A 115,343-nucleotide genomic window follows, 5' to 3' on the forward strand; every position below is an offset into this window, starting at 1 on the left:
ATGGACTTTCATTTTTATATTACTTATCTATACCTGAAATAATTTCACCGAATATGTATATACTTTCTGCAACAAACGATAAGGCTATCCATTCTACAGTGTTGTTTAAAGAATGATGCTTTAATTTTTTTCTAAGTCCATTTTTTATTTAATACCTTTTTTTTGTCCAAAAGAATTGTAAATGCATAACCATGTGACTGCATTATTGCATAATTTTATATAAAAAAATATGGCATATATCGAATTAGGCAATAACCTGCAGGGTATCAGAGGATTATTAAAATATAATCCCGTAACTGCCTATCCCCTCTTGCTTTTAGCTGAAACTTTATTACAAGGGAATTCAACCTTGAGCAAAGGTGAACGTGAATTAATTGCAACCTATACTTCGTATAAAAATGATTGTCAGTTTTGCCAGTTATCACATGGAGGCGCTGCTGCAACACATTTGGGTATAAATTTAGATGCAATAACAGCAATAAAATCGAATCCGGAGGATTGTGAATTAATTACACCTAAAATGAAAACTTTATTAAATATTGCTGCGCTGGTGCAACAAGGTGGCAAATTTGTGACAGAAGAAGCAATTCAAACTGCAAAACATGCAGGTGCTACTGATGCGGAAATTCATGATACGGTTTTAATTGCTGCTGCGTTTTGTTTATTTAACCGTTATGTTGACGGACTGGGAACAAATTCAGAAAGTAATCCTGAATCGTATCTGGAAGCATCGGCACGAATGGCAAATGAAGGTTATTTACGCAAAGAAAATTTAGCCATGATGGGCATTAATCAGGATAAATCAAATTCTTTGTAATTAATCTGCACCATCTGCCTGAGCGGCGCTGACTGCGTAATTACCTATATTTTCTCCAACCGTTAAACCTGTTTCACAATCGAAACGAAAGTGAATTCGTGCATATATACGCGAGTCGGATGCATCTTTTGCATATTGTTCAAACAATGAATTTTCATTTGGAAAAATATAACCCAGTACTTCGGCGGCAGCAGCAGAAAATGTGCTATGTCCTGAAGTGTATGAAGGAAAATTCGGTAACCCAAACAATGTTCTGATATTTTTATCGGCTTGAGGTGGACGCGGATACATGTAATAATATTTTGTATCCCAACAACTGATTCCGGCATCCATCATTGCTGTATTTAAATATGCATACGTTCTCGCAGTGCGCAATGGATTAAAACGATATTGAACGATATATTCTTTAGCAATTGTATTCCAGTGGCCTGCCGGAGTATAGGTGCCAAATCCATCGCCCCAGAAATAAGCAATTTGTTCCTGCTCACGTGTTAAATTATCTGCGTATCCTAATAATTCATTTTTTGCTGTATTAAATGCATCTGACCCAATTGCAGGTGGCGGTCCGGGTCTTACAGCTTCAACTGAAGGTATCCACCATGGTACTACGTGACCAAATTTTGGAGTAATGCCGATTGGTCGTTGTGGCACTTCTAAATTTTCCCAACACGGCCAACTATTTCCCCATAATAAAGCAGCAGTTTCTTCCATTTCCATATATTCATCTTCTTCCACCTGAGCAAATTTCATACTATCGGTTTTTGCCCTTCCGATAAATATTTCTGCAATGGTTTTACCAATTGAATCTCCCGCAACAATATCACTTGCAACATTCATTCCTGCCCATATTCTGGTATCACGCAATTGTTGTGCTTGTGTTTGAATATATTCAACTTCAAGCGGAAATAAAAAGGTTAATAGTTCTTCAGCAACAGATGCAATAACGGCATCTTCACTTGGATACGATGGTAAATTATTATCCGGATAAGCAGGAACAATTGAAGGATCAACAATATATGGTGCGGGCCTGTTGTAAGTATATTTATAATGCCATGCCGTAATTAATGCGTCGTAAAAAGATGCACCTAAATAGGCATATGCTCTGCTGGCGTAAGGTGGGTGTGCAAAAGGAAAATAAGGATAGTCGCCGGGAAAAACACCATCGGGAACACCATATTCATCATTTTCATCAGGTGATGGGGCAAGATTATATTTCGCAATTAATTCTTCTGTTATTTCAAACCAACGGATTATTGAATTATTTCCCCAATAATCAACTGCAGCTTGTTCTTCATTAGTAAGTGACTGATTAAATGATTTTACTGTTGCTAATTCATCCAAATAATTATCACTGGTTATATCATCCGGTTCAGGGATTACTACTAATCCGGTTCCGGTTAAATACACAGGCTCCCAATCTCCACCGGTTTCATCGGTGGTTGCATACATATAACTGTCGAACGTAAGATGATTCGGTAATTCCGTTTCACAACTAAAAAATAGAATGAAACTAAACGGTAATAACAGTAGTAAATATTGTTTTTTCATAACTATAACGATAAAAGCGGAAGTATGAGATAGCCGCTCAACTTCCGCCAGTTTAAACCAAACCTAACCTCAGTTTGTAATTGTAACTGAGGACAGGTATATATTGTTTTCAGCAATTATTTGAATATAATATAGTCCGGTTGCTACTTCCGGCAATATATAATCGCCTGAATTTAATCTTGTAAGGTTTGCAATTGGTTTGCCATCCATTCCGTATAAAACCGGATTTGCATCTACAACATGCATATCATCAAAATGAATTACACTTCCGGCATTTGCAGGATTTGGAAATAATGTTGTAAAATGAATCTGATTATTTTCAATATTAGTTGCAGCAATGCTGGATGCATTTATGGTAAATGTATAATTATTAGTCGGGTCGTAATGATTGGTGCAGGATAATGTTACATTTCCTTCAGCAGGTGTTCCATCCGTGAAAAAATCGATACGCACTTCTTCCGATTGGCCTGGTGTTAAATAAACTGTTGTTGAATCAACACTTGGAGAATAACATAATTCGGTGCATAATGAAGTGTACCATCCTGCAGGAATATCTTCACTTTCGCGAACAAAATCAATCAATACATTATCATCGCTTGTATTGGTAAATGTGATATGTGCAGCAATCATATTATCTACTGTGCCATAATAAATTTCTTCACCTTCATCTTCTGCATCAAAAGTTCCTTCGGGTGTGTATGTGCCGGTTCCAACGATGCCTAATAATTCATCAATAGAGGCGTACATATTATCCGGTTCTTTATTAAACCATTTTTGTGCATCATAAACAATTCCATCAGGTGCAATTAACCATGCAGGATTTGGCGCAGTGCCATAATTCATCCAAACATCGTTACATGGACCATCAATTAAAACGGGCACATCAATATCTTCGTTAGCAAGCATATCGCTCACAATTAATTTGCGTTCACCATAAGTTAAGGGCTGACGATATAAAATACCTTCTGCATAATTATCTGCACCAACATTTTCGTAACCAAAATACGGGCTGAAATCAATAACCGGATGTGCTTCTACGGTATACATTAAAAAGATATTAATTAAATCGCCATACATTGCCTGCATTTCATTAATCACATCAATTTTGCCACGAAAAACATAACAGGTATAATTACAACCAATCAATAAAATCGGTTTACCATCATTTAAAACACCGCTTAATTGCACGGAGTCACCTTCTAAAGTATATAATTTAAAATCGTGTACTAATTCACCTTCCAGTGGTCCTTCCAAATTAGTAGTTACATCAGGATAAATAGGAATCGTACAAATCGGATCATCATCTGAAGGCATGCTTGTTGGTCCTACAAAAGTGTTTAACGGAACCTGAGCAACCAAAGCAGTAGTTAATATAAAAGCAAATACAATAAGGGTAGATATAATTTTTCGCATAAGGGTTTTTCTTTGAGCCGGCACAAAGAAGCCTAGATAAAGCGAAATCACCAAATTGCGTTAATGAAATGTAAATGGAGGAAAAGATTAAAAAATATTAATTTAAATTTCTCTGAAATCCAATGGAGTCAAGTATTTCGGAGCAAACCCTTTTTTTAAATTAAAGCGATAAAAGTAGTTGTGACGCTACATTTAAACTAACTTGAAACAAGTTTTACCTTTCTTTTACAAACTTATCAAATAATTAACACGGATTAAATTGGGTTTTAATCCAAACGACCCGCCAACAAATACAAAACAGCCATTCTCACTGCAACACCATTTTCAACCTGTTGTAAAATAATGGATTGTTTACTGTCGGCAACATCACTGGTAATTTCCACGCCTCTGTTAATCGGGCCGGGGTGCATGATTACAATTTCTTTACTTAATGAGTCGAGCAACTCACGATTTATTCCGTAGTATAATGAATATTCTCTGAGAGAAGGGAAAAATTTAATATCCTGACGTTCGAGTTGTATGCGTAAAACGTTTGCAACATCACACCATTCTAACGTTTCTTTTAAATCGTAAGAAACTTTTACGCCCATTAAGCCGATATGTTTAGGCATTAATGTTGGTGGTCCGCATAAAGTAACATCTGCCCCCAACATTTTTAAAGCATGAATATTTGAACCTGCTACCCTGCTGTGCAAAATATCACCGATAATAGCAACACGAACACCTTTTAAATCGGTTAATCGTTTACCTTGTTTTTCGCCTAACTTTTCCATGATACTATAAGCATCCAATAATGCTTGTGTTGGATGTTCATGTGTTCCATCACCGGCATTTACAATATTTGCTTTAATGTGTTTGCTTAATAAAACCGGTGCGCCGGGACTTTGATGTCGCATCACCACCATATCCACTTTCATGGCGAGGATATTATTTACGGTATCGATTAGCGTTTCACCTTTTTTAACGGATGAACCTGATGCAGCGAAATTAATGGTATCGGCGCTTAATCGTTTTTCTGCTAATTCAAATGAAATTCGGGTGCGGGTACTATTTTCGAAAAATATATTTGCGATAGTGATGTCGCGTAATGTAGGAACTTTTTTAATAGGGCGACTTAATACTTCTTTAAAATTATCGGCGGTATTTAAAATAAGATGAATGTCTTCCGGTTGAAGGTCTTTAATTGCGATCAGATGATTGACACTCAGGTTGCTCATATTATTCTTTATAAGGTATAATCCAAACTTTATCTTCGTTTCTGTTTTCGCTCCACTCCACTCTTACTTTTTCGGAAGTAACGGCATCAATGGTTTTGCCGACATAATCGGGGGTTATTGGCACGTGGCGACTTAATCGTCGGTCGATTAAAACCAGCAATTCTATTTTTTCCGGTCTGCCGAAATCCAGTAATGCATCTAAAGCGCTGCGAATTGTTCTTCCGGTATAAAAAACATCATCAATTAAAATGACATTTTTTCCTTTTATCACAAAATCGATATCCGTTTCTTCTGCTAAAAGTGGTTTTTCGTGATGACGGAAATCATCGCGATAAAAAGTAGCATCTAAAACACCGTATTTAATTTTAACGCCGGGGAGTAATTCTTCCAGTTTGGCCAAAATCCTTTCTGCCAGTGAAACACCGCGTGGCTGCACTCCTATGAGGCAGGCATTGGAAAAATCGCCATGGTTTTCTATTAACTGATGACAAAGCCGCTCAATGGTGAGCTGGAATTTCTGACTATCTAATATAATGCGGCTTTGCATTAAAACACAAAGTTAAACGATACAAGGCAAACAGCAAAATGGCATTTTATGCAAATACACTGCAATTAACCAAAACTGCACATTTTTAAACCACAACCAGCTTTTTAACGACAGATTTGCCTTCAGCCGACAATTTTACCATATAAGTGCCGGGCGGAATGCCGCTCACATCAATATTCAAGAGGTCGGTCGAATTAAATGTTTTGGTTAATACCACAGTGCCGTTTAAAGTAAATATCTCCGCAACAGTTTCCGCTGATTTACCATTTAATTTGATATGTAAATTTTCGGATGCCGGGTTAGGATATAACGCAAAATCGGCAATATCGAGGGTGTTTATTGCAATTGGTTGCTGGGTTTTAACCGGCATTTCCATTTTCCATGCACCACGACCATAAGTTCCGGCAAAAATATAATTCGATTCAGCATCGTAATACATTTCATAAACAGAAACAATTGGCATTGTAGTACCAAGAGCACTCCAGTTAACACCATCATTATAACTGTAATATACACCAACATCAGTTGCAGCAACTAAACCCAATGTATCATTACGATGGAAAACCTGAATATCATTTACCGGAATATCCGGCATATCACCATCAATTGGTAACCATGTTTCACCTGCATCAGTTGATTTATAAATATGTGCAATACTTTCTGCCCATCTGAAACCACTAAATGTTACGTAAACAATTTTTGCATCCAAAGGATCGGTTTCGATGCTCATACAATAACGATATGGTAAACCATCAGTAATTTTTTCCCAAGTATCACCATAATCTTCACTTTTCCAAACGTTGGCATCATCGGTACCCACATAAATATAATTGGTATCAGCAGGTGAATTGTGAATGGTAAAAATGGTTCCGAATGTTAATCCGATTCCCTGACTGCCGTTTGATAAATCGTCGCTGACAGGCAACATAAAATCACCATAGTCGTTTGAGCGATATAATTTACTTCCACCAAAATAAATTGTTGCTGGATTAAGGGGATTTAATTCCAGTGGACTTCTCCAGTTAAAACGATCGCTACCAAGTGGTAATCCACCTAAATCCATTACTGAACCGCCAACAAATCCGAAATAACCACCGTATTGATAATTCGCATAATAAGAATTGTCGTCAACAGGTACAAATTTAGTGCTCACACCATCACCCCAATTTGCAAAAGACCAATAATTTGAAGGGTCGCGAATAAAGCTGCCATTGTCTTGCGCGCCACCAATTATTTTTGATGTATCACCAGGCATCACATCAATAGTATATAATTGTGTAATCGGAATATTTTGTGCTGTAGTATAGGAATTAAAATCATTTTCAGTAAAAAATAATCCGCCATCACTTCCCATAATTTTGAAATTATCATCAGTTGGATGTACATATAATGCATGGCAATCAACGTGAGCATCTTCAGCAAATAATTCCCATGTATCTCCCCCATCAAAACTTCTTGAACAAATAAATCCAATCCAGTAAATTATATTTTCATCCTGAGGATCAACTCTTACGCCACCAAACCAATTATCTTGTGAGGTAGTTTCAACTTCATCAGCACAATCTAATGCGACCCAATTATCGCCACCATTTGTTGATTTATAAATGTCTTTTAATTTATCGTTTGAACCAACAATTGTTGCATAAACAATCTCCGGATTTGTTGGAGCAATCGCTATTGTTATTTTAGATAATTCATTTGTACCTGCAGGCAAACCATTGGTAAGCATTTCCCAGGTATCACCACCATCTTCGCTACGGTAAATGCGTGAACCGGTGCCTGCGTAATCTCTGCGATTAAATCTGCGAACCCTTTCCCATGTTGAAGCATATATAATATTCGGATTTTCAGGATTGACACACACATCAATTCCACCGGTTGAATCATTTACATATAATACTTTTTCCCAGGAAACGCCACCATTTTCGGTGCGATAAATTCCACGGTCTGCAGTATTTTGAAATAAATCGCCCAACATGGCTGCAAAAATGATTTGATTATTATCGGGATTAATTGCAATTCTTCCTGTGTTACCACCAGTAGTTAAGCCGATATTGGTCCATGTCGCTCCTGAATTTGTCGATTTATAAATACCATTTCCATCATACGTAACCGAACCCACACCATTTCCGGGTTCACCGGTTCCGATATAAATAGTTGCGGTATCGATTGGGTCTATTGCAATATCTCCAATGGATAAGGTAGACTGTTCATCAAAAATATTCGCCCACGAATCACCGCGGTCGGTTGATTTTAACACGCCACCTGAGGCAGTTGCCACATAAATAACATCTTTATTTCCGGCCGGACAATCAATATCCAGCACTCTCCCACCAATATTATACGGCCCTATAAATTGCCAATCTTCCCCATCAGCCTCAGTTTTAAACAGTTTTTGCTGCTGATGCGCAGTTAACATGTGGTTTACCGCTGAGCGCTGCGCATGCTGGTCAATTTTACCGTAAGGGAAGGTTTTTTGAGCATATAACCATTCATCGGCTGTAGTTTCCTGTTCCTTTTCAGTATCCTGAGTAGGTATAACGAAACAAACGGAAGCGGTAATGGCAATGAAATAGAGGAGATTATTGATTTTTTTCATCTTTTGCAATTATGCTCTAAATTTAGGCAGGAATTTTTAATTAAAAAATTAATATCGTTTAAAATAATGCAAACCAGCTTTGTTGATTACCTTTTTAAATAAACGCAATTTTAGACTCTATTTACTATTTTATATTAACATCAAAAAAGCAATCTGCAATGAAAACATCACTCCCCCTATTTTTAATAATCGGGTTTTTACAATTGAATAGTATTTTAAATGCGCAACATCTAAAAGTTGGTGAGCCTATTTATCAAAGTTCTGATATATTGCAAGACGATTTTTTTAATTCAAAACCTGAAAATTATGAATATGATTTTATTAAAGAAGAGTTGTCTTATTACGTTGATGATAAATGGGATACCAATAAGGTAATATTTCCGTTAAGCGATATTAAATTAAATTGGTTCCCACTACAATCAGATGATCGATTGTATTTCGCTTACTCCACTTATGAAGACTTCAAATATACCTTATATTTTGCCCCATATAACTATAAAGACAATCAGCTTGGCAAAACGAAAATAGTACTACAAACAAAATCGGAAACATACCCGGACGAGAGTATTATTAGATCAACCGGATTATGCAATAGCATATATTTTACTGTTCGAGCCGGCACACGTAATGATGACACGGCAGCTGCTGTTTTAGACTACGACTTAAATATGATTAATAGTATTAATGTACCTTATACATATACTTCTAGAGAGCTTAAAAACGATATGGAAAATGTTCTTGGAGAAGACGGGTGCACTTATCAATTTGGCTTTAAAATTGAGGGGCAAAAAAAAGAAACAAAAGCCACTTATGGTGCATTCGTTACTTATCCTGAGGGAAATACTTCTGAATTTATTCGCATTCCGATAGATGATTTGGGGTATATTTCCAACATTCAAATAATCGTTGAAAAGGACAAGATAATTCAATACGGTACATGGTCAAAACAATCGGAATCAGAAGAAATGAGTGGCATTTTTTATTTAGAATTATCAACTGTTAATTTAAGGGTACTTAAATCGCAAATTAAAACAATTCCAATTACTGAATTAACCTCCTACAGCAATAATAACTTAGATTCAAAAAGTATTGAAAAAAGAGAAAGTATAAATGGCATTGCATTGCAGTCCTCTAGATTGGAAAATTTAAAATTTGCAGATGGTAAATATGTAGCTGTTTTTAGACGTGAATATAAAATAGAAACAACCCCGTACGCCTTGGGCGCATTTTTTATTGCAACTTTTGGTCCAAAACCAGAAGACATGACGATACAAATGGTAAGAGTGAATCAACGTATACCCGGTATAGACCCTACTAATAAAGGTATACGAACGGGTTTTGAAACTGGCATTTACATGTTAAATAACCATTTAATTATCATTTTTAACGACAATATTGCTAATGCAGGTGTTACCAATTCCGGAGAAGTTACAGGTTTTAAGCCATATCCGGGTGACACTAAAACCATTGCAACTTTTGCTTTAATTATAAATGAGAAAGGTAATATTAGCAGGGAGGAGCTATTTTCTTATGCAAAAGATAAATTATTATTTCACGAAGCGAGTAGTAATATAGATGAAAATAGTTTTTATATTTTTACTGTTAATGATACAAATTTCGACTATTTTAAAGAGAAGGACAAAGAAAAAGTTACCCAAAAGATAGTTCAATTTACAAAATAAATTTCATACGATTTCTAATCAAAAAGCCGGCACAAACGCGCCGGCTTTTTTTATCAACCAAAATCAATTATGAGGTCTGTCGCAGAAAAATATTAATATGCGCCGGAATAACCCAATGTGGTAATTTCAATAATACCACCGGTAAAATCTCCGTAAGCTGCAGGTATTCCGCCTGTAATTACATTTATTTCTTTTATTGCGTTCATTGGAACATATAAACTCCCGATTACTTTAACACCATCTACTACATATAATGTTGCGTCTTCACGTGATCCCCCAACGGAAATGCCGCCGGTTTTTTCACTTAATTGTACTGCTGGGGCTTGCGCAGCACCTTCAAGAGCATTATCAATAGCACGGTCACGTAAATCATTACCTGAAATAGTTATTCCTGTTTCAGGATTATCTGCATCAACAAGTGAAGGTAAAATGGTTACCGGAAGCAATTCTAAACCGTAAGCCAATTCAAATTCCTGAAAGTTCAAACCACGCGCAGATACCACCAGTCCGTTAAATTGCGCAGTGTCATAACCAAGTGAAATTATGGTAATATCATACTTACCGGGTTGTAATGGTTTAAAAACAAACTCACCATTATCGGATGTAACTAATTCATTAAGTTTAACACCGTTTTGGGATAATTTCATATAAGCAGATGGTATGCCTACATGTGAATCTTTGTCTTTCACAACCCCGCTGATTTCACCTTCATTTTGTGCAAAGGCAGCAAATGAAATGAATAATAAAAATGCCGTAGTAATTTGTTTCATTGTTGATGTTTTTGTTTAAGAATAATTCAAAAATACCGGCATAAAAAAAATGTTATGTCACAACTTTGCAATCAAACAAAGTATGACATAACATTTACCTGCTTATGACAATTCGAGCCGCCTCTTAGCGAATCATAATTTCATACGGTAATCGCGCCTGCATAACCGGGCGACCCATTAAATCTTTTATAGCTAAATAATGCGGATATAAAATCCCTAATTGTTCAGCTTGCATTTGTGCTTTGGTTTCTTCTGTTAAACTTAAAATAACTTCATCCAGAATACTCGATTTTTGCTCAGGATATTCCACCACGGTATACGATTTTAAACCTGCCATTTCCATAGCCCCTTTCATCGCTTCATCGATACCACCAATTTCATCAACCAAACCAATTTCTTTTGCCTTCACTCCTGTCCAGATGCGGCCCTGGGCAATGGCTTCCACTGCATCTACCGACATATTTCTGCCTGTCGCTACCATTTGTTTAAAATGTAAATACGTTGAATCCACGCCGGCTTGTAATATCTTGCTTTCAGTTGGTGAAAACGGACGGGTTATAGATGGAAAATCCGAGTGTGCTGAAGTATTCACAGTATCAAATGTTATTCCGATTTTATTGCTCATAAAATCAGTAATTTCAGGAACAATTAAAAACACACCAATGCTGCCTGTTAATGTATTCGGTTGTGCATATATTTTATTGGCGTTGCAGGATATCATATATCCACCACTGGCAGCATAATCGCCCATGGAAACTATAACAGGTTTTTCCTTTTTGGTAACTTCAATTTCACGCCACATCACATCACTGGCAACTGCAGAACCACCCGGAGAATTTACACGTAAAACAACTGCTTTAATATCTTTATCTTTTCTGACAGCCTCCATCATTTCTCTGAAATTTTTTGATCCCAGATAACCGTTTTCTCCCGACCCATCAATAATGGTTCCATCAGCATAAACTATTGCAATTTTACCATCCGAAGTTTTTGGTTTTTCGATTACAAAAGATGAACGGTAATCATTCATACCCACAAATTTTAATTCATCATCTGCGCCTAAACCACAACGTGTTTTTATTTCTGCAACAACTTCATCATAATATTTTAATTCATCTACAACACCTACAGATACTGCATTTTTAGGGAATACCGCCAATAAACTATCGGCAATTAAACGATATTTTTCTACAGATAAATTTCTGCTCGCATTTATTTCCTGCAAATTTTCATCGAATAAACCATTTAAAAATTCTTCAAGTTGTAAACGATTTTCATCGCTGGTTTTTTGCATGCGATAAGGTTCTGTTGCACTTTTAAATTTACCATCATAAAACACCTGTGTTTTTACACCTAATTTATCGAGTGTTCCTTTATAAAAAGTAAGTTGCGCACTTAATCCTTTAAATTCAATTGCACCTGCGGGGTTCAGATAAATTTTATCTGCAACACTACCAATATAAAAACTACTTTGTGTTACTACTTCACCGTAAGCAATAACAAACTTTTTACTGTTGGTTTTAAAATCTTCCAATGCATCACGAATTTCCTGTAAGGTGGCATAACTGTTTGCGTTAACACCTAATTCGATGTATATACCTTTAATATGATCATCAGTTTCTGCATGTTTTATGCTGGCGAGAATATCATTAAGTCCGACACCCTGGTTGGCATCGAAACCTAAAAGCCCCAAACCGGCCGGCATGCCCGACTGTGTTTGCTCGGGAATGGCATAGTTAGTATTGATTTTCAGCACAGAATTAGCTGCTACAGCCGCCTTTTCCGATTCAAACCCCTTTGATACTGCACCTATGATGCCGGCAATGAGGAAAAAAGCCAATAAACTGAACACGAACAGCGCAAGCAGGCCTGCGAAGAACGAACGGAAAAATTCTTTCATAATTTTCTTACCAATTTTGTTTTATTTTATAAAATATGCACTAACTTTCGAACTGAAACGTTTTTATTTCGGAGTCAACTCCTCTATTGCTAATGATGACGGAACATATAGCCTATTTATTGTTGGGCACAAATTTAGGAAACCGCACGGAGAATCTTTCTAAGGCTACAGCAGCCATTAGGATGTTTTTGGGACGGGTTGAAAGCCAGTCGCATATCTACGAAACGGAACCTTGGGGAAAACCACACCAGCCTAACTTCTACAATCAAGCCATTAAAATAACCACACCCTGTTCGCCACTCGAAACTTTACACCTTATTAAACAGGTGGAGTTTTTGCTTGGTCGCGACAATGCCGAAAAGTGGGCTCCGCGGGTGATTGATATCGACATCCTGTTTTTTGATGCCTTCGCTATCGAATCGCCGGTGCTTACCATACCACATGCGCATATCGCCAACAGGAAGTTTACACTCGAGCCGCTTATGGAAATAGCGCCGGATTTGATGCATCCCGTGCTGAATCAATCCATTCGTGAATTGTATTTGAGTTGTAACGACGAGCTGACTGTTAAAGCAGTGGATGCGGTTTATCAATTTTAAGCTTACTTTTTAGGTTTTAGTCGCCGGGACGCTGCCATTTCAGGCACTTTTCACCTTTTTTTGACCTTTTTAACGCAATTTGCTGCAATACTGTATTTTTGCCCCAATTGATGAGCATACCAAGCATGGACTACCGCATAATTACTGTTGAGGGCAATATTGGCTCCGGGAAAACTTCTTTTGCGCGCCAATTGGCCGAGGAAATTAATGCGAAACTGATACTGGAAACCTTTGCAGACAATCCGTTTCTCCAAAAGTTTTTTGTGAAACAGGAAGATTATGCCCTGGGCATGGAGATGTTTTTTATGGCCGAACGTTATGAGCAGCTCAATCGCGAACTGAACGAACAGGAGCTGTTTCAACAACATTATGTAATCGACTACCTTTTTAACAAATCGCTGCTGTATGCCCGCGTAAACCTTGATGACACCGAATTTAACCTCTACCAGAAGATATTTAATATTTTAAACCCGAAAACGCGCAAAAGTGACATGGTAATTTACCTGCATTCTGATTTGGACCGACTGGTTTCCAATATTCAGAAAAGAGGTCGCGAATTCGAGCAAACAGTGAAAAAAGACTATCTGAAGAAGATAGAAAACGTTTATTTTGAGCACTTTAGGCAAAATACCGACCAAAAAACACTGATTCTGGACGTTAGTGATGCTGATTTTGTTGCCAATGCAACCGATTTCAAAAAAATGTTATCAATACTTGCTGAGAATCATGCAGTTGGGGTGCATCGATTTAAGATTTAATGAATATATTTGAGCCAAAATTACACACATGAAGAAAATAGTAGGGATTTTAGCAATTTGTGCCGTGTTTGTTACCTTTGGTTTCGACGATGCGCGTTCATTTAGTGACAGCAAAACTGCAAAGTTTACTGTTGAATACACGTTTAAAGGTATTGTTGAAGGTTACGACCATGAAAACAAAACGGAATTGTATATTGATGGTAAATTAGTTGCAACATCAACTGTTAAAAAAGAAACAGAAAAAAATTCGGTTTCAGCGGAAGTAACGCGCGGCAGACACGATGTAAAAGTGATTAATTATGCCTATTATGAAGGCAGTTGGGAAGAACATACCATTGCAAATAATTATAGTATCGATTGCCTATATCAGGATAATATCAATATCAAAAAGAAAAATACAAAACTTAAATTGTTATTCGACGTTGACTCGGGAACAAAAGTTGTGAAATAATTTTAATCAAAATGCACACATGTGAACCTTTCGGAAACCTGGAAGGTTTTTTTTATGCCCAAAAATCAGCTTTCCGCCTTATCTTCGTTTAAATTTAAAAGCATGCAAAAATTTGCTTTCGTTTTCATTTTTTTAATTTATTCAGTTATGACATCTGCACAAATTCTATCCCTCAGTGAAAACAATAAAACACCAACTTATGATGAAGTAATAGCGTATTTCAAAACCATTGACAGCAGTTGCGATTTTATGCAATTAATGGAAATGGGGCCGACTGATATCGGCAAACCATTACATCTGCTGGTTTTAGATGCTGATAAAGATTTTAATCCTGAAAAGTCGCGCGCAAAAGGTAAAAGTATATTACTCATTAACAATGGCATTCATCCCGGTGAACCGGATGGCATTGATGCCTGCATTCAACTGATAACACAATTATCGCAAGCCAGTGACATACAAAAACAATTAAAAAATCTTGTAATTTGTATCATTCCGGTTTATAATATTGATGGTGCACTTAATCGTAATTCAACTACAAGAGTAAATCAGGATGGTCCCGAAGCTTATGGGTTTAGAGGCAATGCACGAAATTTTGATTTAAATCGCGATTTCATAAAAAGTGAAACATTAAATGCACAAAGTTTCGCGCAAATTTACAGAAGCTGGGATCCTGATGTGTTTGTAGATACACATGTGAGTAATGGTGCAGATTATCAATATGTAATGACTTTAATTCCCACACAACACAATAAATTGCCATTACCATTAGATAATTATCTGAAAAAAACAATGCTGCCTGTGTTATACACAGAAATGGAAAAAGCAGGCTGGCCAATGTGTCCTTATGTAAATGAAATTGACCGGATTCCGGATGATGGAATTGCCGGTTTTTTAGATTTAGGTCGCTATTCAACGGGCTATACAGCCATGTTTAACACATTGGGATTTATGCCGGAAACGCATATGCTGAAACCTTATCCGCAACGTGTTGCAGCAACACTGGCGTTATTAAAAATATATATGACTTATTGTAATCAGCATGCAACAGAAATTATGACCGCCAGAAATGCTGCTAAAGAATGGGTGAAATCAGCAAATACTTTTCCTGTTAACTGGAAATTAGATATGTCGGCTGCCGAACAATTTATGTTTAAAGGCTACACCGCAAAATATAAACCCAGCGAAGTGAGCGGATTAACCCGTTTGTATTACGACCGTGAAGCACCTTTCGAAAAAAACATTCCGTATTACGATACGTATTCCCCTACCCTTTCCATAACAGCACCAAAAGCTTATATTATTCCTCAAGCATGGAGTTATGTAATTCAACGATTAAAAATGAATCATGTAATTATGCAACAACTTGAGGAAGATACATTGATGGAAGTTGAAGTATATTATATAGACAAATATGATAATACACCAAATGCATTCGAGGGACATTATTTACATTCAAACATCACAGTAAAAACAGTCACACAAAAAATTCAGTATTACAAAGGCGATTATGTTGTTTACATGAATCAGGAAGCAAATAATTATATCATCCAAACCCTTGAACCACAGGCTCCAGATTCATTTTTTGCATGGGGATTTTTTGATGCAATTTTAATGCAAAAAGAATGGTTCAGCGACTACGTTTTTGAAGACCTCGCAGCAGAAATTCTAAAAAACAACCCCGAACTCAAAAAACAACTAACCGAAAAACAACAATCCGACCCCGAATTTGCCAAAGACGCGTGGGGCCAGTTGGCCTACGTATTCGAGCACTCGGAATATAAGGAGTTAACGCACAAGAGGTACCCTGTTGGGAGGATTTATTGATTTAAGATGATAAATAAATAAATAAATAAATAAATAAATAAATAAATAAATAAATAAATAAATAAATAAATAAATAAATAAATAAATAAATAAATAAAAAATAAATAAATAAATAAAATAAATAAATAAATAAATAAATAAATAAAAAATCACTCCACCTAAACTTGTTCAATCAAAAAATCACTCCAATTAACCTCATTCAATAAATAAATCCTTCCGCATGCGCTCAATCCTCCACATGGACCTCGACTCCTTTTTCGTTTCGGTAGAAGTGATTAAAAATCCTTCGCTGAAGGGGAAGCCTGTTATTGTTGGGGGGACTGCTGAGCGGGGAATTGTGGCGAGTTGCAGTTATGAGGCCCGGAAATTTGGCATACATTCGGCAATGGCCACTACTATGGCTAAACGTTTGTGTCCGAGGCCATTTTTTTGCATGGGTCCTATCATGATTATGCAGATTATTCTAAACGGGTTACTAATATTATAGCTGAGCGTGTGCCGGTAGTGGAAAAATCATCTATCGATGAATTTTATATTGATTTGACAGGCATGGATACGTTTTTTGGCAGTTTTAAACTGGCAAAAGAAATACGGGAGTTGATTCGCTCCGAAACGGGATTACCGATTTCATTCGGATTATCTACCAATAAAACAGTTGCGAAAATTGCAACTTCTGAAGCAAAACCTGATGGGTTTTTACAGGTGCCTGCGGGTGAAGAAAAAAGTTTTCTGGCAAAATTGCATGTCACTAAAATTCCTGGTGTTGGTGAAAAAACATATCCGAAATTAAAGGAAATGGGTGTTGAAATGGTGAGCGATTTACAGGCTTTAAATATCAACGACCTGGAAGAAAAATTTGGTGAGTTTGGAATTGTTTTGTGGAATAAAGCAAATGGGATAGATAATAATCCTGTAATTCCGTATACGGACAGAAAATCGATTTCTTCTGAAAATACGTTTGAAAAAGATGTAACGGATTATGATTTTTTAGAAACGTATGTGGTTTCATTAATCGAGCAATTGGCATTTAAAATGCGGAAAGAAAATTTTTTAACTTCTTGTCTGTTTATTAAAATGCGCTATTCAAATTTCGAAACCGTCAGCAAGCAGGTGAGTTTAGATTATACAGCGAGTGATAATGTTTTAATAAAAAAAGCAAAAACATTACTCGAAACCATGAATCCCGATAAACGTCCGATTCGCTTGATTGGCGTGGGTTTCAGCAATTTAATGCACGGACAGCAACAAATTGATTTATTCAGCGATACGGAAAATAATATTAAACTTTATCAAGCCTTAGACGCCATCAACAAAAAATTCGGCAACAAAACCGTCCACCGCGCCAAAACCATAAACACCGGCAACCGCGAATTTAATCCATTCAACGGCCGCGAAATCCAATGATGTGATATTAAACAGCCGGTAACACAAAGAACTCAAAGAAAATGCACACAAAGTGCACAAATTAATATAATGTTTATTTAAATTATGTACCTATAAAGTTCATAAAAATAAAATTTTATAATAATATATAAACCTTTTTGTTGTTTTTCTGCGGGCTGCTTGTCTGCGTTTCTTTGCGTTACCGGCTGTTAAAAAAATGTCAATTTTAGAAAAAAGTAAAAATCATAAACTTAATTTCTTCCTTTCGATGAACCACTCATTATTCATCACTCATTACGCATCTAATTACGCCCTTAACAGCCATAACCACAAAGCCGCTAAGGCCACTAAGAAACGCTAAGTTTAATGTATTAAAATCTTCGTGTTACTTTGTGGCCTTTGTTCCTTAGCGGTTCCGGCTGTTTAAAAAAATTTCAATTTTAGAAAAAAGTAAAAATCATAAACTTAATTTCTTCCTTTCTATGAACCACTCATTATTCATCACTCATTACGCATCTAATTACGCCCTTAACAGACAAAACCACAAAGCCGCTAAGGCCACTAAGAAACGCTAAGTTTAATGTATTAAAATCTTCGTGTTACTTTGCGGACTTTGTTCCTTAGCGGTTCCGGCTGTTTAAAAAAATTTCAATTTAAGAAAAAAGTAAAAATCATAAACTTAATTTTTTCCTTTCGATGAACCACTCATCCCTCATCCCTCATTACTCATCCTCACAAGTTTTCCATCCAAAAATCCGTCATTAAAGTGTATAAATGATAGCGCGTGTTGCCGCCCGAGATGCCGTGATTGCGGTCGGGATAAATCATTAAATCAAATTGTTTATTGTTTTTAATCAGCGCATTAATCCATTCTGCAGAATTTTGAAAATGCACATTATCGTCACCCGTTCCGTGAATCAATAAATAATTTCCTTTCAATTTATCCGCATAAGCCATTGGTGCATTCGCATCAAAACCTGTTGGATTCGATTCCAAAGTGCCCATATACCGCTCCGTATAAATATTATCATAATACTTCCAGTTCGTAACCGGCGCAACACTCACAGCAGCTTTAAACACATCCGCACCACGCGTAATACACAAACCCGCCATATAACCACCGTAACTCCATCCCCAAATACCAATACGCGAACCATCAATATACGGCAATGTGCTCAACCATTTCGCAGCCTCAATCTGATCATCCGTTTCATATTTCCCCAGCTGACCATAAGTAGTTTGTCTGAAATCGCGTCCACGGCCCGCTGTGCCCCTGTTATCGATACAAACTGTAATGTACCCCTTCTGCGCCATCATCTGATGCCACATCATCTTAAAACCATCATAACCCTGTTTCGCTTCCAATGAACCCGGTCCGCCATATACACGCATAATTACCGGATATTTTTTATTCGCATCAAAATCATAAGGTTTAATTATGTAACCGTTTAATTTCACCCCATCAGCAGTTGTAAAACTGATGTATTCAGGTGCTTTTATCGATAAGCCATTAATATCCGCCTGCAGCGCACTGTTGTCCTCCAACACCCGCACCACATTTCCCGAATTATTACACAACGTAATATATGCAGGCTGCATAAACGATGAATTGTTATTTATAAAATATTGAAATCCCTTGCTAAACAACACACGATTACTCCCAGCTCTCGAAGTAAGTTGTTTTTTATTTTTTCCATCCAGTTGAATTACATACAATTGCTGCTCATATAAAGCGCTTTCGTTACTCATGTAATACACCAATTTATTTTTTTCATCCACACCCAACAACTCACTAACTTCAAAATTGCCTGAAGTAATTTTATTCAGCAATTTTCCGGTCATGTCGTATAAATACAAGTGATTAAACCCATCCATTTCACTTTTCCAGATAAACGATTTATTATCATTTAAAAAAGTGAGGTCATCATTTATGTCCAGATAATATTTATCCGTTTCATGAAAAAACGGTCTGCAAACACCTGATGCCGGCTCAGCCATAAATAATTCCAAATCGTTTTGTAAACGGTTCAGCGTAAATACCACCAATCCTTTCGAATCGTTTGTCCACTTAATTCTTGGAATATATTCATACGATTTTGTGATATTTATTTTTTGTGTTTTTTTAGTCGTTAAATTGTAGACATAAATTTCCACCTTGCTGTTTTTTTCACCAACTTTCGGATATTTAAACGAATAATTTTGCGGATACAACTGACCCTTGTAAGTAGTCATATCAAATTCAGGCACATCCGATTCATCAAATTTAAAATACGCCAGCATATTACCATCCGGACTCCACTCAAATGCGCGCACTAAGGTAAATTCTTCCTCATACACCCAATCGCTACCACCATTAATTATTGAATTCCATTTACCATCAGTAGTCACCTGCAATTCATCATTCGTTTCCAGGTCTTTATAAAATAAATTATTGTCCACCACATAAGCAACCTTATTTCCAACCGGTGCAAAAGTGGCATACATCTGCAAGCCGCGTTCCGAAAGACGTGTTGTTTTCTGCGATTTTAAATTAAAAACATAATTTTCTTCATAAGCCGCATTTCTGTATCGCGGTTTCGACATTGTGGTTAATAAAACTGCAGTTTCATTATCGTTAAATTTATAATCCGAAAACTGACTCACCGCACCACCCGTTTGGTTTACGCTAAACACCGAACCCATTTTTTTCCCGGTTTCGTATTCATATTTTACAATGGCTGTACCTTCTTCGTTAACCGTGTAGTGACTGCCATCCGCCATACTTCTGATATCATCGATACCTTTTTGGTAAAAACGATTTTTCAACCAAATATCCTCAAGTGAAATGGTCGACTGACCATAAACCAAGCCCGAAATTGCGATAAAGGCAAATAAAACAAGTTTTTTCATTGCAGCTAATATTTAATGCGAAAATAACAAAAACAAGCGACTACCCTTCCAAGGCAGCACAGTATTGGCATACGTCATTTTTGTGTAAGCCTTTTTGCTTTTACAAGTGTATGACAAATCCGAAAATTAAAAACGATAATTATGCCAAAACGCATATCATATGAAAACCCTAATCGAACTCAGTGTTTTACAGCCCAAAATTGACCCTTGCACCGCCAACCCTACCGACATGTTGCCGCATGAAAAAGGTACTTATTGTAATTCTTGCAATAAGGTTGTACACGATTTAAGTAATCTCAGCGGGCAAGAACTAATTCAGTATCTGCAAAACCATTCCAATGAAAACATTTGTGCAAAAGTTACCAAAGAAGCTTTAGCACCATCGCTGCAATTAAATCTGCAAAACGCAAGTCCCGAAAAAAGAAAAGCACTTATTTTTTATATGTCGCTGCTATTTGTTTTTGGACCGATGTTGTTTTCATGCAATGAAGAAGAGCACAAACAAATTCAGCAAATTGTAATTGAACAGGTTGAGTCTACAACTTTTGAAATTCCGGAAGAAAAACCTATTGATATTATACCAATTACAGAAAATATTAATATTCCGGTTAGCAAAATGATAAACTACAATGAACCCGTATTGTCTGATTTTACAAATGAAGTAATGCTTGATGTTGTAAATATTATAGATGAAAATAATTCAGATAGATATATGGTTGGTGGAATGGGTTTTTATTATAAAACAATTGATATTGTTCAACTCGACACCACTCCCCTTCCACCGCCAATAGTTGCGGCAATTCCGGATCAAATCGAATTAGGTGTATATCCCAATCCTGCCATGTATCAAGTCACCATCGATTATAAAATAACAGAGCCCGGTCTGGCAATTTTATCCGTATTTAATTTAAGCGGACAGCACATCACCGATCTAGTAAATACAACAAACGCAGAACCCGGAAATTTCACCACCGCATATCAGGTAAATCAACTTGCAGCAGGCATGTATCTGGTAATTTTAGTAAACAACAACAACAAACAAATATTCCGTTTAGCCGTAGCAAATTAAAATTAGAAGCAACAACATTTTTCACGCCAATTTTATTCTGTTCCCGCTTTCCACTGCAACAAACAGGTCATTCCAAGTTATAATCAAAACCGGCTATTAAATTAGCACATCGGTACATCAGCACATTAGCACATTAGTTTGTTTCCGTTTCAATCGGGGCTATAATGGCATTTAGTCCGTTTATTATAAAATAAAATATTAAGATTAAAGTGTTTGCAAAGATTGTAAGGCATCCTCGTATTGTAGAATAATAGGTCAATACATTAATGAAAAACTAATATTCTAACTTTTTATTAAATTATTTAAATCACCTCCACATTCAATCAAATCCTTCTCCAATTGTTCCGAGTTTAATTTTAAAATATTTAGATTTTCTGCTTAACCAAATAGATTATAATCTTCTTTCAATTCTTCCATAGATACTGATGTAACAATTGACAGTATATACAATTTACCTTCGTTTGTGATTAAGGATAGCCATGGTAAGAGTATATTGGAATTTATTTGTGAGCTGTTGGACCGCATGAAAGTGGTTAAAACCTAGAATAAGGAATTGATTATTTGGAAGTGTAATATAGCATTTTAATATAATTAAATAATTGTAAATTAAAAGTTTGCATCACATGGGCATTCCTTAATTTTATCCGGTTCATAAAAATTAATATATTTAGCTACTGATTCAATAGCTAATTCATAGTTAAAATTTAATGTTTTTTTTAAAATTGAGTTCCCAACTGTCGAACTATTTTCTTTTGATTTTGTATGTATGATATCATCACGCATATTTTTTAAATTTTCTAAATTAATTTTAAATGTTGGATGAGATTTTATAAAATCCTGCTCAGTGAAAAATGGTATAACGGTATTTATTTTTTCCCAAAAGGCGATATTTCGTTCAATTTGGTCTTTATTATAAATTTCAGTTTTATTAGCCAACTTTTTTTCAAAAAGTTTATCATCTGGTATTAAATAATTCATGAAACATTCTAAGGTTGTAAATAAAAATATTATACATCCACAAGAATTTATATAAAATTGGTAGTAGGATGTGTATATTTCTTCACCCGTTTTATTGTTGAGGTCCAAATTTGTTAATAATTGTTTTTTATTCTCCTTAAGAAGTCTTAATTTATCTTGTGCGCCTGCAAAATAAATTAGCGTTGGATCAGGTATTGGAAACAAATAATCTTTTCCGTTTATTTTATGATTAAAGCTTTTAATGTAATGGCCACTTTCCATAATCAAAAATCCCTCAGCGTGTTTATTTTTTGCTAATTTTTTTTGCAGATCATTCCCAACTTTTTCAAAAGTTACAATATTTTCCTTGGAGAATTTTGTCTCAAACTCGATTTTGGAATATTCCTCTAAAAATCTTTTTTCTATGTGTTTCATTGCCTAGCTTTAGTTTTGTTGGTAATTAATTTTAATATTTTTTAACATTTCCTGATGGATTTCATTTTTAATCGTTCAAGGCAATCTATGGAATCACCGGAAACTTGGAATTGGGCATTTGCATAGGTAAATTGACAGGCAAAAAACATAAATAAAATAGAAATTTTCATAATATATTATTTCTCCTAATTAATTGTGAACAAATCTACTTATTACTCCTTCCTCTTGCTAAATAGTCCTATTATAAAAATTGTTCTTCTATTTTAATTTTCCCTCATAAATACCAATTGATTGGAATAACTTATCGCTCAAGGCACTTTTATTTCTATACCGGCGATTCGCAGTTTATCTCCCTCGGTTAATAGATAAAATTGTTCATAAATGGTATCAGTAGCAAAACAAGAGCGTAAATTAACAGTATAGTTATTGTTTTCTTTGTTATTTGAATAGGTGACAGTATTGTATTGGACAACAGAATCACTAAAAAACTGCCCAAATCCGGCGTATAAACTTACAATTGAGGAATCCATTTGACTTTTTTGTTTTTCAAAATACATTTTTTCATGTAGAAATGTATTAAAACTCGTGTTATGTTGATTAATAGCCCTATGAAAGGAGTCAATAACCATTTTAGCATCATTTAGATCATCAGGTGAATTAGCCCGAATTATGTTTGTATTGCAAGCGGACAGGAAAAATGCAATCAATAAAATACAAGCTAAAGAAAAGGTAGTTTTCATGGTTATTTGGGTTTTTTAAAGGCAATTGTTTAAATACAAATATATTAATTTATACATTGGAATAAAAATTTCTATTTCCGCAAGCGTTTTTAATTGTTTACATAAGATATAAATATTGCTCTACTAGATTTATAAATTTGATGCCAAAACACTTCATTGTTCATTCCTTTCACAAAATTGAAGTAATTGTTCTGCTGTAAATTTTCGTATTTGTAATTTAGTATAGTGGGAATTTGTTATTATATGCTTTTTAACACCTATTAAGGTAGCACGATCATTTAAATAATCTAATATTTTAAAGTGAAGAAAATATTTAATAATAAAGTCTATTTTTTCTTGTGCTTCATCTATAGAAATATCCGAATAGTCACATGCCCAATATATCAATTTTTCGCGTATGCTTGCATCATCAATTAATCCAATTAACGAACTTTCCAAATGGCAGTCAAATCCCGAAGGTTGCTTATCTTGAGTTCCCAATAACCCTTTAATAATTATGCCAAAATCGATACTAAAAGATTTACTCCATGTAAATTTTCGCAATTCGATAACGATTATTGTATCCTCATTTTCCTTTAACCAAATATTTTTTGCTTGGACAAAGCCATGTGATACAAAAAAAACAGATAGCATTTGTCGTATATTTTGCAATTTAACCTCATTCATACATTCAAATATACTTTATTAAAAGGTTTTATTAGTTTATCTTCAAAAATATTTGTTTTTTAAACAAAATGGTATCTTCCTTAAACAACCCGATTTCTACAGTGTCACAGAGTTTAAAGGACCATAACGGGTATCCCAATGAATCCGAGCTTTCGGGATATGTGCTTTTAAAAACGATGGTGTTATCGATTATCTTATAACTCCCGGAACACATGACCCCACCTGAAATATGACTCAAATAGTTATATGTAAAAGTTGAATCTGCTGACAGTGTAATACTCGCTTGTTTATCATCAGTTAAATAGGTACCCAAGTGGTTAGTGTTTATACCTTTGGTTGAAGCACAACTGACGGTAAAGGCTAAGACAATAAAGAGTATGAATGGCAAATTATGTATATATTTAGAGTAATTAAAGATTATTTAATTTTTTCCAGTATTCAATAGCATCTTCATAAGATTTTTTAGCGTTTTTATTTAAATTGTCTGCAATATAGTTATTCTCTCCGACATCCTCATAAATGGAAGTAAATAATTCAATTTCAAGCGCATTGGTGATTTTATCATTATTTAATGCGTTTAATTCGTTTATTAAACTAACATGTTTTTGCAGATCCGAAATTTTATTAGCTTTTAATAGGTCGTCGACTAATTTATGTGCATAAAAGCCCATAGCAACTACTAGTCCGTCATCAGAAAACGAATCAATCTCGTTCACTGTGATGTTATATTTTTTTAAAATATTTTTAAAAAGTTGTTCTTCCATTTTAATTAACCCTCCTAATCACTAATGGATTAGAATAACTTATTCCTCAAGGCACTTTTATTTCTATACCGGCTATTCGCAGTTTATAAATTTAATTACCATTTACTTAGCAAAAGCCAATAACTCGTTTCCGTATTATTTGGCCAAAATTCATATTTATGGAATAAAACTGGAATTCCTGTTTTTCTATCAATGTAAGTATATTGATAATTTTCGATCTGCTGCATATAAATTACTTTTTCATAAAAAATTGAGCAATTAAATTTTACTTTATTTAGGATAACTATTGTATCGACACCTGTATATTCTGTGTAGCCTGTAATCGGTAGTTTCTGATATAAATTAACTGGGTTTTCTGGATTAAGAGTAAAAACATTTTCGGTATAAATTCTTGGATTTTTTTCTTTACTATATGAATACTGACGATGTTTTATTATTGAATCTTGAAATGTGTAAATATAATTAATCCCAAATTTATCAACTTCAATTTTATATGGATAATAGAAATCGATGAAATTTATTGTAGCTGTTTCACCAATACTATCAAAATTTCTGTAAATTAGCGAAGAATTAGATTCATATACCAATCCACTCAATATTTTATAGTATTTAAACTGATTGCCGTGGATAAATTGCTGTTTATGCTGTTCTTTACTATAATCATAGTAATTCCCAATTTCATCACCTTCAATTAGCAGATTATAACTAAGTTCATTATTAACAAGATTAATGGCTTTGTTATTGCAACTCACTAATAACATTAAAAAGCATACAAGCAAATAAGAAATATTTTTCATAATGCATTTTTCATTCGGGTGAATTCAGTTTTACCATTCTATCTAAATAAATATGCGCCTCCAAATTTAGATGTAGTGATAATAATTATTTTAAACAATTCAATCGTAATATTACGATAATTGAAAATCATCACCAAAATTACTATTTTGGGAGACTAATAGTATATACTATCTCCCCTTGAACAAATACGTCAATTCGGTCGGCAATACCGTTATTTAAAACAAGCCAGGCTCCATCTTTCACTCCTTTGAAATAGGAGCCAAATTCTGTAAAATTTGGATTTAAATTAACAAAATATACGGCTGTAGTAGTCCATGTAAAATATTTTATCAATTTCCAATTATCATCAAAGTCAAAAAAATAGGTCATACAATCACTTTCAGTAGAAGGGTGACTTATTATAATTCTTTTTGCAATCACCTCAGTAGTTATAGCATAATGAAACTCATAATTGATATCAGCATAATACTGTCCTTTGTATTTCAATGTTTGTAAATTCAATACTCCCTCATCCGAAAAGAAACTTGAAATACTATCAGTAATAATCATAAACGTATCCATTTTGTCTTCTGAAACAACAAAATAGTTTTTATTTAGAAATTTACCTTTGATTGTATATTTTGCAGTATCCTCATAGGTTTTTTCCTTTACAAACCAGGTTCTATCCATGTATGAAGTATCTCCATAAGTGATTGTAACGTTTTGAGTAAACGAATTACTTGCATTAATTAAAATTAGGATAAGGATTATAGGGAAAATGTATTTCATGTTTTTAAAAATTGTTAAACTTACTCCTTTCCTCAAGAATTAGCCTCGCAGCCTCCACAGCTTCCGGAACAAAAGTGTTTTCCAGAACGATTGAGGTTAGCTGTTCTGTTGAATAACGCTTATATTGTTCTTTAAATTTTACAACCCCTTGTGCGTACGCAATGGAATTCTGTTTTTCTTTTTCTTCCGGCGAAAGCTTTGAATTAAACATAAATTGTATAAACTCGTAAACTTGTTTACTGTAAAGGGCTATGGTTAACACAAGCAGTATAAGCGCATGTGGTTGAAAATTTAATTGTAACAGGCTTATTCTGAGTTTAAACAAGTAAAATCCTTTGGTAAATACAACAAGATTAAATAGAAATAAAATAAGCGTGGTTATAATACAAATAATATAAACCTCTCTTTTAATAAAGTAAATAATCAAACACAAAACAAATAATCCGGCTGCAAAATAATGCTGCTGCAACAAATGAAAACCATTGAATATCGCATCATATAACGTAAATGCTAATAGGCAAGCTAAAACAAACAATGGGAAAAGTCCTTTGTGTTTTAGTTTAGAATTAAATGTTTGCAGTTTAGGTGTCATATGCTGGTTAGGCATTGGTTTAAACAAACGAATCAAATATAAAATCAAATAATTGCTTAATTAAGTTTATTTTGTATGGTAAACATTCACCACCTGACAATCAGACTTCTTAAATTTTATATAGGCAGTGCCCCCATACCAAGTTGAATCCGGTAATGAACCAGTAACTATCCAAAATCCATCCTCCAAAATGACATTATAAGGTTTTTCATCGTAAATGTCATCACCATACAAGGGATACCAAACTGCCTCTGCTATCTTTATTGCAGTCTGCTCATCAGGCACACAATCTTTATGGGTTTCCTGTTCAATATTTACATTAGATAGCAATGCAATAGACAATACAACTGTAAATGGCAATGACATGAATAGGTATTTTGCGGTTTTCATTATGTAAATGGGTTGTTAAATTTATTAGTTAAAAAAAATATTTATGCGAGCGTTCAACTTACCCAATCAAAAATAATAAATTATTTTAACCCAAAAGCCCTCTGCGCCTTTCGTGTGCATTTTTTTGCGCCCCGATTTTTTCTATCGGGGTTTGTGTAACTTTTACATCTTCATCTCGAACAAAATATCCTGTAAAGCGAAGCATTTATTTTATACAATAATTTAAAAGGTTAATATGAAACTCATAAGTTCCCATAGCCCGGAAATTAATGTGCTAATGTGCTGATTGAACAGCCGGAATGTTCGCTAGAGATTGCATTTAAAGTTTATTATGAAACTCTTATGTTTTTATAGCCCGGATTGAAGCGTAAAGCCTCCCTTTTTCAGGGAGCTTGGAGCAGAAAGCCGGAAGCGAATGTGATTTGGAAACGCGATGTTGATGCTCCAATTTTTTATTATGATTTTATAGCTGTTTAATTTGATTTTCAATCAGAATGCTCATGGATGTTGGGTTTGGGGCGGGAATTATAAAATGTGGTAAATTATTTGTACCTTTGCACTGCTTTTGCGATAATACTGTTTCTGAGGTGTGTTCATTACGAAATACAAAGTATTAAAACTCAAAAGCTTTTATTTTAATCAGTAAGGCGTTAAAGACTTAGAGAAGAACACTGCATTAAAGCATTCGCAAATATGCATCTGTAACATTTCCCTCCTTATACAAATTTTATTATTACATGTCGTTTGACAAATTATTGCTCATTGAGCCAATCATGAGGGCATTAAAACAGGAAGGTTATGAGCGCCCTACTCCTATTCAGGAACAAGCCATACCTGCCGCATTAGAGCACAAAGATTTATTAGGTTGTGCACAAACAGGCACCGGAAAAACTGCAGCATTTGCCATTCCGGTATTACAAATTTTAGCTGCAAAAAAACATGATAATCACCGCGTAATTCGCTCCCTGATTTTAACACCAACACGCGAATTGGCGATTCAAATTGGTGAAAGTTTTACCGCTTATGGTAAATACACCGGATTATCGCATACCGTAATTTTTGGTGGTGTATCGCAACACGCGCAAACGCAACAGCTGCGCAGGGGTATCGACATATTAATTGCAACTCCCGGACGATTACTGGATTTAATGAATCAGGGATTTGTGCGCATAGATAAGGTTGAAATTTTTGTACTCGACGAAGCTGACCGTATGTTGGATATGGGATTTATTCATGACGTAAAAAAAGTTGTCGCGAAATTACCTGCGAAAAAACAAACACTGTTTTTTTCTGCAACTATGCCGCATGAAATTTCAGCACTCGCAAATTCATTATTACACAATCCGGTGAAAGTTGCGGTAACGCCCGTTTCATCTACAGTTGAAATAATAGACCAATCGGTATATTTTGTCAGCAAAACAAATAAACGCGCTTTATTACATCATTTATTATTAGATAAATCGATAAAAAGTGTATTGGTTTTTACCAGAACAAAACATGGTGCCGATAAGGTGTGTAAAGATTTAGTCCGCTCAGGAATTAAAGCAGCCGCAATACATGGAAATAAATCGCAAAACAACCGACAAACAGCATTAAGCAGTTTTAAAGCCGGTGAAACGCGTGTGTTGGTTGCAACAGATATTGCAGCGCGCGGAATTGATGTGGAAGAATTAGCTTATGTAATTAATTACGAATTGCCGAATATTCCGGAAACATATGTGCATCGTATCGGCCGGACAGGTCGTGCCGGATCTACCGGTGTTGCGATTGCTTTTTGTGAAGAAGAGGAACGTCCATACCTGCGTGATATTCAGCGCTTAATTGGTAAAACAATTACCGTAAAAACGGATCATCCTGATTACAAACAAATGGTAATTCCGCAGACAAAAACTGAAGAGGAACGGCCTGCAAACAGAGAACGCCGCAGTGTTGTGGACCCATCCAAAGCAAGACGTTTCAAACCCGATAAATTCAAAAAACACCGCGAAAAACGCAGTGAAAATACGGGAAGCAGTTCAGGGCGAATTACAGTTAACCTGAAAGGAAGTAGATAATTTTAAAATGGAACGCAGATCGAACTGATCCCGATAGCTATCGGGACGGATTAAAACGGATTAATTAATAATATAAAAGGAATTATAACAACTCAAAAAAATCCGTCTAAATCTGTTTAATCCGTTAAATCTGTGTTCCTTTCACACACCAATAAAATAGCGGCCCCGCCAGGGGGAAATATTTAAAAATTTTTTTTAAAAATTCATTTTTTTCCCGCCAAAAAACCCCCCCCCCCCCGGGGGTTTCGCGCCCCCCCACCAAAACACCCCCCAAAAAAACGGGGGGCGCCCCCCCCCCCCCATAAATAAAAAAAAAAAAAAATTAAAAAAACCGCCCAAATCAGGCGGGGTCGGTTCCCTTATCCTTCAATGTGTATGGTGAACAACAATGTCCTGCTGAACAACTTATCCATCACATTACTTTCCTGAAGAACCGGGTCAACCTGATGTAGATTCAGTAATCCATTAGATAATTTTATTTCCGGAGAAAAAATAAAATAAGGAAAATAAAATTCAAATCCGAACCCGCAATTTACCGCGAGGTCGTTTGCTTTTATTTTTACCAAACCTTCTGCGTTGCGGGCATCGGCATTGGAGCTGAAATCGTAACAATATTTAATTCCACCAACCACATACACCTTCATATCTTTATACGCAGCACTTTTAAATTTAACATCAAAAGGCATGTCGAGATATAATGATTCCAATGTTTGAAAAGCAGTGCTTTCATCGCGATAAGTGTAATTCAAATTTTTTTCTGCAAAAGATAAAGATGGGACAAAACGTAAATCAAAATATTTTCCCAATCGCAAATTGGTAATAATTCCTAAATTAAATCCGGGACCATTTGTAGATTCAACCACCATTACCGAATCGTGATTAATAAACTGATCGCTCATGGAAATTTTGAAATCGGAAGTATTATATGCCAGTGCAATACCGAAATGATAAGGGTTTAGCGAAAATCGGCTTTCGTATTCCTGGGCATTCATTTGAGCCTTGGTTACCAAAGGCAAAATTATAAACGCAATTAAAATTATTTTTCTGCAATATATAGCGAGCATATACCCAAACTAAGTCTTTTACAGGTGCAATTTTTGAATCCTGCTGTTTTTAAAAAATGAATAAACTTTTCGCCTTCGGGAAATACTTTTACCGATTCGAATAAATATGTGTATGCGCGTGAATCACCGCTTACTAAACGCCCTATTGCGGGAAGTATTGTACTGAAATAAAAATTATACAACTGTTTAAACGGAAAAGCCGAAGGTCTGGAAAATTCTAAAATCACAATTGGTGCTCCCGGTTGCAACACGCGATAAATTTCGTTTAATCCCAATTGCAGGTTTTCGAAATTGCGGACACCAAAGGCAACAGTGCAGGCATCAAATGTATTTGTTTCAAATAGCAGGTGCTCAGAATCGCCTTCCAGCAAAACAATTTTATCGTTTAAATTTATGTTGTTGATTTTTTTAATGCCCACTTCCAGCATCTGCACCGAAATATCGACACCGGTTACTTTTTTTGCGCCGGTTTTAAGTGCGGCAATGGTGAAATCGCCTGTTCCGCAGGCAACATCTAAAATATTGTTGGGGTGATATTGTTTCAGTTTTTTGATGGCCTTATTGCGCCACAACACATCGATACGCAACGATAACACCCGGTTCAGAAAATCGTAGCGGCCGGCGATGTTGTTGAACATGGACTTCACCTGCTCTTTTTTCGAAGAATCGGATTTATAGGGTGTAACACTTTCTGACATCTGGGTGCAAATTTAGCATGAATAAATATGTTCTGCGCCGAAAGCGGTGTTAACTTATACCATACCGGCGTTCGAAACTGTATTTTTGCAGGGTGATATTTAAAACAGCTAATTACACAGGAAGTTTTCCGGATTATAAAAAATGTCCCGAAAAGGACATGCCCGAGTTCGCATTTATCGGTCGTTCGAATGTGGGTAAATCGTCGCTCATCAATATGCTGACCAACCATCAGCACTTGGCAAAAACCAGTGCCAGACCGGGAAAAACGCAAACTATCAATTTTTTCCTCATCAACGATACCTGGAACTTGGTCGATTTACCGGGCTACGGCTTTGCAAAGGTTTCCAAAGCCCAGCGCGAGCAGTTTGAAGGTATGATTGCCGACTACCTAAAGTTCAGACCTCAGATGCGCTGCGTGTTTCAGCTTGTGGACTCCTGTATTCCACCTCAAAAAATAGATTTAGAATTCACCGATTGGCTAGGCGAAGAACGCATCCCCTTCTGCATCGCCTTCACCAAATCCGACCGCCGCAAAAAAGATATCAAAGGCAACATCGAAGCCTACAAACAAAAACTCTCAGAAAGCTGGGAAACGTTGCCTGAAATGTTTGTGACGTCTGCTGAGACGAGGGTTGGTAGGGATGAGGTGCTGGCTTATTTAGATAAAGTGTTGCTGGATTGACATTTTTCGAAGTAGGCGTGTTTTGTTAATGTGCTAATGTGCTGATGTGCTAATGTGCTAATGTGCTGATTAACAGCCGATTTTGAGCAAAAAGTTTATTCGGAGGCTTATTTAATGTGCGAATGTACCGATGTACCAATGGAACAGCCGATTTTGAGTAGGATTTACATTCGGAGCTAACGATATGGTATTTTAATGTGAGAAAGCACCGGCATAAATGTGCTGATGTGCTAATGTGCTGATCACTGGTGTCCGGTAAAAAATAATTATAAATAAAAAGGGAGCTCCGAAGAACTCCCAATAAGTGTTAGTTTTGATTTGCGACCAAAAACTAAACTTATGCGCAAAGGTACTTTTTTTACCGGACAGCCGGTATTCAATCAACTACTTTCTTTAATACCCCGGGCACAAATCGAGCGTTTGTCTAAACTGCATAATGCAAATCGATATTGCAAGAAATTTATGGCATATGACCATTTGATCACGATGTTATATGGTGCATTTTTCAATGCCACCAATTTGCGTGAAATCACTACAGGAATGCAGGGTTACGGCCTAAATAAACTCAATCATTTAGGGTTGCTGGATACACCAAAAAGAGCCGTTATCAGAAGCAAATCAACGCCGTCCTGCCAAATTCTTCGAAAGTGTGTATCACATGCTTTATGATACCTATTTCGGTTTACCGACAGCCGTCCATTAAATATCGATGATGACTTATTTATCATCGATTCAACAACATTTAGTCTCTTTAATTCAGTGATGCGCGGTGCCGGTACCGCTAAACAAAATGGAAAAAAGAAGGGTGGTGTTAAAGCGCACATGATGATAAATGCCAAGCATGATTTACCTGCATTTGTTTTTATTAGTGAAGCCAAAGAACATGATTTAACTTTCTTACACCAACTTAAAGTGCCTGATAACTCTACTGTGTTGTTTGATAAAGCCTACACCAATTACAAGCAGTTCGCTGAATGGGGTAATCACGGTATTAGATGGGTAAGCCGACTTAAAGGGATGCTTCTGTAAAAGTGCTGGTGCACAGCCCTGTGTCGGAAGCAGCCTATGACTCAGGTGTCCGCTCTGATAATTATGTGGAATTAGGTCGGCCAAGTAATCGAAAAAAAATCCCCTTAATTAAAGCCCGAGTAGTTGAATTTTGGGATGAGGAAAGCAACGCATGTTTCAATTTGTTTGTAATGATTACACTAGCGATCCGGAAGTCATTGCAGACTTGTATAAGCGCAGATGGCAAATTGAAACATTATTCAAGCGCATAAAACAACGTTATCCATTAAAATATTTTTAGGCGATAATCCCAATGCAATAGAAATACAAATATGGGCAACTTTGATATGTGATTTATTAGTGAGAATAATACAAGAACAGTTAACCAAACAGGAAATAAGCATTGGGCTTATTCTACAATATCAGGCATGATTAGGCAACATCTGATGAACTATTTTAACATCATTGATTTTTTAATCGACCCCGAAAAAATGCTTAGCATTTATAAACCACCATCACCACAACTGTCTTTTAACTTCCTAAGGGCTTCACCTTGAAAAAGCAACTATCTGCAACCTAAAACCACCGTAAATAAACAACTTCGTAAAATCATATGAGTTTTACCGGACAACAGTGATGTGCTAATGTGCTAATGGAACAGCCGATTTTGAGCAATAAGTTTATTCGGAGGCTTATTTAATGTGCGAATGTGCTGATGTGCTAATGTGCTGATGTGCTAATGTGCTAATGGAACAGCCGATTTTGAGCAAGTTGTGCATTTTTAGCTTTTATTCAACTTTTCATAAACAGCCGAAACCACAGAGTGCACTGAGAAACAGCCCACAGAGAAAATGCAGAGGAATTTTTCGAAGCAATTGTATTAACGTTAACCAATTTTCATTTACATCATCCAACAAATTACTTTGCGTTAAAAGCACATATTACAGAAAAACACACCATCCAACCAAACCCTTAGCGCCCTTTGCCCTTAGCGCGCTTAGCGAGAAAATACACCGCGAGAAAAACACGTATCAAAAAAAACACACCATCCAACCAAACCCTTAGCGCCCTTTGCCCTTTGCGCGCTTAGCGAGAAAAACACAACTGCAAGAAAAACACATCTTACAAAAACCACACCCTCCAAAAAATCAGCGAGTATCACCATCCATAATACAAAAAAATCAGTTTAAATCTTAAAAAATCAGCGACCCGCTTGCGGGTTCAGCGTTCCCTCTCAAACACACCATCCAACAAATCCCTTGGCGCCCTTTGCCCTTCGCGCGCTTAGCGAGAAAACACGTATCAAGAAAAACACACCATCCAACCAAACCCTTAGCGCCCTTTGCCCTTCGCGTCCTTAGCGAGAAACCCACACCCGCGAGAAAACACAGCCTTGCGAGCAACCCTCACACCACCTTGTTCGCGCAGCTTGACGACGCGAACGAATCGGGTTTGGCGCGGAACACAAACCCCATACTCAAAATATACCCCATCGCTTCCTGCAACGCCGTATTACTCTGGAAATTCGGGTTGGTGTTAATATCCGCGTGCACCTCCAGCTCCACCTCGTATTCATCCAGCAAATTACACAACTCATAAGCAATCTCAATCGACCGCGAAACCTCGTAGAGCAGGCGTTCTTTGAGCGTCATTTTTTGCGTGCTCCGCTCATTAGCTATAAACATGAACCCGCCCCTGCCCTCGCGCAGAAACACGATAACCGTCCCGAACTCGATCGTTCGGCCATATACCTGCGAGTCAGAACCAATACAAACCTTGAGCTTATTGCCTGCAGCCGTCTCCCGCTCTATGGTTTCACGCACCTCGTCGGCAATAGGACGCGTGATTTCAACCCCGTTAAATTTGCGCCATTTCATACATTGTTCAGTTTACTCTACAATATTAATAGTAAAAAATTAGAAATTATTACCAACTTCATTAAGATTTTACTAATTTTGCACCTTCAATTAACAGAAAATGAAAAAAGAAATTCATCCGGAAAATTATAGAGAAGTTATTTTCAAAGACTTCAGTGCTGATATTGCATGGATTGGCAAATCAACAGCCAACACAAAAGAAACCATGAAATGGGAAGACGGAAAAGACTATCCGCTGATCAAATTAGAGGTTTCTAATGTTAGTCATCCATTCTTTACAGGAAAAATGAAATTGATGGATACTGCAGGTCGTATCGAAAAATTCAACAAACGTTACGCGAAAAAATAATTTTCGTAATAAATTTATACAACCCCTTTGGTGTTTCTTCATCAAAGGGGTTTTTTCATTTAAATTTGTGCCATAATGCAAGTAATTTTATTCGACGACAAACGCTGGCAACAACTTTTGCCACTTACCTTTACCAGACCTATTGCTGACCTTCGAATTGGTATTGACACCATACGCGCAAAATGGGAAGCCATGTTGCCGGGCGAATATGCCTGGTTATGCGAACCATATCTGAGCAGCAAATTTCAAATCGCCTACGGCAGCGATAATTTATATATTTATGGTGGATGTATTCCCGATAAAAATATTATCGCAGCAATTAATAATTTAAAATCGAATCAGGCGCTGGTTAAAAATGATGAACTGATTGCAGTGCGCAGCAGCGAAAAATATTTTTCGGGAATGAGCCTGAGTGAACATGTTGCTGCATTGGAAAAAATTGAATACAAAGCCGACGTAATTTCCATTTCCAGAACCTGGCATTTGTTCCAATATAATGATGTTGTGTTGAGAGCAGATTTCGAGCGCCTGACTGCCGGAAAAAAATCGCAGGATATTACTGGTAATAATACCATAATTGGCAATCAGATTTTTGTGGAACCGGGTGCTCGTGTAGAAGCGGCAATAATTAATACTACAACCGGACCTGTTTATATTGGCAATGATGCTGAAATAATGGAAGGCGCTATGATTCGCGGACCATTTGCTTTAGGCAAACATAGCACGATTAAAATGGGTGCAAAAATTTACGGTGCAACTACTATTGGTCCGCATTGTAAAGTTGGTGGAGAGGTTAATAACAGTGTATTTCAATCGTATTCGAATAAAGCACACGACGGATTTATTGGCAACAGTGTAATTGGTTCATGGTGTAATATGGGTGCTGATACCAATAATTCTAATCTGAAAAATAATTATGCAGAAGTAAAATTGTGGGATTATCAAACACAAAAATTTATTCCGACCGGCTTACAATTTTGCGGATTAATTATGGGTGATCACAGCAAATGCGGAATTAATACGATGTTTAACACCGGCACTGTGGTTGGTGTAAATGCAAATATTTTTGGTGATGGATTTCCACGCAATTTTATTCCTTCATTCAGTTGGGGTGGCGCTGCGGGATTTGTAACCTATAAATTAAGTGATGCCATGGTTGTTGCCATTGAAGTAATGCAACGCAGAAGTATTCAATTATCAGATGCCGATAAAAAAATATTAACTACGGTTTACGAATTAAGCGAAAAATATCGCAAAGGTCAGTTGATTTTTATTCACAGATAAAATTACATCCACAAAAAAAATAATATGTCAAGAAAAAAAATAATTGCGGGCAACTGGAAAATGTTTAAAACACATACCGATGCAAATCAGTTAGTGGATGCGATTGCAGACGGTATAAAAGGTGTGACATTAAATGCTGAAGTGTGGATTGCACCTGCATATATTTTTATTGAATCGCTGCAAACAAATTTTGGTTTCAGCGGAATTAAATTTGGTGCGCAGGATGTCAGCCGTTTCGCTGAAGGTGCTTATACCGGTGAGGTTTCAGCCCCAATGTTAAAAAGTATTGATACCCATTTTGTAATTGTTGGTCATAGTGAGCGCAGACAATATCATCAGGAAAATGATGTGTTGATTGCTGAAAAAATTACGACTGCATTAAATAATAAATTACAAGTTGTTTATTGTTGTGGTGAAACGCTGGAGCAAAGAAATTCGGGTAATCATTTTGATGTGGTTAAACAACAGGTTGCTACTGCATTATTTAATTTATCATCAGAACAAATCACACATCTGGTAATTGCTTACGAACCTGTTTGGGCAATTGGAACAGGTGTTACTGCAACTTCTGCACAAGCGCAGGAAATGCATGCGTTTATCCGAAATTTAATTGCAGCACAATTTGGTAATGCTCATGCAGCAGCAATCCGAATTTTATACGGTGGCAGTGTTAAACCAAATAATTCAGTTGAATTATTTTCACAACCTGATATTGATGGCGGATTAATTGGTGGAGCAAGTTTAGTTGCCGACGATTTTTTAAAAATAATTCAAGGTGTCTGATATGCAGTACCTTGAATATCATTTCATCACTTCCGACGAACAAACTGCAGAAATTCTGATGGCCTTACTGGCTGAGGCGGGTTTCGATACATTTGATCAAAATGAACACGAATTAAGTGCTTACATTCAGGAATCTGCAGATGATATTGAGCGTATCGCAGCTTATCTCGACGAATTACAACAAAAGTTTGTTTTCACCTGGTCGCAAAAACAGTTTGAGAAAAAAAACTGGAATGCCGAATGGGAAAAAAGTTTTCAACCGGTTTGTATTGCTAACCGATGTTTAATCCGTGCACCTTTTCATCCCGCCCAACCCGGAATCGAGTTCGATATTTTGATTGAACCACGCATGAGTTTTGGCACCGGTCACCACGAAAGTACCAACCTCATTATGGAGGAAATGCTGGGATTTAACCTGCAAAACAAGGAAGTTTGCGATGCCGGCTGCGGAACGGGTATTCTTGCCATTTTGGCCTATAAAAAGGGTGCAAACCACGTTTTGGGTATAGATAATGAAGAATGGGCCTACCAAAATGCCCTCGACAATATCGCGCTAAATGGCATTTACAGTGGTGTTTCTGTTGAGCTGGGCGATTTTTCGCTCATGGAAGGCCGCAATTTCGATGTTATTTTGGCCAACATCAACAAACATATCGTTTTGGGCAATATATCCCGCTTTTTCAGTTCGATTCAACCTGGTGGCTATCTGATTGTCAGCGGAATTCTCGAAAACGACCTTCAGGATGTGGAAAAAGAGGCTGCCAACTACTTCTTTCAGCTAATATCCACACGCACCAAAAACGACTGGCTTTGTGCCGTGTTTCAAAACATTTGATACAGTGCACGCTTTCGGCTTAATATGTGTTAACAGTATAATTTCTCCACGTTAATTACGTTTGGGAGGTAGGTCTATTTGTAATAGATATTTTAACTTAACGGCATGAAAAAATTATTAAGTATCATCATACTCCTTTTCGCTTTGAGTACTTCCTATGCTCAGGTGACAAAATTTTCATATGAACAGGAACCGTTTTTGAAAGAACTCGACGATTTCATGAAGACGGTAAATACAGAAATTACTAAAGACAGTTATAATCATTTTGCCAAAGAAGTTGAAGCCGGAAATATAACCCCTGAGCAATTACGCATGGTAATTGAATTAAGTAATAAAATGCTCGACCGTCGCATGAAACCAACGCCGCAGTTTGTTGCTGTTTTGGATGCAACGGTTTCATTCGTAAAAAGTAATCAGATGATGGATCGTTATTCGGAATGGATGACGATTGTAAATAGTATTCTGGACAATTCGAAAAAAGGCAGTTATGTAACCTTTAATCGTTTCCTCGATTTTTCTGCTGCATTTTTTGAAAAAAGTGCTTTAAATGATACACCAACAAGAACATGGTGTTATACTTCATTCGATTACCAATTTGTATTAAATGGTGAAATTCCGGAAGTGCATTTTTCTTCCACCGATTTATATGGTTATACTAAAGGTGATACCTTGTATATAAATGGCACACAAGGTGTTTATTATCCTTTAGAAAAAGAATGGAAAGGTAAATCAGGAACTGTAGGTTGGGGAAGAGCAGGTTTAGATAGTACTGTTACCTATGGTAAATTAAAAAATTATAAAGTAAATACAGAGTCAAACGAATACAGTGCCGATTCAGCTACCTTATATTTTGGCGGGATGTTCAGTAAACCGTTAGTAGGTTTATTAACCGATAGATTAATTACCAACAACGAACCACAAAAAAGTGATTATCCGCAATTCAGAACATATGATAACAATCTGGTTGTAAAAGATATTTTAACCAATGTAGATTATAAAGGTGGATTTTTCTTAAAAGGAAGTCAGATCATTGGAAGTGGAAGTGATTCTATTCCAGCAGAAATGTCGTTCCGAAATCCCGAAGGGAAAAAAGCGGTGTTGGCGCGCTCAAAAACATTTTTAGTGGAACCGGGCATGTCCATTTATTCCAAAGATGCGGAAGTAATTATTCGTGTTGCCAAAGAAGATAGTATTTATCACCATGATGTTTCGTTGCGTTACGATGGTATTTTAAGTTCAATAAATATTACGCGTCAGGACGAAGGATTTTCCAGTTTGATGTTTTATAGTTCTTACCATAAAATTGACGTCAAGGTCGATAACATGAACTGGTCGCTGGAAGATACCATAATCAAATTCAAAAATATTGAAGGTGCCGGTCAAAAAATGAGTTGGTTCGAAAGTCAGGATTTATTTAGTGCGAAATTATTTGACCGTGTGCGGGGAGTTTCCACTTATCAGCCGCTGGTAAAAATTAAACGTTATTGCGAGATGTACAAAACGCGCGAAATTCCAACCCTTGCGCTGGCTAAAGAATTAAATCCAACATTAACTGTTGATGGTGTTCAAAGTTTATTATTACAATTGGTTGAAGAAGGATTTATTTTTTATGATAAGGAAAAAGAAATGGTTTATGTGAAGGATAAAACATTTAATTATGTTTTTGCCTCAGCAGGGAAAAAAGATTATGATATCATTGCCATTCCATCAGTTACCAAAGAACCAAATGCCTTATTAAATATTAAAAATTACGACTTGAATGTAAATGGTATCAGTCAGTTTTATTTAAGTGATTCACAGTTCGTTTTAATTTATCCGAAGGATGATAAATTAACCATCAAAAAAAATCGGGATATGTTATTCGACGGAACAATTGTTTCCGGTAACATCGATTTTAAAGGGTCCAATTTTTATTTCAGCTACGATACATTTAATATCAAAATGAACGCAGTGGATTCCATGGTATTATATGTCGAATCAACTGAAATTGACGACAATGGAAATCCATTATATCTTCCGGTAAACACCAATATCAGTGTAACTTCCGGGCGATTACAAATTGATAAAACAGATAATAAATCAAGTAAAGTGCATTATAAGGAATACAGCATTTTTACGACCTACGATTATTCTGTTGCCGATTACGATAAAAAAACAATTTTTAATAACGTTTACGATAAAGAAGAATTTTATTTCAAACTTGATCCGTTCACATTAGAAAGTTCCGACTCCCTGGATTATCGAAGGGTGAAATTTGATGGCACTATGATTTCCGATGGTATATTTCCGGATTTCAGGGAAGCATTAAAATTACAGGACGACCGTTCATTAGGTTTTAAAACAACAACGCCTGCAGGTGGATTTCCTACCTACGGCAAATTGGGAAAATACACCGGTAATATTTCATTGAGTAATGAAGGATTCCGTGGTTCAGGAACAATTGATTTTATGGCATCTAAATCACAGTCAAGTGATATTATGTTTTTCCCGGATTCAACAATTGCGAAGGTTGAAGATTTTACTGTTGCAAAAACAGAAAGTGGGGTGCAATTTCCTGCAGGTTCAAATACCGGTGTTAGCACAAGATGGTTGCCTTATGAAGATAAAATGATTGTTGAACAGGGAACAAAACCTTTTGATTTATTCGAAAATCAGGCAACTTTAAAAGGAACGGCAATAGTAACTTCTAAAGGATTACAAGGCGATGGAACGATGTTTTGGGGTGAGGTTAAATTAAAATCTAATCAGTTTAAATACAGAGCTGATAATGCATTGTCAGACACTGCTATGGTAACAATCGGTCAGGTTACGCCCGATTTAGTTGCATTAAAACTCGACAATGTAAATATGGATGTCGATTTCAAAAAACGTGTTGGTCACTTTAAAGCGAATTACGATAGTATCATGACCGAATTACCATACAACGAATACAAAACCGACATGAACGTATTCGATTGGGTGATGGATGAAAGAACTGTTTATTTTAAATCAACAAAAGAATATTCTAATTTTTATTCAACCAATGGTGGTCAGGATAGTCTCGTGTTTCAGGCCAAAGAAGGTAAATTCGATTTAAATACCTATTTATTAAATGCTGAAGGCGTGCCATTAATTCGTGTTGCCGATGTGCATGTTATTCCCGATTCCGGAAAAGTGTATATTGAAAAGGGGGCTAAGATGGGAACCCTGTATTATGCGAAAATTAAGGGCGATACATTAAACTTTTATCATAATCTGGATAATTGTATCGTCAATATTATGGGACGATTAGCCATTTCAGGTTCAGGAGAATATGGTTACACAACACCGCAAGGCAAAAAACAAATTATTCCGATTGAAAGTATGCAGGTGGTGAAGCAGGTTGACAGTGTAATGGAAATTACCAATTACCATTTATTTGCAAAAGGTTATGTGCAGGATTCAGCCAATTTTGTTTTAGAAGATAAAGTACATTTTAAAGGCCCTATTGAATTATACAGTCAGGATCAGTTTTTAAGATATCGTGGTTATGTGAAATTAGATGTGCAGGATACAGCAAATATCAGAACAAGCTGGTTCCATATTGATGCTTCCATAAATCCAAAAAATCCGATATTTAATTTAAATGATGCCGTTACAGAGCGCAACGACTCTGTATATGCCGGTATTTTCCGCTTTAATGATACAGCAGCGTTGTACACAGCCATTATGGGTAAACGCGCATCAATAGCCGATGCACAATTATTTGTGGCCAGAGGACAGGGTTATTATAATGAAACAGATCAGACCTACTATTTCGGTAACCTCGATAAATTAGACGATCCATCAGCAAAAGGTTCTATCATGAAATACAATGATAAAACCACAGCATTATTTGCAGAAGGTCGTTTAAAAATGGGATTAAAAACAGACCTCTGCGAAACCAAAGCGTATGGCACTATCATAAAACGTCCGAATAATGATGCGTATAGAATGGATGCTACAGTCACCTTCGAAATACCATTACCAAGTGATTTAATGAATAAGTTGGGCGAGATGTTATTGGCGTCAAACAGCGACGCAGGTGCTGCTGCATTGGACTATAATATTGAAACACAAATTTTATCGGCTATTAATGAGTTGATGGATGAAAAATCTTATAACAAATTAATGAGTGATGTTACATCAAAAGGATATCTCGACCGACCAAAAGATTCACCGGTTACTGTATTTATGTCCGGATTAAAAATGGTATGGGATCCTTCATCACGCTCCTTCCACTCTACCGGTTCTGATGGTAAATTAGTTTGGTTTGGCGATAAATCGTTTAATCAGCAAATTAAATGTTATGCCGAATTCGGCAAACGCAGTGGTGGCGATTATTTCACCATTTATATGGTAACACCATCCGAAGATTTTATTTACATCAGTTACAAAAGAAATCAGTTAAAAATTTATACTTCACGTGAAGATTTAAATACCGAAATTTTCAGTTACGATCCTAAAAAACGTATTATTGAAACCGATCGTGGAAATATGGTATTTAGTTTAGAAGGTAAAAATGCCGTAAATCAGTTTGTGCAGGACATGCAATATTATGAAGGCTTAAAAGAGAATAAATAATTCCAAAAAAAAAGCAACCATAACCGGTTGCTTTTTTTTATTGTTTTAATTATTTTTTTATTTTATTAAACGCTTCCCAAATTACAATTCCAACGGAAACGGAAATATTTAACGAATGTTTGGTGCCAAATTGAGGAATTTCGATACAGGCATCACAAAGTGCCAGCACTTCATCGCTAACACCCATTACTTCATGTCCGAAAACAAATGCTGTTTTTTCATATGCAGCAGGTTGAAAATCGCGCAATAAAACTGCAGTTGAAGCCTGTTCTACAGCAACAATGGTATAACCAAGGGTTTTAAGCTTTTGGATTGCATCCACAGTATGATCAAAGTATTCCCAATAAACGCTTTCGGTAGCACCGAGCGCAGTTTTTTCAATATCGCGGTGTGGTGGTTTGGCGGTAATGCCGCATAAGCAGATGCCGCGGAGCAAAAACGCATCGGCTGTTCTGAACACTGAGCCAATATTATTTAAGCTGCGTACATTATCTAATACAACTACAAATGGCGTTTTTTCGGCGTTTTTAAATTCCTCAACACTTAATCTGGCCAATGCAGCATTGGGTGTTTTATACATATTCCGGCTGTTGTAATGTTAACGTATTTTTTACTGTTAATATTTTACAAAAATTTACATTTGCTTATGCTAATTACAAATTTCAGCCAAACCTAAGATGAAAAGTTGAAATAAAATAATTTTAGTTAAATGCCTGTAATTTGTGACATCAATATTGCCAAAAAATTAACAATCCATAAATGAATGGGGCAGAATTATTAAAAAAGTAGCTACATATATTTAATTTCTACATATTACTGCCGGTAAAAACCGTATCGCAATACTTCGTGAAAATATTCGATATGGATATTTTGTGTATTTGCAAATTCATCTGCTGCTTTTTTTACACCGGGCCATTTTTCATCATGATATTCATCAAAAATAACCAAGGCTCCTTTTTGTAAAACAGGGAATGTTGATTCGAGCACATGCAAAACACCTTCATATAAATCATTATCAATATGCAGCAAACAAATTTTCTCCGGCAATTCTTGCGGCATCGTGGCATTAAAAAAACCTTTTCGATAAATTATTGATTGATTATCAATAACGAATAATTTATCATCACTAAAAAATTGAATTGCCTCATTAATCAGCTCGGTCGTAGTATCCTCCCACCCTTTTATTTTTTTAAGGAATTTACGCGCATCCCAATATCATGTTGATGCGGTTCCGGAAAACCTTCAAATGAATCGAATGCATATATCTTTTTCCCGGCGTTAAAATAAGTATTTGCTATTACCAGATTAATTAATGTTTGCCCATATCCAACGCCTGCTTCAACAATTTCACCTTCAATATTTTTTACTTTTTCCAACAAGGCAAGCCACCCGTAGCAACGCAGTCGCTCTGCCGGCGACAAAACCGGATATGCCGTTAAACGGTTTTTGTAAAATAATTGCCGGATATGGTTTTTTGTTTCTGCATTTTCCGCTGTGGTAGCAAAATGAAAAACACCTGCAATAAATTCCTCCTTTTGGGCCGGCGTATAACTTTTGGTGATAAACTTAACCGCTCTGTAAAATAAACTGTTAGTAATGCGCATTTTATTTAATTAAAGGTCAGAGCTTGCAACTTAATTTTCTGAAATATAATTATGACAAAAGTATTTTTAATCAAAAATACCCATGTCGTAAAGTGCCAGCATTACAAGTACACAACCCAACAAAATAAATCCGGTAATCAAAACATTTTCACGCACTTTCATATTGCGCTTCCATGCATTAGCATTAATTCCTTCAATAATATGGTCGATGATCATGTGCGCGCGAACATATGCACTTTCTCCTTTTATGATATAATCATAAGCACCATTGTCGATTGTTGCAATAGCCACTTTTAAATCATCCTGACCACTCATCATAATTACATAAGTATCGGGATTTGAAACGCGAATTTTACGTAGAATCTCCAGGCCGTTGGCAGCATCTGTTTTAATGCCATCCAAATAATAATCCAATACAACAATATCAGGATTTTCATGCATTTTATCCAGACAGTTTTCGCCATTGGAAAAAATATTCACCTTAATATCATACTCCGATTTTTTTTCGAGATGATTTTTTAACAGGATGAGATGTGTAGTATCATCATCAACTAAGAATACGCGATATTGTTTGTTTTTCATTATTGTTGGATTTTTTCAAATGCAGTTTGTAATTGAAGTAGCCCTGATTCACACGACAAAAGTACAGTATTAATTTTTCCCTCCAAAAGGTGGAGCTGAGTTTTTTCTTTTGCTGAAAGCTCAATATCCTTAGCAAGCGCTACAGTTTCGTTAAGTCCCAGATATTGCAAACCGCTTTTCATTTTATGCGCCGCAGCCCGCACACCATCCCAATCTCCCCCTTCAAATGCCGTTTTGAGCTTCTCCAGGTCTCTTGGCGTTTCCGTAAGCATCACCTGCATAATTTTAGCCTGTAATTCCACATCGCTGCCGGTTAGTGTATTCAGGTAATCTAAATTAATAGCCGGCGTTATTTGAGGCGTGTTAACCGTAACTTCTTCTGCAGGAAACGCATAGCCGGACTTTTTTAATAATTCAACAATTTTTTTCGCTAAAATATGTGGTGCCACCGGTTTAGAAACATAATCGTCCATTCCTGCTTCAATACATTTATCGGCTTCACCGGTGGTTGCATATGCCGTAAATGCTAAAATCGGAATAGTAGCAACCGGAGCGGTCATTTTACGAATTGCACGTGTAGCATCCAACCCATTCATTTCGGGCATTTGAACATCCATTAATATAATATCATAACGGGTTGTCTGCAATTTTTCCAAAACTTCTTTACCGTGATTCGCTATATCAATTTTCATTTCCGGCCAGGTCAATTTCAGTAATTCGGAAGTAACCAACTGATTTATCGGATGATCATCCGCCAACAGCAGTCGACATTGACCCACATTCGGTATCGTATTATCACTTGCAGATTGCCCACTTTCAGCGAGCATTATTTCAGGTGAAACTTTAAAGTCTATCTCAAAAATAAATTCACTGCCCTCGCCGGGTTTACTGCGCACCATGATTGCTCCTTGTAGCATATCTACCAGCTTTTTAACAATGGCCAAACCTAAGCCCGTTCCCCCGTAAACCCTTGTGGTATCGGCATTTGCCTGTGTAAAACTTTCAAAAATGGTATTGAGTTTTTCGGGACTGATACCAATTCCGGTATCTTTTACACTAAAATATAATCGTGCCTTTTCATCAATAATATCAATCAGTTTTACACCAACACGAATTTCTCCGGCCGGGGTAAATTTTATGGCATTGCTAATGAGGTTTAATAGAATTTGATTTAATCGCAATTGATCTCCGGCAACAGAAACAGGAATTGTTGGGTCAACATCCAAAACTATTTTAATATTTTTTTCAAGTGCTTTAAACTGAATCGTATAAATTAAATCGTTAATTACCTGTTGAACAGAAAAATATTTTTCTTCCAATTGTAATTTCCCTGCTTCAATTTTCGAAAAATCTAAAATATCATTAATCAACTGCAATAAACTCACTGCAGAAGTATCAACGGCCTTTAAATATTCCTGTTGTTTTTCATTTAATGGTGTTTGATGTAATAAATGTACCATACCCACAATTGCATTAATTGGTGTACGAATTTCATGGCTCATATTGGCAAGAAATTCTGCTTTAAATTTATTTGCCTGCTCTGCCAGTTCTTTTGCGCGTTGTAATGCTTCAGCTTTTTTTCTAAAAGTGATATCGCGTATAATCCCCTGATAACCAACGGGTATTCCGGCAGCATCATATTTAATGGCAGATGTAATGAGGCAATCAATTAATTCTCCATCTTTCTTTTTCAGCTTTAATTCATAATCAATTACCTCTGTATTTTCGGCAATTATTTTTTTGAAATTGTCACGGTCTTCGGGATTGGCATAAGTATTTTCAACATTTAATTGTTTGAGTTCATCATAACTGTAACCCAACAATTCAACAGTGGCCTTATTAAATTCCAAAAAACGACCATCAGAACTTGTAAAATAAATGGCATCGGTAAGTTGCTCCAGCAGGGAGCGGTATTTTAATTCACTTTTATATAATTCGCGCTCAATACTTTTGCTATGCATGTAGTATTTCGATAGCAATTCGCGTAACTGTTCCGTGAAATCAAATTCCGACATCTTTTACAAATTAACGCATTATAAATCAGATTTTTAACACTCCACAATAATCCGCCTATATTTGCAGCCATGTTGCAGGTAAAACAAATTGTAACGCTCGTTGAGCAGCATATTCAGGATGCAGGATTTCCCGCTGAACCTTCGGGTTTGTATGACCCGGCCCGCTATATTCTGGCGGCTGGCGGTAAACGTATTCGCCCTTGTTTAACTTTAATGAGTGCAAATTTATTTACCGAACATCCCGAAACACATTTACCTGTAGCCCTTGCAATGGAAGTGTTTCACAATTTTACACTGGTGCATGATGATATCATGGACAATGCGCCTGTTCGACGAGGTATGCCAACCGTTCATGAAAAATGGAATACGCATACAGGTATTTTATCCGGCGATGTTATGATGATTCAGGCTTACCGTTTAATGTGCAGCACAAAAAACGTGCGACTACCGGAATTGCTCGATATGTTTAATATCACTGCCATGCAGGTATGCGAAGGGCAACAATCAGATATGGATTTTGAACAACGCAACGATGTGCATTTACAGGAATATATTGAAATGATTACCTTCAAAACTTCTGTGTTGTTGGGTTGCTGCATGTATTGTGGCGCGTTGGCTGCAGGCGCAAACCAAAAAGATGCGGAACGTTTGTATAAAACCGGACTTGAATTAGGTGTCAGTTTCCAGATTAAAGATGATTTGTTAGATGCTTATGGCAATGAAAAAGAATTCGGTAAAAAACCGGGTGGTGATATCATCCAAAACAAAAAAACCTATCTCCTGTTGGAAGCATTAGAAAAAGCACAGGGACAAGATAAAACCCGCTTAATGGAATTAATGCAATCTAAACCAACTGATGAAGCGGCCAAGATTGCGGAGGTGCTCAGCATATTTGAAAAATACCATATTCGCGAAGCTGCAGAAAATACCATGGCGTTCCATTACAATGCCGCCATTCAGTCGCTGGGTGAGGTAGATGTTCCGGAATCGGCTAAAGTTGAATTACACCAACTTATTACCTCTGTTTTTGGAAGAAATTATTAATCCCGGTGCATCTTTTTCAGCAACCATTCCATTTCCGTTAAAATAATGGCTGTAGCGCCCCAAACTGCTTCTCCTGCTATGTTGTAACAAGGTGCATTAAAGGTGGCTTCTTTGCGTTGTATCATTGTAAAGCCTTTAATTTCTTCATTCAATAAGATATCAACCGGCGTTTCTATAATGTAATCAACTTCCGTTTTATCAGCAATAAATACCGGTTCATTTTCTACATAACCGATGTATGGAAATACAAAAAAATTGCTTGGTGGAATATACACATCACTCAGTTTACCAATAATGTGAATTTCCTCCATCGGAATACCAATTTCCTCCATTGTTTCTCTTTTTGCGGTGTAGGGCTCATCAATATCACCAACTTCAGCCTTACCACCCGGAAAACTTACCTGTCCGCCATGCACACCATCATAACTCGGTCGTTTAATCAAAACCATCTGAATGGCATCTTGCTTTTCATACAATAACAGCAAAACACAAGCTCTTTTCGCATCGGGATAATCTGCCACATCAAAATTTTTAATCGGCCTTGTTACCGGAGCCATGGTTTTATGCGCTTCCATTCCGGGCAAGGGTTCTTTTAACAATTGATATAATGTGTCTGCAAATTCTTTTATCATAAAGCTGTAATAATTACATTTGATGCACCAAAGTATTTCATTTTTTCTTAAATTAGTTCCAAATATATCGGTTGCATGAAAAAATCAGTTTTACTCCTCTGCTTTACTGCTGCCATTTCTCCCATTTTTGCCGGTCACAATGCTAAAACAGGAGACTTACAATTTGTTCAAAATGATGGTCAATGGGCAAATCACATTCAGTATCAGGCTCCTTTGTATGGCGGAACCTTATTTCTTGAAAAAAACTGTTTTACCTACGTTTTTTCCAATTCAGCTGAAATTTCCGAGTTTAAACATGGTGGCAATCCTGCTGATCTTGCCAATTTCGTGTATAAACAACATGCCTATAAAACCACTTTTGTTAATGCCAATACCAACGTAAATCCAACTGGCGAAAATAAATTCAATAACTATTACAATTATTTTTTGGGAGATGATGCTGCATCCTGGCATGGAAAAGTTCCGGCTTTTGGAGCGATTCGTTATCCCGGTTTATATAATGGAACAGATTTGCTTGTTTACAGCAGAAGTAATTCCATGAAATACGATTTTATTGTCGCCCCCGGTGCAGATGCAAGCCTAATCAAAATGCAATACGACGGACTGGATAACATGCAAATTAAGGATGGCAATCTTGAATTAACAACCAGCATCAATACGATTATGGAATTGCACCCTGTTGCATGGCAGGTAATTAATGGTATAAAAGTTGATGTATTATGTGATTTTGTATTGGAGGTAAACAATGTAACATTCTCATTTCCAAATGGTTATGATAAAAATTACGAACTGATTATCGACCCGGCAACTTTGATTTTTGCGAGTTATTCCGGCTCCACTTCCGATAACTGGGGATACTCTGCTACCTACGATGCCGATGGCAATTTATACGGTGCAGGCATTGCTTTTGCCGATGGTTATCCGGTTACTTTAGGTGCATATCAAACCGATTGGGCCGGTGGTGCGGGATCTTATGTTGCAGATATTACCGTATCGAAATTTTCTGCTGATGGGACGAGTTTGATATACTCAACTTATCTCGGTGGAACCAATGAAGATTTACCTTACAGTATTATTGTAAACAATGATGACGAACTCATTATTTACGGGGCAACCGGTTCAGCGAACTTCCCGACAACTGTGGATGCGTACGACAAAACATTTAATGGTGGTCCGGCAGAACTGGTAGATTATGTATTAAACTTTACAGCAGGCAGCGATGCTTACGTTGCGCGCCTAAGTGCCGATGGTGCTGATTTATTGGGTTCAACCTTCTTCGGCGGAACGCAAAATGAAGCGCTTAACACAGGAGTTATCAGTTACAATTATGGCGACCATGCCCGTGGTGAAGTTAACCTCGACAATTCGGGGAATATTCTGATTGCTTCGTGCACACGTTCTAATAACCTGCCAACTACAGCAGGTGCCATTCAAACCACTTTTGGCGGACAGCAGGATGGATTTGTTGCCAGTTTTAATATCAATTTGAACACCTTGTTGTGGAGCAGTTTTGCAGGTGGTTCCAGTGATGATGGTGCTTATAGTATTAAACCTACAACCGATAATAAATTTTTAATCTGCGGTGGAACATCCAGCACTAATATAGAAACAACTGCCGGAGCACTCAACGAAAGTTATTTAGGTGGTGTGGCAGATGGTTTTTTAATGATGATCAATAACGATGCTACCAATTTATTGGCAGCTACTTATATAGGAACTTCCGATTACGACCAGTGTTATCTGGCCGATTTGGATGCATCAAATGGCGTTTATATCATGGGCCAAACCCAGGGCGATTATCCTGTGGTTGGCGATGTTTACGTGAATCCAGGCGGAACGCAATTTGTCAGCAAACTCGACCCTGATTTAACCACCCTCGAATTTTCAACGGTGTTTGGTAGTGGTAGTGAAGATGTGAATATTTCTCCTACAGCATTTTTAGTGGATAATTGCGGTAATATTTTTGTTTGCGGATGGGGCGGCGCGGTTAACTCAAGTTTTAATCCCAATACCGGAAATGTTAACGGCATGGACATTTCAGCCGATGCATTTCAGTCTACAACCGATGGCAGCGACTTTTACCTGGCCATTTTCAGTGAAAATATAGGTTCTCTTTTTTATGCTACCTATTTTGGTGGCCCAATCAGCGATGAACATGTGGATGGCGGAACCAGTCGTTTTTCTAAAGAAGGGGTAGTTTACCACGCTGTTTGCGCCGGATGCACTAGTTTAGATGACTTCCCAACCACTGAAGGTGTTGTAAGTAACACGAATAATAGTGCAAACTGTAATCTTGGTGTGTTTAAATTTTCACTCGCACCTCCACCTACTACTGCTGAATTTGATGTGGATCCTTCGGAAGGTTGTTTCCCATTGGATGTAACCACCAATAATGGCAGTATTAATGCAGATGGCTATATCTGGGATTTTGGGGATGGTTCAACATCTACAAGTGAAAACCCTACACATACTTATGATGAACCGGGAACATATACCTTAACATTAATTGCTTCAACCGAAGTTGGTTGTGGTATTAGTGATACCGTTTATGCTACCGTAAACGTATTTGACTTTCCTGAAGCTGCTTTTGATCATACGCCTGAACAAACTACCGTATTTTACCCGGTAAACTTTGATGATATGAGCACAGATGCCAGCTCCTGGTTTTGGGAATTTGGTGATGGCGCAACTTCTACCGAACAAAATCCGATTCACCTCTACCCTTCCAATGGCGCATTTGAAGTTTGTTTAACTGTCACTAATGCCGATGGTTGTTCAAACAAAACCTGTGATACTATTATTATTGAGGAGATTTCATTGTTGGATGTTCCAAATGCCTTTTCTCCAAATGGCGATAATAACAATGATGAATTTAGGCCATTGAATTATGGATTAACGGATTATGAATTTTCAGTGTATAACCGTTGGGGCGAATTACTTTTTATCACCAGTTCAACAACTGCAGGTTGGGACGGATATTACGAGGGTAAATTACAGGAAATCGGCACTTATGTGTATGTAGTTAGCGGTAAAGGTGTTGATGCCGTGCAGTATTACAAACAAGGCAATTTTACGTTGGTATTGTAACGCCGTATTTTTCAATTCAATAAAAATAATCCAATTTTACCCATACAATTCAGGGTATGTATCTGCTTTCACGTATTAAACCATATTTTGGCATTATACTTTATGGCATCGCGCTGGCAATATTGCTGGTGCTCCTCAAGTGGCTGGAATACCGATACCTGATTCAATCTAATACTATAGAAATTTACATCGGATTAATTGCCATTTTATTTACTGTTCTTGGAATTTGGGTAGGTGGAAAAATAATAAAACCTAAAACTGAAATTAAAATTGTAAAAGAAGAAGTGCTGGTTCCGGTTTCCGGTTTTGATGCTGAAAAATCAAAAAAAGTCCAGGAACTTTTTGGCATCACAAAACGCGAATTTGAAATTTTAACATTGATAGCAAAAGGTTTGAGCAACGATGAAATTGCAAAAACTTTATTCATATCAGTAAGCAGTGTAAAAACATTAATTAGTCGCCTTTTTAGCAAATTAGATGTTGAAAGGCGGACACAAGCTATTCAAAAAGCAAAAGAAACAGGCTTAATTTCCTAAAAAAGGCAATCTTAAAACCCAATAGTAGCAAGCGTTTTAAATATTTGTCCGAAAGTATGACAAGCAAAATTGCACCCTAAACCATCTTTGTCAAAAAAAAAATAATATGCGAAAAACGATTTTAACCTACGGACTTATTTCAGGTGGTATTGCTGCCTTACTGATGTTAATCACTGCCCTATTTGTGCACGACAAAGAAAACTTCAGCGCCGGTGTTTATGTTGGTTATGCCGGTATCATTTTATCATTTGTATTGGTTTATTTCGGTATTAAAAGTTATCGGGATAAATACAGGAATGGCATCATTTCATTCGGAAAAGCATTTCAGGTAGGTATTCTGATTGCGACAATATCTAGTTTAATTTATGTGCTAGCATGGATGAGTTATAGTCCTTACCTGATGCCCGATTTCCCTCAAAAATATGCTAAAGCCCAAATCGAAAATGCCAAGGAAGCAGGGAAGACTGAAGCAGAAGTTGCACAGATTGAAAAAGATATGCAAAACTATTTAGAATCAGTTGAAAACCCGCTGATTTATGGGTTGATGACCTTTGCAGAACCATTTCCGGTGGGATTAATTATCACACTGATTTCATCACTCATATTAAAGCGAAAAACACAAATGGGCACCATGGATCAGGTGTAATATTTGTCAACAGAGATAATCCTCCACATAATTATCAGAATATAAAAGCCTGCACATAAATATTGCAGGCTTTTGCATTCAAAAAAATGTTGTTATATTTATAAACCATGGGAGAACTAGCCATCCTTATAGCCCTGATTTTTGATTTCCGTCAGCGGAAAACCCTCGTTTTACAGTTATTACAATTTATGTTTATTGTATTTCCAATAACAATGGGATTAACAATTTTGCTTTTTTATCCCGTTTATCGAAATTTCACATATGGCGTATTGATGGTATTTCCTGTATACATCCCAATGCTGTTTCTATACAAAACAATTTATCAGAAATTATTGGGAAGATTAAGGAAAACCGATAAAACATCTGAAAGTAACGAGTAATTGACAGGCCTCTTAATGGTAAAATACCAGGGAAGCATTTGCCGATATCAATTAAAATTCCGCTTTGAACTCATACAGTTCAGAACCCATTGTAAAAATCCGTATAATCTCATCCTCTGAATAATATATTTTTTTAACAGGAACGTAAAATGATGAAGTTTCCTTAGGTTGTTCAGATTTAGAAGATTTATCTGCAATTTGATACGTTGTCGAGGAAAGGATTACATCACCTGCATTTGTTACCAATGCAGATAAAACATATTGATTATCAGGCATTTCGAAAAGCGTAGTTGCGTTTGTTTCTGTGTAGATTTTTAAAAGTACTTTTTCCTGATACAACAAAATAAAATTATTATTCTGGGATACTTGCCAATTAATAATAGAGTCAGTGAACATCGAGTTATTTCCATAAGCAATTTCTGCCACCTGTAGTTTTGTATCAAAATTGGCAAAATCAATTACATATAATTTTTTTTCGGCACTTAAAGCAAATACTTTTGTGCTGCCAATTTGACCTTTTATATCGACTATATTTTTTATTGGCAATTCAAATGTCTTCGCCTGATTATTGACGATATAGGTAAATAGGTTGTTGGCTTCCAGGATAAGATAATTGCCATCCCCGATGGTTTCCAATTTAAGTAAGGGGTTAGCCGTTTGATAAATGACAGTTGGAGGGGGCACACGACCGGGTTGTTTTTTAATTTCATAGGTAGTTGTCACTTTGTGTAAACTGTATTGTGTTGAACTATTTTTCACAAGTGTAACATAGTCATCTTTTTGAATAGAAACATCAAAATCAATTGGTGCTGTACTTGAATAATACGTGCCGTAACCTTTCCTGCCATAATAAAATCGCTCTTCGAAATCAATTGAATTATTGCAACTTTTTTTACCAAAAAAGTTGAACCATCGTTTTTCATTTCTAATTGAGTAATTGATTTTGACGATAAATTCAGACTGTCTACAATTTGTAAATCCTTATTAAATACATATTGATTTTTATTATTCATCACACCTACAAATGTATTTTCATTCGTATAATTTGAAAGCATTGAAATCATCATCCCTGTTTTTGTCACCAATGAATCTTTACCGGGCGTATTAAAATACACGGTTAATTTACTGTCATTATCGCTGAACTTTTCATTCGCCTTTTCATTTGTTTTTCGCGCGAATTCCTTTACGGGATCAAATCCAATTGCTTCAAAATAATTGCCGATATCATACCGATAAGCCAATTTATAGTGTTTTATCAGAACCAATTCATTTTTAATTTCATCCACATAAAACCCTTGTGTACTATCCGGGCACGCCACTTCTTTGATTAATTCACCGGCCTCATTTATCACAAATACAGATTCACCATTAAATGCATAAAAATTATTTCCTGCCACTGTTGACTGGTAAAAAGAAGTATTTTCCCGTCCGCAATCCAGATATACTGATTTTTTATCGGCTGTATAAATTAGGATTCGGTTGTCGTCACCTGCAGCCATAAGTGATTGATTCGGTCCCACTTGAATTTCCCAGGCTGGCCAAAATTGTGTCTTGAATTTTGTAATTTTTTTTAAAGTCGAATCGTATAATGTTATTTCCCCATTTTCATTACTAATTGCAATTAAACCAGGGCCTGTGGAAACTCTGTAGATTTTCTCACCTCTGAAATGAAGAGTAGTTTCAACCACTCCCAGTAAATTAATTATTTGCAGAAAACCATTATCTCCATAATCATCCCCAACCAAAATAATATGTTTACCATCACTTGTTACAGCGTTGTCATTTACATAACCTTCTGTAATTTCCTGATATAATATCCGTTTATTTGATTTTACATCATAAACCTGCAACATCGAAATGCCATCTACCCCAATAATTAAACCTGATTCCGGGTAATATTTTGGTTGGTCAACATAAAAGAAATTCTCCTGAAGTAAGCCTGATAAAGCAGAATAATTTTGTGAAATAGTTTGTGTATTTGCGATTTTAAAACCAAACACAAATACTAAAAACAATGTAACAGGTATTTTCATAGTGGCGTTCAAATTTACTGTAAAACGGCCAACTTCATTTTTTTGGTATAAAAAAAACCTGCAATTGAATAACTGCAGGCTAAATAAGATATGTTGCGAATTATTTAGTAATTGTTCCTACCTCAATCAATTCGCCGGTGCTGTAATCAAATAAATGATATCCGTTTTCAGCAACAACAATCAACAAACCGTCTGCTGTTATTACATCCAGCGGGTCAGCAATGGATACTTGCTGAATTAAATCTGCTGTTGTTGGTGTAGATAAATTAAACATCTTTAAACCTGCATCGCCATCGCAAACAAATAAATAATTTCCGTCAATGCCCAAACCTCTCGGATTTAACATTTGATAGGTATTAGATAATGTAGGATTTTCTATTGTGCTGATATTAATGATATCTAACTGATTGCTAAATCCATCGCAGGTTGTTCCTGAACGTAATGTAGAATAGGCATAATCACCACTTACCACAACCGGATCGCAACTTGTAGCATGTGCAAATTGAGAAACATAAACGGGATTAAACGGTGCTGCATTATTGTAAATGGAAATACCTGTTGTTGAGCCGATAAATAAATAATCGTTATAAGGGAAAATGGTTTCAATATTCCAGGCCATATCAACATCACCTGAATGAACAGGATTAACCGGTTCATTTAAATTAAATAATTCCATGGTGAAATCAGATAAGCAATACAGGTAATTGTTCGAAACCGCAAAACGCGCCAACGAACCGCCCTTGCTGCCATTTACAGCTAATCCGCCATTAGTGGCGATACTTGAACTACTGGTAAAAAATACCACATCTTCTGTATAAAAATACTCATTATAATCTTCACAAGATTTTGTTAAACTGGTATCAAATTGATTCCAGCCGCTAACTACACCTAACGATTTATCAATCGGAATACTATAGTTTTCATCGTAGCGATAAGGAAATACATCTTGATCACGGTCAACTAAGGTGATATTATTAATATCAGCAACATTAATTGAAATTAAATCGATATAACTATCAGCATATAACACATCACCTTGCATAGCAATATCCACATTTCCCGGAATATTAATAAATGCAATTGGCGTTGGTGCTGCAGGATTTGAAATATTTAATACATGAATGCCTTTATTCATTTCGTTTACAAACAAATAAGGCGCATGGTAATATACTTTTCCGGTTTTTTCCATTTTGCGTGGTGCTTCAACTGCAAACGAAGCACGCAAATCGGAATAGCTCATATAAATTGGTGAATAACCAACAAAGGTGTATTCACGTTCACAGCCCGGACTAATACATGAAGGTAATGAGCTGCCTAATACGAATACAAATAATCCAATACTGAGGAGGTTGATTTTTGGTATTTTCATAGTATGTTGTTTGTTAACAAAAATAAGCAAAGTTTGGAGATTTTAATACCAGGATGGAATGTCATCCTTAAAAAAAATATAACAACTTGATATTCATTGTTTTATGATAATATTTTGACGAAAAATGACCAAACTATTACAAGTTTAAGTGCTGATTTTCGCGCGAATGCAGTGTTGTTGCTACTTTCCCAGTTTTTGAGCGATAATTTTATCAAACGAAGTACAAAATTCAAATACAAACCGGGCATCCTCAGCTTTAATTATCGGTGCAGGAAAATGATATCCTTTTTTATCTAATTGGAGATAGAATGTGTTAACAAAATCAACCATACCATTTTTAATTTGCAACAAATTGATAACGCCTTCATGGTTATGGTTATCTTGAATCATACCGGATGATAACATTAAAAAATTTTGATATCCTTCGGAATTGGTATTTAAGCTGATTGGATAGGAATCAAGAAATTCTTTGCATAGTTTAAGGGCCAGTGTAAAATCTTGATTTTTTATTGCAGCCTCACAATCTGATAATATTTTGGAAAACGAATAGACTGTAGGGTTTTCCGCTTGAGATTGTTCTGCCATAAATGAAAAATTTAAAGCATAAAATAACAATAGATTTATAGCATTTTTTTTAATTGCGTATTAATTAATCATTACACTTATGTAAATATTAATACGAAACATAAATATTTAAAAAACTGCCATCATTAAATAAATCGATTACAGCGTATCCCGCTCTTGTTTCATGATAATATTCATTTTTCCACCAATCGCCTGATACCGCGCCGTTGCAACAAAATGTAATGCCATTATATTCTACCTTGTCCTGTAAATGTATATGTTCGCTCACACACAATTTTACATTTTTGTATTTATTAAACAACGCAACAATTTCTTTTACATCATTATGCATCCACGAACCCGGAATTTGAAATTTTCCGAAGCGTTGTTTCACATCATCTAAAAATACATTTGCACATAAAATCGGTATATGCGAAACAACCAAAACCGGCGTGGATGGCGCGATTGAAGCCAAATCATTTTCGAGCCATTCCATTTGTTCCGCACCCAATTTTGCAGTATACCAAAGTCCGTTACTCTTTTTTTGTGTGCTGTCTAAAAATATAAAATGCCATCCATTTGCATCAAAGCTGTAGTAGGTTTTATCCAGATGTAATTTTTCCTGCGCGAATTTTTTTCCGTATAAAAAATCTTTTTTTTCTGTATACAATCCCCAAATATCATGATTCCCGAGTGTGTTTTTTATTTTTAAAGAACATTCATTTTTTAAAATAGCATGCCATAATGCCCATTGTTTATTTACATCGGGTTTGGTTCTGAACAATGCATCTTCAATTGCATCTCCCCCGTTTATGATAAAATCCGGAGCGTCCTCCATATTTTGTATCGAATGCAAACATTTGGCAAATCCTTTACTCGCAGCTTTATGGTCTGCAATATGTATATCTGTTATATGTGCAATTCTTAAAACCCTTTGTTTATCCGGTTTTACGGGCAAATCAATACGGTTTGCCTTTATCTGACCCGGTAATATTGACCCTGCTCCAATTAACCCTAGTGCTTTTAAAAATTGTTTCCTTTCCATAACCTGAATTTTAATTGCAAAATTCGATTGGGAGTGTTACGTATGTGTTATGGAAACACTATGTTAACATCTATATTAAATGGATTTAAATTAATTCTTTCTAATATTTATTAATATGAAATATGGGTTAGGTTAATAAATCATTAGTAATTACCGACTGTAAAAACATACATCGGAATTACTGTTTTGTTTACAACATTGGGAATCGAATCAGGCGTTGTGATTAAAACAGGGTGTTATTGTGCAATAATATCTGCAAAATTAATTTAATGTAATGCTGAAGCTCAATATAAACATCATTACAGAATGATCAATGTTTTTTGTAATACGTTGTAGGTAATCAGGCGTGAGCTACTTAATTGTAATAATTTACACTGAATCGGCTTATTCAACTTCCTCGGGAGTCACCCCTACGGGGTTTTCCTGAGCTTGGGGGGATGCATTTTTTACCAATATGTCACCGCTATGCGGTTGGTTTTTGAGATAGGATGTAAAGTTGTTTTATAATTCGAATTCGTTCTATAAAGTTTATTTATTTATTGGCTCAATCATTACAATCGTGCATAATTAAAATGTTTTTGTAATACGTTGAAGGTAATCAGGCTTGAGCTGCTGTTTTGTAATAATTTACGCTGTCGGCTTATTCAACTTCTTCGGGTGTCACCCCTACGGGGTTTTCCTGAGCTTGTGGGGACGCATTTTCTACCAATATGTCACCGCTATGCGGTTGGCTTTTAAGTATAGAGTTCAATTTATATTATTATTGGAATTCTTCCTAAATGTTCATTAATTTTTTGGTTATGTAAATTAAATCTTTACCTGCTGAAAAACTTTTAATGTCCATTTCCATATTAAATTAATCCATTTAAATCTGTCCCGATAGCTATCGCATAGGCGTCAACCAAAAGTGTTCATTAATTGGTTAAAATGTTCAGTGGCGTTGATTCTCTTACGTTTTTCATGGCAACAGTAATAGATGATTTGTTCTATCGTTTGGAGGCTTAAAACAGCGGCGTAAAATTGGCCATACTGTTTTATAACAAATGATGCGAGTTTTACTTTGCTGATTATTTTTTTATGTTTTTTATAGGCCTCAATCTTAATTGGTAGGTAAATGTGAACCTCAAACCATGCAATATAAGTAGGATCATGTATAACACAGCTTCGATTCGTATTGTGTTTATTTGATCATTCGGTATTATCGATTCAATCTTAATACCTGTTTTCCAACTTTTAAATAATAGTTCTATCTGCCAGCGAGTACGGTATAAATCTGATATGTCCGTGCCGCATCTGATTTATTAATGTTGGTTATAAAAATTATATACCCTAAAGCAGTATAAAATTCTTTTGAGTGATTTAGCCGTTTATCCCTATCCTGCCTAGCTTTGCGGTTTTTCTTTCTGTTGTTTTGCTATCCAGCTTTATTGCCAACCTTATTGGTAACTTATTTGTTTTGCCACAGAGCAAGTTTATATCAACAAAATTTTTCTCTTTATCAATTTCATTACTGATAGCAGTTCCATCGTTTTTGGGTCATACAAATTGGTATTAAAGCGTTGCCTGCTTATAAAGTAAATACCTGTAGCAATCATTTTTCAAAACTTGCAGCGAGTAATATCCTAAGTCACGTATTACTAAATCACCTTTTTTGGCAATATCAATATGGTTGCCGATAAACATTGTTCATTTGTTGTAAATCCAGTTATATTAAAATGTATATAGTCCTGTAATTGCATTCATAACAACGTTGATTTTTGAACTGATTTTTGCTTGCCTTTACTATAATTGCGGGAAAAAGGCTATTCATAAAGTCCGGAAGTTTAATTGCCGTGCTATCTTGCAAATAAACATTACGAAATAATTTGAACTTTCCTTTGTTGGTGCACCTAAATGTTTAGTTAAAACGAGTTGGAGCAGTATTTTTAACAAATTAACCCAAGCGGTATTCATCCTTTTGAAAAGGGCCTGTTTGCTTACTGGCTGGCCTATTACACGGACAAGGCACTTGCCCAACTGGCATAACTTTTTCACTTTTAGCTATCAATGCGAAAAACGATGTCAATAAATGACACGCTTTAATTTTACTATTTTGATGCTTTGCAAACCCGTAAGCGGGCTTGTCGAGAAATTTCAGCATTACTTATTAAGCCAACTTTGTATTTTTGGCTTGTGGAAAATGGGTTCGTTTTTTTACTAGACATATTAATTACGAAACTCGTTTTCCATATTTATTTGTACAAGCTCTAATGTAGACCAATCCACGCTCCTGGCGTTTTTATTGTACAATTTAGTTGACGCCTATGCGATAGCTATCGGGATCCGTTTAATCTGCGTTCCTTTTAAAATCCACATGCCCCAAAATCGCCCTTTATCCCAACCCATAAGTCCTAAAAAATCCCTAATTTTCCCCAAAATACACATTAACATGTTTAAGCGATTGACCCTTGTTTTTTGTTTGACAACATTATTTTATCAGGCAGGTTTTTCACAAGCTTGTGGGCCTTGCACAATAGACTACGCCTGGATTTCACCCGGTGTTTACCCTGATACACTACCACCCGCAACAGCAGGAGTATATTATGAAAGTGATATCACTTTTGTGATGCAGGCTGATACTACCGTAGATGTAGTGGGAACACTTGAATTTTTAAATTACCATATACTGGAACCTGTTGGAATGCCTTATGGAATGCATGTTTCAACCAATTTGGGCGATTTACCTGTCGATTATGATCCGGATATCAGCTTATATGGTTGTGCACGCGTTTGCGGAACTCCACTTGTTCCCGGCATGTATGAGGTTACCGTTCCGCTTATTGCAACTTTAGAATACCCCGGCGGTGATCAGGCAGCGGAATACAGCCTCTTTTTAGAGGTTTTACCCGCAGTTCCGGAGGATGGCGGCTTTATTCCGACAGTTACTTATGGCTGCGACCCGGTTAGTGTCGATTTTGAAACGAGCATGCATAGTTTAGGCGCCGACGGCTTTAGTTATGCCTGGGATTTTGGCAACGGCATTACCAGCACCAGCGAATTCCCTCCAACACAAACATATACTGCCATTGGCGGAGTGCCTACCGATTATATCGTATCACATACCATAACCATTGATACATTTGGTTATCAACTGGAATATGCTACTATATTATCCAGTGGTTGTGATGATTGTACATTCTTTGGATGCACCGGTTTAATTGAAGCTGAAAAACCGGATTTATATTTAATAATAACTGCATTAGGCGTTAATACTGAAGCGGATGCGTTTATTGACACTTCTCCTCCGGTAACCATCAGTTTAGGTGTTGAATTAGACCCTGCTGCAACGTATACCATGCAAATGAAAGATGATGACGGCGGACTTGCAGGTGGTGATGATAATTGTGGGTCTTTTACTTTTGGTGGCGATGATGTTGGTATTTCTACATTAAACTCCGGAAGCCATTCAGTAGAAATCAGTATCACACATCCTGTTATTTCGTATACATTTTATGATACAATAACTATCTATCCTTCAGTTCCTGTTCCTGCTATAGAGGTTATAGGCGAAACTACATTTTGCTCAGGCGATTCAGTGGTTTTAAATGCAACAATTTTACCCGATATCACATATCAATGGGCAAATAATGGCGACCCAATTCCCGGCGCTGACTCTACAAGCTTAATCGTTTTTGAAACCGGTGAATATGATTTAACTGTTACAGGTGTTGGCGGATGTTTTTCTGAAAGTGCCGTTACTTCTGTTACTGTTTACGAGCAACCAACTGCGCCAAATATTATTGTAATCGGAAATGAACTTTCTACTTCTTCAACTTGGGATGTGCAATGGTATTACGACGGCAGTCCGATTCCGGGAGCTACCGAAAACACTTATACGCCGGCCATTGAGGGAACTTATCAGGTAGCGGCTGTTAACGGACCATGTGTGGCTTATTCTGTTGCAATAAATTTTGTTTTTCAATCGGTTAACGACATTTTAATTAATGATGTAATTGTGAGTCCTAACCCAAATACCGGTGTATTTACAACCTCATTTACCATCACACAAAAACAAAATATTTCCATTCATATTTTAAATATGCTTGGCGAAAAATTATATAGCATCAACAGACCAAATGCATGCGGAAAAATAAATGAAACAATTTCACTTCCTAATATTGAAAGTGGTATCTATTTTTTAGAAATTGAAGGTGTAAACGGAAGTATGATTGTGAAATTATTAATCAATTAAATTTATTTAATTACAGCATGGATTATAAACCGATAATTGAGGCGCAACGAAAATATTTCGAGTCGAATACAACGATTCCCTATACTTTTCGAATCGCACAATTAAAAAAATTATTATCCATCATAAAACAGTATGAACCTCAACTAATTCAGGCATTACATGCTGATTTGCACAAATCGGAATTTGAAGCTTTTGGCACTGAAACAGGTGTAGTAACAACCGAATTAAATTATTACCTCCGCGATTTAAAAAAATGGATGCGCCCGAAACGTTTGCGTACACCTGTTTTCCATTTTATTGCCAGCACTTATATTCAAAAAATTCCTTATGGCAATACTTTAATTATTGCACCTTGGAATTACCCATTTTTATTAACCATGCGTCCGCTGATAGGTGCAATGGCTGCAGGAAATACTGCAATCATAAAACCTTCGGAAAATGCGCCTGCAACTGCTGCTGTTATTGAGGAAATGATTAATAAAAATTTTGATCCTGCTTATTTATATGTTGCCAATACAGATGCATCAGGTTCGAAATTGTTATTAGCAGAAAAATTTGATTATATCTTTTTTACAGGTGGTGCAGGAATTGGTAAAATTGTATATCAGGCTGCAGCTGAACATCTTACCCCTGTTACCTTAGAGCTTGGTGGAAAAAATCCATGTATTGTTGACGAAACGGCAAATCTGGATGTAACAGCCGGAAGAATTACCTGGGGGAAATTTGGTAATAGCGGACAAACATGTGTTGCACCGGATTATTTATTGGTGCATGAAAGTATTAAATCTGCTTTAGTAGAAAAAATTATTGCCGTTATCAAAAAATGTTACGGCGAAAATGTAATTGACAGTCCGGATTACGCAAGAATAATTAATCAAAATCATTTTAACAGAATTGTTGCTTTATTAAAAGATACAACCATTTTATTTGGGGGAGATGTTAATGCTTCGCAAAAATTTATTGCTCCTACCCTGCTTGAAATTAATAGTTTACAGGCACCTGTTATGCAGGAAGAAATTTTTGGTCCGCTGTTGCCCATCATAACCTATAAAAACATGGATGAGGTTTATAAAATAATTGCCGCACATCCGAATCCGCTCGTTTTATATCTCTTTTCCAAAAACAAAAAATTAGCACACGAAATTGCTGAAAATGTAAAAAGTGGTGACATGACTGTTAATGAAGCCGTGTTACATTTTGGTAATCTCTTCCTGCCTGTTGGTGGCATTGGCAGCAGTGGAATGGGTAAAAGTCAGGGGAAATATTCATTTGATACTTTTTCTCACAATAAAAGTGTGATGTATAAAAAATTCAATCCTGAATTACAGGTACGATATCCGCCGTATGGCAAAAACAAATTGAAGCAACTCAAATGGTTGTTTAAATACGTATTTTATCGGTAACAATTAAGTGCTGCATTTTTTGGTCAATTTATCACCGCTTGTCCACATAACCTTACCGCCCACCCATTTTCTTTTCATAACTTCGCAACTTAAATTGCTTGCATGCAGGAATTAGCTAAACGTATCGCCAATCTGAATGAATCGGCAACCATTAAGATGGCCCAGATGACGCGTGAACTGAAGAGTCAGGGAAGGGATATCATAGACCTCAGCCTCGGTGAGCCTGATTTTGAAACCCCCGACCATATTAAAGCCGCTGCCAAAAAGGCAATTGACGATGGTTTTACGCATTATACGCCAGTTGCCGGCTATTTGGACGTGCGTCAGGCCATAGCAGAAAAGTTTTTAAAGGAAAATGACCTTCACTATACACCCGAACAAATTGTAGTTTCAACAGGTGCAAAACAAAGTATCATAAATGCGGTAATGTGCCTTGTAAATCCTGGTGATGAAGTAATTCTTCCCAATCCTTTCTGGGTAAGTTATTCAGCAATGGTAAAACTGGCTGAAGGCATAATTGTTGAAATACCCACTACTGTTGAAACCGACTTTAAAATCAGTCCCGCTCAACTGGAGGCTGCAATTACCCCCAAAACTAAACTCATCATGTTTTCTTCTCCGTGTAATCCGACAGGAACTGTTTATACACGCGATGAATTAAAAGCTTTGGCTGAAGTAATCATTAAACACGAAAATGTATATGTTATTTGTGATGAAATTTATGAGCATATCAATTTTACAGGCCAACATGCCAGCATGGCGCAGTTTGATTTTATTTACGACCGTGTAGTTACCGTAAATGGTTTGTCGAAAGCTTATGCAATGACCGGCTGGCGTTTAGGATATATCGGCGCTCCACTATGGATTGCCAAAGCATGTGATAAAATTCAGGGCCAATACACATCTGCAACCTGCAGTATCACTCAAAAAGCAGCTATTGCAGCTTTAAATGGCGATATCAGCACCACGCTCGTGATGAAAGAGGCATTTTTACGTCGTCGAGATTTGGTTTTTCAATTATTACAGGATATCAAAGGATTAAAATTTAATAATCCACAAGGTGCATTTTATTTTTTTCCGGATGTAAGCAATTATTTCGGAAAAAGTTATAACGGTCATACCATTAAAAATGCCGACGATATGGCATTGTATCTGTTACACGAAGGCAATATTTCTGTTGTTACAGGAAGTGCATTTGGGGATGCCAATTGTATTCGGTTCAGTTATGCTACCAGCGATGATAAATTAGTGGAAGGCATGAAACGTATGAAATTAGCACTCGAAAAATTAGTTAATAATCCTGTTCCGGTTGCTTAAATAAATGGTATGTCACAACATCGAATTATAAAAAAAATGTTTTCCGGTTTTCGTCACGTCAAGGTGGCTATTGCCGGCGATTTGATGTTAGATAAATATGTTTACGGCAGTGTTGAACGTATTTCTCCGGAAGCCCCGGTACCCGTTTTAGATGTGGTTTCCAATGATGCCAGGCCGGGTGGTGCAGCTAATGTGGCAGTGAATATTAATGCCTTAGATGCAACGCCTGTCGTGTTTTCAGTTATTGGTAATGATACAAACGGTGACACCTTAATTGGCTTACTGCGCGAAAAAGGAATTAATACCAAACATATTATTCGCAGCGATAAAAGAATTACTTCAGCAAAAACCCGCATCATTGCAAAAAATCACCAGATGATGCGCATTGATGAAGAAATTACTGATGAACTGGATGAAACTACAAGCAAAAAACTTCAAAAATCAATAATCACTTTTCTTAATCAGCACAAACCTGATGTATTTATTTTTGAAGATTATGATAAAGGTGTATTAACGCCGGATTTAATTAGTATAATTATTACAACTTGTATTAAATTAAATATTCCGGTTGTTGTAGACCCCAAGAAAAAAAACTTCTTCGCTTATACTAACTGCACCGTATTTAAACCAAATATTCGTGAAATCAACGAAAGTTTGCAAACACAATTACAACAAACTGAAACAACCGATTTAAATATTATCACCAATATTTTAAAACAAAAAATGCCGCATCAAATCACTTTAATTACATTGGGTGATAAAGGCATTTATTTAAATACCGGCAAAAAAGGTGTAATTCAAAAAGCGCATATCCGAAATGTTTCCGACGTAAGCGGAGCCGGTGATACGGTTGTGAGTGTTGCCGCTTTATGCCTTGCTTCAGGTGCTGAACCTGCCTTAATGGCTGCCATAGCCAATATTGCAGGCGGTTTGGTTTGTGAGTTGCCGGGTGTTGTCCCCGTAAATAAATCGGTGTTATTAAAAGAATGCCTGAACCTCTTGTAAGCAGCAAATACCCTTCCTGCTTTTTTATTTAATTCTCATTTATTATTTTTATTACATGAAAACTAATATCCACACGAAATTTTTGCAAAAAAAGTCCGATGAACAATTATTACAACTGGTTAATAATTTAAGTCAGGCCGATGATGTACGTCTTGCTGCACTTTGGTTATTACAGGAACGAAATATTACTGAAAACATTCCCCTACACCTTGAAATGCAACTGGAAATGAATATTGCCGGCCGTTCAGAAGATTTGAAAGAATACGCTGAAAAACACGGTTTGGAAGATATGGAAATTCCTCAAGTAATTAAAGTAGCAGCTTATCTTACCTTAGTTCCGATTGTATTATTTATAATTCAGTTGATTATTTTCAATCAGTTGAATATGTTGATATTCAGCACAACAATTTTATTCAATATTGCTGTCATGTTGATGTTACTGATTGTTTGCATTTTTATTCTAAACGGAAAACAATGGCCACGCATCGTAATGGCGGTAATCCTGGCTTTAAACATCGTTTTTATTGTGCTCGGCTGGAACGGACTGATTCAAATATTTCGGATGCTGCCGAACATGGGCATATTTATTTTCATTCTCACAATTATAGAACTAGGGTCTAAAATTGCTGTAGTAAGCATGTTGTTTTCACAAAAGGCAAATCGCTTTTATCGCGGTGGAAAACAAAATACAGAAAATTTGTTCGACCAGATGTAATTATTTACTTCTGATTGCCTCTACAGGATCCATTCTTGATGCGGTAATTGCAGGAATAATTCCGGCTATAACACCCAGTGCAACTGAAATTGAAGTGCCGATTAAAACGTTGTTCCAGGAAAGTATAAACCCAAATCCTGTCGCTTTATCAGCTAAAAACATAACGCCCCAAACAAGCCCTAATCCAATTAAACATCCAATCAACGCAAGAATAATTGCTTCAATTAAAAACTCAGTCAGGATAAGATAATTTTTAGCGCCAAGCGATTTTTTTATACCGATAACATTGGTTCTTTCTTTCACACTCACAAACATAATATTGGCTATACCGAATCCACCAACCAGAATACTAAATCCACCGATAATAAATCCGACAATGTTAAGCATGGCAAATAAACTATCGAGCGCGTCTGCTGCCATGGTAACTTCATTCACTGCAAAATCACTTTCTTCCGTTGGTCGCAAATTGCGTGCATTGCGCATAATCGGATAAATTTCATCTTTTATCTCATCGGCAGTAATTCCATCTTTTGGCCGCACTTCAATAACAGGATCAATCATACCACTTTGCATATCAACAACACGTCGGATGTAATTAAATGGAATGATGATGGTATTATCATTACTGATATCAATAATGCTCTCCCCTTCTTTTTCCAGCACACCAATAATCCGCATTTTATATTGTCGCCCCGATTCTCTGAACCACACATATTTACCAACCGGGTCCACATTTGGCGGAAATAATTTATCTGCAACTTCAAATCCCAAAATACAAACCTCCGCTCCTCCCACCGATTCGTTCGGCACAAAATAGCGTCCGCTTTTAAAATTCAGGGTATAGATTTCATCGTAATTTTCAGTTACACCACTGATGGAAACATTTTGTAAATTATTATCGAGATATTTTACGTCATCCGCATTTAACCATAATTCAACGGCAACGGCTTTTGCTTTGGTAAGTTTTTCGTTGAGCAGTTTATATTCATCATAACTCATGGTAGGCCGCTTGATATAATCCCACCAGGCATATTCTTCATTCCCGAATTGCCAGGGCCAGCGCTGAATATAAATCATATTCGTGCCTAATTTCTCCAAACCACTTTCCATATTGCGCTTAAGCGAGTCAACAGCGCTCAACACCGCGATAATACAGAAGATACCAATAGATACACCAAACAGCGACAGGAAGGTTCTGAGTCTGTTATTCTTCAGTTCCTGCAATACCTGAGGGAAGGTTTCCGACAATGTTCTTAAGAATACACTCATTTTGCCTCAAAGATATTTTATTGTTTCCATTGAATTAGTTATAGTTTGGTTAATTTTGCACCCGCTCTGTAGATTTTCTTCAGACAAATTCTAAAACCCGTAAGTTTTATATGAAACTATCCAAATTTAATTTCGAACTCCCCAAAGACATTATTGCTCAACATCCTACACCTGAACGCGACGACTCCAAATTAATGGTTGTACACCGTAAAACAGGTAAAATTGAACACAAAAAATTTAAAAACATTTTAGATTATTTCAGTGAACACGATGTGATGGTATTAAACAATACCAAAGTATTTCCTGCCCGTTTATACGGTCGTAAAGAGAAAACAGGTGCTAAAATTGAAGTTTTCATGTTGCGTGAACTCAATCGTGAAATGCATTTATGGGATGTTTTAGTTGATCCTGCACGTAAAATTCGCGTTGGTAATAAACTGTATTTTGGTGATGACGACATGTTGGTGGCTGAGGTTGTAGACAACACTACATCACGTGGTCGTACCATCCGTTTCCTCCACGATGGCACTGCAGAAGAGTTGCGTAAAATTTTGGAAATAATGGGTGAAACACCGCTTCCAAAATACATCAAACGCAAGCCGGATGAAGAAGATAAAGAACGTTTTCAGACCGTTTTCGCTAAACACGAAGGTGCTGTAGCGGCTCCAACTGCCGGTATGCACTTTAGTCGCGAGTTGTTGAAACGCCTCGAAATTAAAGGGATAAATTTTGCAGAAATCACACTCCACGTAGGTTTGGGCACATTCCGCAGTATTGATGTGGAAGATTTATCCAAACACAAAATGGATGCAGAATATTTTAAAGTAGATAAAACCTGTGTTGATATTGTAAATAAAGGGCTGGATGGTAATCACCGTATTTGCGCAATCGGAACCACCAGTATGCGTGCCTGCGAAAGTGCAGTTGCTGCTACAGGCAGATTAAAAACGGAAGAAGGCTGGACTAACCTGTTTATCCACCCACCATACGATTTTACCATCTGTAATTCAATGGTGACCAATTTTCACCTGCCTAAAACCAGTCTTGTGATTATGGTTGCTGCCTTTATGGGTTACGATTTAACTATGGAAGCTTATAAACTGGCCATGAAAGAAAAATACCGCTTCTTCTCTTACGGTGATGCGATGTTGATTATCGACTGATCAGTAAAACCTAAAAAAAAATCCTGCCAAAAGCAGGATTTTTTTTTGAAATTCATTTCCGACGGTTTGTTTCAATATTCGTCTTCATTGAAGTAAAAATCGTCATGCGTTGGGTAATCACTCCAAATATCTTCTATCCCTTCATAAAATTCTCCCTCATCTTCCAATTCCTGTAAATTTTCAATTACTTCGATAGGAGCTCCCGAACGAATGGCGTAATCAATCAATTCATCTTTTGTTGCCGGCCATGGCGCATCTTCAAGATACGAGGCTAGTTCTAGTGTCCAATACATAATTAACCAGATTTTTAATTAGGGCGCAAAAATAGATTTTTTTTAATCTTTTGCAAGGAACAATATGAACAAAATGTGCCTTTCCCTAAAATAATTAGCAGAGATAGCCTGAAATTGAGCATTTTAGCCTTGAAAACTATTTTATTAATTAATTAACCTCTCGGCCGCCAGGTAATTTCTTCCACATCTAAATCGCGGGCAAGTTTGCGACTTAACACAAACAGATAATCGCTCAGTCTATTCAGGTAAGTTATGATTAAAGGCTCAACTTGCTCATTTTCAGCAAGATGTGTAACTATACGTTCAGTCTTTCTGCATATAACACGCGCTAAGTGACAGAACGACACGGTAGTATGTCCACCTGGCAAAATAAAGTTCTGTAACTGAGGCAATTTCGTCTCCATTTCGTCAATCTGTTGCTCCAAAAAGGTAATATCTGCTTCCTTAAGGTCAGGAATCGCCATTTTTGACCGTTCAGGGTCCGATGCTAGTGCTGCGCCAATGGTAAACAGCCTGTCCTGAATCTCATTTAACACGTTTTTATACCCTGTGTCAATTTGCTGGTCTGCAACCAAACCGATATAAACATTAAGCTCATCAGTTGAACCGTAAGCTTCAACTCTGATATGGTGTTTAGGCACTCTGGTTCCGCCAATTAACGAGGTTTCACCGGTATCCCCTTTTTTGGTATAAATCTTCATATTGCAAAGGTAATGGCAGTTGCCGCGAATGGCAACCGGGTAATGTAATTTTGGTTTGCTTAACCGAGACTTTTTCTGAGTTCAGTCGGATTGAGTTTGTTTTCGTTCACCTCATCTCTTTCAATAACCCCATCACGAATACGTATAATACGATGTGCATAACGGGCGATATCTTCTTCGTGGGTTACAATGATAACGGTATTGCCTTTTTTATGAATCTCTTCAAACAACTCCATTATTTCATAACTGGTTTTGGTATCGAGGTTACCTGTTGGCTCATCGGCAAGAATTATAGAAGGGTCGTTCACCAAAGCACGGGCAACTGCAACACGCTGACGTTCACCACCCGACAACTCGTTGGGTTTATGTTTCATGCGATGACCCAAACCTACTGCCTGTAAAATAGATTCTGCCTTTTGTGTCCGCGTTGCCTTGTTCATACCGGCATAAATAAGCGGCAATGCCACATTTTCAATGCCTGAAAGTCTGGCCAGCAGGTTAAAGGTTTGAAATACGAAGCCAATTTCTTTATTCCGCACTTCAGCCAGTTCATCATCATTCATTTTGCTGACATCGGTACCGTTTAACACATAATTGCCCACAGAGGGTTTATCGAGGCAGCCCAGAATATTCATCAGGGTGCTTTTTCCCGAACCTGAGGGGCCCATAATGGCAACGTATTCATTTTTATGAATAGAGGCATTCAGGCCTTTTAACACCTCAATCTTCACCTTTCCGAGATCGTATGTTTTTCTGATATTTTTTAACGAGATAATCTCTTCCATGCTTGTTACTTTTTACGCAGCACTTTCGGCACTTTAAAATAATCACTGTCGGCCAAAGGGGCATTTTCCAGCGCTTCCTGTTTTGTAATTTCCATTTTCGGCTCGTCGGCACGCATCACATTCGTATCCGGATTCACATATACCAGCGGTTCTATTCCTGTAACATCCAACTCATCCAGTTTGCCGACAAAATTGAGCATATCGGTCAGGTTTTGTTCGATTGCCTTTTCTTCAGCAGCATCAAATTCGAGTTTAGAGAGATTGGCCAGTTTTTCAACCAATACTTTATCCACTTTCATAGGGGTAAAGTTAGTATATATTTTTAAGCCCATACCTGCCTTCACACAGTTTAACGAATTTATCGAATAAGTATGCCCTGAAAGCACGTTTTTGTGCGGTAATCAGCAATCTTTTTTCTATTTTCGCCGCATGGAAATTGTTGTTAGCGGAACTCGCCCTACGGGTATCCTGCATCTTGGAAATTATTACGGTGCCGTGCGCAATTATGTGCGACTGGGCGATGATAAAAATGTAAAGGGATATTTTTTTATTGCTGATTATCATTCTCTTACTACACATAATAATCCGGCTGAATTGAAAGTACTGGTGAAACAAACCATTGCTACTTACCTGGCATGTGGTCTTGACCCTGAAAAAGTTGTGATTTATGTGCAGAGTGATTTACCGCAAATTCCTGAGTTGTATTTATTGCTGAATATGCTGGCATATAAAGGTGAATTGGAAAAAGTTGCCACGTTTAAAGACAAAATTAAAATTCACAAAGAAAACATTAATGCAGGCTTGCTTACTTATCCGGTTTTAATGGCTGCAGATATTATGATTCACCGTGCACAAAAAGTGCCTGTGGGAAAAGACCAGGAACAACATCTTGAAATGACACGCAATTTTTCAAAACGATTTAATTCGAGATATGAAACCGAATTTTTCCCTGAACCGATTGCCTATAATTTCGGTGAAGATTTAGTGAAAGTTCCCGGCTTAGATGGATCAACCAAAATGAGTAAAACAGGTGGTGAAGTGAATGCGATTTTTTTGAATGAAGAACCGGAATCTATCCGCAAAAAAATAATGCGCGCAAAATCTGACGGCGGACCAACAACCATGAATCAGGAAAAACCACAGGAAATAAAAAATTTGTTTGAGTTGATGAATATTGTGAGCACCCCTGATACCGTTCAGTTTTTTGATAATGCTTACAATAATTGCAATATTCGTTATGGCGATATGAAGAAACAATTGGCCGAAGATATGATTCAATACCTCACACCTATCAGAACGCGCATCAATGAATTGATTCAGGATGAAGCTTATTTAAGTAAAGTAGTGAGCAAAGGTGGCGAAGAAGCAAGAGAAAGTGCTCAAAAAACAATAGATGAAGTACGAAAAATAATGGGAATTCGTTACTTTTAATCCTCCTTTACAATTAGTTTTCCCAAATTTGCACACTTGAATACCTAACAACTACGAATACAATGGCAAAAACTACCAAACAGGCTACTAAAACAAAAGAAGTAAAACCGGCAGCTAACGATAAAAAGAAAAAACCGGAAGTTACCGTTAAGTCAACTCCTAACACAAAATCTGAAAAAAGTGCAAAGCCTGTTGATGAAGAAAAAAATAACGATGTTGAACGTCGTGTAATTAAACATATTGCTGTGGCCGGAAATATCGGTGCAGGCAAAACTACACTTACAGGATTATTGGCAAAACATTTTAACTGGGAAACACATTTTGAAGATGTGGAAAACAACCCGTACTTATACGATTTTTATCAGGATATGCCACGCTGGGCATTTAACTTACAAATTTATTTCCTCAACAGTCGCTTCAAACAAATATTAGATATTCAGAAAGGAAATAAAACAATTATTCAGGATAGAACGATTTATGAAGATGCGCAAATTTTTGCTCCAAACCTACACGCAATGGGTTTAATGAGCACACGCGATTTTCAAAATTATACTGAAATATTTAATTCCATTACTTCCCTGGTTTCACCACCCGATTTATTAATTTATTTACGCGGTTCAATTCCTGCATTGGTAAATCAAATTCAAAAACGTGGTCGCGAATATGAAGACAATTTACGTCTCGATTATTTACGCCGTTTAAATGAATATTATGAAGCATGGATTGCAAAATACAAACATGGTAAATTATTAATTATTGATATCGACCATTGTAATTTTGCAGAAAATGCTGAAGATTTAGGTAGTGTTATTCAACGCGTGAATACCGAATTATTCGGTTTATTCTAAAAAATATTAATTATGGATATTGTTGCCATCCGCAACGACACGCCGGGTAGTCGTTTAGTAAAACATTTTAATAATGCCGGCTGCTCATTACATCCATTACCTGTAGTTGAAGCCGTAAAACAATTTCTGGATGAAGAATCCATGATTGGCGGATATGAAATACATGCCAAACGCGAACAACAATTACTTGATTTTTATTCGGCAGCAGCAGAAATGCTCAATTGCCATTCAAGAAATATCGCATTTGTAACCAGTGCTACCGATGGATTTGTTAAAGCACTTTCTTCCATTCCTTTTAAATCTGGAGATGTAATTCTTACTACATTAAATGATTATGTTTCCAATCAAATTCAATTTTTATCCTTACAAAAACGATTCGGTGTTCAAATAATACGTGCAGAAAATTTGCCTACGGGAGAAGTAGATCCTGCATCAATAGAACAATTAATCAAAAAACATCGCCCTGTTTTGGTATCTGTTACACATGTGCCAAATAATACGGGTATGATTCAACCGATTGAAGAAATCGGTGCAATTTGCGCAAAAGAAGATGTGTTATATGCAGTCGATATTTGTCAGAGTGCCGGACAAATTCCTGTTGATGTAAAAAAAGTATTATGCGATTTTGCTTCTTTTACCATGCGTAAATTTATGCGCGGACCAAGAGGCAGTGGTGTATTATTTGTTTCAGATAAAGTGTTGGATAAAAAAATGGAACCACTGTTTGTAGATATGCGTGGTGCCGATTGGATTGATGATAATGTATATCAGCAAACACCCGATGCCAAACGATTTGAATACGTGGAACAATCAAATGCAATAATTACCGGCGCAACAGTTGCCATCAGATATTATTTACAATTAGGTCAGCAAAATGTTTATGAAAGAAACCGAATCATAAGCGCTTATACACGGAAAAAATTGTCGGAAATTCCCGGAATTAAATTAATGGACCAGGGAATTAACCTCAGTAATATAATTTCTGCACTTCCGGAGAAAAAAAATATTTTCGAAATAAAAGCCGAGTTAAACCGCTTAGGTATTAATATTGGTGCTGCTCAGAAGAAGTTTGCATTGTTAGATTTTCAACAAAAGCATATAGAGGGAACACTAAGAATTAGTCCGCATTATTTTAATTCACACGAAGAAATTAATATACTTGCAGATTCAATTCATTGTTTAAACCCTTAAATTTATGCAAGCTGATGATTTTATTAAACTCGTCGACAACCCTGAATTTATTTCAGGCATTTACAATTACTGCGACAGATGGTGCGAAAAATGTAACTACGTGAGTCGATGCACTGTAGGCACCATGGATCAATTAATGCGCTTCGGCAGAAATCCTGATGAACCAATTAGTACTGAAGAAATGACAAACCTGTTTGAAATTGCAACAGGCAATTCTATCGACAAAGAAAATGTACATCACATCACAATTGATTTAGATGAATTAATGAATGATGAAGAGGAAATTAGTCTGCTAAACAACCTCGAGCAGTCGGAAGAAGAAACCGAATATATGCTCAGTATGAAAGAAGCGCAAGAATTTACTGAACAACACGATTTAAGTCACACCGTTCATCAATACACGCTTACGTGTATGCGCTGGAAGAAAAAGATGAGCCATTATTTTTATATTGATGTCAGTAAATCGCCTGTCGAATATAAATACATCGGTAAAAATCCTGCACAATCTGAAGAACAAAAAGTGGCAATACAAGATGCATTTTCTGTAATCGACTGGTATGCCATGATGTTTGAAGTGAAATTAAAACGTGCTTTACACGGTTATTATACCGATAAAGATGATTATGCACCGGATAATTATCAATCTGATTTTAATGGCTCAGCAAAAGTTGTTGTTATTGGAATTCAACGTTGTATTGAGGCATTTAAAACGCTGTCAACTTTTTTTGTTGAAGATAAAAATGAATTAAATCAATTTATCGAATTACTTACTACTGTAAAAGAAAAAACTGAAATGCAGTTTCCGGGCTTGTATAAATTTATTCGCCCGGCATTCGATACGGAAAGTTAAATAGTTAAAGCCGACAAAACAGGAAATATTTTACTCATAGGGAAGCCGACTACATTGTAGTAGTCGCCTTCTATACGGGTAATTTTATTTATGCCTATCCATTCCTGAATGGCATAGGCTCCTGCTTTGTCGTATGGCTGATATTTATCGATGTAAAAATCAATTTCAGCATCTGTAAGGGTATCAAAATATACTTTAGTAGTTATTTCTAAATCGTATTGACGTTCTCCCTGAGCTATACAAACACCCGATACTACCTTTATGTTGTTTTCCGGATAATGCTTTTAAAATAGCAACTGCATCTCTACGGTCTATGGGTTTACCAATTATTTTGTTTTCAAGAATTACTACCGTGTCCGCCGTTATTATAATATCCTCAGACTGACAAAGTGTTTTCGCCTTTTCCATTTTCTATTTGCCAGCATTAGAGGAACTGAATCAACATCAACATCTTCGGATGAACGATTCATCAACATCCGGTGAAATAATTGAAAATTCAAAACCGGCATCACCCAAAATTTGCTTTCTGCATGGTGATCCGGAAGCTAAAACTATTTCCATAATTAAAATTCTAAAAGGTAATACAATGGCATTAATCCTAATCCGATAACCATACTTATTTTTAATAAGGTGCTGATTACACCATACTCTTTTTTAGTGCCTGCTGTAAAAAGACGAAAACCAATAAACAATAAAAATGCAACCAGCACTAAAATATAAATCAGGTAAACATTTCCGAAAATATTAAAAACGGTAAAGTTTAAATATAATAATCCTGCAACGGTCAGCAACAAAAATAATTCTGCAATTAACACAGCCCTGTGTGTACCATATTTTACAGGTAATGTTTTGGCATTATACTTTCTGTCTCCTTCTATATCCTGAATATCTTTTACAATTTCCCGCACTACAGTTAATGCAAAAGCAAAAAAACTTATGCCTAATATATATTTGGTACACAAACCTGCAATATAATAATCACCGGGTCTGGCGAGATTATATAATGATGGCTCAAACAACATTACAATTATTACACTAATAGCAGAAAGTAAAGCAACAATAAAATTGCCAATAAAAACCATACGTTTAAATGCAATTGAATACAGATATAATAAAGCAATTACTACAACAAAAATGGTTACCAATTTCCAATAATCAATCACTAAACTCAGGTAAACGCCAAGCCCCAGGCCAATTACGGTAAGTATCAAATAAAAATTAAATGCTTTTTCAGGTGCAATTTTTTTACTGATGATTTGTTGTTCGGGCTTATTAACTGCATCAATTTGAACATCAAAATAATCGTTAATCACATAACCACCTGCACATATTAAAGCAGTTGCTAAAACCAATAGGAAAAATTGAAATTCATTCAGTGTAAACGGCAAACCATATTTCAAAAAGTTAGGCTGCAGTATAAACCAGTCGATACAGTACTGTGTAAGTACAAGCAATAATAAATTTACAGGTCGAAGCAGTTGAATCCAGGCTTTCAATGTAGTGAATTTTGGTGATTACGCTAAAACGCAAAACTTTGAAAAAATAGTATGATCATATTGGCGTTACTAAAAACAGCGATGCTTATTTCTGTGCATCACGCCATTCATAAACCCAGGCACTTTGAACCATTTCCAAATGTCCTTCATTACAATCTTCACGTGTGCCTTTAAATTCAGGTATTTCTAATACCCATTCAATTAATTCGGTAAAACGAATTCGGTAAATTTTAGATTCACCAAAATCATCCCCAAAACGTTCGTACAATTTTAATGCAATATCTTCATGATCTGCCCAATATATTGGCGGCTCTTCAAAATGATTCATTTGTTTGTTTTAATTTAGGATGCAATAATAGTTGACTGGTCAGGAACAATTACTTCGACATAAGTTTCATCTACCATTAAATCGCACTGACAACTTAAACGCGAATTTAATCTTGGGTCTCTTGCTCTGTCGATAAAATCTTCTTCTTTTTCAGTTGTTTCGGGTAATGTTTCCATACCTTTTTCAATATATACATGGCAGGTGCTGCAAGCGCAAACACCACCGCAATTGTGATTGAGTTTAATATCGTTGAGCAGGGCTGCCTCCAGCACTGTGTACCCGGACTCTATTTGTACCTCTCGGGGGGCACTCCCATCTTCAAAAATATATTTAATAGTTACCATAGCCTGAATGAGTTTGCAAAATTATTTCTTTAATGAGCGATTTAAAATACTCTGCGCAATAGCATCGTATAATTGTAGTATATCCGGATGCCCTTTTAGCATACTCCGGTGTTTATTGAGTGTAACCATGTCGCCCCGTGATGCAGGTCCGGTTTGTAATTGAGTTGCGGACATGGTTTTTAATTTACTGATATGTTCATCAATCATCGGAATAAATAAATTAAAATCCAGATTGTTTTCCTGCATCAATTCTTCCGCAATTACAAACATGTGATTGATATAATTATTAATCCAAACCGCAGCAAGATGCAACATTGCTCTTTGCGATTCACTTACTTTTATAACACGGTCGGATATCATATCTGCTAACGCACCAATTGCAGCCTCTACTTCAGGTGTATTACCCGAAACTGCCACCAATGTTTGTTTTAAATCAATAGCGTTATTTTTGGTGAGTGTTTGCATCGGCCACATCACACCATAATTATTGCCATTAATATCAACCATTTGTCCTGCCGCAGCACCGGAGCAGTGAATCAATAATTTTTCCTTTGTAGATATTTTTTTTGCAACTTCTAAAATTGCATCATCTCTTACGGCAATTAAATATGCATCTGAAACCGGCAGTACATCACTAAAATCCAATGCGTGCGTATTGTTTAGTTGCTTTGCCAATTCCGCAGCTTTATCCTTACTTCTTGCAACAATTGCATTTATCTGCATACCGGCGGCTGAAAATGCCTTACCCAAATGGGTAGCCACATTTCCTGTTCCAATAATAGTAAGTGATCGAATTTGCATATCAGGCATTTTTTTGTGTTAACCGATTTTCCTGAATTCGTTTTCGCATACTGATAAAAAATCCTATTGCCATCAAGATAGTACCAATCCACACTAAATTAATCATTGGGAAAATAATAGATTTTATTACAATCCAATCGGTATTTAAGGTGGCATCGGTAACCGTAAATACAAATTTCTCCTGCTCAGGTAATATGCTGTTAAAAGATACTTGGATATTTCCAATTTTTGCTGAAGCATCTTCCAGCATCACCTGTCCCTGCGATTGTAACAAAATAAATTTAGGCTCTATCTTCTCTTCTGCAACACCAATTTTTACTGTCATTTTCGCTTTCACAACAAATGTGTCTTGCGAACCGGTGAGTCGAACAATATCGTTCAATAAAATATATCCGGTATTAAAATGAATAGTATCTCCTGCAGCTATGGTATCCGTTATAATAGTTGGTGGGGCATTTTTACTGCCTTCACCCGGTAATGATGTTACATGTGTAAATACATCATATGTAAGGTAATGTTTAGTGTCCGGATTTGGTGCTAACTGCTGCATTTTAGTATCCATCAGCAAGTATGGATGCACATTAAAATCTGCTAACAATTTTCCTGTTTCAGGATCTACTTTACGGAAATTTAAATTATAATATGTTGCACCACCTTCTAATGTGTCGCCTAAATATGTTACTAAATAATCACCTAAAGGCAATGGTGCATTTTTAATTAAACGTACGTTTTCTCGTTGGAATGTTTTATCCATTCCCTCTGCATCAAACTGCACACCGAATTTATTTTCAGATATAACACGCTGACCTGCATTGGAAATTAAAATCCCCAACAATAAAATTCCGAAACCAATATGTGCAATCGAACCTCCCGCAACTTTTATCTTGCCTTTTAATACTTTAATTAAATATTGGAAATTAGCAATTACACTAAACCATCCCGCTAAAAACAAAATAGAATATGAGGTTACAAGATGGAATATACCACGGTCTGCAGTAATATGCCAGAGTTTATCTAAAATAATGGAACTGATAATTGTTGCAATAATGGCGAAAATAAAATTCGCTGCAATACTTCTGTAAAAAGTTCTGCTTTCAGTTGCTTTATATTTTAAGAATTGACCGAATGCCGATAAAATAGCAATCAAAATACCTACCCAAATCTGCACACCGGAATAAAACTGTATTTCATTATCCGGCTTACCCATGTCATCTCGAATCTGGGTTCCGAAAATATCGTTGAAATGACCAATTAATGTATTAAATACCGGGATTGAAGTAAAAAAGATAACATGTAATCCCGCAAACAACAACACCAAAGAGCCAACAAACATCCAGAACTCACGCGAAGAAATTGATTCTTCCTTTTCTTTTCCAGGAATTTTTTTCCAGTTGCGAATCAGTGCAAATGCCGATAATCCGACAAATACAAATAAAAATATCAGTAAATGATTAGTCAATCCTTCTTCAACAAATGCGTGCACACTGGTATCACCTAAAATACCACTGCGTGTTAAAAATGAAGCATATATTACAAAGAAAAATGCGAGAATAATCATAACAAAACTGCTGCGTAATGCATGACCGGTTGCTTTTGTGATAACCAGATTATGTAATCCGGCAACAATAATCAACCAAGGTATCAGCGAAGCATTTTCAACAGGATCCCATGCCCAAAATCCACCAAAACTTAATGATTCATAAGCCCAGGCACCACCCATTAAAATACCGGTTCCCAATACCATTCCTGCAAATAATGCGTAAGGAATTGCCGGTTTTACCCAGCCGGTATAATCTTTATTCCATAAACCTGCCATTGCAAATGCAAAAGGAAAAGTAATAGATGCAAATCCGCAAAATAAAACAGGTGGGTGAATTACCATCCAGTAATTTTGAAGTAATGCATTTAATCCTCTTCCATCAGGAATAAAACGCATGTAATCATCAAATAAAAATACAGGGTCGCCTGTTAATTTATCTTTTAATAATAAAAATGGTGAGCTGCCAATATGAACGGTATCTGTAATATAAATACCAACAATAAATGTGAGTAAAAACACCTGCATCAAACTCACAATACTCATCACAGGGCTTTCCCATTTGCCACCTTTAATAATAATAACAATGCCGATTACCACATGCCAGAAACTCCACAACAGGAAACTTCCCTCCTGGCCTTCCCAGAAACACGACAATACGTATTTCATTTGTAAATCGGAACTGGAATGTGACCATACGTAGTAATATTCAAAATGATGATTAAATATCATGATGAATAAAGTAACCACAACACCTACAATAGCAGTAAGGTGTCCAATGAAAAATATTCTGGCAATTTTTAACTTATCGTTCGGGATTAATCTTTGCTGCGCCTGTGTAGATAAAAAATAATAAACTGCCGCAAAAATGGAACAAATAAATGCCGTGATGATAAAAAAATGTCCTATCTGACCGAATATCGGATTAATAGATTGAACTACATGCTGATGCGCTAATTCTTCCATCTATTAAACCCTTATTTTTGAATTTCGTTTTCCTGATATTTTGATGGACATTTTACCAGCATTTCGTCTGCATAAAATGTATTTTCTTTCATTGAACCGGTTAATACGATATCCTCACTTTTTTCGAAGTCGGTAGGCATATCGTCAAAACAAATTACAAACACTTCTTTTCCCTCTTTATCCAAAAGATAAAACGAAAACGAGTTCGGGTCCTTTATCGGGTCAAAATTGATTGGTTTGCCGGGAGCCAAATTTCCAATCAACTGAACCGTTTTGCCTTCATTTGTTTTTGCGTCGCTAAAGCTGGAATAAGAACTCACATTGCCGAGTTTTGAGGCGAAAACCCCAATACAAATGGCAATCAGAAACAACACGATAATATGCGATTTTTTCACTGCTTTGGTTTTTATAAAATGATAATGCAAAATTAGGTCAAAATGTTCGCTTTAAACCACAGTTACCAACGTTTATTTCTGCATTTCAGGCCTAGGGTTCATGTGTTTCACAATTTACCTTATCTTTGTAGCGTGAAATTGCATTTTTTAGATATGAACCTTGATTTTCTTGATCACCACTTCGCCTGATTTCATTCGGTTTCAGCAGTTTTTTTGTTGAAACAGACCTTCGTTATTTCCTTTTTCGTATTTTTTAATTCAAAATGCAGCATTGCTGACCTTTTTGAGCATTTTAACACAACATTTAACTTACTATTATGCATACTGTAACTTCATTATCTGAAAAAACACAATCTTATATCCAAAAAGAGGAAGCTTATGGCGCCCACAATTACCATCCGATTCCGGTTGTAATCGACCGCGCTGAAGGCGTTTATATGTGGGATGTTGACGGCAAACAATATTTCGACTTTTTGTCCGCTTACAGCGCCGTAAATCAAGGCCATTGTCACCCGCGCATCGTAAATGCACTTATTGAACAATCGCGGAAGCTAACCCTTACCAGCCGCGCATTTCACAACGATTTACTCGGTGAATACGAACGTTTTATGACCGAATTGTTCGGTTACGATAAATTATTGCCGATGAACTCAGGTGCCGAAGCCGTGGAAACAGCCCTGAAACTCTGTCGCCGCTGGGCTTACGACGTAAAAGGAATACCCGCAAATAAAGCCAAAATTTTGGTTTGTGAAGGTAATTTTCACGGCCGCACCACCGGTATCATATCTTTTAGCAATGATCCTGATTCCACTACCGGGTTTGGACCATACATGCCGGGTTATGAAATTGTTGCTTACAACGATATTCAGGCTTTGGGAAAAGCTTTAGAAGATAAAAACGTAGCCGGATTTCTGGTTGAACCAATTCAGGGTGAAGCGGGTGTTTACGTGCCTGCAGATGGCTATCTGGCTACAGCTTACGATATGTGTAAAGCTGCAAATGTGTTATTTATTGGAGATGAAATTCAAACCGGACTCGCACGCACAGGTAAAATGTTGGCCTGCGACCACGAAAATGTGCGTCCCGATATCCTGATTTTAGGAAAAGCACTCAGCGGTGGAACTTTACCCGTAAGTGCCGTTTTAGCTGATGATGAAATTATGCTTACCATTCATCCGGGTGAACATGGCAGCACTTTTGGTGGAAACCCACTGGCATGCGCTGTTGCAATGGCATCAATGCAGGTTTTGGTGGAAGAAAAATTGGCGGAAAATGCTGAGAAAATGGGGAAATTATTACGCGATGCGTTAAAAACCATGAATCCGGATTATATCAAAATAGTACGCGGTAAAGGTTTGCTCAACGCTATCGTAGTTAATAACGACTATCACGGAAAAAATGCCTGGGATTTTTGTCTGGCTTTAAAAGAAAACGGATTACTGGCAAAACCTACTCACGGCGATAAAATTCGTTTTGCACCACCACTCGTAATTACAGAAGCCCAAATGTTGCAGTGTATTGACATCATTCGAAAAACGATTGATAATTTCTAAAATTAATCAAATAAAAAAATGCCATCCCATAATTTTGAGATGGCATTTTTTTTTATGCTTTAAAATTAATTTAGTGTGACTACTTCCTGCCCTTTTGCTGTATAAAAGGTGAGTGTTCCAACAATATGATTTTGTTTTATGGAACCGTTAAATTCGAATTTGGTGACAAACGCAGCATAATTTCCTGCGGGTTTATCTGGAAAAAATACCACTTTCACATTCCAACCGTTTTCAGCTGAAACCGATTCGTATTTTGAAAAAGTTTGTTTGATGTAAGTTTTACCTGTAGCAGGTTTTGAATTAAATTCAATATCGGCATCTTTAAATCCGATTTGTTTAATTTCATTGTTACCATTAATACCAACATTAAAGGTAAGAATCAGGAAAAAATTCTGAATGCACAAATTGTCATTATAACAATCTGTTGGCACCTCAATGTAAAAATCTTTGGTGGTGTATAATAAATTCGGGTTGTCTTTTTTGAACGTTGTGTCTGCCGAATTTTCAGATGCAAAACTTTGTGTGGCGATTCCGGAGCAGATAAACAGAAAGCTGGCTATTTTCCTTTTCATACTCATATTTTCGACATAAAACGAAAAATCATACCAAATTATTACAAATGGAAAATCGCAGGTGAAATTCTTATCAACAAGATATACCAATGTCCCGAAACTGCTGTATTACAGGCATTCCGGCAAATAGTGGGTTTTTAAAATAAATTCTCCTTCTTCAAAAAATATCGGATGGCAGGACCTGCTATCATAATAGTTACGAAGGTCATTACCACTAGCGCGACAAATATCTGATCCGTTATTAATCCGGCATTTAATGCAATTAATCCCAATACAATTTCCTGCGAACCGCGTGCATTCATTCCAAACCCAATTGCCAGCGATTCGGGTTTCGAAAATTTCCCCATCAATCCGCCTAAAAATCCGCCAATCAATTTACCGAGAATGGCAATTAATAATACAAATGCAATTACACCACCATCAAAGTTTTCGATAAAATCTACTCTGAATCCAATCGAAACAAAAAATAACGGCGCAAAAATATAGGTGACAATATCGTGCAACATTTCCCTGTTTTTTCCACTGAATTCTTCGGAATCACCGACGGCAATGCCGACTAAAAATGCGCCAAAAATGGCGTGTAATCCTAACCATTCAGTAAATATTGCACCGAGAATACAAAATATAATGGCAACCGATAATGTACCTCCCCCACTCGATAAATGTTTGTTGGAAAAAACAAATGAGTAATGAATTAATTTTCTGCCAACCGTAATTATAAATGCAGCAAAACCAATTACCATAAACATCACCTGCCATCCTGCAAAACTACTTTCGCTTTCCAGATTCGCTACACTAACTACTAATGAAAATAACATCCAGCCAATAAAATCATCAATCATTGCTGCTGTCATCATTAAATTCCCAAACTTACTTTTCAGTTGTTTGATATCAATTAATATTTTCGCTAAAACCGATAAAGCCGTTATCGACAAGGCAGTACCCATAAATAATGCAGATGCTGTTTTATCTGCAACACCATCAGGAAATAAAATGGGTGTAAAAAACCAGGTTGCTGCAAATCCGATAATAAATGGAAAAGCGATTCCCGATAAACTGATTGCCGCAGCTGCATTGGCTTTAGCCCGTATTGTTCTTAAATTAATTTCCTGCCCCGCAACAAATAAGAGTAGTAAAATTCCAATGCGTGCTAAACCATCAAAAGCAATACCCGCACTTTTCGGCTCAACAAAAAACGACTGATAAAATTCAGGTGCCAGGCGCTGCAGACACGATGGTCCTAATAAAATACCGGCCACCAGTTCACCCATAACCTGTGGCAATTTCAATTTCCTAAATAATTCACCTAATAATCTACCGACTAGCAGTAAGGTTGCTACCAATAATAAAAACGGCAAGACTTCATGACTCGGTAAACGGTTCATACTCAGATGGGTTTAATAATTAATAATCAGTGAAACACCCTGTTCCGGCTAAAGAAGATACAAGGCTAATTGTATCGGCGGGTATTTTACTATTATTCTATTGGTTAAATAGAATAAGGCCCCAAAGCTATACTTTAGGGCCTTATTATTATAATTTTTGAATGATTTTACGGTTTAATTATCCGTTACCTTTTTTGTAATCAGCCAGAAACTGCGCTAATCCAATGTCTGTCAACGGATGTTTAAACAAGCCAAGAATTGAACTTAGTGGAGTAGTTACCACATCGGCACCAACCTCAGCACAACGAACAATATGTAACGGATTGCGGATTGAAGCAGCTAATACTTCAGTTTCATATCCGTAAATGCGATAAATATGCACAATTTGTTCAATCAGTTGAATACCATCCCAGTTCATATCATCAATACGACCAATAAATGGTGAAAGGTAAGTAGCACCTGCTTTTGCAGCTAAAATTGCCTGACCTGCAGAAAATACTAGGGTGCAATTTGTGCGGATACCGTTATCAGTACACCATTTTATTGCTTTGATACCTTCTTTAATCATCGGTATTTTAACAACAATGTTTGGATGTAATGCCGAAAGTTCTTTAGCCTCGCGTACCATTCCGTCAAAATCAACGGAAATAACCTCTGCACTAATATCGCCATCCACAATGTTACAAATGTCGACATAGTGTTTTTTGATGTTATCGGCGCCGGTTATACCAACTTTGGCCATCAGTGAAGGATTGGTGGTAACACCATCAAGTATGCCGAGTGCTGCGGCTTCTTTAATCTCGTTGAGATCTGCTGTATCAATAAAAAATTTCATAGTAATTTAATCAGTTTCGCAAAAATAGCTTCATTTGTTGTAAAAATGCAGTGGGTTTTCAACAACCTAAAATCAGCCTGCTCAGACAAAAATTATATTTTCCTATAATTGAAACAGGCAAATGGGGCAGCAGGAAAATAAAAAAGGGCAAGTGATCTACATCGCACCGCTACAACCACCTACCCTTGCTCCGGTCAGGGCCTGGGGGATTCAGCGGGAGCTGGTCGTATAGGACTTGCCCGGGGCAAAAGTAGAAAAAAATGATGACATCATTAGCATCGCGGATAATTTGTAGTGCTTATTTTTGCAAAATTCAATTAACAATTAAAATGCATCTTATAAGATGTGTTCCGGAAAGCAGATAACATGAACATTGTTAATTTAAGTGTTTATCTTGCCCTTATTATTTTTTTATGGATATTAATTTTAATAAAAACGAAGATGCCATTAAGTTGCTCGTTTCAACAATGAAGCAACGCCTTGCAAAAGTGAGTGAAGGTGGCGGAAAAAAATCTATCGATAAACTGCATGAAAAAGGCAAATTACATGCACGCGAACGTATTAAATTATTGTTCGATGCAGATAAACCTTTTATAGAACTGGGTGCTTTTACCGGACATAATATGTATACCGAACATGGTGGTTGCCCTAGCGGTGGTGTTGTGGTAAAAATTGGTTATGTGGCAGGCCGTCAATGTATTGTTGTTGCCAACGATGCTACAGTTAAGGCCGGAGCATGGTTTCCAATTACCGGTAAAAAAAATCTGCGCGCTCAGGAAATATCCATAGAAAATAAATTACCGATTATTTACCTCGTTGATAGCGCCGGCGTGTATTTGCCGATGCAGGATGAAATTTTTCCGGATAAAGAAAATTTCGGTCGCATTTTCAGAAATAATGCGGTAATGAGTTCAATGGGTATCACACAAATTGCCGCTATCATGGGCAGTTGTGTTGCCGGTGGCGCTTATTTGCCCATCATGAGTGATGAAGCTTATATTGTAAAAAATACGGGAAGTATATTTCTGGCAGGACCTTATCTGGTAAAAGCTGCTATCGGTGAAGATATCGATGCAGAAACCCTCGGTGGAGCCATTACAACAACCGAAATTTCAGGCATTTGCGATTATGCTGCTGAAAATGATGAAGATTGTATCAATCATATTCGCAAAACAATCGATAAAATTGGCGCTAAACCGTTAGCTGGTTTCGACAGAGTAACACCTGCCACTCCTGCTTTGGATGAAAATGAAATTTACGGTATCATGCCCGAAGAAATTACCAAACAATATGATGTATTGGATATCATTAAACGTTTGGTTGATAAATCTGAATTTGATGAATATAAAGCGGCGTATGGTAAAACAATAGTTTGCGGAACCGGTCGAATCGACGGCTGGAGCGTTGGTATTGTTGCCAATCAGCGCAAAGTAGTAAAAAATAAAAAAGGCGAATTACAAATTGGTGGTGTAATTTATAATGATAGTGCCGATAAAGCAGCACGGTTTATTATGAATTGCAACCAGAAAAAAATACCACTCCTATTTTTACAGGATGTAACCGGATTTATGGTGGGCAGCAAAAGTGAACACGCCGGAATTATTAAAGACGGTGCCAAATTGGTTAACGCTGTTGCAAATTCTGTTGTTCCGAAATTTACAGTGATTATTGGCAACAGTTTTGGTGCAGGAAACTACGCCATGTGCGGTAAAGCTTATGATCCGCGTTTAATAGTTGCCTGGCCAAATGCAAAAATTGCCGTTATGGGTGGCGCTCAGGCCGGTAAAGTGTTGTTGCAAATTCAAGTGGCTTCACTTAAAGCTAAAGGCGAAGTAATTACTGCCGAAAAAGAGAAAGAACTACTCGATAATATTCTCAATCATTACAACGAAACCATGGACCCGTATTATGCTGCAGCACGCTTGTGGATTGATGCCATTATCGACCCGCTGGAAACCAGAAAATGGGTAAGCATGGGCATCGAAATGGCTAACAATAACGCTGATATTAAACCTTTTAATCCGGGTGTTTTACAAGTATAATTGAAATTTTTTACTACTTATTGTAACTTTTACAATAAGTAGTAAATTATCTTTTTTTTGGGGGCAGAAGGTTCCTCTTTACCAGGCATTAACTTTTTTTCTCCGTGGTAAAAAACAACTATCCGGTTCATTTTTGTCATTACGGATGATGAACACGCCAAACTTCTCCACCATATTGACGTTTCAGCAGTTTGTTTTGAGCAAACAAGTCGTTATTTTCACCCCATGAAAAAATGGTTCGGCCTGCTCCTCATCTGCTGTTGCTTAAATTCGTTCAGTCAAAATGTAATTATCCCTGCTCCAGTTTCTGTTCAGTCCGCTCCCGGTTATTTTGTTTTTGATCCGACTACCTATTTATTGGGCACAGACTTCAGGTCATATATGGATGGTTTTGTTATTAAAGACTATCTGATAAAATATTATAACCTGCCATTAAAAACAGCAACAAAAAAAATTGGTGACGGCAAAATAATTACATTAAAATATGATTCTACTATTGCAGTTGGGAATGGCGGCTACTTTATAAATATTACAAAGGAAAATATTACCATAACCGGAAAAAATGAAGGTGGTGTGTTATATGGTTTACTTACCATGATGCAAATGATTGAAAAATCAGGAAATAATACTTTTCAAATTCCATGTGGCACGGTAGAAGATTATCCGCGATTTGAATATCGTGGCATGCACCTCGATTGTGCACGTCATTTTTTTGATGTTGATTTTATTAAAAAATATATCGACTATCTCGCTCTGTATAAAATGAATTCTTTTCACTGGCATTTGACAGATGATCAGGGTTGGCGGATAGAAATAAAACAATATCCAAAACTCACCGAAATTGGTGCATGGCGCAGTGGCAGTATGGTTGGGCATTACCGCGATCAACAATATGATACTATTCGTTACGGCGGATTTTATACGCAAAAACAAATTAAGGAAATTGTAAAATATGCAAACGAACGTCATATAACAGTTATTCCTGAAATTGAAATGCCGGGACATTGCCTTGCTGCATTAGCTGCGTATCCGGAATTAGGTTGTGTTGCTGATACTACTTATACTGTGGCAAAAGGCTGGGGTGTTTTTGATGAAGCATTTTGTCCTAAAGAAGAAACATTTGTTTTTCTGCAAAATGTGCTTGATGAGGTAATGGCATTATTTCCTTCACAATATATTCATATTGGCGGCGATGAAGTAGAAAAAATTCGATGGAAAAATTGTAGTCATTGTCAGCAATTAATTAAAGACAATAATTTAGTAGATGAACACGGTTTACAAAATTATTTCATACATCGCATTGATAATTATGTTACCAGTAAAGGGCGAAAAATTATTGGTTGGGATGAAATTCTGGAAGGCGGCATTACACCAAATGCTACAATTATGAGTTGGCGTGGTGAAGATGGTGCAATTGCAGCAGCACAACAAAATCATTATGCAATAATGACACCCGGAAGTTATTGTTACTTTGATTATTACCAGGGTGCTCCCCTGCTTGAACCACTTGCTATTGGCGGATTTGTTACCCTCGAAAAAGTATATCAGTTTAATCCCATTCCTGCAGCATTAACTGCTGATCAGGGGAAATATATTTTGGGTGCACAGGGAAATCTTTGGACAGAATATATCAACTATCCCGAAAATGTGGAATACATGTTGTTACCCCGTTTGCTTGCATTAAGTGAAGTGGTTTGGTCGCCGTTAGAAAAAAGAAATTTTGATGATTTTAGTCGCAGACTGGTATTTCATTTCGGATTATTAGATAAAACAGGAACGAATTATGCTAAATCTGTTTATCAGGTAAATTATCGTATTACCCAAACCGAACCCGGAGCAGATTTATTGTTAGAATTAATCGGGAATAAACAATTTGGTGATATTCATGTCACAACAATTAGTGGTATAAATGGTGCTAAAAATGCATTTGTTTATACACAACCTTTTAAATTGGAAACGAATATTGCTTTTGTTAGTGCAAATATGGTTGCCGGTGTAAAAAATCCGCCTGTAACCAATATTAAAATTCAACAAAATACTGCAACCGGTAAAAAAATTATTATCAAAAACGAACCTTCAAAAAAATACAGTGGCGATGGACCGGTTACGCTGGTTAATGGAATTGAAGCAACCGTAACACCAAACTGGAGTGGCAACGAATGGTTGGGCTTCAGCGGTACCGACCTTGAAGTAATTATTGATCTTGGCGCTATTGATACAATTAATAGTGTTACAGTTGGTTTTTTATATGATAAAATGAGTTGGATATATCCACCACAGTCGATGGAAATATATGTAAGCGATAACCAGCGCAATTTTCAAAAAGCAGGACAGACAAAAATCAACTCCACACAAAAAAGAGTTGCTGTAAAAATTAATTCATCAATAACTACCGGCCGTTATATAAAAATAATTGCACCAAATTATGGCCTTATACCATCAGGTAATCCGGGCTCAGGTTCTAAAGCATGGTTATTTACAGATGAAATAAGTATTCAATAAATTACCGTTATTTTTAAATACAAAATATGAGTAACAGACGAAATTTTATAAAAAATATCACACTGGGAGCAGGCGTTTTTGCTACCGCAGATATTTATGCAAAAAATCCGATAACACCCAACCCAATGCATAAACCAATTGTATTATCTACCTGGGATTTTGGTATTGAAGCAAACAAAGATGCATGGGCTGTATTAAATAAAAATGGACGTGCACTCGATGCAGTGGAAGCAGGTGTAAAAGTTGCAGAAAACGATTTATTTTCTACTTCCGTTGGTTTAGCCGGTCAGCCCGACCGGGAAGGACATACTACATTAGATGCCTGCATTATGGATGAAAATTATAATTGTGGCTCAGTAGCATTTCTTGAAAAAATAAAAAACCCCATTTCAGTTGCACGTGCTGTCATGGAAAAAACACCTCATGTGATGCTGGTTGGAGCAGGTGCACAACAATTTGCGTTGAGCCAGGGGTTTACTTTAGATGATTATACCAATCCGGAATCCGTAAAAGCTTATCAGGAATGGTTAAAAAAATCGGAATATAAACCGGTAATTAATATCGAAAATCACGACACCATCGGTATGATTGCCATGGATGCAAATGGAAATTTATCAGGTGCCTGCACTACAAGTGGACTAGCATTTAAAATGCGTGGGCGTGTTGGTGATTCACCTATAATTGGTGCAGGATTGTATGTAGACAATGAAATTGGTGCAGCAACGGCAACAGGAACCGGAGAAGAAGTTATCAGAATTTCCGGAACCCATTTAGTAGTGGAATTAATGCGACAAAATTATTCACCTTACGAAGCTTGTAAAGAAGCTGTTATGCGCATGGTGAAAATCAGAAAAGAAAAAACAAAAACTTTTCAGGTTGGATTTATTGCACTCAATAAAAATGGCGAATTTGGCGCATATTGTTTACAACCCGGATTTAATTATGCTGTTTATTCCAATAATATTCCGAATCAGTTATTTAAATCAGATGCATATTATTAATTAATTCACTCACTTTTTCATGGCATCCATTTTATTAGAAATTTGTACGTTTAATTCCACTGATGTTGTAACTGCGGTTAATGCAGGTGCCGACAGGATTGAGTTATGCGCCAGTTACGTGGAAGGTGGCATTACACCATCACATGCTTCCATAACCGAAGCATTTAAAATAATTAGCCCGGAAAATATTGTTGTAATGATTCGACCGCGTGGTGGTGATTTTATTTATGATGAACATGAATTTGAAGTAATGAAAGCGGATATTTTACACTGCAAACAAATTGGTGTAAAACATATCATTTTCGGAATTATGCAAACAGATGGCAATTTGGATGCTGAACGTAATAAGGAATTAGTTGATTTGGCTGCACCCATGACCTGCACTTTACAACGTGCATTCGATATGACCAATGACCCGATGTTAGCTTTGGAAACAGCAATCCAATGTGGATTTAAACGAATACTTACATCCGGCCAACAGGCATCTGCATTAGCGGGTAAACAATTGATAAAAGATTTAATTCAAGTAGCTGCAAATCGAATAACAATTTTACCCGGAGCCGGCATAAATGCAACAAATGCTGAAGCCTTAATCCGATTTACAGGCTGCACCGAAATTCACACTTCCGCAAAAAAACAAGCACCATTAAAACAACAATACCGCGAGGGCATTTACGATTTTAGTCACTTAACCTGCGTAAATCCAATTGAGGTTGCTGCATTAAAAAAAATAACACAGCAATTCCCTGCATGAAAATAAAACTTTGCACACTTCTTGCAATAACCTTGGCCGTTACACTTGTTAACGCGCAAAATATGATAGCTTTAAATTCCCATTGGCAATTTCGTAAAGTTGGTGATACTACTTCCTGGATGCCTGCAACTGTTCCCGGTTGTGTGCACACCGACTTAATCGCAAATAATATTATACCTGATCCTTTTTATGGCACCAACGAAGCAGCAGTGCAATGGGTTGAACGTGAGGATTGGGAATATCAAACTTTTTTCGAGATTAAAAATAAAATGCTGAAACAGGATTTTATTCGTTTGAATTTCGAAGGTTTGGATACTTATGCAGATGTTTATTTAAATGACACGCTCATTTTACAATCCGAAAACATGTTTGTTGCGCAATCGGTCGACATAAAACCGTTTCTGCAAAAAGGTGTAAATAAATTATATATCCGATTTTATTCAGCTGTTAATAAAGCCAAAAGTTTACAACAAGCATATCCGGTTGCCTTACCCGGTGAGGAACGTGTATTTGCCAGAAAAGGACAATATCAGTTTGGCTGGGACTGGGGACCACGTTTAGTTACCTGCGGAATTTGGAAACCAATTACCATTGAGGCAACAGATAATATTCAGGTAAAAACAGCGGATATCAATTTTATTGATGAAGGCAAAGATTCTATTAGAATTGATGTTGATTTATTATTTAACGCCTTTGCAAAAACAGATTATAAAATTGAGTTAAGAGAAACAACTACAAATACTGTTTTATATGCAATGGCCTACTACGCCCATTTTCCGGCCGGTAATCAGTTTACTTGTTATTTTCCTGTTAAAGAACGCTGGTATCCGAATGGTTATGGTGAGCAGAAATTATATCAGTATGAATTAAACATCATTCACAAAAACAAAAAAATCTTTCAAAAAAATATCACTACCGGTTTTTCCAATATCAAATTAAATCGCGAAAAAGATAATGCCGGTGAAAGTTTTTATTTCACTGTAAATGGTTTAAAAGTATTTGCGAAAGGTGCAAATTTAATTCCGCTCAACAGCTTCTCTCCTGCTGCAACACATGAACATTACCGCAAATTAATTACCGAAGCAAAAAACATGAATATGAATATGATTCGTATTTGGGGCGGTGGTATTTATGAATTGGATTATTTATACAATTTATGTGACTCAATGGGAATAATGGTTTGGCAGGATTTTATGTTTGCCTGCGCCATGTATCCCAATCAGCCCGCATGGGAATTAGAATTTACACAACAGGTAAATCGATTAAAACATCATCCAAGTATTGCTTTATGGTGCGGCAATAATGAAAATGATGAAGGATGGAAAAATTGGGGCTGGCAAAAACAATTTAATTATTCACAGGAAGATTCCGCATATATTGAACAGACCAATCAGAAATTGTTTAATCAGATTATTCCGGGTATTTTAAGAACAGCTGCACATACCAATGTAAATTATCATGCATCCTCTCCATTACATGGCTGGGGTCGCAAAGAGAGTATGTTTGAAGGCGATAGTCATTACTGGGGTATTTGGTGGGGCAAACAACCGTTTTCTGTTTATAATGAAAAAATTCCGCGTTTCATGAGTGAATATGGTTTTCAGGGCATGCCGGTATTTAACTCCTTTAAACAATTTATTCCCGAATCGGAGTTGTATTTAGGTTCGCCTTCTGTTAAAATGCACCAAAAACATCCGGTGGGTTATGAAACCATTCTCGAATACATGGCTAGAAGTTATCGTGTTCCTGAAAAATTTGAGGACTTTATTTACGTTTCACAATTATTACAGGCAGATGGCATGCGCACTGCAATTGAAGCCCATCGGCGCAATCGGCCTTATTGTATGGGCACTTTGTTCTGGCAATTAAATGATTGTTGGCCTGTAACGAGCTGGAGCACAATTGATTATTATTTCAACCGCAAGGCATCTTTTTACACTGTAAAACAAACCTATGCGGATATTTTGATTAGTGTTTTAGAAGAAAATGGCAGTTTGCAGACCTGGTTTATAAACGACAAGCCATATTCAATAAATGCGACATTGAGTTATACCTTAATGACCACCACAGGGAAAATTATCACAACAAAACAGTTGCCGGTAACCTTAGATGCTGCATCTGCTGCTCCTTTCACTGCCATTAATACCAAATACTTTTTAGAAGGATACGCTCCTGAAAATTGTGTGTTATATATGGTTCTAACCGCCAACGATTCCATTTTAGCTGAAAACTTTCACTTGTTTGCTCCTGAAAAAAGCGTATCCCTGCAGGAACCGCAATTTTCGATAAGCTTCAATACTGAAAAAAACACCATCACCATATCAGCAGATACCTACGTTCGGGGTGTATATCTATATACAGAAGGTGCTGAGCTGGAATTATCGGATAATTTTTTCGACCTATTGCCTTCTGCCCCAAAAGAAATATCTTTGCAGGGCATTTTACCGGAAAATCCGGAATCAATAATCAAAATTAAAAGTTTAAATACCCTATACCATTAAATTATGAAACGTTACGCGATATCTGATATTCACGGTTGTTTAACCACCTTTACCACCCTGCTCGATACCTTAAAACTGACAAAAGAGGATGAGTTATACCTCCTCGGCGATTTGATTGACCGCGGGCCTAACAGCAAAGGTGTAATGGACCATGTTATGCAGATGATGGAAGACGGATATAAAGTAACCGTTTTAATGGGTAACCATGAACACATGTTTTTACAGGCAATCGACGAAACAATTCCTTATTGCTGGGATTGGCGCCGTTACCAGAACTGGATAAAAAACGGTGGTGTTACTACCATGTTTAATTTCGGATATAACCGCATCGACGATTTAAAAAATCTGGATAAAAAATACGATACGTTTATTCGCAATTTGAAACCATACGTTGAGCTTGATAATTGTATTCTCGTACATGCAGGTTTAAATTTTAAAGAAGAAGATGTGTTTAAAGATACCAACAGCATGTATTGGATTCGCAATTGGTATAATGATATTGATCCTGCAAAAATTCACAATAAAATTATTGTGCATGGCCATTCAGCAAGAAATTTTGAAACACTACAACAAGATATTAACGAGAAAAAACATCTGGCAATAAATATTGACTGCGGTTGTGTTTATCATGTAAAAACCGGACAAGGTTATTTATGTGCATTAGACCTCGATACCATGCAACCCATATTGCAGAAAAATGTAGATAAAATTGAAAAGCTGGAAAGTAATTCGGCTATTTAATCCGCTCTAATTTAATTTCTATTGCATCACGCACGCTGATTGGAACCATTTCGTATTCCACATTGGTGAGCTCTAAACCAAAATCTTCATGTGTTGGTAAGCTGAGTGATTTAATTAAGCGATAACCTTTTACTACAATCTGTTCCCAAGGCGTTAATTTATTATCACTGGCAACACGTGAGTTCAATAAAATAAATTTGAAATCAGCATACATACCGTGTTTACGTAAACTCGGATAATTACTCACAATGTCCACCTCTCCTGTTTTTACCATCTCTTCAACAATTTGGCGGAACATCACATTCACTTTATGTTCAACCTTAAATCCAAAACGCAAGCGGACAAAAAACATTTTTTTCGGGATAATTGTATCGACGGAATAACTTGCCAGATAAGGGTCGTTGGCAATGTCTACGTGCACAAACCAATACACATCTGCACGTTTTGGGCGTTTTCTGAAAATCGAATAAATGATATTGGAATCAATATGGTTTTTATCATTTACCATCGACATGTATACTAAATGTGTAGATTCTTTTGGTAAAGTTTCATCTGCCATTAAATCCTGAATAGCCGGAAGGTATTTATCAATTTCAACAAACTCAGTATGTTTTGCACGTAATTTTCTTGCTTCATAAAATATCCATAAACAGAAGAAAATGGCAACAGCTAAAGAAACAGTAAACCAACCGCCATGTGTAAATTTATTCAGATTGGAAATCAGGAATGAACCTTCTATAGATAAAATTACAACGGCGAAAATGCCAATTAATATGATATTTCTTTTCTGCAAACGCATTAAACTCGCAAGTAAAATGGTTGTCATAATCATATCAAATGTTATTGCCAAACCGTACGCAGCTTCCATGTGTTTTGCTTCACGAAATAATAAAACAACAGCAATACAACCTACAAATAAAAACCAGTTAATAGCAGGAATATAAATTTGTCCACGAACGGTAGAAGGGTAAATTACTTTAAAATTGGTCCATAATTTTAACTTCATGGCTTCATTCACCAATGTGAAACAACCGGTAATAATTGCCTGACTTGCAATTAATGTTGCCAGCGTAGCGATGATGATACCAACAGGTAAAAACCATTCAGGCATAATCATATAAAACGGACTGTGTTCATCCAGTGTATGGCCGGCTTCTGATAATAAATAGGCAGACTGACCTGAATAATTGAGTAATAAAGAAATTAAAACAAATGTCCAGCTAAAACGAATATTGTGTTTACCGCAATGGCCTAAATCGCTATACATGGCTTCTGCTCCGGTGGAACATAAAAACACACCACCTAACAACCAGAAACCACCTTTATATTCCGTTAATAAATGAATGGCCCAATATGGATTTAATGCATTTAATACATCAGGATTTTGAACAACTTGAATTGCACCAAGTAAACCAATCATCCCAAACCAAATTCCCATAATTGGTCCGAATGCACGACCAACCACATTTGTTCCGAATTGCTGAATCACAAACAAAACGGTCATTGCAATAATTACATAAGGAACAACACTGTCAATATTCGGATTTAATAATTTCAAACCTTCAATTGCCGAAGAAATAGAAATTGGCGGTGTAATAAAACCATCTGCAATAAGGGCTGCGCAACCAACCAAAGCCGGAATAATAGCCCACTTCACCTTAAAACGCCTATGAATGGCATATAATGCAAAAATCCCACCCTCACCGCGGTTATCATTATTTAAAGCAAGATATACATATTTAAAGGTGGTGATAATAAATAAGGTCCAGAAAACGCAACTTAATCCGCCCAACACTAATTCTCGACTAATTACATTGTCGCCCACTACAGCGCTTAAAACATAGATCGGAGATGTACCAATATCACCAAAAATAATTCCGAGTGTTACCAGTACACCCGCAGCGGATAATTTATGAATATTTTTTCCTGCGCTTGACATAAAATCGGGCAAATATACCCTGCTCAACAAAACTATTGAAGGAAATCACAAAATGTTTTACACTATTTTATGCACTTAATCGGTGAGTTGTTTTTGGTTGTATTCCTTTTCGAATGTGGCGTAGTCTTTTGTCTTGTAATGCCCCTCTCCGTAATAAGTAAGGAATACTTTCATCTTGGCAGCATTTTTAAATCCTGCTTCAACAGCAATTTTTTCACCCATTGCTGATATTATTGTAATGGTTGGATATCCGATTCTTCCTCCGGGGCGAGACGCCATGGTAAGCGCAAACTCATTGGTGCCACGACTTCCGGAAGCTTTAAATTTGTAATTTAATCCTGCAAAAGCTACAGAATCCTGTTGTTCAGCATCAAATTTTACCGGGTAAAAATATTTGTTCATTAGCGCTGCTACTTCAGGGTCTTTGTAGGTTTCACTATCTAAACGTTTACACCATCCGCACCAGTCTGTATAAAAATCGACAATTATTAATTTGTCCTCTTTAACCTTATTCTTTTTGATATTTTTTTCTACGATTTTATTTACATCAGCCAGGTTCATCCAGGTAATTGTATCAGACGTTGCTGTTTCCTGTTTGTGATTAATGGTGGCTGTTGCATCGGAATTTCCGAAAAACAGCGATGCTGCAAGCAGTAAGGTGGAAATCATGGTGATTATTGAGAAATTTGAGAGGTAAATCCTTTATAATAGGTTTCCCAATCAGTGGTTTTATAGGCATCAGTCCCAAAAAATGAAAGAATGGGCTCCAACTGACCAGGCACTAAATAACCGGAAATTGGTTGAATCATATTTAAACTGCTATCTAAAAACACCATTGTAGGATATCCTAAACCTTGCTGTGTTGAAGCAATATAAACAGCAAAATCGTGAGTACTTTTTCTTGGTGTTGGCGTGTAATTGCGGTTCATGAAGGTCTGACCTTTAAAAACCACAGTGTCACCACATTCAGCATTAAATTTTGTTGGGATATAATATTCCGAAAGCAATTTTTGAATTACGGGATTGGAGAAAGTATTCGCCTCAAGCATCTTGCATGGCCCGCACCAAGTAGTGTAAACATCGATGAACATTTTTTTGCCGGTTTTTTCCTGCAATGCCAAAGCTTCTTTCATTTGATACCATTTAAATGCTTCCGCGGTGGTGTCACCTTCTGTAACTAATTCATTATCAGCAACTTGTGATTTTAATTCCTGTTCGTTATTGTTAAATGCCGGATTTACGGCAACAATTGTTCCTGCCAATAAGGCCACTAAAATCAGGATGAACACATACTTCTTCTGCATAGGTAAATTTCTTTCTTGAACGATTACTAAACAAAAATAATTCCAAACTGGTTAACTTGCAATCTATTAATAACTATTAACATGTTGAAACGTAAAATCGTTGTTGCGGTAACGGGTGCAAGTGGAGCAATTTATGCAAAAGTTTTGTTGGATGCTTTGGCAGATTTAAACCCTGCTCCCGAAGCAATTGGTGTGGTAATGAGCGATAATGCAAAAGACGTGTGGAAATTTGAGCTCGACAACGATGATTTCACAAAATATCCATTCAAATTTTACGGGAAAAATGATTTTATGGCGCCATTTGCTTCAGGTTCAGCCATGTTTGACACAATGGTGATTTGCCCTTGCTCAATGGGCACTTTAGGCCGCATTGCAACCGGAATTTCCAACGATTTAATTACACGAGCTGCTGATGTTATGCTCAAAGAACGCAGAAAACTTATCCTCGTTGCCAGAGAAACACCTTATAACCTGATTCACATCAAAAATATGGAGACAATTACCCTCGCCGGAGGAATAATTTGTCCCGCAACCCCATCATTTTACAGCAAACCTAAAAGTTTCGAACAACTTGCAGGAACTGTGATTCATCGCGTGATGGATTTAGCCGTATTGCCCATGAATGGCTATCGATGGAACGATAATTAACATCTGGTTTTAAAACTGCAAATCCACACTGCTTATCTTCGTGTAGTGTTTGGGCAATTACTCGCAACTTATAAAGATGCCTACAGAGGTATAACTAAATCGGTCTGGATTTTAGCTGCAATTCAGTTAATCAACAGAACCGGAAGTATGGTTTTGCCATTTATGACGGTTTACATGACCAGTTCACTGGGTTATTCAAAAACGCAAGCAGGCTTAATCATGAGTATTTTCGGTATCGGCAGTTTGGCCGGTTCATATTTGGGTGGCAGGTGGAGCGATAAATTTGGTCCGTTTAAGGTGCAGATTTTAAGTTTATTGGTTGGTGGCTGCAGTTATCTGATTATTCCGTTGTTTCACACATTTTATCCATTGGCGATATCGGTGTTTTTTTGCGGATTGATAAATGATAGTATGCGCCCAGCAGCCTCTTCAATGACTTCACATTTTGCGACACCTGAAACAACAACACGTTCATTTTCTTTAATGCGGATGGCAATTAATCTTGGTGTGGCAATTGGGCCTGCTGTAGCGGGTTTGTTAGCCGGAATAAGTTATGTGTGGCTTTTTGTTGGAGATGGAATTACCTGTATTGCGGCAGGTATCGTTTTTTATTTTTATTTCAGAAATAAACAACCACAAATTCATAAAGAGAAAAAAGATGCAACGATAAAAGTAAGTTCGCCATATCGCGATAATACATTTATGTTGTTTATGTTATTCTGCTTTTTTTATGCGATTGCATTTTTTCAAATTTTTTCAGGCATTCCACTATATTATAAAGATGTGTATTTGAAGCCGGAAGCTGCAATTGGATTACTCATTGGCTTTAACGGATTAATTGTATTTATTTTTGAGATGATCACCGTATCGCAACTGGAAAAACGTTTTAAACCAAATCATCTAATTGTAATAGGTTGCTTAATGTTAGGTGCTTCTTTTTTGCTATTTAATTTATTTCACGGAACAATAATATTATTGATATCCATGACATTATTAAGCTTCTCAGAAATATTTGCCATGCCGTTTATGATTTCACGCGTAGTTCAAACTGCCACACCACAAACGCGTGGCAGTTATTTAGCTGTTTACACCATTGCCTGGGCACTTGCATTTATTGTTTCACCTTATAGCAGCACACAAATAATCGAACAATTAAATTATGCTGCCCTGTGGTGGATTATGGGCGCATTTTGTATTGCAATCGCTTACGGTTTTTATGTGCTTGGAAAAAATAAAAAAGTGGAAGCTACAGCTTAATTTCCGGCAGCCTGTTTCGTTTTATACATACTATACCAAATCGCAATTGTTAATGCCAATGCAATTACTCCAAGTGACACTGCAACCGGAATTTTATATACATCAACTAAACACATTTTTAATCCGACAAACATTAATATTCCGGCCAAACCGTAAATTAAATATTTAAAACGATACATAATGCCGGCCAGTGCAAAATATAAACTGCGCAAACCTAAAATGGCAAATACGTTTGAAGTATACACAATAAACGGATCCGGCGTAATGGCTAAAATTGCCGGAATACTATCTACTGCAAAAATTAAATCGGTAAATTCAATAAACAACAATACAATAAATAACAAGGTAGCATATCGTTTTCCATCTTTTACAATAAAAAATTTACTGCCTGCATAATCATTGTGAACAGGATATATTTTGCGGAATAATTTAATGATGACACTTTTTTCCGGGTCCATTTTTTTATCCTTATTGCGAATCATGTTAATACCCGTAATAATTAAGAACACACCGAATACATAAATTATCCAATGGAATTTTTCTATCAATGCAACACCGGCGAAAATAAAAATTGCGCGCATTACCAAGGCTCCGATAATACCCCAGAATAATACTTTATGCTGATATAAATCAGGCACCCTGAAAAAGGAAAAAATGAGCAAGAAAACAAAAATATTATCAATGCTCAGCGATTTTTCAATCAGGTAACCGGTTAAAAATTCCAGTCCCTTTTGTTTTTCTATCGCAGGTGTAGCATAATCACCAATAATTCCGAAGTAAATAGCGGCATTAAACAACAGCGCCAAACCAATCCAGACACCGCTCCAGGTGAGCGCTTCCTTCATGCCTACCACATGATTTTTGCGGTGAAAAACGCCCAAATCGAGGGCTAACATAATAATTACAAATACATTAAATCCAATCCAGAGTAGTAAGTTGTTGTCCATTTTAACGTTTGCGAGTAAAACAGAAATACTAGTCTATTGTTCAGGTAGAATACTGTAAAAAAATGTTAAAAGCTGTGTTAAATCACCAAATCCAATAACTTAGGGCTGTATCTTTATCAGGAATTTATGAAAAACTGGGGGTTTGGGATACTGTTAATCGCTGTTTTGTTTTCTGCCTGCGCAGAATCTGAGGACGATTTTTATATCCAGGCGCCAAAAAATAAATACATTTTATGTCGCGGCACAGCACTTTACTTAAACGACGGGAAAAAATGGGCTGCAAATAAAGAAACTACCGAAGGTATCGACAGAATGTTATCGCAATTTACCATTCTTGAAAAGCCGACTGATACATTGGCTTACCATGCATTTGCCGATTCATTGATGGCTGATTTTTTATATATCATCAACTATTGTGTCGACATGGGTCCTGCGCATGAAATGATACACAGTTATTTATTTCCAATTCAGGAAATGATTGTCCCCATGCAAATTGGCGGACTTGAAACTTGCACTGCGCAATATGTTAAACTACAGGAATATCTGGACCGTTATCATCAGTATTTTGAATAACGGGAATTGGATGCACAACTAATTCCTGATGTTTTAATGTTCTTCTTGCCAAAATCAAACTTGCAATCATAAAAATTGCGCCCAATAAAAATGCAGCTCCCGCAAAATGAACCGGTGTTTTATCATCGGTAAAATATGCATAAGTATTAGTCATTAATGGCGGACCGATTATGGATGTAAGGCTCATAATCCCGGTCATTGCTCCCTGTAATTCACCTTGCTCATTACTTGGCACCTGTGAAGAAATTATGCCCTGTAACGCAGGCATGCCTATCCCTCCCAAACAATAAGGGATTAAAAATACATACATCATCCAACCCTGACTAGCGACACCAAATAAAATCATTCCAACAGCATATAAAGCAAGTCCATAGTAAAGTGATTTTTTCTGGCCGAACTTAGGTATGGTATACCGAATTAATCCGCCCTGCACAGCACCTACCAGCAAACCGACAACTGCCAATGAAATGCCAACTTCTTTTTCGCCCCACATAAATGTGCCCATGGTAAAATAACTCCACGTGCTTTGCACAGCATGCGAGCCGATATAAATACAAACTAATGAAGCAATTAATCCATAAGTCAGGGGATATTTTTTTAATGCCAATAATGAGCCAACAGGATTTGCACGTTTCCATTCAAAGGCACGACGTTTTTCTTTTGGTAATGATTCCGGCAACACAAAAAATCCGTATAACCAGTTTAAAAATGTAATTCCCGCAGCAGCAAAAAACGGAACGCGTGAACCAAGTTCACCTAGTAATCCGCCTAATGCGGGACCAATTATAAAACCCATTCCAAATGCAGCACCAATAAGTCCGAAATTTTGCGCACGTTTTTCCGGTGGCGATACATCGGCAATATAAGCACCGGCAGTTGAAAAGCTGGCACCGGTAATTCCGGCAAGTAAACGTCCCACAAATAACCATCCTAATGTTGGAGCAAGTGCCATAATTAAATAATCGCATCCAAATCCGAACAAGGCAATTAATAAAATTGGTCTGCGTCCATAACGGTCGCTTAAATTTCCCAGAATCGGAGAAAAAATAAATTGCATAATCGAAAATGCAAACAACAACCAGCCACCAATACGCGCAGCATCACTCATATTACCACCATGTAATTCAGTAATTAAACTTGGTAAAACCGGAATAATAATTCCAAACCCAATTACATCTATCAACAAAGTGATAAATATAAAAGTCATCGATGCCTGTGATTTTTTAATTGCCATTTTTTGAGTAATATCTGTCAGCCCCACCAACTTAAAGGCAAAGCAAAAATTTAAAACGTGTAAAAATAATCGAACCCAACCTTTTTCACCCTATGTTGCAAGGTTAAATTTTAATTAGCAAATTAGTCGATTAGCAAATTAGCAAATGTTGCTTCATAGCCCGATTGACCTACTCACTCAAATTCGGCTGTTAATTCCTAATTAGCATTGCGATTAGCAAATTAGCTAATGTTCCGATGAACCTCGGCTGTTTAATTGGTACATTGGTACATCCGCACATTGGTACATTAATTTAGGGCGTCACAATTTTTCACACCAACAAAATCCCAACCGGCTTTACGTTGCAACGCCCGCCTATTGAAATTACTCCAATTTTGTTCAATAAATGTTTCAATATTTCAAAATCAAATAAATTCAAATGCCGTGGCGGGGGTTTTCACTGCAATCCGGTGCAACTGGACATTTAGTGCAACCTATCAACAAAACCAATCTGTCGCTCCTACAGAGCTGGGTGGGTAATTAGCAAATTAGTCGATTAGCAAATTAGCAAATGTTGCTTCATAGCCCGATTGAACTACTCACTCAAAATCGGCTGTTAATGGGCACATTCCGCACATTGGCACATCATTCGGCTGTTTAATTATCACATTATTCGTTACAGCACAATGGGCAGACACACGGGTCAGCCCCTACGTAAGCTCCGAAGGAAAAACTAGCTCAAAACCGGCTGTTCATTGGTACATTGGTACATCCGCACATTGGTACATCATTCGGCTGTTAATCAGCACATTAGCACATTAACACATTAGCTAGTCTTCCAAAGCCCCTTCCCACTTACTAACCGCAGCTGTTGCTATAGCATTACCAATTACATTGGTTGCACTTCTGCCCATGTCGAGGAAGGTATCGATTCCGAGTAATAAAACTAAACCTGCTTGAGGAATATTAAACATACTTATTGTTCCGGCAATTACTACCAGGCTTGCACGGGGAACTGCTGCAATTCCTTTTGAGGTAATCATTAATGTTAGCAGCATGGTAATTTCTTGGGTAATGGTTAAGTCGATACCATAACATTGTGCAATAAAAATACTTGCGAATGTCATATACATCATACTGCCATCTAAATTAAACGAATAACCCAATGGCAAAACAAAACTTACAATTTTATTATTACATCCAAAACGTTCGAGTTCAGTAATTAATTTCGGGAATGCAGCTTCACTGCTCGCCGTACTAAATGCAAGTAAAAAAGGTTCTTAATTCTACGCAATAAAATAAAAACACGTTGCCGTAAAACTGCAAATCCCGCGCTGATTAATATGACCCATAAAATTAATAATCCAATATAAAATTCTCCCATAAATACCGCGTATGTCGACAATACCGATAAGCCTTTAGTAGTAATGACAGCGCACATTGCAGCAAATACTGCATAAGGAGCAAATCCCATTACATAAATCGTAATTTTTATCATTACATGCGATAAGGTATCGAGTGCTTTAACTAAAGGCATTGCTTTTTCACCAATCGCAGCACAGGCTACACCAAAAAATATACTGAATACCACAATTTGTAATATTTCATTTTCAGCCATTGCTTTAAAAATACTGGTCGGAAAAACGTGCGTAATAAATGATACCAAAGTAATTGCCGTTCCTTCAACACCCGACTTCGCATTTTCTGCCGGAAGCGTTAAGTGCATATGTTCGCCCGGTTGAAATGCATTCACCAATAACATCCCCAAAACAAGTGAAACTAAACTTGCAGTAATAAACCACAACATCGTTTTACCACCTACTCTGCCTAATGTTTTTGTATCACCCATTTTTGCAATACCTACAATTAATGTAGATAAAACCAGCGGTGCAATAATCATTTTTATTAATGATAAAAATACGGTGGTGAGGATAGAAATATTTGTTGCAATTTTTTTGATGAGATTTTTTTCGACAACACCTTTTTTACTGCCACTAATTTCACAATTCAAATCGTTTTTTTCGGAAGTATTTATTACAGATGGAATAAATGTCATCGCTTTACCTTTAACAGCAATCGGAATATTTTTTCCTAAACTGTCGGCCATTATTTTTTTCTCTTTTTCATCTTTAGCTATAAAAATATTTTGGGTATATGTTTTATCGCCATAGTTTAAAGTAATAACATCCATTCCAAGAGAATCGGCAAGTGGCGTATACAACAATTCTTTTCCGGTGGATTTTTTGTTGAGTATGCCACCCACAATTATCCCCAGCACCATTGCTACAATTATGAATACGGTTAACTTGTTCGATTTCTTCATGCCTGTAAAATTTGCCCTAAGATATAAGATTCCCAACACTTAGTCAATAAGCTAATTTTTGAAAAATGATTGTGAAAAAACTTTAAAATACTTTGAAGTGTGCTAAGTGCACCTATACCTTTGCTTTCATTATGAAAAAGCTCAACATTTTTCAAATCGGAACCATCGTAACGGGTCTGATTGTGATTGTTGCAATTGGATTTGTTTACCAATCTACACTCAAAGTAAAAAAAGAACCTGTTTTACCTTATTACGGACCGGAACAGGGCGATGGACAGCCACATTTTGTATCCTCTTTTAATTTGTTGAATCAGGATAGTGTAATGTTGGACCAAACACCATACAAAGGCAAGATTTATGTTGCTGATTTCTTTTTCACCACTTGCTTAGGCATTTGCCCAATTATGACTGAAGGTATGATTCGCGTGCACAAAGCTTACCTGAATAACCCTGATGTGATGATTCTTTCCCATACCGTTGACCCGGAACACGACACACCTTCGGTATTGAAACGATATGCTGAAAACAGGAAAATTGATACAAAAAAGTGGAATTTTGTGACAGGTGATAAAAAACAAATTTACGACCTGGCGCGCTACTCCTATATGGTTGACGCTTCAGAAGGTGATGCCGGGCCTAACGACTTTGTCCACACCGAAAATTTCGCACTCGTTGACCGTGAAGGCAGAATTCGCGGGTATTACGACGGAACCGATACAGCAGAAGTTAGCAAGCTGATTCGTGACATCAATTTATTGCTTACCGAATAAGCGATAAAACGCCATTTTTATGCTTTTTTCTGCCTAAAAACAGCTACCTTTGCAGCCGCAAATCGATTAGGCAATGATTACTGTTAATAATGTTTCTCTCCGCTACGGCAAACGCATTTTATTTGATGAAGTAAATCTCAAGTTTACCAAAGGCAATTGTTATGGCATTATCGGTGCTAACGGAGCCGGTAAATCTACGTTTATGAAAATCATTTCGGGAGAAATTGAACCGACTACCGGTTTAATTGATATCACACCCGGTGAACGTATGGCGGTGTTGAAACAAAATCACTTTGAATTTGATCAACATTCAGTTATTCATACAGTTATGATGGGGCACAAAAAATTGTGGACCATCATGCAGGAAAAAGATGTGTTGTATGCGAAACCAGATTTTAGTGAAGAAGACGGTATTCGCGTTGGTGAATTAGAAGCAGAATTTGCTGAAATGAATGGCTGGAATGCCGAAAGTGATGCTGCAGAATTACTAAGTAATCTCGGTATAAAAGAAGATTTGCATTACGAATTCATGGAAAACCTGAGTGGTAAGGAAAAAGTGCGTGTTTTACTTGCTCAGGCATTATATGGCAATCCCGATATTTTATTAATGGATGAGCCTACCAACGATTTGGATATTGATACCATCAGTTGGTTAGAAAATTTCCTCGCCGATTATCAAAATACAGTTATCGTTGTTTCCCACGACAGGCACTTTTTAGATGCGGTTTGTACACACGTTGCAGATATTGATTATGGCAAGATTACCATTTTCACCGGTAACTATTCATTCTGGTATCAGTCATCACAATTGATGTTGCAATTGATGGCTCAGAAAAACAAAAAGACTGAAGATAAACGTAAAGAATTACAGGATTTCATTAGTCGATTCAGTGCAAATGCTTCAAAAGCAAAACAGGCAACATCTCGTAAAAAAGCACTCGAAAAATTAAATATTGAGGAGTTACGTCCATCAACCAGAAAATATCCGGGCATATTTTTTACACCTGAACGCGAATTGGGTGATCAGGTATTGCAGGTAACTAATATTTCGAAAAAAATCGGCGACAAAAAACTCTTTCACAATATTACATTTACTGCTGAAAAAGGCGATAAAATTGCAATTGTAAGTCGCGACCCGTTAGCGAAAACAAATTTCTTCGAAATAGTTGCAGGCGAAAAAGAACCGGACACAGGCACTTACAAATGGGGTGTTACAGTAACTAATAATTACCTGCCAAACGAAAATAATACCTTCTTCACCGGCGATTTAAATTTAATAGACTGGTTACGTCAATATTCAAAAGATAAAGACGAATCGTTTGTGCGCGGATTTTTAGGCCGCATGTTATTCAGTGGCGAAGAATCATTAAAAAGCTGTAAAGTATTATCAGGAGGTGAAAAAGTACGTTGTATGATTTCACGTGGTATGTTATTAGGCGGCAATGCGCTGATTTTAGATGAGCCTACCAACCACCTCGACATGGAGAGTATTACAGCGTTTAACAATGCCCTGCAGGACTTTAAAGGCTTCGTAATTTTCACTTCACATGATCATCAGTTTATGCAAACCGTTGCGAACAGAATTATTGAAATTACACCTAATGGTGTGATCGATAAATTAATGTCGTACGATGAATATATTACCGATGAAAAAGTGCGTGAATTACAGGCACAAATGTATCCGGCTGAGCAGTTGGTGTAAGTATTAACTAACCCTTAACCTTTTACACAAACTTTTTCAGGTAAGGTTTGTTTATAAATCTAACGTAACAATAAATTCGTTTATATGTTAAACAACCACTTATTACTACAAATGAAAAAGCAAATTACCGTTTTATCGATATTGCTCATTCCTGCAATTTTTAGTTGCGGAGATGCAAAAACCACTGAAAATAAACACTCAGAAAATACTGCTGCAGCCTCAGACACAACTACTGTAAATATCACACTAGAGTCGCCCGATTATGTATGGGATGGCGTAAAGGTTGAAAAAACAGATGCCGAGTGGAAAAAACAATTAACCACGATGCAATATTATGTTGCGCGTCAGGCAGGTACTGAAAGAGCTTTTAATAATGCTTACCACGATAATCATGAAGAAGGCACTTATTTTTGTGTTGGTTGCGGGATGCCATTATTTGATTCAAAACACAAATTTGATTCAGGCACCGGCTGGCCAAGTTTCTACGACCCGATTCAGGCAAAAAATGTTGCATTCGATGTTGACCATGAAATTGGTTACGAACGTAAAGAAGTGCATTGTGCCCGTTGCGGTTCACATTTAGGCCATGTATTTGATGATGCCATTGATCAGCCTACTGGTTTACGTTATTGTATTAATTCGGCTTCATTAATTTTCAAAAAAAGATAACTTTGCTGTCACTTTAACCCAAGCGACAGGATTTGATTTTATATATCATTCAGAAAGTTCCGCTTTTCCGGAAAATGTATTTTAATGCAATCGGTCGACCGTTTGTAGGAAAAAAAATCAGGCCCCTAATTCCTTTATTAAAAAAGGATACCAAAATTCTCGATTTAGGTTCCGGTAATGGTTTGGCTGCACATTTATTAAAAGAAAAGGGATTCACCATTACTTGTGTAGATATTCATGAGGGTCAATATCATCCTTCAGTAAAACCAATTGTATATGATGGTAAAACAATTCCATTTCCGGACAAACATTTTGAAGCCGGAATAATTCTTACGGTTTTACATCATATCGATAATCCGGAAGCAGTTATTAAAGAGGCTGCGCGTGTATGCGATCGATTAATTATTATGGAAGATATTTATACAAATAAAGTGCAACAATATCTAACCTATTGGCTCGATTCATTAGCCAACCTCTTCTACTCCCCTTGTCCGCACACCAATAAAAATGATAAACAATGGAAAGCCACATTCCAATCAATGCAAATGGAATTAGTTTCTGTTCACTACAGATATGTACTCTTCATCATTAAGCAAGCCGTTTACGAAGTGAAATGTAAATAAAGCTTTCGTTTCAATAACATTTTCAAAAACAGCCGGTACCACGAAGAACCAAAGGCCTCTAAGGAACACAAAGTACCACACCCATACATCACCACACTCAAAAAATTTACATTTCACTTAGCGTGCTTACCGAGAAAACAAACCATCAACCCAGCAAACCCAACCCACATCATCCCCTTAGCGCCCTTTGCCCTTTGCGCGCTTTGCGAGAAAAACAAAACACCCCATCCCGCGAGCAACCCAATCTACCGGATATCGATTTCCATCCGCAAACTATTTCTATCGAAACGCACACCATCTATCTGAAACAATTCCTCCACCACTCCCCTTGCAACCACATCCCCCTGCGTGCCAAAAACATGTTGTCCGTTTTTGCCAATCATCAAACAATAATCCGCAACCTGCAACGCAATATCAATTTCATGCGAAGTAAACACCACCGTTTTTCCCGCCTTGCGCAATGCCGCGAGCAACGAAAAAATTTCCACCTTGTGCACTACATCTAAAAACGAAGTCGGTTCATCCAGCAAGATAACAGGCGTATCCTGAATTAATGCGCGTGCAATAAACACCATTTGTGCTTCTCCATCACTTAACTGATACAAACGCTTTTGCACCAATCGTTCAATTTTTAAATCCGCAATTATTTTTTCAATGATATGAATATCTGCACCACTTAATTTCCCGAACCCTGAATTAAATGCAGCACGTGTAGCTGAAAATAATTCATGCACAAACATCCCCTGCACCATATCTCCCCTTCCGGGCAAAACCAGACTCATTTTCTTTGCCCGTTCAAATTCAGAATAATGTTGAATCAATTTTTCATCTAAAAATATTCCACCCTTTAAGCTTTTTTGCAACCCTGCAACACTTCGTAAAAATGTTGATTTACCCGAACCATTTAATCCCAAAACAGCAAGCACGGAACCTTGCGGTACAGTCAAATTGATATCTTGCAAAATAATTTTATTTGCATAACCTACTGCTAAACCCTTTGTCGATATCATTGTTGTATCTGCCATCAAAATGCGCGTTTAATATGCTGATTTTTCCAAATGATATAAATGATAAATGGTGCCCCCATAAATGCTGTCACCGAATTTAATGGCAACACACCGGAATTTCCCGGCGTTTGTGCAATAATATCACACACCAATAAAATACTAATCCCTAACAAAATGCTCGCCGGAATAATTACAAAATGATTATTCACTTTAAACACCATTCTGGCAAGATGTGGCACTGCAATACCAATAAATGCAATTGGTCCGCAAAATGCGGTAATTGCACCGGTTAATATTCCTGTGGTGAGAATGATAATAAATTGTGTACGTTTAATATTTACACCAAGCGAACGCGCATAATCTTCTCCCAATAATAAAATATTTAATGATTTAGCTTGTGTAAATGCAATACACATACCGACAAATACAATTGCTGAAAGCATATACAATTGCGACCAGGTTACGCCACCTAAACTGCCGAAGGTCCACATTACAAATAATTTTAATGCACCCTGACTGCTATAATATTGTAATACACCAACCATGGCACTTATTGCCATCCCGAACATTAAACCGAAAATGAGTAAGGTGATACTATCTCTTATTCTTGTTGCAACTGCCAATATTATTATTAATACTACTAATGCACCTACAATTGCAGCAATAATAATTCCGAAGCTATTAACAACATCCATCGAAAACCAAGAACCTACGGTTAACATCACCATGGCGACAAATAAACTCGAACCCGCTGAAACACCGAGTATATCTGGCCCTGCGACAGGGTTACGAAAAAATGTTTGCATAAACAATCCTGCAACCGGTAATGCACATCCTGCCACAACTGCAGTTAAAGCTTTAGGTAATCGCGATTGTAAAATGATGATGGATTCAGGTGCATCTTTGGGGAGATTGCCAAACAATACTTTAAAAATATCTGTAATGGAAATGGCAACTGAACCAATAAAAATATCTGCAATAAATAGGAGCAGCATCAAAATGCTTAACACTAAAAACAACAAACCGTGTCGATAGTTGCTCATTGTAAATGAATATAGTAGTAATAATCTGTTCCCAAATTTAATTCAGGATGAAATATTTTAACCAGGTCGGTTAATACACGATCGGGATAAACAATTGCACTTTCCCAATAATCATTTCCACCCATAGCATTAACACGAGCGTAATTATTGTAAACTTTTTTATTTTTAAATGGGTCGAAGTATGCATTGCGGATATCCAATTCGGTAATTTGTGAAAGGCTCAATGTAGAACTGACATTTAACCAGTAATCCGCTTTTTGTGCAGCAGAAAAAATCTCTTCAAACGACAATGCAAAATTGCCTGTTTTTTCATCGGTGCTCCAGATATATTTTGCTCCGGCATCATGTAAATAATTTGCAGCAAAACTTTTTCCACCCGGAACAGTCCATTCATTTTTGTATGCTAATCCGGTAAATACTGTTGGCTGCGTAGTAACCTGAGCCGCTTGTTGTTTAATCTGATTGTAATTATTGGCAATGCTGTCAAATATACCTGCAGCTTTATCTTCCAAATTAAAAAACACAGCAATAAATTTTATCCATTCCGCCTGACCAAGTGGTGTGAGCTCAAGATATTCATTATTTACGACAGGCTTTAATTGCATACTTTTCATTTTTTCGAAGTGGTCATAACTTTCATCTCCGGTCTGATAACTCATTACGATATCCGGTTGCAATTGCACGAGCAATTCCATATCTAAACCACCTTCAATACCAACTTCTTTTATTTTGCCGGATTCAACCAATGCAATAATTACGGTACTATAAATGTATTTTGTCCCACTAAATGCAATAAGTTTATCACTTACATTTAATGCCTCAATAAATCCAAGATGCGTAGTTGAAAGACTTGCCAGATCATGAATAGGAACCGTAATATTCATAACCGAAGCATCATTACTATTATATTGTGTATCATCCACCAAACGATAACGCTGCATAATTTTGGTGGTGTCCAATGGATTGCGGACAAGTATCTCTTTGTAACCTTTATATTGCGTAATAGTAAATCCTTTAGCATATAATACAGGTATTACCACACCATGATCATCTTGCCCCACAACAGATTGCTTTTGCTTACACGAAATAAACAATAGTGCTATTATGCTGATGTAAAATAGATTACGCATAAAAAAAAATAAGGATGTTGCTACTGTTGGCTAACAACATCCTTAGTAAAATTATAATTTAGAAAAATATCCTGTATAAGTCAGGTTGCCTGAAATCGCTTTTACAAAATAATTACCTGAAGGCAAGTTGGCGATGTTAATATCCATATTTCCAACGGCAGGTTGTTGAATGGTTTCAACCACATTACCTGTCATATCATAAATTAATATTGCTTCAGCCGAAATACTGTTATTCAAACTAATTGTTTCGGTTGCAGGATTGGGATACATTACAATAGCATTCGGATTTACATCTTCAATACCACTTTCAAGGCGCACATCAAAAGCGAAATTGCCCGGAGAAACACTTACATCAAATGTTTTAATAATGTTACCGGATAAATCATAAATAGTTACAGCACCATAGCTGAAATAATCGGTTGTAGAAGTATAAATGTAGTTGTTCAGTTCATCAAACGCCAGTCCGTAAAAACTTGCACCAAATTCATCTTCACCAATAATGGTTGCAGCAGTCGGATCAAATTTGCTCAATGTAGTACCAAACATTTCCTGATAATAAATTGTGCCACCAAACACAGCAGAGGTGCCACATCCGGCAGAAATATTAATCAGGTTGGTGGTAGTTAAATCTGCACTTGCAATTTTGTAAGTAGATACAGAACTTCCTGTAAAATCTTTATTGTTGAGGGTGTAAATATTATCACCATCTATCATAATATTATCCGGATTAATACCATCTGCACCTAATTCAATTGTATTTTCGATAGTAGCAGTATTTAAATCAATAACTGCAATTTTACCAACTTCACTGCCAAAAATAAATCCGTTGTTAACGGCAACATAAGCTTTATTATCTTTAATAACCACACCTTCAGTAGTATAAGGCATTTCAACATTGTCGAATGCATGCACTAATTCCAGTGTCGATTTATCATAAATTTGAATGTAAGATGGTAATGTTACCAGATATTCACCGCGTGTAACAACAATATAATCATCGTTAACAGCAATTTTGCGAATACCGGGAATTTCAACAGATGCAATTAATTCATCTGAAGTTGTTGCATATTTATTTAAAAATTTATCAGCAGCAACATAATAAAATGCATCATCCATTTTAATATCGGATGCAAAACGTGCATTTTCAATTTCATCCAACACAGTGTAAATTTCTGTTGCCGGATCATAAGCGCCGATGCTAACAGGTGTAATAATTTCATTGGTTACATAATCAAAATAACCTTCATTGAGTATGAGCACGCGGTCTACATACGCTTGTGCGAACACATTTGCAGCAATAATCACTGCTAAAAAAGTAAAAGTAATCTTCCTCATCATTAAATGATTTAAATGGTTAATAAATAAGGAGGCATACAAATAAATGGAAACAGTACGAATACCGGTTACATCAAACTTTTGCCCCAAAAGTTTTTGATAGTGCAGTACGGGCAGGTCTTCTGGCTCTTCCACCTTTTGATTTACCTTCCCATCCAACGAGCGGACAGTGGCAAAGAAATATCAAAAGTTTACCAACAGGTTGCGGAATTACAGCAGTGGGGACTGCCCCGGATTTTCACCGGATTCCCTCTTAGGACAAACCTGAAAAATCAGGTCTATCAACCAGTAATGCAATGTAAAAATACGGCTCGGTAATTAAGGATGTACGTTTTGTTTAAATATTTTATACACAAAAATGCCACATCCAATACTAAAGGATGTGGCAGTTGCGTTTTTGCTTTGTCTTGTCGCAGAGACGTTCAAGTAAGAAAAGGCGCTGCGCCCCAGGGGTGCGGCGCCCTTACATTTTTAAGGGGTTCACTCATGTTTATTAAAGCCAAGCAGTAATGAGCCTCTTACACCTTCAGGCGTTGGTGTTATGGCAATGTTCACTGGAAAATTAATTCCCATTCGTTCAAATGTATAACCGGCAACCACCGAAACAGACGAACCGGTCAGGTTAACATTCGGTCCCATTCCAAATTCAATTCCATTACTTAGGCGTGCACCAATCATTACTGTTAAACTGGGAATAACCACATTCTGGTCTAAACCACCCAGCAACGGAACAAATTCAATAATACCACATGAACCATTCGGCAAAGTAAAAAAGCGTGTTTCAAATTGCCAGCCGAATTGTGTGATAAATGGATACAAAATTCTGTCTTTACCATACATGCGGTCGAAGGTGGGATCATTATTTATGGCATTGGTATATACATTGCCTAAATACGTTAATCCTAATCGCGGACCGGTTAAATTAATTGGTTTTGAAATTTCATCTTCTAAAACACTTTGTGCCTGCAATGCACAATTGGAAATCAGGGAATAGCAGAACATTAATGTAAGTAAGTAACGCATAGTTTGTAGTTTAGTTAACTAATTAAATTGTTGCGCAAACATAGATGCCATTACAAGCGGGAATTATGAAATAATAACACAGCAATAATTATTATTACTGATTAATAATACATGCGGAACAACCATGTGAAAAGTTGCAATTTTTGCAAAAAAAAGATAAATCATTGCCCATTTCAAGTATTTTTTGCAAATTGCACCGTATTAAAAACACCACAGCAATGGAAAATCCCTATCAGTTGGATTTTATTCAGCGGTTAAAACTCATGTTACCTGCACATATTTCTCTTGCAGACCAGTTAACAGAAATTCTGGAAGTTAGTCAGGACAGCGCTTACCGACGTATTCGCGGAGAAACAGCCATGAGTGTTGATGAGGCAATTAAATTATGTAATCATTATAAAATTCCGATTGCCTACTTCACCGATGAAATTCCGGGTTTAGTTAATTTCAAATATTTACCACCGGATGGTAAAAAGGAAACGTTTTATAAGCATCTGCAAATGGTCTTTAATTCGTCGGATGCATTATTAAACCACGACGACCGCAGGATAAT

At 36.7% G+C, this 115,343-nt stretch carries 106 protein-coding genes, 2 pseudogenes and 1 riboswitch (2 of these 109 running past the window's edge); of the genes and pseudogenes, 49 read left to right on the forward strand and 59 right to left on the reverse strand.

What is annotated here, in order from left to right; genetic code table 11:
* Together IPI65_18905 and IPI65_18910 are read left to right on the forward strand one after the other, a co-directional pair.
* Nucleotides 1–116: the 3' portion of a hypothetical protein gene (locus tag IPI65_18905; protein ID MBK7443497.1), read on the forward strand. 1,402 nt of this gene lie to the left of the window's left edge; the window shows 116 of its 1,518 coding nt (coding positions 1,403–1,518); its start codon lies beyond the left edge, outside the window; the stop codon is at nt 114–116.
* 113 nt (nt 117–229) lie between these two features.
* Nucleotides 230–817, forward strand: a complete 588-nt coding sequence (locus tag IPI65_18910) for a carboxymuconolactone decarboxylase family protein (GenBank protein MBK7443498.1) — start codon at nt 230–232, stop codon at nt 815–817.
* Here IPI65_18910 and IPI65_18915 read toward each other — a convergent pair whose 3' ends face one another.
* The 5 genes from IPI65_18915 to IPI65_18935 form a co-directional block, all read right to left on the reverse strand.
* Nucleotides 818–2,365: a phosphatase PAP2 family protein gene (locus IPI65_18915; GenBank protein ID MBK7443499.1), complete on the reverse strand. Its 1,548-nt coding sequence runs from the start codon at nt 2,363–2,365 to the stop codon at nt 818–820.
* A 69-nt stretch (nt 2,366–2,434) separates the two neighbouring features.
* Nucleotides 2,435–3,778: a T9SS type A sorting domain-containing protein gene (locus tag IPI65_18920; protein MBK7443500.1), complete on the reverse strand. Its 1,344-nt coding sequence runs from the start codon at nt 3,776–3,778 to the stop codon at nt 2,435–2,437.
* 266 nt (nt 3,779–4,044) lie between these two features.
* Nucleotides 4,045–4,995 carry an aspartate carbamoyltransferase catalytic subunit gene (locus tag IPI65_18925; protein MBK7443501.1) on the reverse strand — a complete coding sequence of 317 codons (951 nt, stop codon included), beginning with the start codon at nt 4,993–4,995 and terminating at the stop codon, nt 4,045–4,047.
* 1 nt (nt 4,996) lies between these two features.
* A complete protein-coding gene (gene pyrR, locus IPI65_18930; protein MBK7443502.1) occupies nt 4,997–5,542 on the reverse strand; it encodes a bifunctional pyr operon transcriptional regulator/uracil phosphoribosyltransferase PyrR in 546 nt (181 codons plus the stop codon).
* A gap of 85 nt (nt 5,543–5,627) precedes the next feature.
* Entirely contained in the window at nt 5,628–8,141 is a 2,514-nt protein-coding gene (locus IPI65_18935; protein ID MBK7443503.1) for a T9SS type A sorting domain-containing protein, read from the reverse strand.
* Between the two features lie 158 nt (nt 8,142–8,299).
* Between IPI65_18935 and IPI65_18940 the strand changes: the two genes are divergently transcribed.
* Nucleotides 8,300–9,823 (forward strand): hypothetical protein, encoded by a 1,524-nt coding sequence (locus tag IPI65_18940; protein MBK7443504.1) that lies wholly within the window; start codon nt 8,300–8,302, stop codon nt 9,821–9,823.
* A 92-nt stretch (nt 9,824–9,915) separates the two neighbouring features.
* Here IPI65_18940 and IPI65_18945 read toward each other — a convergent pair whose 3' ends face one another.
* Nucleotides 9,916–10,593: a carboxypeptidase regulatory-like domain-containing protein gene (locus IPI65_18945; GenBank protein ID MBK7443505.1), complete on the reverse strand. Its 678-nt coding sequence runs from the start codon at nt 10,591–10,593 to the stop codon at nt 9,916–9,918.
* A 124-nt stretch (nt 10,594–10,717) separates the two neighbouring features.
* Nucleotides 10,718–12,493 (reverse strand): signal peptide peptidase SppA, encoded by a 1,776-nt coding sequence (gene sppA, locus IPI65_18950; GenBank protein MBK7443506.1) that lies wholly within the window; start codon nt 12,491–12,493, stop codon nt 10,718–10,720.
* A 92-nt stretch (nt 12,494–12,585) separates the two neighbouring features.
* Here sppA and folK point away from each other — a divergent pair, with 92 nt between their 5' ends.
* From folK to dinB, 5 genes and pseudogenes are all read left to right on the forward strand, one after another.
* Nucleotides 12,586–13,092, forward strand: coding sequence for a 2-amino-4-hydroxy-6-hydroxymethyldihydropteridine diphosphokinase (gene folK / locus IPI65_18955; GenBank protein ID MBK7443507.1), 507 nt, complete (start codon nt 12,586–12,588; stop codon nt 13,090–13,092).
* Between the two features lie 125 nt (nt 13,093–13,217).
* Nucleotides 13,218–13,850, forward strand: coding sequence for a deoxynucleoside kinase (locus tag IPI65_18960; GenBank protein MBK7443508.1), 633 nt, complete (start codon nt 13,218–13,220; stop codon nt 13,848–13,850).
* A 28-nt stretch (nt 13,851–13,878) separates the two neighbouring features.
* A complete protein-coding gene (locus IPI65_18965; protein ID MBK7443509.1) occupies nt 13,879–14,301 on the forward strand; it encodes a hypothetical protein in 423 nt (140 codons plus the stop codon).
* A 147-nt stretch (nt 14,302–14,448) separates the two neighbouring features.
* Entirely contained in the window at nt 14,449–16,125 is a 1,677-nt protein-coding gene (locus IPI65_18970) for a hypothetical protein (protein ID MBK7443510.1), read from the forward strand.
* A 220-nt stretch (nt 16,126–16,345) separates the two neighbouring features.
* Nucleotides 16,346–17,529: pseudogene (gene dinB, locus IPI65_18975) on the forward strand (DNA polymerase IV).
* Between the two features lie 711 nt (nt 17,530–18,240).
* Here the strand turns inward: dinB and IPI65_18980 are convergent.
* On the reverse strand, nt 18,241–20,397 hold the full coding sequence (locus IPI65_18980; protein ID MBK7443511.1) for a S9 family peptidase: 2,157 nt from the start codon (nt 20,395–20,397) through the stop codon (nt 18,241–18,243).
* Nucleotides 20,398–20,557: 160 nt separating this feature from the next.
* Here IPI65_18980 and IPI65_18985 point away from each other — a divergent pair, with 160 nt between their 5' ends.
* Nucleotides 20,558–21,466, forward strand: coding sequence for a T9SS type A sorting domain-containing protein (locus IPI65_18985; protein MBK7443512.1), 909 nt, complete (start codon nt 20,558–20,560; stop codon nt 21,464–21,466).
* Between the two features lie 606 nt (nt 21,467–22,072).
* Here IPI65_18985 and IPI65_18990 read toward each other — a convergent pair.
* The 8 genes from IPI65_18990 to IPI65_19025 all read right to left on the reverse strand — a co-directional run bounded on the left by IPI65_18990 (nt 22,073) and on the right by IPI65_19025 (nt 27,552).
* Nucleotides 22,073–22,858: a hypothetical protein gene (locus IPI65_18990; GenBank protein ID MBK7443513.1), complete on the reverse strand. Its 786-nt coding sequence runs from the start codon at nt 22,856–22,858 to the stop codon at nt 22,073–22,075.
* A 308-nt stretch (nt 22,859–23,166) separates the two neighbouring features.
* A complete protein-coding gene (locus IPI65_18995; protein ID MBK7443514.1) occupies nt 23,167–23,598 on the reverse strand; it encodes a hypothetical protein in 432 nt (143 codons plus the stop codon).
* 153 nt (nt 23,599–23,751) lie between these two features.
* Nucleotides 23,752–24,264: a DUF4304 domain-containing protein gene (locus IPI65_19000; protein MBK7443515.1), complete on the reverse strand. Its 513-nt coding sequence runs from the start codon at nt 24,262–24,264 to the stop codon at nt 23,752–23,754.
* 410 nt (nt 24,265–24,674) lie between these two features.
* Nucleotides 24,675–25,028, reverse strand: coding sequence for a hypothetical protein (locus tag IPI65_19005; protein ID MBK7443516.1), 354 nt, complete (start codon nt 25,026–25,028; stop codon nt 24,675–24,677).
* Between the two features lie 95 nt (nt 25,029–25,123).
* The gene (locus IPI65_19010) at nt 25,124–25,825 is read right to left on the reverse strand and encodes a hypothetical protein (GenBank protein ID MBK7443517.1); all 702 of its coding nucleotides are present in this window, start codon (nt 25,823–25,825) and stop codon (nt 25,124–25,126) included.
* 142 nt (nt 25,826–25,967) lie between these two features.
* Nucleotides 25,968–26,594, reverse strand: coding sequence for a hypothetical protein (locus IPI65_19015; protein MBK7443518.1), 627 nt, complete (start codon nt 26,592–26,594; stop codon nt 25,968–25,970).
* Between the two features lie 4 nt (nt 26,595–26,598).
* Nucleotides 26,599–27,213: a hypothetical protein gene (locus tag IPI65_19020; GenBank protein ID MBK7443519.1), complete on the reverse strand. Its 615-nt coding sequence runs from the start codon at nt 27,211–27,213 to the stop codon at nt 26,599–26,601.
* 39 nt (nt 27,214–27,252) lie between these two features.
* Nucleotides 27,253–27,552 carry a hypothetical protein gene (locus IPI65_19025; protein ID MBK7443520.1) on the reverse strand — a complete coding sequence of 100 codons (300 nt, stop codon included), beginning with the start codon at nt 27,550–27,552 and terminating at the stop codon, nt 27,253–27,255.
* A gap of 761 nt (nt 27,553–28,313) precedes the next feature.
* On the opposite strand from IPI65_19025, the gene IPI65_19030 reads away from it, so the two are divergent.
* The gene (locus IPI65_19030; protein MBK7443521.1) at nt 28,314–29,630 is read left to right on the forward strand and encodes a DEAD/DEAH box helicase; all 1,317 of its coding nucleotides are present in this window, start codon (nt 28,314–28,316) and stop codon (nt 29,628–29,630) included.
* A 359-nt stretch (nt 29,631–29,989) separates the two neighbouring features.
* On the opposite strand, the gene IPI65_19035 is transcribed toward IPI65_19030, so the two are convergent.
* Together IPI65_19035 and ubiE are read right to left on the reverse strand one after the other, a co-directional pair.
* On the reverse strand, nt 29,990–30,622 hold the full coding sequence (locus IPI65_19035; GenBank protein MBK7443522.1) for an outer membrane beta-barrel protein: 633 nt from the start codon (nt 30,620–30,622) through the stop codon (nt 29,990–29,992).
* 44 nt (nt 30,623–30,666) lie between these two features.
* Nucleotides 30,667–31,392: a bifunctional demethylmenaquinone methyltransferase/2-methoxy-6-polyprenyl-1,4-benzoquinol methylase UbiE gene (gene ubiE, locus IPI65_19040; GenBank protein ID MBK7443523.1), complete on the reverse strand. Its 726-nt coding sequence runs from the start codon at nt 31,390–31,392 to the stop codon at nt 30,667–30,669.
* A 92-nt stretch (nt 31,393–31,484) separates the two neighbouring features.
* Here ubiE and IPI65_19045 point away from each other — a divergent pair, with 92 nt between their 5' ends.
* From IPI65_19045 to IPI65_19060, 4 genes are all read left to right on the forward strand, one after another.
* Nucleotides 31,485–32,075, forward strand: a complete 591-nt coding sequence (locus IPI65_19045; GenBank protein MBK7443524.1) for a YihA family ribosome biogenesis GTP-binding protein — start codon at nt 31,485–31,487, stop codon at nt 32,073–32,075.
* 339 nt (nt 32,076–32,414) lie between these two features.
* On the forward strand, nt 32,415–32,744 hold the full coding sequence (locus tag IPI65_19050; GenBank protein MBK7443525.1) for a DUF4372 domain-containing protein: 330 nt from the start codon (nt 32,415–32,417) through the stop codon (nt 32,742–32,744).
* A 36-nt stretch (nt 32,745–32,780) separates the two neighbouring features.
* A complete protein-coding gene (locus IPI65_19055) occupies nt 32,781–33,104 on the forward strand; it encodes a transposase (protein MBK7443526.1) in 324 nt (107 codons plus the stop codon).
* Between the two features lie 151 nt (nt 33,105–33,255).
* Nucleotides 33,256–33,384, forward strand: coding sequence for a transposase (locus IPI65_19060; protein MBK7443527.1), 129 nt, complete (start codon nt 33,256–33,258; stop codon nt 33,382–33,384).
* Nucleotides 33,385–34,489: 1,105 nt separating this feature from the next.
* On the opposite strand, the gene IPI65_19065 is transcribed toward IPI65_19060, so the two are convergent.
* Nucleotides 34,490–34,960: a hypothetical protein gene (locus IPI65_19065; protein MBK7443528.1), complete on the reverse strand. Its 471-nt coding sequence runs from the start codon at nt 34,958–34,960 to the stop codon at nt 34,490–34,492.
* 100 nt (nt 34,961–35,060) lie between these two features.
* Here IPI65_19065 and IPI65_19070 point away from each other — a divergent pair, with 100 nt between their 5' ends.
* The 5 genes from IPI65_19070 to IPI65_19090 all read left to right on the forward strand — a co-directional run bounded on the left by IPI65_19070 (nt 35,061) and on the right by IPI65_19090 (nt 42,792).
* Nucleotides 35,061–35,309 (forward strand): type B 50S ribosomal protein L31, encoded by a 249-nt coding sequence (locus IPI65_19070; protein ID MBK7443529.1) that lies wholly within the window; start codon nt 35,061–35,063, stop codon nt 35,307–35,309.
* A 75-nt stretch (nt 35,310–35,384) separates the two neighbouring features.
* Nucleotides 35,385–36,593 (forward strand): GlmU family protein, encoded by a 1,209-nt coding sequence (locus tag IPI65_19075; GenBank protein MBK7443530.1) that lies wholly within the window; start codon nt 35,385–35,387, stop codon nt 36,591–36,593.
* A gap of 24 nt (nt 36,594–36,617) precedes the next feature.
* Nucleotides 36,618–37,376 (forward strand): triose-phosphate isomerase, encoded by a 759-nt coding sequence (locus IPI65_19080; GenBank protein MBK7443531.1) that lies wholly within the window; start codon nt 36,618–36,620, stop codon nt 37,374–37,376.
* Between the two features lies 1 nt (nt 37,377).
* Complete coding sequence (prmA, locus tag IPI65_19085) at nt 37,378–38,211, forward strand: 50S ribosomal protein L11 methyltransferase (GenBank protein MBK7443532.1); 834 nt, start codon at nt 37,378–37,380, stop codon at nt 38,209–38,211.
* A gap of 105 nt (nt 38,212–38,316) precedes the next feature.
* Nucleotides 38,317–42,792, forward strand: coding sequence for a hypothetical protein (locus IPI65_19090; GenBank protein MBK7443533.1), 4,476 nt, complete (start codon nt 38,317–38,319; stop codon nt 42,790–42,792).
* Between the two features lie 49 nt (nt 42,793–42,841).
* Here IPI65_19090 and IPI65_19095 read toward each other — a convergent pair whose 3' ends face one another.
* The 5 genes from IPI65_19095 to IPI65_19115 form a co-directional block, all read right to left on the reverse strand.
* The gene (locus tag IPI65_19095; GenBank protein MBK7443534.1) at nt 42,842–43,372 is read right to left on the reverse strand and encodes an RNA methyltransferase; all 531 of its coding nucleotides are present in this window, start codon (nt 43,370–43,372) and stop codon (nt 42,842–42,844) included.
* A 233-nt stretch (nt 43,373–43,605) separates the two neighbouring features.
* Nucleotides 43,606–43,977, reverse strand: a complete 372-nt coding sequence (locus tag IPI65_19100) for a hypothetical protein (protein ID MBK7443535.1) — start codon at nt 43,975–43,977, stop codon at nt 43,606–43,608.
* Nucleotides 43,974–44,396: a hypothetical protein gene (locus tag IPI65_19105; GenBank protein ID MBK7443536.1), complete on the reverse strand. Its 423-nt coding sequence runs from the start codon at nt 44,394–44,396 to the stop codon at nt 43,974–43,976. The genes IPI65_19100 and IPI65_19105 overlap by 4 nt, the downstream gene beginning before the upstream one ends.
* Nucleotides 44,397–44,462: 66 nt before the next feature.
* Nucleotides 44,463–44,978, reverse strand: a complete 516-nt coding sequence (locus IPI65_19110; GenBank protein ID MBK7443537.1) for a response regulator — start codon at nt 44,976–44,978, stop codon at nt 44,463–44,465.
* The gene (locus IPI65_19115) at nt 44,978–46,993 is read right to left on the reverse strand and encodes a response regulator (GenBank protein MBK7443538.1); all 2,016 of its coding nucleotides are present in this window, start codon (nt 46,991–46,993) and stop codon (nt 44,978–44,980) included. The genes IPI65_19110 and IPI65_19115 overlap by 1 nt, the downstream gene beginning before the upstream one ends.
* Before the next feature lie 69 nt (nt 46,994–47,062).
* Between IPI65_19115 and IPI65_19120 the strand changes: the two genes are divergently transcribed.
* On the forward strand, nt 47,063–48,037 hold the full coding sequence (locus IPI65_19120) for a polyprenyl synthetase family protein (GenBank protein MBK7443539.1): 975 nt from the start codon (nt 47,063–47,065) through the stop codon (nt 48,035–48,037).
* Here IPI65_19120 and IPI65_19125 read toward each other — a convergent pair.
* On the reverse strand, nt 48,034–48,669 hold the full coding sequence (locus tag IPI65_19125) for a CoA pyrophosphatase (protein ID MBK7443540.1): 636 nt from the start codon (nt 48,667–48,669) through the stop codon (nt 48,034–48,036). The genes IPI65_19120 and IPI65_19125 overlap by 4 nt on opposite strands.
* Nucleotides 48,670–48,744: 75 nt before the next feature.
* On the opposite strand from IPI65_19125, the gene IPI65_19130 reads away from it, so the two are divergent.
* The 4 genes from IPI65_19130 (at nt 48,745) to IPI65_19145 (ending at nt 53,318) form a co-directional block, all read left to right on the forward strand.
* Complete coding sequence (locus IPI65_19130) at nt 48,745–51,756, forward strand: PKD domain-containing protein (GenBank protein MBK7443541.1); 3,012 nt, start codon at nt 48,745–48,747, stop codon at nt 51,754–51,756.
* 56 nt (nt 51,757–51,812) lie between these two features.
* A complete protein-coding gene (locus IPI65_19135) occupies nt 51,813–52,292 on the forward strand; it encodes a DNA-binding response regulator (protein ID MBK7443542.1) in 480 nt (159 codons plus the stop codon).
* A 106-nt stretch (nt 52,293–52,398) separates the two neighbouring features.
* The gene (locus IPI65_19140) at nt 52,399–52,938 is read left to right on the forward strand and encodes a DUF4199 domain-containing protein (GenBank protein MBK7443543.1); all 540 of its coding nucleotides are present in this window, start codon (nt 52,399–52,401) and stop codon (nt 52,936–52,938) included.
* 107 nt (nt 52,939–53,045) lie between these two features.
* Entirely contained in the window at nt 53,046–53,318 is a 273-nt protein-coding gene (locus IPI65_19145) for a hypothetical protein (protein MBK7443544.1), read from the forward strand.
* A 51-nt stretch (nt 53,319–53,369) separates the two neighbouring features.
* Here the strand turns inward: IPI65_19145 and IPI65_19150 are convergent, their stop codons facing one another.
* The 6 genes from IPI65_19150 to IPI65_19175 all read right to left on the reverse strand — a co-directional run bounded on the left by IPI65_19150 (nt 53,370) and on the right by IPI65_19175 (nt 59,627).
* Nucleotides 53,370–54,077: a hypothetical protein gene (locus tag IPI65_19150; GenBank protein ID MBK7443545.1), complete on the reverse strand. Its 708-nt coding sequence runs from the start codon at nt 54,075–54,077 to the stop codon at nt 53,370–53,372.
* Complete coding sequence (locus tag IPI65_19155; GenBank protein MBK7443546.1) at nt 54,074–55,351, reverse strand: WD40 repeat domain-containing protein; 1,278 nt, start codon at nt 55,349–55,351, stop codon at nt 54,074–54,076. Before IPI65_19155 ends, IPI65_19150 begins: the two co-directional genes overlap by 4 nt.
* Nucleotides 55,352–55,451: 100 nt before the next feature.
* Nucleotides 55,452–56,720: a hypothetical protein gene (locus IPI65_19160; GenBank protein MBK7443547.1), complete on the reverse strand. Its 1,269-nt coding sequence runs from the start codon at nt 56,718–56,720 to the stop codon at nt 55,452–55,454.
* Between the two features lie 180 nt (nt 56,721–56,900).
* Nucleotides 56,901–57,335 carry a hypothetical protein gene (locus IPI65_19165; protein ID MBK7443548.1) on the reverse strand — a complete coding sequence of 145 codons (435 nt, stop codon included), beginning with the start codon at nt 57,333–57,335 and terminating at the stop codon, nt 56,901–56,903.
* Between the two features lie 58 nt (nt 57,336–57,393).
* On the reverse strand, nt 57,394–58,329 hold the full coding sequence (locus IPI65_19170) for a metallophosphoesterase (GenBank protein MBK7443549.1): 936 nt from the start codon (nt 58,327–58,329) through the stop codon (nt 57,394–57,396).
* Nucleotides 58,330–59,396: 1,067 nt separating this feature from the next.
* A complete protein-coding gene (locus IPI65_19175) occupies nt 59,397–59,627 on the reverse strand; it encodes a transposase (GenBank protein MBK7443550.1) in 231 nt (76 codons plus the stop codon).
* A 1,130-nt stretch (nt 59,628–60,757) separates the two neighbouring features.
* Here IPI65_19175 and IPI65_19180 point away from each other — a divergent pair.
* From IPI65_19180 to IPI65_19200, 5 genes are all read left to right on the forward strand, one after another.
* Nucleotides 60,758–62,560 carry a T9SS type A sorting domain-containing protein gene (locus tag IPI65_19180; GenBank protein ID MBK7443551.1) on the forward strand — a complete coding sequence of 601 codons (1,803 nt, stop codon included), beginning with the start codon at nt 60,758–60,760 and terminating at the stop codon, nt 62,558–62,560.
* A gap of 17 nt (nt 62,561–62,577) precedes the next feature.
* A complete protein-coding gene (locus IPI65_19185) occupies nt 62,578–63,963 on the forward strand; it encodes an aldehyde dehydrogenase (GenBank protein MBK7443552.1) in 1,386 nt (461 codons plus the stop codon).
* A 102-nt stretch (nt 63,964–64,065) separates the two neighbouring features.
* Nucleotides 64,066–65,280: a pyridoxal phosphate-dependent aminotransferase gene (locus IPI65_19190; GenBank protein ID MBK7443553.1), complete on the forward strand. Its 1,215-nt coding sequence runs from the start codon at nt 64,066–64,068 to the stop codon at nt 65,278–65,280.
* A gap of 9 nt (nt 65,281–65,289) precedes the next feature.
* Nucleotides 65,290–66,285 carry a hypothetical protein gene (locus IPI65_19195; GenBank protein ID MBK7443554.1) on the forward strand — a complete coding sequence of 332 codons (996 nt, stop codon included), beginning with the start codon at nt 65,290–65,292 and terminating at the stop codon, nt 66,283–66,285.
* A 55-nt stretch (nt 66,286–66,340) separates the two neighbouring features.
* Complete coding sequence (locus IPI65_19200) at nt 66,341–67,000, forward strand: hypothetical protein (GenBank protein MBK7443555.1); 660 nt, start codon at nt 66,341–66,343, stop codon at nt 66,998–67,000.
* On the opposite strand, the gene IPI65_19205 is transcribed toward IPI65_19200, so the two are convergent.
* A complete protein-coding gene (locus IPI65_19205; GenBank protein ID MBK7443556.1) occupies nt 67,001–68,269 on the reverse strand; it encodes an ABC transporter permease in 1,269 nt (422 codons plus the stop codon). It abuts the gene before it with no gap.
* Between the two features lie 110 nt (nt 68,270–68,379).
* Between IPI65_19205 and queA the strand changes: the two genes are divergently transcribed.
* A complete protein-coding gene (gene queA / locus IPI65_19210) occupies nt 68,380–69,432 on the forward strand; it encodes a tRNA preQ1(34) S-adenosylmethionine ribosyltransferase-isomerase QueA (protein MBK7443557.1) in 1,053 nt (350 codons plus the stop codon).
* Between the two features lie 71 nt (nt 69,433–69,503).
* Here the strand turns inward: queA and IPI65_19215 are convergent, their stop codons facing one another.
* The 4 genes from IPI65_19215 to gatC all read right to left on the reverse strand — a co-directional run bounded on the left by IPI65_19215 (nt 69,504) and on the right by gatC (nt 71,510).
* Entirely contained in the window at nt 69,504–69,725 is a 222-nt protein-coding gene (locus tag IPI65_19215; GenBank protein MBK7443558.1) for a DUF2795 domain-containing protein, read from the reverse strand.
* Between the two features lie 152 nt (nt 69,726–69,877).
* The gene (locus IPI65_19220) at nt 69,878–70,426 is read right to left on the reverse strand and encodes a cob(I)yrinic acid a,c-diamide adenosyltransferase (GenBank protein ID MBK7443559.1); all 549 of its coding nucleotides are present in this window, start codon (nt 70,424–70,426) and stop codon (nt 69,878–69,880) included.
* Between the two features lie 59 nt (nt 70,427–70,485).
* A complete protein-coding gene (locus IPI65_19225; protein MBK7443560.1) occupies nt 70,486–71,202 on the reverse strand; it encodes an ABC transporter ATP-binding protein in 717 nt (238 codons plus the stop codon).
* Nucleotides 71,203–71,216: 14 nt separating this feature from the next.
* Nucleotides 71,217–71,510 carry an Asp-tRNA(Asn)/Glu-tRNA(Gln) amidotransferase subunit GatC gene (gene gatC, locus IPI65_19230; protein ID MBK7443561.1) on the reverse strand — a complete coding sequence of 98 codons (294 nt, stop codon included), beginning with the start codon at nt 71,508–71,510 and terminating at the stop codon, nt 71,217–71,219.
* A 130-nt stretch (nt 71,511–71,640) separates the two neighbouring features.
* Here gatC and trpS point away from each other — a divergent pair, with 130 nt between their 5' ends.
* From trpS to IPI65_19250, 4 genes are all read left to right on the forward strand, one after another.
* On the forward strand, nt 71,641–72,642 hold the full coding sequence (trpS, locus tag IPI65_19235) for a tryptophan--tRNA ligase (protein MBK7443562.1): 1,002 nt from the start codon (nt 71,641–71,643) through the stop codon (nt 72,640–72,642).
* Nucleotides 72,643–72,704: 62 nt separating this feature from the next.
* Nucleotides 72,705–73,490 carry a deoxynucleoside kinase gene (locus IPI65_19240; protein MBK7443563.1) on the forward strand — a complete coding sequence of 262 codons (786 nt, stop codon included), beginning with the start codon at nt 72,705–72,707 and terminating at the stop codon, nt 73,488–73,490.
* Between the two features lie 9 nt (nt 73,491–73,499).
* Nucleotides 73,500–74,681, forward strand: a complete 1,182-nt coding sequence (locus IPI65_19245; GenBank protein ID MBK7443564.1) for an aminotransferase class V-fold PLP-dependent enzyme — start codon at nt 73,500–73,502, stop codon at nt 74,679–74,681.
* A 4-nt stretch (nt 74,682–74,685) separates the two neighbouring features.
* Complete coding sequence (locus IPI65_19250) at nt 74,686–75,531, forward strand: hypothetical protein (protein MBK7443565.1); 846 nt, start codon at nt 74,686–74,688, stop codon at nt 75,529–75,531.
* On the opposite strand, the gene IPI65_19255 is transcribed toward IPI65_19250, so the two are convergent.
* From IPI65_19255 to IPI65_19295, 9 genes are all read right to left on the reverse strand, one after another.
* On the reverse strand, nt 75,528–75,794 hold the full coding sequence (locus tag IPI65_19255) for a Maf family protein (GenBank protein ID MBK7443566.1): 267 nt from the start codon (nt 75,792–75,794) through the stop codon (nt 75,528–75,530). The genes IPI65_19250 and IPI65_19255 overlap by 4 nt on opposite strands.
* On the reverse strand, nt 75,727–75,939 hold the full coding sequence (locus tag IPI65_19260; protein ID MBK7443567.1) for a Maf family protein: 213 nt from the start codon (nt 75,937–75,939) through the stop codon (nt 75,727–75,729). Before IPI65_19260 ends, IPI65_19255 begins: the two co-directional genes overlap by 68 nt.
* A gap of 36 nt (nt 75,940–75,975) precedes the next feature.
* Complete coding sequence (locus IPI65_19265; protein ID MBK7443568.1) at nt 75,976–76,092, reverse strand: Maf family protein; 117 nt, start codon at nt 76,090–76,092, stop codon at nt 75,976–75,978.
* Between the two features lie 2 nt (nt 76,093–76,094).
* The gene (locus tag IPI65_19270; protein ID MBK7443569.1) at nt 76,095–77,027 is read right to left on the reverse strand and encodes a geranylgeranylglycerol-phosphate geranylgeranyltransferase; all 933 of its coding nucleotides are present in this window, start codon (nt 77,025–77,027) and stop codon (nt 76,095–76,097) included.
* An 85-nt stretch (nt 77,028–77,112) separates the two neighbouring features.
* Nucleotides 77,113–77,355 (reverse strand): Fe-S cluster assembly protein IscX, encoded by a 243-nt coding sequence (gene iscX / locus IPI65_19275; protein ID MBK7443570.1) that lies wholly within the window; start codon nt 77,353–77,355, stop codon nt 77,113–77,115.
* Nucleotides 77,356–77,369: 14 nt separating this feature from the next.
* On the reverse strand, nt 77,370–77,699 hold the full coding sequence (locus IPI65_19280; GenBank protein MBK7443571.1) for a 2Fe-2S iron-sulfur cluster binding domain-containing protein: 330 nt from the start codon (nt 77,697–77,699) through the stop codon (nt 77,370–77,372).
* Nucleotides 77,700–77,720: 21 nt separating this feature from the next.
* Nucleotides 77,721–78,500: a DUF2520 domain-containing protein gene (locus tag IPI65_19285; protein ID MBK7443572.1), complete on the reverse strand. Its 780-nt coding sequence runs from the start codon at nt 78,498–78,500 to the stop codon at nt 77,721–77,723.
* A gap of 1 nt (nt 78,501) precedes the next feature.
* Complete coding sequence (ccsA, locus tag IPI65_19290; GenBank protein MBK7443573.1) at nt 78,502–81,003, reverse strand: cytochrome c biogenesis protein CcsA; 2,502 nt, start codon at nt 81,001–81,003, stop codon at nt 78,502–78,504.
* 11 nt (nt 81,004–81,014) lie between these two features.
* A complete protein-coding gene (locus tag IPI65_19295) occupies nt 81,015–81,398 on the reverse strand; it encodes a cytochrome c maturation protein CcmE (protein MBK7443574.1) in 384 nt (127 codons plus the stop codon).
* Between the two features lie 317 nt (nt 81,399–81,715).
* On the opposite strand from IPI65_19295, the gene rocD reads away from it, so the two are divergent.
* Nucleotides 81,716–82,951: an ornithine--oxo-acid transaminase gene (rocD, locus tag IPI65_19300; GenBank protein MBK7443575.1), complete on the forward strand. Its 1,236-nt coding sequence runs from the start codon at nt 81,716–81,718 to the stop codon at nt 82,949–82,951.
* Between the two features lie 65 nt (nt 82,952–83,016).
* Here the strand turns inward: rocD and IPI65_19305 are convergent, their stop codons facing one another.
* From IPI65_19305 to fsa, 3 genes are all read right to left on the reverse strand, one after another.
* The gene (locus IPI65_19305) at nt 83,017–83,523 is read right to left on the reverse strand and encodes a hypothetical protein (protein ID MBK7443576.1); all 507 of its coding nucleotides are present in this window, start codon (nt 83,521–83,523) and stop codon (nt 83,017–83,019) included.
* Nucleotides 83,524–83,660: 137 nt separating this feature from the next.
* Entirely contained in the window at nt 83,661–84,908 is a 1,248-nt protein-coding gene (locus IPI65_19310; GenBank protein ID MBK7443577.1) for a cation:proton antiporter, read from the reverse strand.
* Between the two features lie 178 nt (nt 84,909–85,086).
* Entirely contained in the window at nt 85,087–85,743 is a 657-nt protein-coding gene (fsa, locus tag IPI65_19315) for a fructose-6-phosphate aldolase (GenBank protein MBK7443578.1), read from the reverse strand.
* A gap of 413 nt (nt 85,744–86,156) precedes the next feature.
* On the opposite strand from fsa, the gene IPI65_19320 reads away from it, so the two are divergent.
* From IPI65_19320 to IPI65_19345, 6 genes are all read left to right on the forward strand, one after another.
* The gene (locus IPI65_19320) at nt 86,157–87,785 is read left to right on the forward strand and encodes an acyl-CoA carboxylase subunit beta (GenBank protein ID MBK7443579.1); all 1,629 of its coding nucleotides are present in this window, start codon (nt 86,157–86,159) and stop codon (nt 87,783–87,785) included.
* Between the two features lie 225 nt (nt 87,786–88,010).
* Complete coding sequence (locus tag IPI65_19325; protein ID MBK7443580.1) at nt 88,011–90,287, forward strand: family 20 glycosylhydrolase; 2,277 nt, start codon at nt 88,011–88,013, stop codon at nt 90,285–90,287.
* A 26-nt stretch (nt 90,288–90,313) separates the two neighbouring features.
* Nucleotides 90,314–91,288 (forward strand): N(4)-(beta-N-acetylglucosaminyl)-L-asparaginase, encoded by a 975-nt coding sequence (locus IPI65_19330; GenBank protein ID MBK7443581.1) that lies wholly within the window; start codon nt 90,314–90,316, stop codon nt 91,286–91,288.
* Between the two features lie 19 nt (nt 91,289–91,307).
* Nucleotides 91,308–92,042 carry a copper homeostasis protein CutC gene (locus IPI65_19335; GenBank protein MBK7443582.1) on the forward strand — a complete coding sequence of 245 codons (735 nt, stop codon included), beginning with the start codon at nt 91,308–91,310 and terminating at the stop codon, nt 92,040–92,042.
* 62 nt (nt 92,043–92,104) lie between these two features.
* The gene (locus IPI65_19340) at nt 92,105–94,543 is read left to right on the forward strand and encodes a glycoside hydrolase family 2 protein (GenBank protein ID MBK7443583.1); all 2,439 of its coding nucleotides are present in this window, start codon (nt 92,105–92,107) and stop codon (nt 94,541–94,543) included.
* 3 nt (nt 94,544–94,546) lie between these two features.
* On the forward strand, nt 94,547–95,284 hold the full coding sequence (locus IPI65_19345; protein MBK7443584.1) for a fructose-bisphosphatase class III: 738 nt from the start codon (nt 94,547–94,549) through the stop codon (nt 95,282–95,284).
* Here IPI65_19345 and IPI65_19350 read toward each other — a convergent pair.
* The 3 genes from IPI65_19350 to IPI65_19360 all read right to left on the reverse strand — a co-directional run bounded on the left by IPI65_19350 (nt 95,277) and on the right by IPI65_19360 (nt 98,527).
* A complete protein-coding gene (locus IPI65_19350; protein ID MBK7443585.1) occupies nt 95,277–97,223 on the reverse strand; it encodes a KUP/HAK/KT family potassium transporter in 1,947 nt (648 codons plus the stop codon). The genes IPI65_19345 and IPI65_19350 overlap by 8 nt on opposite strands.
* A gap of 75 nt (nt 97,224–97,298) precedes the next feature.
* Nucleotides 97,299–97,892 carry a DUF255 domain-containing protein gene (locus tag IPI65_19355; GenBank protein MBK7443586.1) on the reverse strand — a complete coding sequence of 198 codons (594 nt, stop codon included), beginning with the start codon at nt 97,890–97,892 and terminating at the stop codon, nt 97,299–97,301.
* Between the two features lie 5 nt (nt 97,893–97,897).
* On the reverse strand, nt 97,898–98,527 hold the full coding sequence (locus IPI65_19360) for a thioredoxin family protein (GenBank protein ID MBK7443587.1): 630 nt from the start codon (nt 98,525–98,527) through the stop codon (nt 97,898–97,900).
* Nucleotides 98,528–98,608: 81 nt separating this feature from the next.
* Here IPI65_19360 and IPI65_19365 point away from each other — a divergent pair, with 81 nt between their 5' ends.
* Both IPI65_19365 and IPI65_19370 read left to right on the forward strand, forming a co-directional pair.
* The gene (locus IPI65_19365; GenBank protein MBK7443588.1) at nt 98,609–99,175 is read left to right on the forward strand and encodes a UbiX family flavin prenyltransferase; all 567 of its coding nucleotides are present in this window, start codon (nt 98,609–98,611) and stop codon (nt 99,173–99,175) included.
* Between the two features lie 45 nt (nt 99,176–99,220).
* A complete protein-coding gene (locus IPI65_19370) occupies nt 99,221–100,432 on the forward strand; it encodes an MFS transporter (protein ID MBK7443589.1) in 1,212 nt (403 codons plus the stop codon).
* On the opposite strand, the gene IPI65_19375 is transcribed toward IPI65_19370, so the two are convergent.
* Nucleotides 100,429–101,379: a TerC family protein gene (locus IPI65_19375; GenBank protein MBK7443590.1), complete on the reverse strand. Its 951-nt coding sequence runs from the start codon at nt 101,377–101,379 to the stop codon at nt 100,429–100,431. The two genes, IPI65_19370 and IPI65_19375, sit on opposite strands and share 4 nt — an antisense overlap.
* Before the next feature lie 126 nt (nt 101,380–101,505).
* On the opposite strand from IPI65_19375, the gene IPI65_19380 reads away from it, so the two are divergent.
* Nucleotides 101,506–101,952, forward strand: a complete 447-nt coding sequence (locus tag IPI65_19380; protein ID MBK7443591.1) for a hypothetical protein — start codon at nt 101,506–101,508, stop codon at nt 101,950–101,952.
* Here IPI65_19380 and IPI65_19385 read toward each other — a convergent pair.
* Both IPI65_19385 and IPI65_19390 read right to left on the reverse strand, forming a co-directional pair.
* Complete coding sequence (locus IPI65_19385; protein ID MBK7443592.1) at nt 101,906–103,186, reverse strand: TCR/Tet family MFS transporter; 1,281 nt, start codon at nt 103,184–103,186, stop codon at nt 101,906–101,908. The two genes, IPI65_19380 and IPI65_19385, sit on opposite strands and share 47 nt — an antisense overlap.
* Nucleotides 103,187–103,995: 809 nt before the next feature.
* Nucleotides 103,996–105,446, reverse strand: a pseudogene (locus tag IPI65_19390) (dicarboxylate/amino acid:cation symporter).
* 173 nt (nt 105,447–105,619) lie between these two features.
* On the opposite strand from IPI65_19390, the gene IPI65_19395 reads away from it, so the two are divergent.
* From IPI65_19395 to IPI65_19410, 4 genes are all read left to right on the forward strand, one after another.
* Nucleotides 105,620–106,258, forward strand: coding sequence for an SCO family protein (locus tag IPI65_19395; protein MBK7443593.1), 639 nt, complete (start codon nt 105,620–105,622; stop codon nt 106,256–106,258).
* 73 nt (nt 106,259–106,331) lie between these two features.
* The gene (locus IPI65_19400) at nt 106,332–107,960 is read left to right on the forward strand and encodes an ATP-binding cassette domain-containing protein (GenBank protein MBK7443594.1); all 1,629 of its coding nucleotides are present in this window, start codon (nt 106,332–106,334) and stop codon (nt 107,958–107,960) included.
* A gap of 111 nt (nt 107,961–108,071) precedes the next feature.
* Nucleotides 108,072–108,629 carry a peptide-methionine (R)-S-oxide reductase MsrB gene (gene msrB, locus IPI65_19405; GenBank protein ID MBK7443595.1) on the forward strand — a complete coding sequence of 186 codons (558 nt, stop codon included), beginning with the start codon at nt 108,072–108,074 and terminating at the stop codon, nt 108,627–108,629.
* Nucleotides 108,630–108,661: 32 nt separating this feature from the next.
* Nucleotides 108,662–109,252 carry a methyltransferase domain-containing protein gene (locus IPI65_19410; GenBank protein ID MBK7443596.1) on the forward strand — a complete coding sequence of 197 codons (591 nt, stop codon included), beginning with the start codon at nt 108,662–108,664 and terminating at the stop codon, nt 109,250–109,252.
* 245 nt (nt 109,253–109,497) lie between these two features.
* Here IPI65_19410 and IPI65_19415 read toward each other — a convergent pair whose 3' ends face one another.
* From IPI65_19415 to IPI65_19435, 5 genes are all read right to left on the reverse strand, one after another.
* Entirely contained in the window at nt 109,498–110,277 is a 780-nt protein-coding gene (locus IPI65_19415; GenBank protein MBK7443597.1) for an ABC transporter ATP-binding protein, read from the reverse strand.
* Nucleotides 110,277–111,302 (reverse strand): iron ABC transporter permease, encoded by a 1,026-nt coding sequence (locus IPI65_19420; protein ID MBK7443598.1) that lies wholly within the window; start codon nt 111,300–111,302, stop codon nt 110,277–110,279. The genes IPI65_19415 and IPI65_19420 overlap by 1 nt, the downstream gene beginning before the upstream one ends.
* Complete coding sequence (locus IPI65_19425) at nt 111,299–112,432, reverse strand: ABC transporter substrate-binding protein (protein MBK7443599.1); 1,134 nt, start codon at nt 112,430–112,432, stop codon at nt 111,299–111,301. The genes IPI65_19420 and IPI65_19425 overlap by 4 nt, the downstream gene beginning before the upstream one ends.
* A gap of 51 nt (nt 112,433–112,483) precedes the next feature.
* The gene (locus tag IPI65_19430) at nt 112,484–113,770 is read right to left on the reverse strand and encodes a T9SS type A sorting domain-containing protein (GenBank protein MBK7443600.1); all 1,287 of its coding nucleotides are present in this window, start codon (nt 113,768–113,770) and stop codon (nt 112,484–112,486) included.
* A 91-nt stretch (nt 113,771–113,861) separates the two neighbouring features.
* Nucleotides 113,862–114,072: riboswitch (cobalamin riboswitch) on the reverse strand.
* Nucleotides 114,073–114,247: 175 nt separating this feature from the next.
* Nucleotides 114,248–114,790: a hypothetical protein gene (locus tag IPI65_19435; GenBank protein ID MBK7443601.1), complete on the reverse strand. Its 543-nt coding sequence runs from the start codon at nt 114,788–114,790 to the stop codon at nt 114,248–114,250.
* A gap of 218 nt (nt 114,791–115,008) precedes the next feature.
* Here IPI65_19435 and IPI65_19440 point away from each other — a divergent pair, with 218 nt between their 5' ends.
* On the forward strand, nt 115,009–115,343 hold the 5' portion of the coding sequence (locus IPI65_19440; GenBank protein MBK7443602.1) for a hypothetical protein. It continues 253 nt past the right edge of the window; only the first 335 of its 588 coding nucleotides appear in the window; its start codon is at nt 115,009–115,011; the stop codon falls past the right edge of the window.

This window comes from Bacteroidota bacterium (assembly GCA_016706255.1).
GTDB lineage: Bacteria > Bacteroidota > Bacteroidia > Chitinophagales > BACL12 > UBA7236.

Bases quoted from the DNA above. Each gene is read 5' to 3' on its own strand.
- IPI65_18910 (MBK7443498.1), top strand. From the start codon at position 230: ATGGCATATATCGAATTAGGCAATAACCTGCAGGGTATCAGAGGATTA.
- IPI65_18915 (MBK7443499.1), bottom strand. From the start codon at position 2,365: ATGAAAAAACAATATTTACTACTGTTATTACCGTTTAGTTTCATTCTA.
- IPI65_18920 (MBK7443500.1), bottom strand. From the start codon at position 3,778: ATGCGAAAAATTATATCTACCCTTATTGTATTTGCTTTTATATTAACT.
- IPI65_18925 (MBK7443501.1), bottom strand. From the start codon at position 4,995: ATGAGCAACCTGAGTGTCAATCATCTGATCGCAATTAAAGACCTTCAA.
- pyrR (MBK7443502.1), bottom strand. From the start codon at position 5,542: ATGCAAAGCCGCATTATATTAGATAGTCAGAAATTCCAGCTCACCATT.
- IPI65_18935 (MBK7443503.1), bottom strand. From the start codon at position 8,141: ATGAAAAAAATCAATAATCTCCTCTATTTCATTGCCATTACCGCTTCC.
- IPI65_18940 (MBK7443504.1), top strand. From the start codon at position 8,300: ATGAAAACATCACTCCCCCTATTTTTAATAATCGGGTTTTTACAATTG.
- IPI65_18945 (MBK7443505.1), bottom strand. From the start codon at position 10,593: ATGAAACAAATTACTACGGCATTTTTATTATTCATTTCATTTGCTGCC.
- sppA (MBK7443506.1), bottom strand. From the start codon at position 12,493: ATGAAAGAATTTTTCCGTTCGTTCTTCGCAGGCCTGCTTGCGCTGTTC.
- folK (MBK7443507.1), top strand. From the start codon at position 12,586: ATGATGACGGAACATATAGCCTATTTATTGTTGGGCACAAATTTAGGA.
- IPI65_18960 (MBK7443508.1), top strand. From the start codon at position 13,218: ATGGACTACCGCATAATTACTGTTGAGGGCAATATTGGCTCCGGGAAA.
- IPI65_18965 (MBK7443509.1), top strand. From the start codon at position 13,879: ATGAAGAAAATAGTAGGGATTTTAGCAATTTGTGCCGTGTTTGTTACC.
- IPI65_18970 (MBK7443510.1), top strand. From the start codon at position 14,449: ATGACATCTGCACAAATTCTATCCCTCAGTGAAAACAATAAAACACCA.
- IPI65_18980 (MBK7443511.1), bottom strand. From the start codon at position 20,397: ATGAAAAAACTTGTTTTATTTGCCTTTATCGCAATTTCGGGCTTGGTT.
- IPI65_18985 (MBK7443512.1), top strand. From the start codon at position 20,558: ATGAAAACCCTAATCGAACTCAGTGTTTTACAGCCCAAAATTGACCCT.
- IPI65_18990 (MBK7443513.1), bottom strand. From the start codon at position 22,858: ATGAAACACATAGAAAAAAGATTTTTAGAGGAATATTCCAAAATCGAG.
- IPI65_18995 (MBK7443514.1), bottom strand. From the start codon at position 23,598: ATGAAAACTACCTTTTCTTTAGCTTGTATTTTATTGATTGCATTTTTC.
- IPI65_19000 (MBK7443515.1), bottom strand. From the start codon at position 24,264: ATGAATGAGGTTAAATTGCAAAATATACGACAAATGCTATCTGTTTTT.
- IPI65_19005 (MBK7443516.1), bottom strand. From the start codon at position 25,028: ATGGAAGAACAACTTTTTAAAAATATTTTAAAAAAATATAACATCACA.
- IPI65_19010 (MBK7443517.1), bottom strand. From the start codon at position 25,825: ATGAAAAATATTTCTTATTTGCTTGTATGCTTTTTAATGTTATTAGTG.
- IPI65_19015 (MBK7443518.1), bottom strand. From the start codon at position 26,594: ATGAAATACATTTTCCCTATAATCCTTATCCTAATTTTAATTAATGCA.
- IPI65_19025 (MBK7443520.1), bottom strand. From the start codon at position 27,552: ATGTCATTGCCATTTACAGTTGTATTGTCTATTGCATTGCTATCTAAT.
- IPI65_19030 (MBK7443521.1), top strand. From the start codon at position 28,314: ATGTCGTTTGACAAATTATTGCTCATTGAGCCAATCATGAGGGCATTA.
- IPI65_19035 (MBK7443522.1), bottom strand. From the start codon at position 30,622: ATGAATGCCCAGGAATACGAAAGCCGATTTTCGCTAAACCCTTATCAT.
- ubiE (MBK7443523.1), bottom strand. From the start codon at position 31,392: ATGTCAGAAAGTGTTACACCCTATAAATCCGATTCTTCGAAAAAAGAG.
- IPI65_19050 (MBK7443525.1), top strand. From the start codon at position 32,415: ATGCGCAAAGGTACTTTTTTTACCGGACAGCCGGTATTCAATCAACTA.
- IPI65_19060 (MBK7443527.1), top strand. From the start codon at position 33,256: ATGTTTCAATTTGTTTGTAATGATTACACTAGCGATCCGGAAGTCATT.
- IPI65_19065 (MBK7443528.1), bottom strand. From the start codon at position 34,960: ATGAAATGGCGCAAATTTAACGGGGTTGAAATCACGCGTCCTATTGCC.
- IPI65_19070 (MBK7443529.1), top strand. From the start codon at position 35,061: ATGAAAAAAGAAATTCATCCGGAAAATTATAGAGAAGTTATTTTCAAA.
- IPI65_19075 (MBK7443530.1), top strand. From the start codon at position 35,385: ATGCAAGTAATTTTATTCGACGACAAACGCTGGCAACAACTTTTGCCA.
- IPI65_19080 (MBK7443531.1), top strand. From the start codon at position 36,618: ATGTCAAGAAAAAAAATAATTGCGGGCAACTGGAAAATGTTTAAAACA.
- prmA (MBK7443532.1), top strand. From the start codon at position 37,378: ATGCAGTACCTTGAATATCATTTCATCACTTCCGACGAACAAACTGCA.
- IPI65_19090 (MBK7443533.1), top strand. From the start codon at position 38,317: ATGAAAAAATTATTAAGTATCATCATACTCCTTTTCGCTTTGAGTACT.
- IPI65_19095 (MBK7443534.1), bottom strand. From the start codon at position 43,372: ATGTATAAAACACCCAATGCTGCATTGGCCAGATTAAGTGTTGAGGAA.
- IPI65_19105 (MBK7443536.1), bottom strand. From the start codon at position 44,396: ATGCGCATTACTAACAGTTTATTTTACAGAGCGGTTAAGTTTATCACC.
- IPI65_19110 (MBK7443537.1), bottom strand. From the start codon at position 44,978: ATGAAAAACAAACAATATCGCGTATTCTTAGTTGATGATGATACTACA.
- IPI65_19115 (MBK7443538.1), bottom strand. From the start codon at position 46,993: ATGTCGGAATTTGATTTCACGGAACAGTTACGCGAATTGCTATCGAAA.
- IPI65_19120 (MBK7443539.1), top strand. From the start codon at position 47,063: ATGTTGCAGGTAAAACAAATTGTAACGCTCGTTGAGCAGCATATTCAG.
- IPI65_19125 (MBK7443540.1), bottom strand. From the start codon at position 48,669: ATGATAAAAGAATTTGCAGACACATTATATCAATTGTTAAAAGAACCC.
- IPI65_19130 (MBK7443541.1), top strand. From the start codon at position 48,745: ATGAAAAAATCAGTTTTACTCCTCTGCTTTACTGCTGCCATTTCTCCC.
- IPI65_19135 (MBK7443542.1), top strand. From the start codon at position 51,813: ATGTATCTGCTTTCACGTATTAAACCATATTTTGGCATTATACTTTAT.
- IPI65_19140 (MBK7443543.1), top strand. From the start codon at position 52,399: ATGCGAAAAACGATTTTAACCTACGGACTTATTTCAGGTGGTATTGCT.
- IPI65_19145 (MBK7443544.1), top strand. From the start codon at position 53,046: ATGGGAGAACTAGCCATCCTTATAGCCCTGATTTTTGATTTCCGTCAG.
- IPI65_19155 (MBK7443546.1), bottom strand. From the start codon at position 55,351: ATGAAAATACCTGTTACATTGTTTTTAGTATTTGTGTTTGGTTTTAAA.
- IPI65_19160 (MBK7443547.1), bottom strand. From the start codon at position 56,720: ATGAAAATACCAAAAATCAACCTCCTCAGTATTGGATTATTTGTATTC.
- IPI65_19170 (MBK7443549.1), bottom strand. From the start codon at position 58,329: ATGGAAAGGAAACAATTTTTAAAAGCACTAGGGTTAATTGGAGCAGGG.
- IPI65_19180 (MBK7443551.1), top strand. From the start codon at position 60,758: ATGTTTAAGCGATTGACCCTTGTTTTTTGTTTGACAACATTATTTTAT.
- IPI65_19185 (MBK7443552.1), top strand. From the start codon at position 62,578: ATGGATTATAAACCGATAATTGAGGCGCAACGAAAATATTTCGAGTCG.
- IPI65_19190 (MBK7443553.1), top strand. From the start codon at position 64,066: ATGCAGGAATTAGCTAAACGTATCGCCAATCTGAATGAATCGGCAACC.
- IPI65_19195 (MBK7443554.1), top strand. From the start codon at position 65,290: ATGTCACAACATCGAATTATAAAAAAAATGTTTTCCGGTTTTCGTCAC.
- IPI65_19200 (MBK7443555.1), top strand. From the start codon at position 66,341: ATGAAAACTAATATCCACACGAAATTTTTGCAAAAAAAGTCCGATGAA.
- IPI65_19205 (MBK7443556.1), bottom strand. From the start codon at position 68,269: ATGAGTGTATTCTTAAGAACATTGTCGGAAACCTTCCCTCAGGTATTG.
- queA (MBK7443557.1), top strand. From the start codon at position 68,380: ATGAAACTATCCAAATTTAATTTCGAACTCCCCAAAGACATTATTGCT.
- IPI65_19215 (MBK7443558.1), bottom strand. From the start codon at position 69,725: ATGTATTGGACACTAGAACTAGCCTCGTATCTTGAAGATGCGCCATGG.
- IPI65_19220 (MBK7443559.1), bottom strand. From the start codon at position 70,426: ATGAAGATTTATACCAAAAAAGGGGATACCGGTGAAACCTCGTTAATT.
- gatC (MBK7443561.1), bottom strand. From the start codon at position 71,510: ATGAAAGTGGATAAAGTATTGGTTGAAAAACTGGCCAATCTCTCTAAA.
- trpS (MBK7443562.1), top strand. From the start codon at position 71,641: ATGGAAATTGTTGTTAGCGGAACTCGCCCTACGGGTATCCTGCATCTT.
- IPI65_19240 (MBK7443563.1), top strand. From the start codon at position 72,705: ATGGCAAAAACTACCAAACAGGCTACTAAAACAAAAGAAGTAAAACCG.
- IPI65_19250 (MBK7443565.1), top strand. From the start codon at position 74,686: ATGCAAGCTGATGATTTTATTAAACTCGTCGACAACCCTGAATTTATT.
- IPI65_19260 (MBK7443567.1), bottom strand. From the start codon at position 75,939: ATGGAAAAGGCGAAAACACTTTGTCAGTCTGAGGATATTATAATAACG.
- IPI65_19265 (MBK7443568.1), bottom strand. From the start codon at position 76,092: ATGGAAATAGTTTTAGCTTCCGGATCACCATGCAGAAAGCAAATTTTG.
- iscX (MBK7443570.1), bottom strand. From the start codon at position 77,355: ATGAATCATTTTGAAGAGCCGCCAATATATTGGGCAGATCATGAAGAT.
- IPI65_19280 (MBK7443571.1), bottom strand. From the start codon at position 77,699: ATGGTAACTATTAAATATATTTTTGAAGATGGGAGTGCCCCCCGAGAG.
- IPI65_19285 (MBK7443572.1), bottom strand. From the start codon at position 78,500: ATGCAAATTCGATCACTTACTATTATTGGAACAGGAAATGTGGCTACC.
- ccsA (MBK7443573.1), bottom strand. From the start codon at position 81,003: ATGGAAGAATTAGCGCATCAGCATGTAGTTCAATCTATTAATCCGATA.
- rocD (MBK7443575.1), top strand. From the start codon at position 81,716: ATGCATACTGTAACTTCATTATCTGAAAAAACACAATCTTATATCCAA.
- IPI65_19305 (MBK7443576.1), bottom strand. From the start codon at position 83,523: ATGAAAAGGAAAATAGCCAGCTTTCTGTTTATCTGCTCCGGAATCGCC.
- IPI65_19310 (MBK7443577.1), bottom strand. From the start codon at position 84,908: ATGAACCGTTTACCGAGTCATGAAGTCTTGCCGTTTTTATTATTGGTA.
- fsa (MBK7443578.1), bottom strand. From the start codon at position 85,743: ATGAAATTTTTTATTGATACAGCAGATCTCAACGAGATTAAAGAAGCC.
- IPI65_19320 (MBK7443579.1), top strand. From the start codon at position 86,157: ATGGATATTAATTTTAATAAAAACGAAGATGCCATTAAGTTGCTCGTT.
- IPI65_19325 (MBK7443580.1), top strand. From the start codon at position 88,011: ATGAAAAAATGGTTCGGCCTGCTCCTCATCTGCTGTTGCTTAAATTCG.
- IPI65_19330 (MBK7443581.1), top strand. From the start codon at position 90,314: ATGAGTAACAGACGAAATTTTATAAAAAATATCACACTGGGAGCAGGC.
- IPI65_19335 (MBK7443582.1), top strand. From the start codon at position 91,308: ATGGCATCCATTTTATTAGAAATTTGTACGTTTAATTCCACTGATGTT.
- IPI65_19340 (MBK7443583.1), top strand. From the start codon at position 92,105: ATGATAGCTTTAAATTCCCATTGGCAATTTCGTAAAGTTGGTGATACT.
- IPI65_19345 (MBK7443584.1), top strand. From the start codon at position 94,547: ATGAAACGTTACGCGATATCTGATATTCACGGTTGTTTAACCACCTTT.
- IPI65_19350 (MBK7443585.1), bottom strand. From the start codon at position 97,223: ATGTCAAGCGCAGGAAAAAATATTCATAAATTATCCGCTGCGGGTGTA.
- IPI65_19355 (MBK7443586.1), bottom strand. From the start codon at position 97,892: ATGATTTCCACCTTACTGCTTGCAGCATCGCTGTTTTTCGGAAATTCC.
- IPI65_19360 (MBK7443587.1), bottom strand. From the start codon at position 98,527: ATGCAGAAGAAGTATGTGTTCATCCTGATTTTAGTGGCCTTATTGGCA.
- IPI65_19365 (MBK7443588.1), top strand. From the start codon at position 98,609: ATGTTGAAACGTAAAATCGTTGTTGCGGTAACGGGTGCAAGTGGAGCA.
- IPI65_19375 (MBK7443590.1), bottom strand. From the start codon at position 101,379: ATGGACAACAACTTACTACTCTGGATTGGATTTAATGTATTTGTAATT.
- IPI65_19380 (MBK7443591.1), top strand. From the start codon at position 101,506: ATGAAAAACTGGGGGTTTGGGATACTGTTAATCGCTGTTTTGTTTTCT.
- IPI65_19385 (MBK7443592.1), bottom strand. From the start codon at position 103,186: ATGGCAATTAAAAAATCACAGGCATCGATGACTTTTATATTTATCACT.
- IPI65_19395 (MBK7443593.1), top strand. From the start codon at position 105,620: ATGAAAAAGCTCAACATTTTTCAAATCGGAACCATCGTAACGGGTCTG.
- IPI65_19400 (MBK7443594.1), top strand. From the start codon at position 106,332: ATGATTACTGTTAATAATGTTTCTCTCCGCTACGGCAAACGCATTTTA.
- msrB (MBK7443595.1), top strand. From the start codon at position 108,072: ATGAAAAAGCAAATTACCGTTTTATCGATATTGCTCATTCCTGCAATT.
- IPI65_19415 (MBK7443597.1), bottom strand. From the start codon at position 110,277: ATGGCAGATACAACAATGATATCGACAAAGGGTTTAGCAGTAGGTTAT.
- IPI65_19420 (MBK7443598.1), bottom strand. From the start codon at position 111,302: ATGAGCAACTATCGACACGGTTTGTTGTTTTTAGTGTTAAGCATTTTG.
- IPI65_19425 (MBK7443599.1), bottom strand. From the start codon at position 112,432: ATGCGTAATCTATTTTACATCAGCATAATAGCACTATTGTTTATTTCG.
- IPI65_19430 (MBK7443600.1), bottom strand. From the start codon at position 113,770: ATGATGAGGAAGATTACTTTTACTTTTTTAGCAGTGATTATTGCTGCA.
- IPI65_19435 (MBK7443601.1), bottom strand. From the start codon at position 114,790: ATGCGTTACTTACTTACATTAATGTTCTGCTATTCCCTGATTTCCAAT.